Genomic DNA, 115,343 nt, shown 5'->3' on the forward strand with positions numbered 1-115,343 from the left:
CTTTCTTTTGTGCAATATTTTGGATTTGCTCATTTATAGCTTAAAAAAGAATTAAATAAAAAAGCAAGGCAGCATACCACAGGAAATCCTGAGACATGCTGCCCTATTGCCAGGCATATCAATAATTGGTTCAAAAAGGATACGTTAGAATACCACTACCAGAAGCATCTTATACTGCTCTTTGCCATACACTGCATGCGGATGTTTTGCCGGCATGACGATGGATTCGCCTTCGTGGAGTTCGTATTTTACGCCGTCGATGGTGATTTCACCGGTTCCGTCGAGGCAGGTGACGAAGGCGTCGCCGCCGGACTCGTGGGTGCTGATTTCTTCGCCTTTGTCGAAGGCAAATAAGGTGATGCTGACGGATTCATTCTGTACCAGTGTTTTGCTGACGATCTGGCCTTCCTGGTAGGAAACCTGATCTTTTAAGACCATAACCTTGGCTTTATTGATATTTTTCATGATGCTCATAGTTCATAAATCTCCGTGATAGAATGAGAACGTGTCTGAAAAAATTCCCAGGCACGTTCTAAAAATGTGTGATTAAGATGAGATGACTCATCAGTGTCGGGCGTGTATAGAAATGGAATCTGCGGTCCGTTTTCTGATATGCCCAAATTCAAAGATATTTTTGTCTGAACATATACAGTATACGTGGAAAAATGAAAGAAAGCAAGGGGTTTTCTTTATTTCCCGAAAAACAATTCCATATCGTTTTCAACGGTATCGATTCCGGCGATGCCGAAGTTTTCAACGAGAAGAGCTGCAACATTTGGGCTTAAAAATGCCGGGAGTGTCGGGCCGAGGTGGATGTTCTTGACACCGAGAGACAGCAGTGCCAGAAGAACAATCACAGCTTTCTGCTCGTACCAGGAAATATTGTAGATGATCGGCAGATCGTTGATATCGTCGAGGCCGAAGACCTCCTTTAATTTCAGTGCAATCACGGCAAGAGAGTAGGAATCATTGCACTGGCCGGCATCGAGGACGCGCGGAATGCCGTTGATGTCGCCGAGGTTCAGCTTGTTGTATTTGTATTTTGCACAGCCGGCGGTCAGAATCACGGTGTCTTTCGGCAGTGCCTGTGCAAAATCAGAGTAATAGCTGCGGCTCTTTGCACGGCCGTCACATCCAGCCATGACAACGAATTTTTTGATCGCGCCGGATTTCACGGCATCGACGATCTGGTCTGCCAGGGCGAGTACCTGTGCATGGGCGAAGCCTCCGACAATGGTTCCCTGCTCGAGTTCCGTCGGCGGTGCGCAGTGCTTTGCCTGTTCGATGAGCAGAGAGAAATCTTTTGTCTCACCGATGACGCCGTCGATGTGCGGGCATCCCGGATAACGAACCGCTCCGGTTGTGTAAATACGGTTTTTGTAGCTGTCCTTCGGCGGCACGATACAGTTCGTCGTCATCAGAATCGGGCCGTTGAAGGCTTCAAATTCTTCTTTCTGCTTCCACCAGGCGTTACCATAATTTCCCTTAAAATGTTCATATTTTTTGAACGCCGGATAGTAGTGTGCAGGCAGCATTTCGGAGTGGGTGTAAACATCGATGCCGGTGTTCACGGTCTGCTCGAGCAGCATCTCGAGGTCGCGCAGATCATGACCGGAGACGAGAATACCCGGGCGGGTGCCGACACTGAGATCGACGGTGGTGATCTCCGGATTGCCGTAAGCGGAAGTATTGGCCTCATCGAGCAGTGCCATTCCCTGCACGCCGTAGGAGCCGGTCTCGAGTGCGAGTGCCGTCAGTTCCTCTGCGGAGAGGGAATCGTCGAGCGTTGCGGCGAGAGCACGCTGCAGGAAGGCATCGATTTCCTCGTTTTCTTTTAAGAGAACATTGGCATGGCTGGTGTACGCGGCAAGTCCTTTCAGACCGTAGGTGATGAGCTCGCGTAAAGAGCGGATGTCCTCATTTTCCGTGGAAAGTACGCCGACGGTTACTGCTTTTGCGGCAAACTCATCGGTTGTGCCGTTCCAGAGGGCGGCTTCCGGCAGAGCGGAGCAGTCGGCAAGCTGAGCGAGAAGCGCTTTGGTCTCAAGCGTTGCCTCAATTCGTGCGCGGATCGTATCATCATCAAAGTTCACGTTTGTGATGGTCGTAAACAGGTTTTCGGTGATGAGATGATTGACGCTGGCATCGACGGTTTTTCCTTCGCGGCGGAGCTGTGTCGTCACGGCGGAAAGTCCTTTCGTCGTCCAGATCAGCAGATCCTGCAGCGCCGCTGTCTCCGGGCGCTTTCCACAGACACCGGATTTTGTACAGCCGGAGCAGCCGGCAGTTTCCTGACACTGGTAGCAAAACATGTTCTGTTCCATAAAATAGTTCCTCCTGTAGGGTATTTCCGAGGGGTTAAGCGCAGAGGGAAAAACAGATCTGCGCGGAGTTTCATAATTTACACGTACAGAATATCGGATATAACAGGAAAAGTATGTGGTTATAACCACGGAAAAATACTTTTTGTGTATATTCGTTTATGAAAAATAAGCATTTGAAACGATGAAACGGTAAAAAATTTACGCTGCGGTACCGCCTAGAGAGACGGATGACGCAGCGTAAATTTGTTTTTATGAAATTCGAGGATTCCCTCTTTCTGCATTTTTCCGAGTTCTTTGGAGAGGGCGCTCCGGTCGAGGTTCAGGTAGTCGGCGAGGCCCTGGCGGTCGAAGGGGATCGTAAAGGTGTCGGCGCTGGTTTTGGCAGACTGCGCGGCGAGGTAGACCAGCACGCGCTCGCGGATCGTCTTTGGTGTAGTGCAGAAAATGCGGTTGGAGAGGGTAAGATTTTTCTGCATGGAGATGCGGAGCATGTTACTGCGAAGCTGGGACAGCCATGCATCATCACCATCGGCGGTCTGGTCGAGGTTTCGAAGATTGAAAAAGAGAACCGTCGAGGCTTCGGCTGCCGTGACATTCACCATCATCGGCTCCCGACAGAAGGCATACGTTTCGGCAAATACCTGGCCGGGGGTGATCTTGCTTAAGATACTGCGGTTGCCCCAGAGATCCGTATTCTCCACGAAAACGCTGCCGGACAGCACAATCCCCAGTTCGGACACGCGGTCACCCATGTGATAAATGGTCTGGTTTTTCTCAAACGAACACGTCCGCAGCCACCCGCTCGAAACAAGAGCCGTCCGCCCGGTTTCCGAGATGCCATGAAAGAGCGGGAGAGAAAACACCTCGGCCGGAAAAACAGCATCAGCCAATGATTTCATACTGCAGCATCTCGTATTTCAAAATACTGCCCTCCATAATTTCCGGCGGCAGCAGTGCGCGGGCAACCAGTTTCATTTCATTGTCCTCCGGTTCGATGTCATTGCGGCGTAAATGCGCGTAATCACCATCGATGGCGACTACTTCGTAGGTGCAGGATAACATAAGAAAACAACCTCCTTTTTCTTTACATGATACCTATTATACCGTGTGCAGAAACGGATGTCGATGGAATTTTTAATGTCGGAAACAAAAGTCTATGCTATACTTACAGCAGGGTATGACAGAAAAGAAAGGATGGAAGGTAGGATCCTGGGGGAAGAACTTGAACTGGAAGTCTGCTCGGTGCTGAGAAAAATCCGGGAAGATATGTAGCTCATTATCATCAGCGGCTATGTGGAATTTTCTTATATAATAGGAAAGTTCGACATCTGCTCAGAGAAATCCCTAAACATGTGGAGGATAAAAAAACTGATTTTCTAACAGAGCTTCTGCCATGGTCCAAGTCTTTACCAGAACATATCGGGAAGCTCAGACAGCAATAAGATTTCACCAGCTAACAGAGGATTTTTCTTTACACAATAACTCCATATAATTACCGGAATCAGACAAAGCCGAAAAAAAGAAAGAAGATTAGGAACCGTAATAATTCTATTCAAATTTTCTTCCTGATTCACTTCACTCTGCATGTACGGTCACCTTACTTTCCTTTTTTTTAGACATAAACCAATAAAATATAACACAAAATGCTAAAGCAAACACAACACCAAAAACATTTTGAATCACTCTAAGACTAACCGCTCCTTGTAGTCCATAAGTCTCTGTAGCAATGGCTAAAGCACCAAATGTGTTAAATACTGCCTGCCAGCCATATTGTGCTGAAAATCCTACACCGATTCCACCAAGAATTCCTATATATGCATAGATTGACGAAGGAAGCAGAAAATATAATACTGTAAAACATATAACACCTGCAATATTTCCGACAATCCTTTTACGGACTCTGTAGTGCATATCTTCCATAAACGGCAAAATCGTGGACATGGCCGCAATACCAGCCCACATTGCACGTGGCATATTACAAAGTTCTGCAATGCAAAGGACAATCGGTACGCATAAAATCTGACATATCTGCCATTTTGTTCTGGAAGAAGTGATATCAAATTCTTGTATCAGATCTTTCAGATTTCTTTTATAAGTTCTGTTTTTATGATTTCGATAAAATACGAGGCAGGTAAGTGCTGCACCTAAAGCCATTCCGACTAATCGCATCTGATAGCTTTTTCCCGTAACATCATAACCATATAGCAGTAGATACCCAAGAACCAATGTAGATTGATTAAACATGAATGGATTATGGCATCCGAACAGAATCAACACAGCCAGTGCCGCAATATTTAACAGCATTCCCAATACCGGTGAAAACTGATTTGCTAAATGCGGACATACAGTCATAATTACAAAGAACAAAGCCAAAAGCATCGTAGATTGTCCGGTGTGGATCCCCAGATCCGCATTTCTAAACACCATGAGACATAATAAGACTACTACACCTACAATGCTGTTCTCATTTCCAAATAGGATACTGAAAATGCTAACAAAGCAAAAACAAAATGCCATTGTAGCAGCTATCTTCACCAGATATACCCACATATGATATGATTTTTCTTTTAGTGTTTCACTCTTTTTCAACAGGTTTTTAGAACCTGCCTGATTTAACTGCAACTCCTGATAAAATGTCATGTAATTCCTCCTCTATCTGTTTTTCTTAAACTTATATGGCCTTATCTTTCTGTATTGGAAGCTCTACAACAAATCTGCATCCACCATATTCACGGTTTTCTGCTTTGATTGTTCCTCCGGCACTATCTACAATCCGTTTTACAAGTGCAAGACCTAGGCCATTTCCTTCTGCTTTATGAGAGCCATCTACCTGATAGAACTTGTCAAATATTCTGGATTTTACATCATCCTCTATTCCTGGTCCTTCATCTTCCAGAATGAACTTAACAGAATCCTGTTCTTGTTTCAGAAACATCGTAATTGTCCCCTTTGAAGGGCTGAACTTAATCGCATTATCCAAAAGATTTATCCAGATATGCATAAAAAGTCCTTCATTCCCAGTATATTTAACTTCCTCCAATTCTACCTGAAAACCAATTTCTTTTTCTGTCCATTTTGTTTCCAATGAAAGAAATGCCTGGCGGATCTGTTCATCCAGACGATATTCTGTTTTTTTCATTGGTATATTCTGATTCTCTAACTTGGATAACAGCAAAATATTACCAACCAATCCGGAAAGTCTTTGGGTGTTAAATAAGATTTTTTCTACATATTCCTCTTGATCCGGAGACAGTTCTTCTCCCTGAAGCAGCATTGTATATCCTTCAATGGCATTAATCGGGGTCTTAAACTCATGAGAAACATCAGATACAAAATCCATCTGCAGCACCTCTGTTGCACGAAGTTCTTTTGTCATAACGTTAAAACTTTGATAAGATTCTCCAACTTCTGCTATACGGCTGTTCGTTTCCAAATGCTGTTCAAAATCTCCCTGAGAAACTTCCTTCATTGCTTTACTAAGTCTGGTAATTGGTTCCAGTAACTTTGCATTGATAAAGGAAGTGATCAGCCCTGCAATCAATGTATTGAAAATCAAAAGCCAGCCAAGCAAAGGTATGCTGCCCGGCAGATTAAAAAAATGATTCAAAAAAGCAAATAATAAAGCAGATATGACTGTTGAAAATACAAGTGCCAGCCAGATTGCACCAGTCAGACAGGATCGGATCCGCAATCCTTTTTCTTTCTTTTGTTCCATCATTTTTTCACCACCTTGTATCCAATTCCACGCATTGTTACGATTTCAAAATCAGGGTTATCTTTAAAACGCTCTCTGATTCTTCCTATATGTACCTCTATCGTATGTGGGTCTGCCTCCGTCTCGTATCCCCATACTTCATCCATCAACTGTTGTTTTGTAAATGTTCTGCCTGGCGAAGCTGCAAGCTTATATAAAAGCAGGAATTCTTTTTTAGGCAAAACAAGACTTTCCTTATCAGTTGTAACCGTCATTGCATCATAATCAAACTCTGTTGAACCGATCACAATTTTGTGTTCATTCAGTATCTGTGCACGGCGAAGCAGTGCTCCAACTCTTAAAACCATTTCATTCACATTTACCGGTTTTACCATATAATCGTCACTTCCCGAAAGAAATCCCTGGCGCATATCATCAAAGGAACCTTTCGCAGTGATCATAAGTACCGGTATCTGATATCCTGCTGAACGGAGTTCCGACACCAGTTCATAACCATCCATAACCGGCATCATAATATCGGAAATGATCAGATCAATATACTCTTTATCCAATATTTCTAATGCCAGTGCTCCATCCGATGCACTTTTGACCTGATATCCATTCTTCTCAAGCACTTTTTGGAATAGCTGGCTTAATTCTTTATCATCTTCTACAATCAATATTTGAAACACGTTTTCCTTCCTCCTTATTAAAACAGATACCTTGCCCATCCAAGCAGATGCTGTACCAAAAATATTTTTCTCTGACGTTTCTTTGTTAATTCGATTGGCTCTACATGATATGGATCACGATAGGTTCCATCTTCCAATACCTGTCGGGACACTCTTTCATATTCCATCATGCCTTCTTCCAACTGTTTATTAATCTCTTTGCTACGTATTACAAGCATCAGTTCCGTATCCAGATACGTGCTTCTCATATCCATGTTAAAGGAACCGATTACGGATAGATCATCATCAATCAGGATGCTTTTTCCGTGGTAAGAATAGCCGCCTTCATACTCCCAGATATCAATTCCTGTATTTAAAATTCTGTTTCTGTTTCTCGCATAATCAGCAGAACCAAACGGATTTCCATTGTTGGCAACCGAATTGGTCATGATAGAAAAATCCGGAACTCTCTCCGCAATCTCTTTCCATGTATTATACATCATATCATTGCAAATAATATATGGTGTATGAATTTTCACGCGCTCTTTTGCATTTTTCATTAGTTCTCCCAGTTGATACCAGACTACTGGTTCCTTGGAACCTGTGTGGATAGGATTTGACACTAATGCAATCTTTTCTGTCTCAAAAGTTTCGTCCGTGTAATCGGTATCGCAGATTCTTTCCTTATTCTCTTCAAAATATTTCTGATAGCCGTTCTGCAGTTCTAAAACTGCGTTCTTTACAGATTTTCTATTTGCCAGTTTTTTATTGTCATGAAAATAACCACTGTCTTCTTGTTCCCATATCGTTTCAAAATACTCTAACAACTGGTTAACTGAATTTTCTTTCTCAGGTTCATCGCAAACCACTAACACGTCTCTGTCATAGTTCTTATGTCCCGGAAAATCACCTAGGAAATAATTGTATGTATTTCTTCCCCCAAGAATATATCTCTTTCCATCTGCAATCAAATATTTATCATGCATTCTACCCATCATTTTCCACGGTTTCAACGGATTGGCCTTATTATATAGTTTAATTTCAACATTCTCATGGGAAGATAATCCATAGAAATACGGATTTCCTTCCATATCAATCCAGCTCTCCATTCCATCTACTAACAGACGAATATGTACACCCCTGTCTGCCGCATCATGCAGTGCTCCTAAAATCAATTTTCCACTTTCATCGGATTGAAATGCAAAAGTAGAAAGAATAATTTCCTTTTTTGCATTCTTGATCAAACGCACTCTTTGTAAAAGCGCTTCTGGATTCTTTTCTATGATTACTGCCCGTTCTGTATTTTCACTGCATTCGTTCCATGACCCATTTTTTGTTTCTTTTTTGGTTGTATTGGACACTTCCGGCTGCTTTTTATATGCAACGTGGATTCCGAGCAATTCATAAAAAGCCACACATAAAAAAATTGCCAGTATAACAAGAAGGATTTTACATATTTTATACTTTTTCATTGTACATCACCTGATTCCTTTTTATTTCATACTTATACAATACAAAGTCAATCTCAATTTAACCTCAACAAGGTTTGTTTTTTCATCCATGCAAAATCTTCTTTGTACAACAGACTGTTAGATATAGCAAAAACGGCCTTTCAAAAACAGTTAACTTCTAAATCAACTGTTTTTTGAAAGGTCGTTTCATCAGATTCTTATAGCAATCCAGCAAATAATCTCATAAATAATTGTCCCAGTCGCAAATATGCACTTCGTCCGGTTTGATATTGGTCTGTCACATCACGACATTCTCCCATCGTTCTTATCAGATCATTTTTTATTTCCACAACTGCCTGACAATCTGCCATAAAACAGCCGTTTTCAAAATGGTGATATAAACTTCGATAATCCAGATTAATTGTTCCACAAGTTGCCATACAGTCATCTGCCACACTCATTTTTGCATGACAGAAACCAGGAGTCCACTCATAAACACGAACACCATGTTTAACCAATCCATGATAAAAAGAACGAGTTATATTATAAATGAATTTTTTATCAGGGATACCAGGTGTGATAATTCTTACGTCTACCCCTCGCTTAGCAGCCAGACATAACGCATGCGTCATTTCATCTGTTATGATTAGATATGGAGTCATAAACCAACAATATTTTTCAGCTTTATTTATCATACTGATATAAACTTCTTCTCCTACTTGCTCATTATCCATAGGGCTGTCTGCATAAGGTTGAACAAACCCAGTTTGCTGTGCCGCATAATCATAGTGGAAAAGGTATTTACTAAAATCAGAATCATTAGCATCCTTATCACTTACTGCATTCCACATTTCCAAAAATGTCACCGTAAGCGACTGAACAGCATCTCCTTCTAAACGAATACCTGTATCTTTCCACTGTCCATACGGGTGTGTGTAATTAAAATATTCGTTTGCTAGATTATATCCACCTGTAAATCCGACTTTTCCATCAATAACTGTTATTTTTCTATGATCACGATTGTTCAAAAACAGATTTAAACCTGGCATAAACGGATTGAATACACGGCAATGAATTCCTATTGCCTCCATCTTTTTCACAAAATCTGTGTTAATAAAGCCTATAGAACCCATATCATCGTAGAATACTCTAACTTTCACACCTGCTTTTACTCGCTCTTCCAGAACATCTTGAATCTTATGCCATGCTTCAGCGTCTTCTATCGCATGATATTCCATAAAGATAAACTTCTGTGCTTTCTCCAAATCCTTAAGCTGTGCCTCTAATCCTTTCACTGCTTCATCAAAATACACAATATCCGTATTCTGATAGATTGGATACTGCGAATTTCTTTGTATGTAACTTGCTATATTTCCTGCTTTCGGAATTGTTTCTTTTATTCTGCTCAAACACTCCTGACTGTCCGGGAGCATTGGTAACAATTTGCTATCAATTTCTGCATATCGCTCACGCATTTTATGTGTGCCGCCATTCAAACCAATCAACAAATACAGGCCTACACCCATAATTGGGAAAATTAGAATTAAGATGACCCAAGGCATTTTCATAGAGGATGTCTTATTTGATGCGTACAATCCCAAAACCAAGATCCCACTCAAAATCCTTGTAAATAAATTTATGATTTCTGCATATTCATTCAAGCGTGTTACGATAGTAATAATAAAAATCACTTCCAGAAGAATGCAGATTATGGAAAAGCACAGCCGTTTTACCCCATTTTTTGTTTTTGCTTTGCCCTCTAAAGTATCTTGTTTCATATATATTCCACCTTCCTACTTGCTCAGTTTTCTCCCTAAATTTCGTGTAACATACCAATTTTGTCTTTTATTCTCTGCATTTCATTATCAGCTTCACATATTTCTGCACATACACCCAACAGGCAACGCTACTGGCTTCTGATACAATGTCAGCTATGGTTTTGCGCATAAGCTCTTCAAATTCAGCAATTTCTTCTTTCGGAACAACATCATACAGTGTTGGTGCCTGATGACTTATTTTTACTCCATTTTCATTTGCATCTTTAAGCAGATTCTTAACTTTTTCTCTTGAATCCTCCGGTACTTTCATGTACTCCCACATAAATGCTACCACATCGGCTGGCCTTATTTATATCATTTCACTCTTTTTTGAAATAGAACAACACCACAGCAACAACTCAAATCGACTTAAAATTCCAGACTATTCGCATTCAGCAAGAAATACTTCATTCCCATGATGACAAAACCTTCATCATTTCTCCAAGGCTTTTTGCTGCCATTTACAATGACGATCTTCTTGAAAGAGTCCGGGATATTACGCAGAGAATTGAACTCCTGCGTCTGTTTTTCTTCCGAAGTCCTGTCATATGCAACCTGGATATAGTATCTCTGGTTTCCTTGATTCACCACAAAGTCAACCTCCAACTGCTTGCGAACACGTTTGCCCTCTTTATCCTTATCGAAGATATCCACGACACCCACATCAACATTGTAGCCACGGATCAACAGCTCGTTATAAACAATGTTCTCCATGATATGAGTAGGCTCCTGCTGTCTGAAATTCAAACGTGCATTTCTCAGTCCCAGATCCGTAAAGTAGTATTTCAGATTTGCACCGATATACTTTCTGCCCTTAATATCGTATCGGCTTGCCTTGGAAATCAAAAAGGCATCTGTCAAATAGTCGATATGCTTGGAGATGGTTTTATTAGCATAAGTCATCTGGCGCTCACTGGCAAAGGTATTGGCAATCTTTGAAGGGTTGGTCGGTGCGCCGATTGCAGATGCAAGCACATCAACCAGAATCCCAATCTCATCCACGTTCTGAATCTTATTTTTTTCAATAACATCCTTCAGATAGACATTTGCAAAGATGTTCTTCAGATAGTCCGCTTTCTGTCGTTCGCTCTGGAAACTTACGATCTGCGGCAATCCTCCGTAGATCATGTAGTCATCCCATGCATCATCATAATCGCCGTCATAGACAGAATAAAACTCTGCAAAGGAGAGAGGGTAGATTCTAATCTCATCACCTCTTCCACGGAATTCGGTCACAATGTCGCTGGACAGGAACTTGGAATTACTTCCGGTGACATACACATCAATATTGCTCATGCGGAGCAGGCTGTTCAGCACTTCCTCAAATCGTGGCATGAACTGCACTTCATCCAAAAGGAGATAATACTTCCCGTCGTCTTTCATGGCATCCTTGATGTACTTGAAGCATACCTTGGGATCTCTTAATTCCTCGTTCTCAATACCATCCAATGCAATTTCAATAATATGATCAACATCAACGCCGTTCTCCAGTAAGTATCTCTTAAAGATGGTAAACAGCAAAAAGGATTTGCCACATCTACGAATGCCGGTAATCACCTTTATCATTCCATTATCTTTTCGCTCGATCAGCTGCTGTAGGTAAGCGTCTCTTTTAATCTCCATCGTTACACTCCCCATTTCTGTGCATCTACACACTTTTTAGTAATGAGATTCTATCACAGAACGACCTGAATTTCAATATGTATTCCCATTTTATGTGCATCTACACACTTTTATGTAATGTTGATAAATATATTTTCAGATTTTTTTGATTGCAGTGTCTATAATCGATTACTCCAATCGTTATTATAGGTAGACAACAAAAAGAAGATGGTTCCGATGTTTCATTAAATATGTTCGTTAGTCTTTTACGCAAAGGATTCTATCTCCTCTGCGCCCTAATGCTTTTCGGATTCAGTTTAACAAACTGGATTTTACCAATTTTCGGAGATTAAGGTTTCCGGATGTGAAAAAACTAATTTAATATTCTTCTTGGAATTCAGCAACAACATCAATGTACCTTGTTCTTTTGTCTCCATTTGCGTTGTCATGACCAATGAACGATATGGTTTGAAGCCACATTTTGTCTGAACTCGTTTTGATTGTTCATTGAAATCATAGTAACCACAAATCAGAAAATCATAATCCAATTCGCCAAATAAATAATCTTTAACTGCATTTACGGCTTCGGGCATAAGTCCTTTTCCCCAATAATCTTTACTCAAAACATATCCTAATTCTCTGCCGTAATAATCCTTAAATTCTGTCAAAGCATCTTCTAACCCATATTTTTCTATGCCAACAGTACCGATTACTTTATTGTTTTTCTTTAAGCAGATTGCAAATACTTTATCCTCACTGATAAAGGAATTCATAATACTTTGAGATTCAGCAATATTTTCATGATGTTTCCATCCTGCCATCTCCCCAACACCTTCGACAGATGCATACTCATAGAAATCCTCCAAATCTGTTTGTTTGAATGATCTAAGAATGAGCCTTTTTGTTTCTATTACTTTTCCGTCTATTCTGAAGTCAGCATTCATATTTTTACGCTCCTCATAACGTCTAATTCCCACAACTTCCGATTGAGATTTCACCTGTTTTAAGAAATTTAATAACTGTTATATTTTATTATTAAATTCTTCGCACCCCCTTGAAAACACTGGATTTGTCGCAGGTGAGCTTTCCCTTATTATTTCCCTTGTGTTATATCGTCCCATCAGTGTTTATGCACTCTGATAAGGGCAAATACAAGGGCAAGAAAAATCTATAAGACAGTATAACACAAAATAAAAGTGACATGGTGAACTGATTGAAATGCTTCTTAATTTTTGCTACTACTGATTGATTAAATGATAAGGAGATGGGATACGATGAGAACAATATTTGCAGAATACAATCCACAGTGCAACAGCATTGATGTATATACTAATACAGGCTATATACTCCGTATTGATTGTTGGGAAGCAGAAAAAAATTTAAGAACCACACCTGGATCTGATTGTGCTTTGACATCGCTTGCAATCGATGAGCCATTAGAATATGCAAGGTTATATCTTGATGGGAATTTACAGATGTGGGTAGATGCTGAAGATTCATTAGAGTTATGATTATTCCAATCAAAATCTACTAGAATTTATTAAAAATTAGCTTCATAATTTTAAAAGGACAGCCCTATTGCTATGAGGCTGTCCTTAAAAATACAATAGATAAACCTAGATTATTCTTGCTACTATCTGATTGTTAAATTTTCTGTATTCCATATTGCAAATCTCCCTTTTCGCAATATTTTATTAGTATGAATGCCAGAATCGCTGAAAAAACACGTGCCAATACCGTACTCCACCATATCATAATCTGTCCACCAAATAAAGGTGGTAAAACAAGCATAAATATCAGCATCAATACTGGTTCAATGAATGTAAGAATGTATGACAATCCACTTTTTTCAGTAGCATAAAATCCAGCTGTCGCTATTCTGGTAATCGCAACAAATGGTAATGACACTAAAAATATAGGTACAATTTTAGAAATCTCAATACTTACTTCATAAGAAGCTCCGAAAACCCCTCCAATATTTGCTCTGTTTACATACATGATAATTCCACCACAAACAGCAAGAATTATTGCAAAAATGTATGCCATTCTCTGAACTCCTCTCAGGCTTTCTTGATCCTTCTCACCATAAAAACGGCTCATTAAAGGTTGACTTCCATCACCTACGCCCTGCAATATGAGATATATGATACAGATAATATAGGATACACATGCATAAGTTGCAATAGCTTTTTCTCCCCCATAAGAAGCGGAGAATCGGTTTATAAACACCAATGAAATATTAGGAGTCAATGCTAGCCCAAATGGTGCAAGACCTACTCTGAATATAGCGCCACACATTTCTTTTACATTTTTTAAGGATACATACACATAAAACTTTTTATTATATAATGCGTATATGATTGCAATTGCTGCAGTCACACCCTGTCCGGCTATTGTAGCTGTGGCTGCACCTTTCATGCCCATTTCATATATCCATACAAAGATAAAATCCAGAACAATATTGGTTATGAATCCACCAACCATCGCAAACATTGACCAGAAAGAGTTTCCATAATTTCTAATGAATGGCATCATTCCAGTTCCAAGAATCTGCAATATTGCTCCAAGTGCTATAATTTTGATATAATCTGTCGCATTTGTTAATATAATTCCATCTGCTCCAAGCAATCCTAAAATTTTAGACGAAAAGGAGTAAATAATTATGGTACTGATAACACTTACTATTACAAGAAGCCACCAGCTTGTAGCAATAAATTCTTCTGCCCGTTTTCCTTTCTTTTCTGCTGCATTAATTGAGTAATAAACAGCTCCTCCCATACCAATTCCTGTTCCAAGAGCCTGAATCAAAGCCACAATCGGATATGCAATATTAATAGCCGAAAGTCCAGCATCTCCTATGGTATTGCCTACAAAATATCCATCCACTATCGCATATATTCCTGATAATGCAAATGCTATAATAGATGGAATAACATATTTAAAAAATAATGATTTATGATTCATTTTTCTTACAATCTCCTTCCTTGAAAAGTCTGATAAACAGCTCTGTATTATCATTAAGACTTTCTATATTCTCTAATCCCATTTTTTCGATTACATATATTTCTTTTGAGTGCAGTTTTTCTATGATATCTTTCGTATATTCCATTCCTGATTCTGTGAGGCATATCAGCTTATTTCTCTTGTCTGAATCATCAGATACCATATTGATGTATCCTTTTTTCTGAAAATCTTTTAGTATCGTATTTACCGTTTGCTTAGGTATATTCCATTTTTCACTTATCATTTTCTGCGTGCATCTTCCATTACTTTCATAAAATGAATACAAAGCAAAAACTCCATTTGAAGACAGTCCCTGATCCTTTGACCATTCCTCATACATTGCTGTACATTCTTTCCATAAAGCATAATATCGTTGCAACTGTATTATCATATTATTATCTTTTCTCATCTTTTTTCTCCTTAAATTAGTACGAATCCGGACTTTTATAGTATAGTCCGAGTTCGTACTAATTGTCAAGATTTATTTATATACTTTTTCTTTATATAAACAATCAATAGTCCCTTACTAAGGACAGGAAGATTATGAAATTTCCCTATCCTCTTTTAATAATATCCTCGTTCTTCCATCCAGTCTTTCACATAACATCTGATTCCAATATAAATAATATGCGACAGTAATAGCAATACAATAAGATTTATCGGATTAGCGTTTTTAATCCATTCTCCAAAGTAAATTACAACAGCTGTACTCGTTATCGCTACCACGATACTGATGATATCCCAACAATATTTCCGGTAGATTTTTCCTACCTGATAACCAATCCCGATTATCAGCCACCCGGTTATTACGAATAAAATTGCCATGACAGTACCGGCAATCAGCCAGTACACAATCCCGGAAAGAATACTGTTAGGTATTCCACTGCTTAACTGTCCGAAAGAGTCTGCACCTGTCACAAACTCCCGAAATAAACTTCCCATTCCTTTTCCTAACGCACCGAAAAAGACGATACAGTCGTTAAGGAAAACCGGCGAAAGAATCGCAGTAAACAGTGTTGTTGTTATGCTGTACCATGCCAGTAGAAACAAGATACTTTCATAACCAATCGTCATATTTTTATATTTCTTTTCTAACTGGCTTTTACGGCTATCGCATTTTTCTTTTGCTTTCCGGTAAGCAGTACGGTCACATTTTTCACATTTCTCATAAGGCACTTTTTTCTCAACAGCTACCTCTACCGTCTTTTGGTGTGTCTGTGCATAAAGTTTTTCCTGCTCTGCTTTTTCATACTTAAATTTCCATGCCACGGCTTCTGCGTCGGCTCTTTTCCTGCTGTCTGTCTCGCTGGTCAATCGTTCCTCTGTTTGCCTTAATCTTGTCCGCAATGCTTCGATATTCTCGGCTCTGTTTTCGCTGTTCAATTTCTCGTTCAAGGTCAGCGATTCGCTTAGCTGCCTGTTTAGTTCCTGGATTGTCTGGTCTTTCTGATCCAGTTCGTCCTGCATCTGTTCGGTCATCAGCAGAAGTTCTTCCACCTGCCCGACGTTCTCTAAGTTTCTGCATTCGCTCATCGATCTCCCTCGCTTTCTCTATCTGCTGTTTAAGGTCAGCAATTCGCTGTTCTGTTTCTGCAATAAGCTGTTCTCGTTGTTCAGCTTCTGCGTTAATTCCTGCCATTGCTGATTCTCGTTTTCCAACTGTTCGATTCTGGTTTTCTGTTGCTCGATCTGTGAGAGCAGTTCTTCTGTATCTGGCAAAAGATTTAGCAGCCTGGATAATTCGCTGTTTAAGCTTTTTAAACTCTGGTTCTGCTCCTGAAAAGACAGGAGCTGCCTGTCCCGTTCCTGCAATTCCTGTACCATCTCTGCCATAAGATTCTGCTGTTCCTCGATCTGGTTTATCATTGTCTCCATCATGGGAATGACTTCCCGGCTTTCTTCTAATGTCACGCAATCGCTCCTTCCATTGTGTTAATGCACTGGATACTTTTCCAAAAGAAATCTGTATTTTATCCAGCAGTGCATTTTGTCTTTTTATGATCTGGTTTTCCTCTACTTTCCATGAAGTAGAAGATGTCTGTCCGTTTTGAAATTTCTCGTCAATTTTTCTGGCATCTGCGCCCTCATGGATCGTCGGTATCTCTAATTTTCCCTGCCTTGCATAAGAACGGTGGTCAATGTGATTTTCCGTTTTCAAATGTGCATTACAGACGTTTGCCCATTCGCTCCGCCATAGCTCACAATTTTTCGGATTGTTCCACCCGGTAGCATCGGTTAATACACGTTTCCACTGTTTGCGGTTCCTTGTCCCGACTTTCTGGACTCCATTTTCATCAAGTACGGGGATTCGGATTCCATGACGGTCAGGGTTCTTTTTATCCTGCCACCAGTCCGGATGGGATTCATCCACCACAATATTTCCATTTTCATCTCTGACAAACTCCCAATCCTTGATTTCTTTGTTCCCCCATGAGTGGTCTGGATTGAATGGTCGCATCGTCACAAGTAAATGCACATGGGGATTTCCATCTCCTTTATCGTGGATACTCCAGTCCGCACACATTCCCTTATCTACAAAGGTCTTTTGAATATATTCAGTTGTATAATCAATCTGTTCCTGTCGGCTCCATTCTTTCGGAAGCGAAAATTCAAATGACCTGCCGAGTTGTGCATCCGAGGTCTTCTCAATCTTCAAAACTTCATTCCATAAACGCTGTTTCTGAAAAGTAAGTTTAAATTTTCCCAGTGCAGCATCTTTGTTATCTGCTCTTTTATATCGGGCAGATTTCTGAAACCGTCTGATATTTTCAGCAGGTACGTTCAGCCATTCCTGTGGTGCATTTTCACACATCAACAGGCTGGTATAAACGACTTCTTTTTTGGCAGTGTAGTAGCTGATCCTGCCTGTTTCTTCATTTTTCATCACATCACCATTGAGATACGCAGATGCTGATATGATGGATTTCCCTTTGCTGCGTCCAACAATCTTTACTGTATAATGAAAAATCGCCATGCTCCGTTTCCCCCTTTCTGCCGTATCCGGCTTTGATTTCCGGCAGGTAACGTTTTCCCAAAAAGAAAATGGTATCTGCCGGAACGCCCTCTGCGTAAGAGTGCCCTGTGCATAACAGCCTGCATGGAATGCGCCCCTCTGGCGAAGAGTGCCTCCTGCGGCATGAGCAGGTCTGGCTGAAAGCCCCGCCGACGGAACGAGCCCGGCAAGCATAAGCGCAGACCGGTTGCCACCTGTGGCAAACTTATACGGACGACCTCTGGTTGTCCATAAGTGCGCCCTTCATGAAAAAGCAATGAAGGGAATGGAAAATCCACTCCCTCCGGCATTACACTTCCTCCGTATTCGCAACTGGCTCTTTCTGCATTGCCTTTGAGAAGAATTTCCCATTTGCTTCCTGCCTTTTTAAGAAGCCGATCAGCTTTGGGATATCATCTTCCTCAATCGCAGAACCCAGCACCGATTCCACCGCACCACCAATCTGGCAGAGCCTGTGTGTCCGCTTTTTAGTTTCCACATCTTTCTGACGTTTCTTCAGTTCCCGTTTCTGTGCTGCATACTGTTTTGCTTTCTCAAGGCTTTCCTGTTCTTTCTTTTCCAACTGGAGCATACGCTCCTCATAACTCTTTGTTGATCTTGCCATAAATATCATCGTCCTTTCTTTTTCTTCCAAACATAAGTTTCCTGTTGTCTGTCAGACGAAGTACATGGTATAATCTGTTTGCGTGTAGGTATATCATGACTCCGGTCTGATAGAACCTTTGGCGGTTTCTTCGGGAACCGCTTTTTTAAGTTGAACCGTTTCTTGTGACTGCTTTCACATTTCCCTTATCCCTCAAGTCTCTGCCCTCGTTGGCTTCCATAAAAAGTTCCAGCATATCCGTTTTGATCAGGACTTTTCTCCCAACCTTTAATACCGGAAGTTTCTTCCATTCCACCAGTTTTCTCAGGGTGTTCCTGCCGATTCCCGTATAATCAGCAGCTTCTTCAATAGATAAGGCAATCTTTCTTTGTGTCATATGACCACCTCCTTTTAAATTGCATTATGCAATTTCATTTGTGCTGTCAGTATAGCGTGTTTATATTGCTTTGTCAAGCATTATGAAATTCCATTCATTTTCTATAAATTGCATATTGCAATATATTTTGTTGCGTGGTATAGTAATGACATACCGAAAAAGGAGGCACATCAGCATGAAAGATAAAGAACTACGCAAGCTGATCGGCAGCAGGGCAAAACAGCGCCGTCTCGAATTAAATCTGACACAGCCTTATGTCGCAGAGAAGATGGGAGTTACCGCTTCCACAATCCTGCGTTATGAGAATGGTTCGATTGACAATACCAAAAAGATGGTACTGGAAGGCCTTTCGGAAGCACTTCATGTATCGATTGAATGGCTCAAAGGGGAAACCGATGAATATGAAACTGATATTACGGATAAGAAGGAATTGCAGATTCGTGATGTGATGGGCGATATTCTCAAACAGTTACCTCTTGATCTTAATAAAACAGAAGACGCTTTTTCTAAAGACTTACTGCTGTTAATGTTAAAGCAATATGAACTGTTTCTGGATTCGTTTCAGTTCGCCTGTAAAAATTACAAAGGCAGTACCAAAGATGCGGACATTGCCAAAGTAATGGGATTCGAATCGAAAGATGAATATAATGAGATTATGTTTCTCAGAGAGATCACACATACTGTCAACGCATTTAACGATATGGCAGATGTGATAAGGCTCTATTCAAAGAAACCGGAAGCAGCCGAACAAAGACTTGCCAATCTTTTATCCGAAGTTATGTATGAGGATTCTGAATCGGTATAGTAAGACAACCGGAGTTGTGATATACTTACACGCAAGAAGCATTTCAACAGTTCCGATTGTCTGATATCGAAAGGAGAAATACAATTATGGCAAAAGGATCTGTTAGAAAAAAAGGAAAAAAATGGTACTATCGCTTCTATGTAGAAGATGCAAGCGGTAAAATGGTTCAGAAAGAATATGCTGGAACCGAAAGTAAAAGTGAGACGGAAAAACTTCTCCGCAAAGCACTGGAAGATTACGAAAATAAGAAGTTTGTCGCAAAGGCAGACAGCCTTACGGTAGGAGAGCTTCTGGATATGTGGGCGGAAGAAGAACTGAAAACCGGGACACTCAGCAACGGCACAGTGGAAAATTATCTTGGTGCAATCCGCTGTATCAAAAAACACCCGATTGCAGACCGCAAACTGAAAACAGTTACTGCCGAACATTTACAGGCATTTCTTGATCTGCTTACATTCGGTGGTGAGTTTCCAGACGGGAAAGTAAGAAAGGGATACAGCAAAGATTATATCCATTCTTTTTCCGCAGTGTTACAGCAGTCATTCCGTTTTGCAGTATTTCCAAAACAACTAATCAGTTTCAATCCGATGCAATATATCAAACTGAAACGACAGGCAGAGGAAGTTGACCTCTTTTCCGATGATGAAGTGGAAGAAGGCACACAACCGATTTCGCATGATGATTACGAGCAACTTATCAAGTATCTGGAAAAGAAAAACCCACCTGCCATTCTACCGATTCAGATTGCGTATTATGCCGGGCTCCGTATCGGAGAAACCTGTGGTCTTACATGGCAGGACATTAACCTTGAGGAACAATGCCTGACCATAAAACGCAGTATCCGCTACGACGGCATGAAACACAAAAACATTATTGGACCAACGAAGCGGAAAAAAGTTAGGATTGTTGATTTTGGCGATACCCTGACTGAAATACTGAAAGCTGCCAGAAAGGAACAACTCAAAAACCGGATGCAGTATGGCGAATTATATCACCGCAATTACTACAAAGAAGTTCATGTGAAAAACAGAGTCTATTATGAATACTATCACCTTGACGGAACGCAGGAAGTCCCGGCAGATTACAAAGAAATCTCCTTTGTCTGCTTAAGACCGGATGGCTCTTTGGAACTGCCGAGTACACTCAGCATTGTATGCAGATCAGTGTCAAAGAAACTGGAAGGATTTGAAGATTTCCATTTCCACCAGTTACGTCACACCTACACCAGCAATCTGCTTTCCAATGGGGCTGCACCGAAAGATGTACAGGAACTGTTAGGACACTCTGATGTCAGTACCACAATGAATATTTACGCTCACTCAACAAGAAAAGCAAAACGGGATTCCGCAAGACTTCTTGATAAAGTAGTGAGCAATGCTTAACTAAAAATTTCCCTTATTTCCCTTGCGGATTCCGCATAAGGGCAAAGATAAGGGAAAATACATATCATTTCACTATCTAAGAGGCTGTAAGCCTTGAAAAATAAGGAAAGTTCAGGAAATCTCTCCACAAATTTCGATTTCTATTTTTGTTTCCATAGCATAGTGTACTCTTTTTCACCAGTATCTTCATCCAAACCTTCACATTGAATAATGAATCCTTCTCTTTGGTAAAAAGAAATTGCTCTGGCATTCTTCTGGTATACATTTAATCGTAAGCTAACTTTTTTATCCTTAATATAATCTAATAAAAGCTTACCTATGCCACATGACTGCATTTCATCGGAGACAAAAATACCTTCGATATATTCATCATTTAGTCCTACAAATCCTTGTATCATTTTATCTGCTTCAAACACATAGACTTCGGATTGTGACAGCATTTCTTTTACTAATTCATAATTACTTTTCCAGTATTGATTGGAAATAAAATAATGTGCTTTCAGATTTGTCTTTAACCATATGTCAGCGACTCTATCGATATCTCCGTTCAGCAACTTTCTAATCATAACAAATATTCTCCACAACTACATCCTTTATGCTTTTCTCTTTTTTCCATTCTATCACAAGTTCACCATTAATTATCAATTTTTTGATATTTTTTCTTTTCCCTCACTGTAAAACAGCCTCTGAGCGTTTCGTTATATAGAGGGATACAAATAAGAGCAAGATCCACCCATGTTTAACGGTATTGCCATTTTGCCTCCCGTCAACCTATGGGTTTTATCTTGATGGGGATCTCCCCATACCCTCTCAATAACAGACGTTTCACTTGTTTGGTTCAGTCATCTTGACTCCTTTCCTCCAGGATTCAGGAAATAAAAAATGCCTGTCTGGAACTTTTATAGATAGTAAAGTTCCAAACAGACATTGCTGTTTGACCATTAGCTGTAGCTAATAGAATTGAATAATTTATGTTTGCAGGTTTGGGAGAGATTGTTTCTTTTTCCGTCTTTTCTCTGATTTACATCCCCAAATAAGGGATGACAACAGAGTGGAACCCAAATGTTAGCTGGACTTTCTAAAACCCATGTTTGCAAACCGGTAATTTTGATTAGCTGTCAGCTAACAAAAATCGGATTGTGTTAGCTGGAAATTAATCATTTTGAATGGAATTTTGTGTCACGAACGTGATTAGAAAATAACAAAAGCGTTCGTTGTCAGCTAATCCAGCTAACATTTTCGAACGCTTTGAAGCCCGTCGCCAAGAGGATTTGAACCTCCGACCCCTCGCTTAGGAGGCGAGTGCTCTATCCAGCTGAGCTATGACGACACATGCCGCAAACCCTTGATTTTACTGGGTTTCTGGGATTTTTCCCTTCGGCCATATATAAGATTATCAACTCTTTTTCGAGTTGTCAATCTACAGATTTTTTTTGATTTGGTAACATTAGAACGTTCCCCAATTTGGGGAATGCCTCGGCTTTCTCTTAGGAGGCGGACGCTATATCCTACTGAGCTACAGAAACAAGAATTATAAATGTTTCAGCCGGGTCAGCAACAAAAATATTATACTATATTTTTGCTGCTTTTTCAAGACGAAACACATACTTGCGATTCCGCAGTTTACTTCAGGAATTTTCCATTGTGAGTACCTGATAAATTCTCTTATAGGCTTTTTCATAGGTCCAGCAGCAGCCTTCGACAGCTATCACATGCAGGACGAAAACGGACTGTGGAGCGGATATGGATATGAGATGATGCAGGGCATTGCCAAATATATGCAGTGTACGTTTTCCTACGTCGGATACGATAAGACGGCGAAGGAATGTGAGGAGATGCTGCAAAATGGAGAAGCAGACATTTATACGGCTGCCAAAAAGATACCGGAGCGCGAGGAGGAGTTTGCATTTTCCCGCCATCCGGCGATCACCGCATTTACGAGCATGAACGTGGAGACACCGAACTGGCGGTCTGATCTGTACAATAAATATTACGGTTCCGTGGAAGTGAATACCGATTACACGGCAGAGGAAAAAGCGCTTCTTTCCCAGCTGAAAGAGAGCGGCGCCGTGATCCGCGGCGTGATGAATCCGGACGGAAATCAATACTCGTGGTATGAAAACGGGGAGGCAAAAGGAATTGCGGCGGCGCGGTGCGTCGGGAAAACTGCAGAGAATAGCGGTAATCGACGATGGTGTGACGGTCAAAGAAATCCTGAACAATGAATGGCCGAATGCAGAAATTGTGTCGGTGAAAGATACGGACGAATGTGTGCAGAGACTGGTCAATGAGAATGTGGACGGTGCACTGCTGATGACCTACACAGCGCAGAAGCTGGCAAGAGATGATACGCAGAACCGCCTCCGCGTGGAAGTTGTGCCAGGTGCATCGATGTCCCTGCGGATGGGCGTACTCTCAGAGGTTGACCGGAGTTTCTACGGTCTGTGGGAAAAAACGCTTTACAACGTATCACGAAAGAGCAGAGCGGAAATTGTGCAGAGCTATGTGGAAGATGTGGAGACACCGACCATCATGGCGTATCTGTTTGACCACCCGCTGTATCTGGTGGCACTGATTGCAGGTGTGCTGCTGTTCTGCTTGCGGAGGATAATGCACTGAATGCAGAGGTTGCGACGGAGCTGCTCGGAAGCCTCGGCCTTGTCGTGGACTGGGCGGAGAATGGTTCCAAGGCCGTGGATCAGTTTGAAGCGTCGGATCCGGGAAGCTATTTTGCGATCTTCATGGATATGCAGATGCCGGTGATGGATGGCATCGAGGCGACGAAAAAAATTCGAAACAGTGTGCGTGAGGACAATGATGTTCCGATTTTTGCGATGACAGCAAATACTTTTGCAACGGACCGCAAGCGGTGCGCGGACGCGGGCATATTCCGAAACCGGTGAATTTAAAAGAGATTCAGACGACGCTGGACGAGAAAGTGCGGACGGCATGCGCCGGATAACGGGACGGATTAATAACAGAAAAATTTGGAGAAGGGGCTCTACTGCTTTGGATTGCAGTGGAGCCTTTTTATGGTGTATCATAGGAAGTAAAAGAAAACAGGGGAGAATCACGGAATGGAAATTGCAGAAAATATCACATGGACCGAGGAACTGGAAAGGCTGGATGTGCTTCTTTCGCAGGGGCAGTTCGAGCTGCTGCTTCCGGGTGAGCGGTACGGGGGAGGAGAAAAGGAGATCTGGCTTGTCTATCTGATGAACGATGCGGCAGAGAGCTTTCTCGTTTTTCATGACGCGGAGCTGACGGGAACGTATCAGAAGGAATACGAGGGAGAAATAGATGCCGCACTGGAAAAAGACGGGGAGCAGTACGTTCTGATCGTGCGGCAGAAAGAGACGGTGTGCACGCTGTTTTTCAGCCGCCTTTCACTGGAAGTGCATCTGTTTGATTACGGAAAAACGGGTCATTTCTGGGTGGACGGATACGAGTATCTGCGGCAGATTGAGTTCCGTATTGCGATCCTGCGGGACAAGCTGGAATACCTCGGCGAGGCGTTCTGCACCGAGGAAGAAATGCGTCTGGCATCGCTGGCCAATTTCCCGCCGCTCAATTTCTGTTGCTACCCGGCCGTGCCGGATCAGTATCTCGTACCGTCATGCCCATGGTGGGAAGCGACGGAAGAGGCAATTACGGAGATGAAAAAACTGGCATCGGAGGCAGGCGATAAAGTGCTGCTGCGGTATCTTGCACTTTATGAAAAATGGCAGGGAAAACTCCTCGCAAAACAGATCGCAAAACTGCTGCATACGAGCCGCCACGCGAAAGTCGTGGATTTACTGGAAAAAAAAACTGGCCCGCGAAGCACAGAATTACCCGATAAGACGCTTCACTGGCGAAGAAGGAACCCAGATCCGAAAAATCCAGGAGCAGGCAATGAAACGGAAAAAGATACTGGAAGCCGAAGGAAAACGCGCATCATTGCTGCGCGAGGAGCCATTCTTTTATGCACGGGATTCGGTGGAATATAAGGTCCATCTGATGATCTGGGGAACGAGAGGGAAAGACCGGGTTGTGGAGGTTGAGACGTTTAAAAATTGAAAATGAATTAAAGAAAAGGTACAAAAAGTGAATAAAATAAGATTCATCTGGTGGAAATGGAGTTTTTAAAAACAGTTCATTGCGGCAGATGCGGGCTTGTGATATTCTGAAAAGAAAGAAACATTTGACGAGGATAAGCAGGAGGAATCATTTCATGGGACATTTTTATTTTGTGCGTCACGGGCAGACGATCTGGAATGTGGAGAATAAGATCTGTGGGGCGACGGATATTGCATTGACGGAATTTGGGCATCAGCAGGCGGTTGAGACCGGGGAGAAAATCCTGAAAGAGGGGATTCAGGCGGATGAGATTCTGTATTCCCCGCTGGTTCGTGCGGCAGACACCGCGAAACATATTTCCGAGATGACCGGCATCCCGGCGCGGCCGGAGCCGCGGCTGACGGAGCAGAATTTTGGAAAATGGGAGTCCACAGCACGCGATGGAGCGGACTTCAAAAAGGCGAAGGAATGCTTCGCAATGAGCCACGAGGGCGGCGAATCGACTCTGCGGCTGGCGCAGAGAATCTATAATCTGCTGGATGAAATTCGGGAAGAATCCGATGAAAAAACGTATATTCTCGTCGCACACAACGGCATTGCGCGTGTCGTGCAGTCGTATTTTCACGATATGACGAATGAAGAATATGCGGCATTTGGTGTGAAAAACTGTGAGATTGTACGATACGATTTTCCAGAGAAATAAAAAAAGATTACAGAAAACGGCGGGGATATATTCAATCCCCGTTCGTTTTTTTGTCCGATGGAATCAACGAATGCATCTGATAATACTTTTTTGTAAAAGAGATCAGCGTCTGCATATCGCTGCTGATGTATCTGCTTTTCTTCCATATCATGCCGATTTTCACTCGAATTGGTGTCTGCATCGGAATGCCGATGATTTCCGGAAATTTATCAGTCATGCTGGAATACAGAAAACAGGCATAGCGGCCCGTCTTTAAAAACTGCAGTGTCGTGTAAATCTGGCTGCTCCGCATGATGATATTCGGTGTATACCCCTCAAGTTCGAACCGCAGCTTCAGGAGCTGATTCTGCACCGAGTCAGCATTAAAGAAAATTAAGGGCTGTTTTGCCATATCCTGAATGGAAACCACTTCTCTGCCTGCCAGGGGGTGGTTTTTTGCTACACAAAATACGACCTGGTCATCCGCAAGAACGGCATGGTGAAATTTATCAATATTATACTGTTCCATATTGACAAGCGCCAGATCCAGTGTGTCATCCTGCACCAGATTACAGGCACGGACCGAACCATACTCCTCAAGAGATACCGCAATTTCGGGATGCTCTTCTGAAAAAGCGAGAAGAAGCTCGGGAAAAAAGACGGTGCTCAGCATCGGCGGAATACCAATGCGGATCGGCGGGCGCACACGGGAGAGATTGGAATAATCCGCCTGCAGCTCATTGCAGTACTGGAGAATATAATTTGCTTTCTGATAAAATTCCTCCCCTTCACGCGTCAGAATTAACTGATTTCCCTTTCTGGAAAAGAGACTGACGCCGAATTCAATTTCAAGATCACGGATAGCAACCGATACGGTCGGCTGCGTCACGTACAATTCCTCGGCTGCTTTTGTAATACTGTGGCACCGGCTTGCCATACAGAAGTAACGAAGCTGATTTAAAGTCATTTTTCCCCTCCAAATGTTCGTTGAGACAACGTTATATTACCATTAAGATACCATAGAGACGTAAATGTTTCTATATTTTTTTTCGGTTTCCCGCAAAACCAGGTAAAAATGCACAAAAAAAGAGCCCCTGTTTTGCGAATATAAAAATTTTTTATGGGGTCATGTATTCCACCAATTTGTTTTTTAACCAGTACACGCCGTATAATACAAGTAACAAAAGAAACGTGTTCGGCCGATGCTTTTCAAGAAAAAGAAAACTGAAAAAACGAAAGGAGATTTGGGAATGTCTCAAACCACAATCACATTGCTGTTTCTGGTATTTGCGATTGTCAGCTTCATTCTGGAGAAAATTCCGCTGGGTCTGACAGCTTCGATCTGTGCGCTTGGATTGACTCTCACCGGAATTCTGGATGTATCAACGACTTTCTCTCAATACGTAAACAGCAACGTTATCCTCTGCATCGGCATGTTTGTTGTCGGCCAGGCACTTTTCGAGACGGGAATGGCAAACAAAATCGGAGGACTTGTAACCCGCTTTGCCAAAACCGAAAAAACACTGATCATCGCCATTATGGTAATTGCCGGCGTGATGTCCGGATTCTTATCCAACACCGGAACCGCTGCCGTACTGATCCCGGTTGTCTGTGGAATCGCAGATGAGTCCGGTTATTCCAGAAGCCACCTGCTGATGCCGCTTGTATTCGCGGCAGCCCTCGGCGGAAACCTCTCTATCATCGGAGCGCCGGGAAATTTGATGGGCGTCAATGCACTGCAGGAGATGGGAATCAAAACCAGCTTTTTCATGTACGCGCCAATCGGAATTCCGATGCTGCTGATAGGAATCCTCTACTTCGTCTGTTTTGGATATAAACTTCTTACGCAGAATCAGAACGAAGCAGCCCAGAACCTGGAAGAGCAGAAAGATTTCAGCAATGTTCCGAAATGGAAACAGATCATTTCACTTGTTGTTCTGATCGTTGTAATTTTCGCTATGATTTTCGAAGAATTAATTGGAATCAGCATTCAGCTTTCCGCCTGTCTTGGCGCACTCTTTTTGGTGCTGACCGGGGTTCTGACAGAAAAAGAAGCGTTGAATTCCATTGACTTAAAAGTAGTTCTCCTCTTTGGAGGCTCTCTTTCCCTGGCAAAAGCACTGGATGTCACAGGGGCAGGAAGTATGATCGCCGATAAAATCGTCGGTCTGCTCGGATCCAATCCAAATCCGATTCTGCTTCTCCTGGTAATTTTCCTGGTAACCTGTGTACTGACCAACTTTATGTCAAATACAGCCACTACGGCACTTATGATTCCGATCGCTGTTTCTCTTGCAAACAGCCTTGGAGCAGACCCGCGGTCCGTTGTGATTGCAACTGTTATCGCCGGTTCCTGCGCGTATGCAACACCAATTGGTATGCCTGCAAACACGATGGTAGTCGGACTCGGAGGCTATAAATTCAAGGATTATGTAAAATCCGGCCTGCCTCTGATCCTCGTATCCTTTGCAATCTGCATGATACTGCTGCCCATCCTGTTTCCTTTTTATCCATGATAAGCATTCCTTCGCATAAACAGGTATCACACACCACAAGGGGCAGAAAATTCCTGCCCCGCACCACAAAGTTCACTCATGAAAATCATTCATAGGAGGTATATTATGACAAACGAAAATGGAGTAAAAGTTTTAACAGACATGGTAGCTGATTTTGTTGCCCACATCGGCAAAAAGCTGCCGGACGATGTAGTTGCAAAGCTGGAGGAGCTGGGCTCCCAGGAAACAGCAGCGCTTCCGAAAGCACTGTATGAGACGATGACCAAAAACCAGAAACTGGCGGTGGAATTAAACCGTCCGAGCTGCCAGGACACCGGCGTGCTTCAGTTCTGGCTGAAATGCGGAACGAATTTTCCGTACATCAATGAACTGGAAGGCCTGCTGAAAGAGGCTGTTGTACAGGCTACCTTTGCAGCACCGCTCCGCCACAACTCGGTAGAGACTTTTGATGAGTACAATACCAAGAAAAACGTAGGAAAAGGAACCCCGACCGTATGGTGGGATATCGTTCCGAACAGTGACAAATGCGAAATCTACGCTTACATGGCAGGCGGCGGATGTACGCTTCCTGGAAAAGCGATGGTTCTGATGCCAGGTGCAGGATATGAAGGAATCACCGATTTCGTACTGGATCAGATGACAAGCTACGGCTTAAATGCGTGTCCTCCGCTTCTTGTCGGCGTTGGAGTTGGAACATCCATCGAAACCGCAGCATTAAATTCAAAGAAAGCGCTGATGCGCCCGATCGGTTCCCACAATGAAAATGCAAATGCAGCAAAAATGGAGCGTCTGCTGGAAGACGGCATCAATGCCATCGGCCTTGGACCGCAGGGAATGGGCGGAAAATATTCCGTTATGGGTGTAAACATTGAAAACACCGCCCGCCATCCATCCACGATCGGCGTTGCCGTAAATGTGGGATGCTGGTCCCACCGCCGCGGCCATATCGTGGTAAATCCTGATCTGACAGTAACTTGTGATACACATTCCACCTGGAAATTTAATGCATAAACGGAGGTACGAATTATGATCGAAATTAGAGGAGATAAAAAAGTTCTGATTACACCGGTAAGCGCAGAAGACCTGAAAGATATCCACATCGGAGATATTGTTTGGCTGGACGGCGATCTCATGACCTGCCGTGACGTTGCACACCGCAGACTCGTTGAGTACGGAAGAGAGCTTCCATATAATATCAAAGACAAGGCAATTTTCCATGCCGGCCCGATCGTACGGAAAATTGAGGGAACAGAAGATGATTACGAGATGGTTTCTGTCGGACCGACTACTTCCATGCGTATGGAGAAATTCGAGTATGAATTTACAAAACTGACCGGCGTACGTGTCATTGTCGGAAAAGGCGGCATGGGTCCGAATACCGAGCGTGCATGTAAAGAATTCGGTGCCATTCACTGTGTCTTCCCGGCAGGCTGCGCGGTTGTTGCCGCGACTGAGGTGGAAAGAATTGCAGAGCATCACTGGGATGAACTGGGAATGCCGGAGACGTTATGGTGCAATAAAGTAAAAGAGTTCGGTCCGCTGATCGTTTCTATTGATGCAGAAGGACGCAACCTGTTTGAAGAGAACAAAGTTGTTTTCAACGAGCGCAAAGAGGCTGCAAAACAGGCAATTTATCCGGAAGTGAAGTTTATCAAATAATAAGAGTTTTTGACAGGAGCAGCCTATGGGACCACAGGAAATGCTGGACCGGGCGGAGGTGAAAAATAAGTGGCAGCTCACGCCGCTGAAGGATTTCAAATCACCCCGTCTGACGGAACGCATGTGGCGGACAGCGGTGGTTGTTCTGCTGACTTCCCTGATTTATGAATATCTGATTCCTGGCGGCCGCAACCCCTGCTTTGCGCTGATCGGCGCAGTGTACGGGGTTGGGAGCCGGTTTGAAGAGGGATTCCACAATGGAATCAATCGCCTGATCGGAACGTTTGTGGGAGGAATCCTGGTCATTCCATTCTACATGCTGTATCAGAAACAGCCGTTTGGAATTCCGGCTTTTCTGTGGCTGGCGGCAGGGCTCTGCCTGGTATTGTGGTGCAATCTGGCACTGCAGGCGGACTCTGCGATCCAGCCGGGAATCGTGGTCTACTTTGTGGTACTTTACACAGTTGGTGAGGAACGAGTTGTTTTCTATACGCTTGCCCGGATTCTGGATACCGGCATCGGCGTACTGATTTCCCTTCTCTGCTATCTTTTACTGCCATCGAAATATGATAAAGAACAGGGGCTCTCGTTCCGGACCATGTGGAAGGCGACAAAACATGCGTTTCAGTCTTATAAGGATAAAAACCGTCTGTTCCGCGAGGATGAACAGAAAAACTTTGGAATGAAAAACAAAAAATAAGCAGGATGCAAAAAAAGAGATGATCTGCTCTGTGCCGGCAGATCACCTCTTTTTTGTATGGCGTTTATGATATTTTATAATATTTCGATGTATGCTGGCGGTAAAGCAGCAGCAGTCCGCGGATGCAGAGCTCGATAGCCATGGCGATCCACATGCCGCGCAGGCCGAGCGGGGTGATGAGAAGTACCGCGAGACCGAGGCGGATGACCCAGATGCTGCCAAGGTTCAGAAGGCTTGGCACAAACGTATCGCCTGTTCCGCGGAGGGCTCCGGCGGCAACGATGGAAGCGCCGAAAAACGGCTCGGCGAGCAGTTCGATGCGGAGTACCTCGGCGGCAAACGAGCGAACCTGCGGGTCAGGAGTCAGAATGCTAAAGACGAACGGACAGAAGATCATCATCAGACCTCCGGTGATGGCCATCAGGACTGCGCCCATGGCAATACAGATATTTCCGTAGCGTTTCGCCAGCTTGTAATTTCCGGCGCCGTAGCTTCTGCCGACGAGCGTTGTCGCGGCGGAACCGATGCCGTAGCCTGGCATGTAGCAGAGGCCTTCGGCGGTGACGGCGAACGAATTGGCCGCAATCGCAATGGAGCCGAGCGGGGCAATCAGCATGGTGGCAGCAACCATGGCGCTGTTCATCGCGATTTCCTGTACGGCAACCGGCACACCGATTTTGAATGCAGTTTTCAGAATTTTCGCATCGAAAACCGTTTTTTCCTTCCGGCGGAGACGCAGCCGCGGATTGCGGACACAACAGAACCAGGCACCCGTGAGGCTGATGACGGCGCAGGCCAGCATCGTTCCCATACCGGCACCCATGACACCGAAAACCGGAATCAAAAGAGCATTGAAAATGACATCGAGCACGCACATAACGGCATTTAAAATACTGGGTGTCACCATATCACCGCTGCACTGCAGGAAGGACGACATCAGCGAGTTGAGCTGGGAAAACGGAAGCATGATGGCAAACATCATAAAATAGAGCGTGGCATTCTGTCGGATCTCCTGCGCACCGCCGAGCCACCCCGGCAGCGGATGACTGATCAGAAGCCCGATCAGGCACAAAACAGCCGACACAACAAGCGCGGACGCGATGCCATGCCGCACAACATCCCTTGCCTTCTTGTCATGATTTCCCCCGATCTGATGCGCTACCTGAACAGAAAAACCGGCTGAAACCGCATAAATCGTACCGCTGAGGAGCCACGTCGTCGACGAAACCAGTCCGATCGCCGCCGAAGCATTCGCCCCAAGCGCGCCGACCATCGCGGAATCAATGTATTGCATCGCAATCGTAGTAATCTGTGTAAGAATCGCAGGCAGACTTAATCGCCCGACCTGCTGAATCTGCGGTTTCAGTTCAGTCCAGTTTATTCTATTCATCATTTTCTCCAGAACATGTATTTTATCGTATGGTTTTTCTTAAGAATGTAAAGATAAATGCGTATTTTACGCTAACATGTTTTGAAGAAAGTGTCAATCAAAAACGAGGTTTAATTTGACTTTTTTCTATGCGTATTAGGCATAGGGGCGGAGAGGATTCGAATTTAATTTTCCGGCGGAAGGTTGTTCTTCGCAGCGGGGTTCGCCTGGGTCGTGTTGGTTGCAGTCAGCAGGGAATCTGTCGGGGCGACCGGGCTCATGAGGACGCGGCCGGTTCCGCGGTAGACGTTGACGAGGCCTTCGCCGCTGACGGCGGAGCCGACGAGGGTTTTGGTGGAGCGCTCTACGGTGAAATCAAGGTTGGAGGACCAGCAGACGGCGAGGTTTCCATCGATTTTCAGTTCGTCGTTTTCGAGTTCGACTTCGATCAGCTCGCCCTCAGGTACGTTGCTTTCGAGGGCAACGGCGCCTCTGCCGACGAGGCTCAGATTGAAGAAGCCTTCACCGCCGAGGACAGCGGAGGAAATACTCTTGCGGGCGGTCAGTTTGTTTTTGACTCTGCCGTCGCAGGCGAGGAATATGCCGTCCTCAATCGTCATTCCGGAGGAGCCCCATTTCTCGACATCCACAAGAATGATGTATTTGTAGGTCGGTTCCAGCACGAGATATCCGTCGCCAACGTACTCCGGTTTTACGGCAGATTCCTTTGTCATGGCGCCTTTGATGGCCTTTCCGAACAGGTCGCCGATCCCTTTGATTCCGGCGGTCGCCTGTACATGGCCGCCCATCCACTGCATCGCACCGGACTGGATAATCGCGGAGTGCTCCTTGTCCAGTTCAATGACAACCTGGCGGCGGCGCACATTCATTTTGCTCATGTAATACTCCTCCATGGCAGTCATCGGCGAGACGCTGGAATCCTGGAGATATTCCATGACGTGGAAATTTTCGATGGATTTGGTGAATTTCCGGTTTTCGTTTTCGAGATTTAAAATTTTCATAGGCACGTTCCTTTCTTTCATTAAGAAGAAAAATAGTGATCCGTCTTGTTTCTTTTATTATACAGGAAAGAAAGCAAAGAGCACAGAAAAATTTAGAAAAAAAGGAAATCTGGAAATCATGTTGTCCATTTTTCAGCGGAGTGATAAGATAAAGTTCAGAAAACGCAAGCAGTACGGTCAGAGGAGGAGTTTATTATGAGTACAATTACTGTCAGAGATGCAAAAATAGAGGATGCTGCACGGATTCTGGAGATTTATGCGTATTACGTAGAGCACACCGTGATTTCTTTCGAGTGGGATGTGCCGTCGCTGGAAGAATTCGAAAACCGTATGCGGGATATCATGAAGAAATACCCGTATCTCGTGATCGAAAGAGATGGAAAAATCGAGGGTTACGCATATGCCCATCCGTTCGTTGGCCGCGCCGCATACGATTGGTCGAGCGAGCTGACGATTTATCTCGACCACGATGCGCGGAAAGGCGGACTGGGACGGAGATTGTATGAAGAACTGGCCGATCGTCTGAAAAAAATGGGCATTCTGAACCTCTACGCCTGCATCGGCTATCCGCAGGTCGAGGATGAATATCTGACGAAAAACAGCGCCGAGTTCCATGCGCATCTCGGATTCGAACTCGTGGGAACCTTCCACAACTGCGGCTACAAATTCGACCGCTGGTACGATATGGTCTGGATGGAAAAAATCATCGGCGAGCCGCACGCGGGACAGCCGGCAGTAAAGCCGTACAGCGAGGTTAAAGAATGAGTACGATAACGACGTATACAAGAAAACATTTCGATCCCGTACATCCTGATCCGGGGCTGCTCTGTGTGGAGGATTTTGCGCATGCGCTGCCGATGATCTGCCGCGGAAACGGTCATGTGACGACGTTCTGGTCAGTGGGAGAGCACTGCATCTGCTGTGCGAAAGAGGCTGCCGCGCGCGGCTATTCCCGGCGGCTGGTGCTGGCGTGCCTTCTGCATGACGCGAGCGAGTGTTACATGTCGGACGTGCCGCGGCCATTAAAGCAGGAGATGCCGCGGTACCGCGAGATCGAGGACCATCTGCTTTCGGTGATTTATGAGAAATATCTTGGCAGTGATCTGACGGCGGAGGAGCAGCGGATGATGAAACAGATCGACAATGATCTGCTGTGGTACGATCTGACAAATCTGCTGGAGGAACCGCAGGCGGGGGATGCGCCGAAACTTCACATCACGCTGGACTACACGGTGCGGCCGTTTGCTGCGGTGGAACAGGAGTATCTGGAATTATTCGAACAGTATCGGGAGACGGGCGATGAGAGAGGATAAAAACGAAAACCGCTGGGACAAGCTGCTGCAGATCCACACAATGGGGCGGGATGACAGCCGGTCGGATCTGTACCGGTATCCGTATGAGCCGACCCCGTACTGCGTGCTGGAGCGGATGGCAAACACAGGGATGATCCGAAAGGGAAATACGCTGCTCGATTACGGATGCGGAAAGGGCCGCGTAGATTTCTTCTTATCGGCGCAGACCCGGTGCCAGTCCATCGGTGTGGAGTATGATGACCGGATTTATGCGAAGGCAATGGAAAACAAAAAGGCGGCGGCCTCTGGTGCGCGGACGGAGTTTGTGCTGGAGAGCGCCGAAAATTTTCCCGTTCCTGTGGAAGTGGACCGGGTGTATTTTTTTAACCCGTTTTCGCTTGAAATCTTAAGAAAAGCGATGGCAAGACTGCTGGAATCGTACTACGAAAATCCGCGGGAGATCCAGCTGTTTTTCTATTACCCGTCGGATGCTTATATCTCGTATCTGATGACCGTGCCGGAACTGGAATTTCTCGATGAGATCGACTGTATGGATCTGTTTCCGGGCGGGGACAGCCGGGAGCGGGTTGTGATTTTTACGATTCAGGAATAAAAAGTTTTGTAACAGCAAAAACCGTGTGGAATACAAAAAAGCATGAATTATATTTGAAGAAAGGGCGTTTTTATGAAATATCAGGTAATGCGAATTGAGGAAGACCTTGATTTCGGTTGTGAGGAGCGCGGTGCCGACGAGCCTGTCATGGCAGTTGTTGTTTTGAAAGATGAAAACGGAACAGAATCGCGCATCCGCCAGGAGGATCAGATGCTGTATGACTGGAACATCGAGGAGGGCGACACCGTTATTCTGAATGAAAACGGCGAATTGCGAAAAGTACTCTCCGGTGATTGGACGCAGAATTGCAATTCGAAAAATGTAGATACGACAAAATTCGTCAACATGATGCAGGCCGTCAAAGCCGGAAAACAGATTGACTGGATCTGTCCGTTCTGCAGCGGAACAGTAGAACGATTGGAACAGAAAGGCGGAAAAACCGTAATCGGATGCACATCGTGCGATATGCAGATTCAAATAGAAAATTAAACGATTTCGGCCTTTAAGGCCGAAAGAGAAAGGAAACACAAATGGTAAAACCAATTATGAGAGACGTTCTCTTCCTCGGACAGAAATCCATCCCGGCGACAGAGGAAGATCTGCAGGTGGGAAGAGATCTGCAGGACACACTGGCAGCAAACCGCGAGGCATGCGTCGGCATGGCGGCAAATATGATCGGCGTGAAAAAACGCATCATCATCGTAAACGCCGGATTCCGCGACATCATCATGTTCAACCCGGTGATCGTCCGCAAAAGCGGCCCCTACGAAACAGAAGAAGGTTGCCTCTCCCTGCCAGGCGTGCGGAAAACAAAGCGGTACCAGAACATCGAAATCGAATACTACGACTGGGACTGGAAAAAACAACGCCAAAAATTCATCGGCTGGCCAGCCCAGATCTGCCAGCATGAGATGGATCATCTGGAAGGGATACTTATTTAGATCCTACAGCAGACAGGAGGACGGTATGACAGACAGAGAATGAATGGTAAAAGGAATCATTTACAACCCGAATGTGGAAGATCTGGCCAAAGAGCCAGAAGTCACCATCGTTCCAGGCGTCACAATCGGCGAACACGACCGCGAGTATTTTTACCGGGACGAAAAAATCGACTGGGAGAATCTCAAATAAATCGGGACAAATTTCGAAAATATAAAATTTTTGTAAAATAATGTCGAAAAAACGATTGACAAGTGGCGAAAAGAAACATATGATAATACCTGTCAATATACATATTCGGCAATAGAGGCGCGAAGGCTAAGAGTACCTGTCCTGAGACAACGGGGTCTGGGACGGGCAGGGAAAGGAGCATTCGCCGAAACGGGGCAGTTCCCGAAAAACTGTCTGCGTTGGGGTACAGTCGAACAGGCTGTGCACTCTCACCGTACTGGTGGAGGAGCTATTGCTTCATGAACGTAGATTTAATGGAGCAGTGGTGAAGACCGCTGCTCTTTTTATTGTACTGCAGTTGGAACCGTGACAAAAGGTTCCGGGGGTGGAAATCTGTTTGGTTGGAGAACGAAAGACGAAACGGGTGTTACAGGATACGTCTGAAGAAAACTGTTGCCGGAAAAGAAAAAAGGGAGGATTTTGACATGATAGCATTTCTTAACTGGCTGGACGGTGTCCTTTGGGGCGTGCCGCTGATCGCGCTGATGATTCTGACCGGTCTGTACTTTACCGTTCGTTCTGGATTTTTCCAGTTCCGTCACTTTGGCTGGATTATGAAGAGAACCGGCGGAAAACTGTTCCAGAAAGAAGACAAAGCAAGTGAAGGAAAGGGTATGCTTTCCTCGTTTGAGGCGATTTCGACCGCTATCGGCGGTACCGTAGGATTCGGTAATATCGCCGGTGTTGCAACTGCAGTTGCAGCAGGTGGCCCGGGAGCCATTATGTGGATGTGGCTTTCGTCTCTGCTTGGTATGATATTAAAACAGGTTGAGGTTACCCTCGGCTGCTACTACCGTCACACCAACGAAAAAGGTGAGTACTACGGCGGTCCGACTTACTACATGGAGTGTGGACTTGGCGAGGAGCGCCACTGGGGCAAGCTGTGGCTGATCCCAGCGCTCATCTTCGGCATCGGTATTTTCTCCACCTTCTTCGTAACCTCTTCCAACCTGACCGCATCTCAGGTCGTAGCCGGTGCGTTCGGTATTGAGAATATCAATCTTGGAAGCTTCAAAGTAGAAGGCGTTATCGTGATGGGCGTTCTGCTCTGCATTCTGACCTATGTCGTTACAAGCGGCGGTACGAAGAAAATCGCAAGTCTGTTCAGCAAGCTCGTTCCATTTATGAGCGTTCTTTATATCTTGATGGGAATTGGCATGATCATCATCAACATCAACCGCGTTCCTGGCGTATTTGCAGCCATCGTAACAAACGCATTTACCGGAACAGCAGCGATCGGCGGTTTTGCCGGCTGCGCAGTCAGCGAGATTATCCGTGTGGGTATGGCGCGTTCCGTATACTCCAATGAGGCTGGATGGGGTACTTCTCCAATGATCCATGCTTCCGCAAAAACACCGCATCCGGTAGAGCAGGGTCTGTGGGGATCTTTCGAGGTATTCTTTGATACCATGGTTATCTGTACGATCACCGCACTTTCCGTTATCTTAAGCGGAAACTGGACCGACGGAACGAACGGCGGAACACTTGCTTTAAGTGCATTTGCAAGCGGATTCGGCAAATTTGGAAGCATCCTTCTGGCAGTCATCATGGTCATTTTTACTGTAACGACTTCCGGCGGATGGTTCACCTACTATCTGGCAATTCTGGAGCATCTGTATAAAAAAGAAGGCAAGATGAAAGATATCGTCATGAAAATCTTCTACGCAGTCCGCGCTCTGCCGGGCGTACTGTGGACGATCTATCTGGTAAAGACAAACAACCAGGGCTTTATCTGGACTGTCGTTGATATCACATCTGCGATCCCGACCTTCGTCAACGTAGCAGTGATCCTGATTCTCTCGAACCAGTATTTCAAACTGCTGAAAGACTACAAAGCAAGAAACTTCGGCCAGGGCACGGTAGACAAGAACGCCTGCCTGTTCTACGAAGAGAAAACGAAATAAAAAATATTCAAAAGCGAATCCAGACACGCATGAGAATGGCGTGTCTGAATTTGTATATTGCGCAAATGGGCAGAAAAGAATAGAATCAAATTTAGATGACAGTAGGAGGATAATGATATGAAAACAATTTACAAAAACGGAGCTGTCTACACTGGAAAACTGCCGCTTGTCGAAGTGTTTGCAGTAGAAGACGGCAAATTTGTTTTCGCCGGAAGCAGCGCAGAGGCAGATGCCCTTGCAGCAGCCGGCGACAAAGTTGTAGACCTCGGCGGAAAATTCGTCTGCAGCGGTTTTAACGACAGCCATATGCACCTTTTAAATTACGGAAGCTCCCTGCTGAAAGCGCAGCTTGCCGCACATACCGAAAGCCTGGAAGATATGCTCGCCTGCCTCGACACCTTCCAGAAAGAGCATCCGCGAAAAGACGGCGCATGGCTGATGGGCCGCGGCTGGAATCAGGATTACTTCACGGACGTGGACCGCATGCCGAACCGCTACGATCTTGACCGCGTATCAACCGAAGTTCCGATCTGCGCGACGAGAGCGTGCGGCCACTGCCTCGTAGTCAACAGCAAAGCGCTGGAACTCCTCGGCGTCACCGCAGATACCCCGCAGCCGGAGGGCGGAGAGATCGGTATGGAAAACGGTGAGCCGGACGGAAGATTCTTCGACAATGCAATGGAACCGGTTTACGACAGCATTCCGGTGCCGAGCAAAGAGGAAATCAAAGATATGATCCGCAGCGCCTGCAAAGCCCTGAACAGCTACGGCGTCACCAGCAGCCAGAGTGATGATTACTGCGTTTACCGCGCCGTTCCGTGGCAGACCGTCAACGAAGCATACAAAGAACTCGAGGAGTCCGGCGAGCTGACCGTCCGCGTTTACGAGCAGAGCAACTTTACCGATCTGGAATCCTTAAAAGGTTTCGTTGAGGCTGGAAATGTGACCGGCATCGGCACAGACCGCTTTAAAATCGGACCGCTGAAAATGCTCGGCGACGGCGCACTCGGTGCGAGAACAGCATTCCTCAGTCGCCCATACGCAGACGACCCGTCCACCTGCGGAATCCCGGTATTCACCCAGGAAACCATGGATGAGATGATCGGCTACGCCAATGCACACGGCATGCAGGCTGCAGTTCACACGATCGGTGATGCGTGCCTCGACCGCGTGTTAAGTGCCTATGAAAAAGCCCTTGCTGAAAACCCGAGAGAAGATCACCGCCACGGCATCGTGCACTGCCAGATCACAAGAGCCGATCAGCTTGAAAAAATCGCGAAAATGCATCTTCACGTTTACGCACAGAGCATCTTCCTCGATTACGATAACCATATCGTAGAGGAGCGCGTCGGCAAAGAGCTTGCGAGCACAAGCTACAGCTGGAAGGCGCTGATGAACAACGGCGTCTCCGTCAGCAACGGAACTGACTGCCCGGTAGAGCTGCCGGATGCCCTCGCCTGCATGCAGTGCGCTGTCACAAGAACAACGCTGCGCGACCATGTCGGCCCGTACCTGCCGGATCAGAAATTCACCGTACAGGAAGCACTCGACAGTTACACGATCCGCAGCGCCGAGGCAAGTTTCGAGGAGAACGTGAAAGGCCAGATCGCAGAAGGCATGATGGCAGACTTCGTCGTACTGGGTCAGAATCCGTTTGAGGTGGATGAGAGCACGATCAAAGACATTCCGGTGTGCCGGACGTATCTTGCCGGTGAACTGGTATATGAAGCATAAGAACATAACTCAAATGAGTAATAAATGTCAAATGAAAATTCATACAATGAAGGGAAAAACGTAAAATAAGATAACCTGAAAATAGTATGGAATAAAGACAGAAACAGAGGAGAACCTCCTGCGGCGATGAATGGTCGCAGGAGGTTCTTTTTTGATCCTGATAGGACCATACGGTCGTAAAAGAATCGAACAAATGGTTGCATAAAAGGGAGGGAATGTGCTATGATAAAGGAAATTTTACAAAAGGAAAAAACAGACAAATGCTTGGAAGAACACATTTTTTTATTGGAACAGCAGCGGCACTTGCTGTTTTACAGCCGCAGACGGTTCCCGCGCTTGTGGCCGGTGCCGGGGCTGCCGCGATCGGCGGTTTGATCAGTGACATTGATGTCGGCACTTCACAGGCGCACCGCGATGCCGATAAGATCACTACGGCAACAGTTGCAGTTGCGGTGCTCACAATTCTTGCGGAGTATAAACTGAATCTTGGAATTTACCGCCGCCTCACAAGCGACAGCAGCGTGCTGCGTCTCCTCGCCGGAACGGCAGCATTTTTGCTGATCTGCGCCTATGGGAAACAGCAGCCGCACCGCTCCTTCATGCATTCATTTGCGGCGCTGGCATTGCTGACGGCGTGCGTGGACATCATCTACCCGGATGTGTCCGCTTATTTTGCCGTGGGCTTTCTGTCCCATCTGGTGCTCGATTTTTTCAACCGGAAACCGGAAAAGCTGTTCTGGCCCTGGAAGAAGGGATTCTGCCTCGGACTCTGCTCAGCACGGGGACTTGTGAACCGCGCACTGCTCGGGTGCGGCATGGTATCTCTTGCTGTAATACTGGTGATCTCGGCGCCTGCAGGGCGGCTGATGGCTAAAATCATGCGGGCAATTTACGGATGAGATGGGATTGACAAAAAGATAACAAGACAAAGGAAGAAAAAGCAGGAATTTTTCGGTGTTAAAGTTAATATTTTATACATTTTATAGTAGGATTTTTGATTAAAATGATGTAAAATAGAAAACAGAAATCCGGCGTCCGTAATTGTTTTTGAAATGAACGAACAGGGAACCGCCGGCCCGTTACCGCAGCCGATTGCGGAGCGCAGCGCAACCGACAACAGAGATTAGAGCACAACAGGCAATACAGGAGTTAGTATGAACGAAGAAATGAAAAACCAAACAGAACAGTTACCGCTTTTAAAAGTACACATGATGGGAAGTTTTTTCCTGGAGTACGGCGACCAGCCGATTTCCTTCCGGAAAACAATGGCAACAAAATCGATGAGACTTCTGCAGATTTTCCTCTATAACAAGGACAATGGAATTTCCAGAGGAAGACTGTTGGAGAGCACATACGGAAGAGAAGATGTGGCGGACGCGGCAAACAGCCTGCGTGTCGGCGTACATCGCCTGAAAAGAAGCCTTGTCGAGGCAGGACTTCCGCAGTTTGAGTACATTTATACACAGAAAGGCGTTTACCACTGGACCAGCCCGATGCCGGTCGAGGTAGATGCGATTGATATCAAAAATAAGATCCTGGAAGCAGGAAAAGAGACAGACGAGAAAGCGCGCATGGATCAGATGATCGAAGCACTGGAGCTGTACACCGGAGAGTTCCTTGCAGATTTCGGCGAGGAAGAGTGGGTACAGGCGGAGCGCGCGCAGCTGAAAAAAGTATATTCCGATGCACTGAAAGAAGTAAGTGAGTATCTTCTGAAAAACGAGGAGTTCGATGAGCTGCAGAAACTGACTTCTGTTGCTTCCGAACTGTATCCGTTCGACGAGTGGCAGGCAGTCCAGATGCAGGCGCTGATCGGCCTGGAGAGATACAAAGAGGCCATGAAACTGTACGAGCAGACCTCGAAACATTACTTTGAAGAGCTTGGCGTTACACCGAGCGAGAAACTGGTGGAGCAGTACCGCTATCTGGGAAGCCGCATGGGCAGCAGACACCGCGTGATCGAAGAGGTACAGGCAGATCTTCAGGAGAGCCCGGGAGAAAAGGGCGGAGCATTCTTCTGTTCCCTCGCCGGATTCCGTGACTGCTACCGACTTGTTTACCGTATGTCCGAGCTGAACGGACAGATGCCGTGGCTGATGCTGTGCACCATTACAGACGGAAAAGGTTACCCGGCAAAAGGCGGTCCGCGCCTTGACCGTATGTCCGAAAAGCTGCTTGAGGTAATGAAACGCAGCCTGCGTCATTCCGATTTCTTTGCAAAATACAGCCCGTCCCAGTATGTGATTCTGCTGCAGGGCGGCAGCCAGAGAGGATGCGAACTCGTCTACAAGAGAATCAGCGAGCGCTTCTCCGAGGAGAAAAAAGGCTGGGCAAAGAATCTGAAATACAGTGCACTGCCGGCAATTCAGACCGAAAAAGAGCTTGAGTTCTTAGAAGGAGACGATGTTTTATGATTCGCGTACAGCTGCTTGGAAGATTCCGCATGTACGATGAAACACGCTGCCTCAACGAGGAAGCGATTCATTCCCCGATGATCACAAAGCTGCTGGTTTATATGATCTGCAACAAAAACCATATCGTAACACTGGAACAGTTAACCGAAGCACCCTGGACGGATGAGGAGAGTGAAAATCCGTACGGAGCACTGAAAAATATGATGTACCGTCTGCGCGGAACGCTGCGGAAGGTATGGCCGGTTGAGAGAGGATCATGCCTGCTATATGAAGGCTGTCATGGAACTGACGAAAAGCCTGGAGCACCGCAGACCGCAAAGGAAAAGTACAGGTTCTCAGTGATCTAAAAGAGCTTTATCAGGAACCAAGAGAATTAGAAAAAATAAATTAATTTTTAAGTTGACAGCAGACTAAACAAATGGTAACTTTAAGCTGTGATGAAACGAGCTTAAATCCAGAAAAAGTCTGCTGTCTTAAGTTAAATAAAGTACAACAGACAGGGAGGATAACAAACATGAGTTACAGAGAAGTATATGAAAAATGGTGCAATGATCCATATTTTGATGAGGCATCCAGAGAAGAGCTGAAAGCACTCGAAGGAAATGAGGCAGAAATCGAAGACCGTTTCTACCGTCAGCTTGAGTTCGGTACCGGCGGACTCCGCGGTGTCATCGGAGCGGGTACCAACCGCATGAACATCTACACCGTACGCCAGGCAACCCAGGGCCTTGCCAACTACATCATTTCCCAGAACGGACAGGAAAAAGGCGTAGCCATCGCACACGATTCCAGAAGAATGTCTCCGGAATTCGCACGCGAAGCAGCACTCTGCCTGAATGCAAACGGAATCAAAACGTATCTGTTCGAGTCCCTGCGTCCGACACCGGAGCTTTCTTTTGCTGTCCGTGAATTCGGCTGTATTTCCGGTATCGTCATTACCGCAAGCCACAACCCGAGAGAGTACAACGGATACAAAGTATACTGGGAGGACGGCGCACAGATTACACCGCCGCACGACAAAAACATTCTCGCAGAGGTAGCAAAAGTAACCGAGTTTTCTGCCGTTAAAACGATGGAAGAAGATGATGCAAGAGCAGAAGGCCTGTTCCAGGTCATCGGAACCGATTTTGATGACCGTTACGTCGCAAAATTAAAAGAGCAGAGCATTCATCCGGAAATCATCAAAGATGCGGCAAAAGATATGAAGATCGTCTACACACCGCTTCACGGAACCGGAAATGTGCCGGTACGCCGCGTTCTGCGCGAGCTTGGCTTTAATCAGGTTTACGTTGTAAAAGAGCAGAAAATGCCGGACGGAAACTTCCCGACGGTGGCTTACCCGAACCCGGAAGACGAGAAAGCATGGACACTGGCGCTGAAACTGGCAAAAGAAGTAGACGCTGACATCATCCTTGCAACCGACCCTGATGCAGATCGTCTCGGCGTTTATGCAAAAGACAGCAAGACCGGCGAGTACGTAAGCTTCACCGGAAACATGTCCGGTATGCTGATCGCAGAGTACATCCTGCGCGAGCGCACCAAGAACGGAACCATGCCGGAGAACCCGGCTCTCGTTGAGACGATCGTTACCACAGATATGGCAAAAGCAATCGCAAAAGCCTACAACGTGGCACTGATCGAAGTTCTGACCGGCTTCAAATACATCGGCGAGCAGATCAAGTTCTTTGAGCAGAGCGGTGCACACAACTATGTCTTCGGCCTGGAGGAGAGCTACGGCTGCCTGGCTGGAACATATGCAAGAGACAAAGATGCCTGCGTGGCAGTTATGATGCTGTGCGAGGTTGCTGCATACTACAAACAGCAGGGCAAGACACTGTGGGATGCCATGGTGGATATGTACGAAGAGTACGGCTATTACAAAGAGGGTCTTGCAACGATGACCTTAAAAGGTATCGACGGTGCAAAAGAGATCCAGACCATGATGACCAACTTCCGTGAGAACCCGCCAAAAGAGCTGGGCGGTTTCCAGGTTCTTGCCGTACGCGATTACAAAGCAGACGTACGAGTGGATCTCGTAAGTGGCGAGAAGAGCGCGACCGGACTTCCGTCCTCCAACGTTCTTTACTATGAGCTGGAAAACAACGCATGGTGCTGTGTGCGCCCATCCGGTACTGAGCCGAAGATCAAATTCTATTTCGGCGTAAAAGGCACATCCCTTGAAGATGCAGCCGAGAAACTGGAAAAATTAAAAAATGCAATGGTAACTGCTTAAACGCTGTGTGATATAGAAACAAAAAAAGGCCTCAGCCCGGCGGGTGAGGTCTTTTTGTACAAAAATCGGCCCGGCGGATCAAGCTTACCTGAAATAAGGAGAAGAAAATGGCGATTTTATATTATGATGAGAAAAAGCTTTTTCAGTTAAATACAGAGAATACGACGTATGTGATCGGCCTGAGCCCGGAAGGCTACGTCGGACATGTTTACTACGGACCCCTTCTGCACGGAGAGCCGGATCTGTATCCGCTCCGCATGGATGAGCCGCCGTTCACCCCGTCCGTCAATAAGAGAGAGAAATCTTCGTTCCTCGACCGTTTTCCAATGGAATACCCGACCGGAGGAGTCGGCGATTACCGTGAGAGCTGTCTGAATATAAGAAATGCACAGGGCCGTATGGGATGTGAGATTTTCTTTGATTCCTATGAAATTTTCAAAGGAAAACGCCCGCTGACCGGTCTTCCGGCTTCTTTTGGAACCGAGGACGAAGTAGAAACTCTGGAAATCACCTGCAAAGATCCTGTTCTTGATCTTGTTGTTGTCCTTTCCTACTCTGTTTTTACAAAAGAAAACGTTATCACCCGAAGTGTCCGCGTGAAAAATGAAGGCAGTGAAGCGCTGAAGGTAGAGAAAATCTACAGTGCCTGCCTCGATATGGACAACGAAGACTTTGAGATGCTTTCTCTTCATGGATCCTGGGGAAGAGAACGCCACATCCAGCAGGGTGCGCTCCGTTACGGAAAACAGCTCGTTTCCTCCGGAAAAGGAGAGTCCAGCCATCAGGAGCACCCGTTTGTGGCCCTGGTGACACCGGGAACGGATCAGGAGCGCGGCGAGGTTTACGCAATGCACTTCGTATATTCCGGCAACTTTATCGGACAGGTGGAAAGATGCCAGTTTGATACCGTTCGTATGGTCATGGGTATCAACCAGGAGGAGTTCTGCTGGAATTTAAAAGCCGGCGATGAATTCCAGGCGCCGGAGGTTGTTATGGTCTACTCTGCCGAGGGACTTGGCAAAATGACGCGTTCCTACCATGCATTTTATCGCAGACATATGATCCGCAGCCCGTACAACCACAAAAAACGCCCGATTCTGATTAACAACTGGGAAGCAACTTACTTTGATTTTGATACCGATAAACTCCTCGATATCGCAAGAGAGGCAAAAAAAGACGGCATCGAGATGCTTGTTATGGATGACGGCTGGTTCGGAAAACGAAATAAAGACGATTCTTCCCTCGGTGACTGGGTTGTCAACGAAGAGAAGATCAAAGGCGGCCTGAAAAATCTGGTTGACAAAGTGAATGAAATCGGTCTTGAATTCGGTATCTGGTTCGAGCCGGAGATGATCTCCCCGGACTCTGATCTCTACAGAGAGCACCCGGAATGGGCGATTCAGATTCCGGGAAGAGAAGCGACTGAGATCCGCTGCCAGTACGTGCTGGATCTCTCCCGCCCGGAAGTGCAGGATTATGCGTATGAATGTGTGGCAAAAATCCTGCGCAGTGCAAACATCAAATACGTGAAATGGGATATGAACCGTCAGTTAAGCGACCTGGGAAGCACCTACCTGGACAAAGATTCCCAGCAGGAGCTGTTCCACCGCTACGTGCTCGGTATGTATGCGATGCAGGAGCGTCTGGTACAGGAGTTCCCGGATCTGCTTCTGGAGAACTGCTCCGGCGGCGGTGCACGTTTCGATCCTGGAATGCTTTACTACAGCCCGCAGATCTGGTGCTCCGACGACACCGATGCGATTGAGCGTCTGGAAATCCAGGAGGGAACAGCCCTCATTTACCCGCTCTGCTCAATGGGTGCACACGTCAGCGTATGCCCGAACCACACGGTTGGCCGTGTAACTCCGTTTACAACGAGAGGCCATGTGGCACTGGCCGGAACGTTCGGCTATGAGCTTGATATCACAAAACTGCCGGAAGAAGAGAGAAAGCTGATTCCGGAGCAGACCGCAATGTATCACAAATATCATGAACTGATCCGCGAGGGAGAGTATTACCGTATTCTTTCCTGTCGTGAAAACCACAGATCCGACTGCTGGGCAGTAGCATCGGAGGATAAAAGCGAAGTGCTTGTGACCTACGTACAGGTGCTGGCACAGGCAAATATGCCGTCCCGCAAGGTTCGCCTGCGCGGCTTTGATCCGGCGAAAAAATATCGTCTGGAGGGAACCGATGAGGTTTACAGCGGCGAGATGCTGATGAATGCCGGTTTCCGGATGAAAGATTTCTGGGGTGATTTCGTCAGCAGACTGTATCACTTTGTTGCAGTAGACTAAGGAGCAACGGATATGGCAAAAGTAAGATTGGCAGATATTGCAAAGGTGGCGGGCGTCAGCGCCGTCACCGTGCATAACGCGATTACAGGACAGAAAGGGGTCAGCGATGAGATGCGCGCCCGGATTCTGGAAATTGCAAAGGAAATGGGGTACCGCCAGCCGGGAAGCGGAGCGAGAAATACACAGGGAAAAAGCCTGCGCTGCATCGGAGTGGTGATTCCGGAACGGTATCTGGCAGAGTATACGACATTTTACTGGAAAATGTATCAGGAGATGGCACTGGCGGCGACGGAAAAGAGCTGTATGGTGACCGTGGAGATCCTGAAACAGGAGATGGAAGATGAGATGATCGTGCCGTGCATCGCCAAGGAGCAGACCGTCGATGCGCTGATCCTTATGGGAGACACGAGCCGCGATTACATCCACTATCTGAAGAAAAACGTGGATCTTCCGATCGTATTTCTGGATTTCTACGACAATGAGCTGGCAAAAGATGCCGTGATCGCAGATAACTTTCACGGAATGTATCTGATGACGGAATACCTGTATGAGCATGGCCTGACCAAGCTGGCTTTTGTCGGTTCGATTCATTTTTCCAGCAGTATCATGGATCGGTACTGCGGTTTTTCCAAGGCTGTTCTGGAACACCGCGATGTGACACCGGCGGAATGGATTCTGGAGGACCGTGATGAGCGGGGCCAGATCGAAATTCATCTCCCGGAACAGATGCCGGAAGCGTTCGTCTGCAACTGCGACCTGACCGCCGGCCTTCTGATGCTCGAGCTGGAAAAACGCGGCATCTCCGTGCCGGAGGATGTTTCCGTTGTCGGCTTCGACAATTACCTGTATCCGGGTTTCCCGGATCTCAAGATCACTTCGTATGAGATCAATACGAAGGCGATGGTAAAAGTAGCGCTCGAAAAAGCGCTGAAGCAGATCCGCGGCGCGGCATCCGGCAAAAATATGGAAATTGTCTCCGGACAGCTGGTGCCGAAAGAGAGCGTAAAGCTTTGATTTTTATAACTGAATTATAAATTAAGAAACGGGGCATTTTGAAATGCCCCGTTTTTGTACATATTACACAACAAAGTCACTTAAAAATTGACAGTATCTAACGGAACTTATTTTTTTAAGTGATTTCCAGTTGAAAAATTAATCATCTATGTTAAAATTAAGCTAAAGGACTGGGCGTGAGGGTGATAAAACACGGCGGTTCGGAGAAAAAAGAATTAAAAAACAAGATTCTGTCCACTAACAGAAACTTAAAAAAACAAAGTACAACTCATAAACAAACAATATTTTTCATGGAGGTTTCAAAAAATGAGCGAAGTTAAAATGATTGGAGATGCTGTCAAAAATATGCCATGGCAGGAAGGCCCGGCTGAGTTTTCCGGTGCACCGGTATGGAGATACAGCGAGAATCCGATCATCGGAAGAAATCCGGTGAAGGAAGTAGCAAGAATCTTCAACAGCGCCGTTATGCCGTACGGCGACGAGTTCATCGGAGTATTCCGTGGTGAGCAGACAAACGGAATCCCGTACATCTACCTTGGAAGAAGCAAAGATGCGATCCACTGGAATTTCGATGAGAACAAAATCCAGTTCGTTGACGAAGAAGGCAAACCGTTCATGCCGGTTTACGCATATGACCCGCGTCTTGTAAAAGTAGAAGATACCTACTACATCATCTGGTGCCAGGACTTCTACGGTGCAGCCATCGGAATGGCAAAAACAAAAGATTTTGAAACCTTCGTACGTGTGGAGAATCCATTCCTTCCATTCAACAGAAATGCCGTTCTCTTCCCGAGAAAAATCAACGGCAACTTCGTGATGCTGTCCCGTCCAAGCGACAGCGGCCACACACCGTTCGGTGACATCTTCCTGTCCGAGAGCCCGGATATGCTGTACTGGGGCAAACACCGCCACGTCATGAGCAAGAGCCCGGAGTGGTGGGAATCCTTAAAGATCGGCGGCGGCGCAGCTCCGATTGAGACCAACGAAGGATGGCTGCTGTTCTACCACGGTGTAAGCGGCACCTGCAATGGCTATGTATACAGCATCGGCGGCGCAATCCTCGACAAAGAGAATCCGTCCATCGTAAAATACCGCTGCCAGAACTTCCTTTTGACACCGGAAGAGTGGTATGAGGAGAGAGGCTTCGTTCCGAACGTAACCTTCCCGTGCGCAACCATTCACGATGCAGAGACCGGAAAGATCGCGATCTACTACGGCGCAGCCGATACGTATGTAGGACTGGCATTCACAACCGTAGATCTGATTGTAGATTATATCAAGAAAAACAGTGTCGTACGCGAGTCTGACACCGAAATTGGAAGAAGATAAGAAAGAAGGAAAGAAAAGATGCAGTCTTTGGCAAAGGAAGTAAAGCAGGAGCTTACTGGACGGATCGTTCCGTTCTGGGAGGGCTTAAGAGATGAGGAATACGGCGGATTTTACGGCTATCAGGACTTTGATCTGAACGTGCAGAAAACGTATGAGAAGGGCTGCATCTTAAACAGCAGAATTCTCTGGTTTTTCTCGAATGCGTACCTGACCTTAAAGGACGAGAAGCTGCGCGCCGATGCGGAGCATGCGTACCGCTTTATGAAACAGGCGTGTGTGGACCGCGAGTACGGTGGCGTGTTCTGGTCTGTCACCTACGACGGAAAACCGCTCGATACGACAAAGCATACATACAATCAGGCATTTGCAATTTATGCGCTGTCTACGTATTTTGATGCGACGGGCGACACCGAGGCGCTGGAGCTGGCAAAATCGCTGCAGCAGATCATCGAGACACACTGCACCGACGAGTACGGTTATCTCGAGGCATTTACCCGCGATTTCAAGCCGGAGAGCAATGAAAAGCTCTCGGAGAACGGTGTCATGGCAGAGAAGACCATGAATACGCTGCTGCATGTTTTCGAAGCATATACCGAGCTGTACCGCGTGACAAAGGATCCGTTTACCGGTGACCGTCTCCGCTTTATGATGGATCTCTTCGCGGATAAAGTATATAACAAAGAAAAAGGCCGTCAGGAAGTATTCTTCGACCGGACATGGAATACGCTGATTGATCTGTATTCTTATGGCCATGATATCGAGACTTCCTGGCTGATCGACCGGGGTACAGAAGTGCTCGGCGATCCGGCTTACCGGGAAAAACTGCTGCCGATCACCGGAGAGATTGCGGAAAATATTTACAATACGGCATATAAAAATCATTCGCTGATGAATGAGTGCGAGCGCGGTGTGGATGATACCACAAGAGTCTGGTGGGTACAGGCAGAAGCAGTCGTTGGATTTTTAAATGCATGGCAGAAAAAACCGGAGGAAACAAAGTATCTCGATGCGGCAAAAGACATCTGGGGCTACATCAAGGAATATGTGATCGACAAACGAGAGGGGTCTGAGTGGTTCTGGTGCGTGAATGCAGACGGAAGCCCGATCCATGAGCCGATTGTAGAACCGTGGAAATGCCCGTATCACAATGGACGTATGTGTATGGAAGTAATTGGGAGGTTAAAAGATGCTGAATAAACAGTATTATGTGGAAAAAGCCAAGGTAGACCGCCTTGTGGCAAGAAAGAACACAAAAGCAGATTTTTACAACGGTATTTATGACCGCTATGAGTATCCGGTGCTGACAAGAGAGTTCGCTCCGGTTCACTGGAGATATGATCTGGATGAGGAGACGAATCCGTACTTTATGGAGCGTCTCGGCATCAACGCTGTGATGAACTCCGGCGCGATTTATCTGAATGGAAAGTATTATCTCGTTGTCCGCGTGGAGGGTAATGACAGAAAATCTTTCTTTGCTGTTGCAGAGAGTGATACTGGTATCGACGGCTTCCATTTCTGGGATTACCCGGTTGTGCTGCCGGATACCTGCGCAGAGGAAACCAACGTTTATGACATGCGTCTGACCCAGCACGAGGACGGCTGGATTTACGGAGTGTTCTGCTCTGAGAGCAAGGACAAAAACGATCCGGATCTGTCCGCGGCTGTTGCTGAGGCTGGTATCGTAAGAACGAAAGACCTGAAGAACTGGGAGCGTCTGGACAACCTGAAAACCTTACGTTCTCCGCAGCAGAGAAACGTTGTTCTGCATCCGGAGTTCGTAGACGGAAAATATGCCTTCTACACCCGTCCGATGGATGGTTTCATTGAGACCGGAAGCGGCGGAGGAATCGGCTTCGGACTCTGCGATGATATCACACATGCTGTCATCGACGAGGAGAAGATCATCAGCAAACGTATTTATCATACCCTGACCGAGTCCAAAAACGGTGCCGGAGCAGTGCCGATCCGCGGTAAGAAATGCTGGATCAACATTGCACACGGTGTAAGAAATACAGCAGCAGGCCTTCGCTACGTTCTGTATGTCTTCGGTACCGATCTGAACGATCCGTCCAAAGTCATTGCAGAGCCGTCCGGTGTATTCCTGGTTCCGCTTGGAAAAGAGAGAGTCGGAGACGTTTCCAACGTTGTATTTACAAACGGCGCGATTGCGCGTGAGAACGGAGAGGTTTACATCTACTATGCATCCTGCGATACAAGAATGCATGTAGCAACCACCACAATCGACAAACTCGAGGACTATCTGTTCAACACACCGCAGGATCCGCACAGATCCCCGGACTGCGTAAAACAGAGATGCGAGCTGATCTCCAAAAACCTGGAGCTGCTGAAAAACGAGAAATAAAAGCGTCCGCTGCGGCGCATCGGGATCTGTAACGGGACCGTATTTTCTGCGGAAGAATGCTCCGCTACTTTCATCATTTTATCTGTATTCATATGCACTCCAGATCTGTAAAGGTCATGAAAACCTGGAAAGTGTTTCGAGAAGAACCGAAACGTCAACGGGTTTCGCGATATGGGCGTTCATGCCGGATTCCAGTGCTTTTCGGCGGTCCTCTTCAAACGCGTTTGCCGTCATGGCGACAATCGGAATTTCCCCGCGTTTTCCCGGGAGTGCACGGATCGCTTCTGCGGCCTGATAGCCGTTCATGTTCGGCATCTGAATATCCATCAGAATAACATCGTAATAATCTTCTGGTGCGTTCTGGACTGCTTTTAAGCAGAGGGCGCCGTCTTTTACGTGCTTGGCGTGAATGCCGTTTTCTTCCAGAACGGTGAGTACAATTTCTGCATTCAGGTCATTATCCTCGGCAAGCAGCACGCGTTTTTCGGAAAGCGTCTGCAGGGACTGCCCGAGAATCTCGTCTTTATGCTGGTGAGCCGCAAGCTGTTCTTCGGTCGGAAGTCCAAACGTGAGGCAGACCGTAGTTATTGTTCCGACACCGAGTTCGCTTTCCACATCGATCGTTCCGCCCATCAGATTCACGAGGGATTTGACGATCGGAAGGCCGAGGCCGGTTCCGGTGATGTGGCTTTCGGTGGAGGAATGTTCTCTTGTAAATTCTTCAAAAATATGCGGCAGATACTCTTTGCTCATGCCGATGCCGTTGTCCTTCACGGTGATGCGGTAGGAGGCAAAGCCCTTCCTTGGTGCCGGTGTCTCTTCGATTTTTACGGAAATTTTTCCGCCCTCCGGCGTATACTTGATGGAGTTGCTGATGATATTCAGCAGAATCTCCCGTATTTTTGTCCGGTCGCAGAGGATGGCATCGTGTTCCACCGTGTTGTAACAGAGATAGGAAAGCTTTTTGCTTTTTAACGAAGGCTCAAACACTGCATTCAGGGAATTGATCAGCTCGCTGTAGCTGCCGAGCTCGATTTTCAGCGAGGCCTTACCGCTCTCAATGCGCGCCATCTCAAGCACGTAGTTGATCAGGGAGAGCAGAAAACTGCTGGAGGACTTGATTTTTGCAATGTAGTCGACCGCGCGGTCCTTCTCGTCGATGTGCTTTTCCAGCAGATCCGAGAAACCGATGATGGCATTCATCGGGGTTCGGATGTCGTGGCTCATGTTGAACAGAAAACGTGTTTTTGCTTCGTTGGCAGACTGCGCTTCCTGTACGGCTTTTTCCAGTTCTGCTGCGTGAATCTCGTCTTTATAGCGGCGCATCTGGAACTGCAGAAAACCAATAGAGGTAAGCAGGGAAAGGATGAGCCCGAGTGCAAAGGAAACAAAAACCTGCAGCGGACTGAGCCAGCCGTTTTTCGGTACAATTTCAAAATGCCAGGTGTCGTTCGGCACGGTGCAGAGAACTTCTATGGCATCGGAACGCCGGGAATTGCCGGAGTGTGCGATGGAAACGTGTTCGCCGGTGGCCGGAGAAATTTTCCAGAGTTCGTAGGTGTAGCCGGCTTCTTCCAGTGTATCCAGTTCAATTTCGTTCAGAAACGATTCCCAGTCGAGAACGAGAATCGAAAAGCCCCAGAAGGTCTGGTCACCGTTGGCATCGGTGGTATAAATCGGGTCAAAGAGCAGTGCTCCGATGTCGCCCTGCTGCAGCTCAAACGGTCCTGCAATCGTGTATTCGCCGCTCTCTTTGGCAAGGCGTGCCTCCTGTTTCCGGGCAGGATGCTCGAGCATGTTAAGTCCGAGTGCGGCTTCGTTTCCACTCATCGGATAAATCAGTGTGACAATGCCGTCCTTTGCAAGCTCATGTGCTTTGATGACATTCTGGTCGTCCTGCATCAGCGAGGAGAGGACGGAAAACTCTTCGTCATTGACGGTATAACCGGCTTCAATCATGTGTTTCATCAGATTGGATTCGGCAAGATAATGGTTTAACTGCGATTTCACGCGGCCGATGGTCGTCTGTGCGGTATAGTCAGCTTTCAGCTTTGCTTCCTTTAACTGATTCTGATATAGAAAAACGGCGCAGAGCTCGACAAGAAAAAATGTAATAAAAAACAGCAGAAGCGCCTGAAATCGAATCTGTTTTTGCGTTAATTTTGTTTTCATATCGGATGCTCATCTAAATTCGTAATATTTCCGGCTTTTTCAGGTGATTTTTTTGAGTAAAAACGAAGGCCGGAGTTAAAAATATTATATCGGATTTACCCTGGGATTTCAATAAAAGAAGCGTTAAGTTTGAAAGAGAACGGGATGAAATGAATGGGAAATGTAATGCATAGGAAGAAAATTGCCAGAATGGGCGGAGAATGGAATTGCCAGATAGTTGCTCATTATATCAAAATCATTTATAATAGGGACAGACGACACAGAATGAAGGATTGACAATACAATGGACTATGTGATTTTTGACCTGGAATGGAACCAGTGTCCCTATGGAAAAGGAAAAGAGAACCCGAAGCTGCCGTTTGAGATTATTGAGATCGGCGCGGTGAAGATGGATGGTGAGCGGAATGTGGTGGGAACGTTTCACCGGATTGTAAAACCGGTGGTCTACCAGCATCTCCATCACCGGACGCGCGAGGTCGTCGGACTGACAGAAGAGGATCTGCAGAACGGAATCCCATTTGCGCAGGCCGTGCAGGAATTTTTTGCATTCTCCGGCGGTGCGTGCATGTTCGGCACCTGGGGACCGGGAGACCTGACGGAGCTCCAGCGGAACATGAAATTTTATAACCTCCTGTCGCTGATCCGCGGGCCGATTCATTTTTACGATGTACAGAAACTGTTCGCGATCCAGTACGAAACGATGAAGAGCCGCCGGGCGCTCGAGTACGCCGCCGACTTCCTCCATCTCCCGAAGGACGAGCATTTTCATCAGGCGCTTTCGGATGCAAAATATACGGCCGACATTTTTGCACGCATCGATATGGATGTTGTGCTGGCGTACGACTCGATCGACGTATATCAGAACCCGAAATCGAAAAAAGAGGAGATCCACGCCGTCTATAATGGCTACACGAAATTCATCTCCCGCGAATTCGACACAAAAGAAGAAGCCATGCACGACCGCGAGGTCTGCAGCACGCACTGCTGCATCTGCGGGAAAACGGCAAGAAAACGCTTACGCTGGTTTTCGGCCGGCGGGAAAAACTACTACTGCGTAGCCTGGTGCCCGGAGCATGGATATTTGAAAGGCAAAGCCCGCATGAAACATTCGGACGAAGGAAAACTCTTCGTCGTGAAAACCATCCGCATCAGCAGCGAACAGGAGGCGGGGGAAATCCGGCAGAAGAAAGAGAACCTGCGGAAGAAGAGGAATCAGAAGAGGAAAGAAATGTAAGAAAGGCAGAGGAAATGGAAACGGGATAAAAGGTTTCATTTCTTCTGCCTTTTTAATTGGAAAACAGAGCGGGATCGGTTATAATAAAAAATAATGGAACGTATGAAAAGAGGAGGCGCAGAATGGGAGCTTATTTAAACAGTCAGACACCGTATACCCTGTATCAGAGTGAGAGCCGCAGCCCGTATTTTGTGGATAAAACAATGCTGCTGCAGGAACTGTTTCCCTATGTGGCTGCAGGGAATCGCCATCTTTGCGTCACAAGGCCGCGCAGATTTGGAAAAACAATTGCGGCCAATATGATCAGCTCGTTTTTTCAGAAGGGTATTGATTCAGGTGAACTTTTTGACCGGCTTAAAATTTCAGAAGCGGATGACTGCCAGAAATACAAAAACAAGTATAACGTCATTCGGATTGATTTCAGTAAAATGCCGAGAAACTGTGAATCTTACCGACAGTATATCGAGCGTGTGGAAGAACTTCTGATCAGTGATCTGCGGGAAGCGTATCCGGATGCAAAAACCAGTGAAACAGATGCGATTGGAGATATTCTGGAAGAGATCTTTCAACAGTATCATGGCGAAAAATTTATTTTTGTTCTGGACGAATGGGATTTTATTTTTCACAGGGGATTTATAACAGAAGCGGATAAAGCAAAGTATGTGGCATTTTTAAGTAATCTGCTGAAGGACCGTCCCTATGTGATTTTATCGTATATGACGGGAATTTTGCCGATTGCGAAATATTCCAGCGGATCGGAACTGAATATGTTTGCGGAGTTCACGATGGTAAATTCACCAATGTTCGGAACATACTTTGGATTTACAGATGACGAAGTGGATGATTTGTATGAAAGGTACTGTAGAGAATGCGAAAAACAGAGAAAAATAAAAAATGTGACGCGAAAAGGTCTGCGAGACTGGTATAACGGTTATTATACAAAATCGGGAGAGCGGGTATACAATCCACGCTCCGTTGTTTTTGCACTACAGTTTAACAATCTGGCAAATTACTGGACCAGCTCAGGTCCATATGATGAAATTTATTATTACATTCGAAATAATGTATCCGACGTCAGGGATGACCTTGCACTGATGGCAGCAGGAGAGTCAGTTTCGGCAAAAATACAGGAATATGCGGCCACTTCCATGAACCTGTCTACGAGAGATGAAATTTACTCTGCGATGGTGGTGTATGGATTTTTAAGCTATTTGAATGGAAAAGTGTCTATTCCGAACAGGGAATTGATGGAGAAGTTTGATGAGCTGCTGATGAAGAATGAATCTCTGGGATATGTATATCGTCTGGCGAAAGAGTCCGAGAAAATGCTGAAAGCGACTCTGGCGGGAGATACGCATACGATGGAAAAAATTCTGGAACTGGTGCACGATACGGAAGTTCCGCTGCTGTCGTACAACCATGAGACAGAATTGTCAGCCATTGTCAATCTGGTATACCTGGCTGCGCGTGACAGTTACCGGGTAGAGCGTGAGGATAAGGCGGGAGTTGGGTATGTGGATTTTATTTTCTATCCATATGATCTGACCGCAGATGGAATTATTCTTGAACTAAAAGTAGACCACACTCCGGAAGAAGCAATTCAGCAGATCAAAGACAGGAAGTATGCATTAAAATTTGTGCCGCGGCTTGCAGAACAGAAAAAGTATACAGGAAAAATACTGGCTGTGGGAATTGGGTATGAAAAGACGGAGAAAAAGCACAGGTGTAGAGTGGAAAGCTTAAATTGAGTGCTTGAGAGGTAAGAGAACTATCGATAAAAGCAGGTTTGTCGGTAGTTTTCTGTTATAGAGAAGAAATGGGGGCAGAGCAATGAAAACAATCCATAAAATTTCCGGAATTTTTCTGTGGTGTGTCGTTGGCGTGTTTCTTGGAAAGAGCGTTTATACGTATTATGACTACACAGCACACCCCGGTTTGTATGAGACGTGGTCTGCACCGTGGTATACAGGGATTCTGCGGGATGGCGTAATTGCGGCGGTTCTGATTGCGGTGACGCTGGCGGTTCGGTGGGTGATTCAAAGAAAAATGAGGAAGGAATAGAAGGCGATGATTTTTAAGAGACTTGGCTTGATGAGGAGTCGTTTTTACGGAAAGAACTGAAAGAATAAGAAAAGACAAAAGGACGAAAAACAATGGCAAAATTATATTTCCGCTACGGCGCGATGGGCAGTTCGAAATCTGCTAATATTTTGATGGTTCGCTATAATTATGAGGAGCGCGGGCAGTATGCTGTCCTGTTGAAGCCGCGGACGGACAACCGCGACGGAGAACATGAAATCAAGTCCCGCATCGGGCTGGAGGCACCGGCGGAATATGTGGATGAATTTTTAAAAGAAATTTCAGAGACCTGGAGTGCAGACAGCGGGGAATACCGGTATCACGGAAAGAAAGTGGATGCGGTTCTTATCGACGAGGCGCAGTTTCTTTCTCCGGAGGAAGTTGATACGCTTTCGGACATCGTGGATTTTTATGGGATTCCGGTTCTCTGCTACGGTCTGCGTGCGGACTTCCAGACACATCTGTTTCCGGGTTCGAGAAGATTGATGGAAATCGCTGACATCATCGAGGAAGTCCCAACGGTCTGCTGGTGCGGAAGACGGGCGCAGTGCAATACGAGATACGCAGACGGAAAAATCGTTCGGGAAGGCGCGCAGATTTTCCTTGGATCGAACGAGAGTTATGTGGCGCTTTGCAGGAAACATTATAAAGAAGGAAAGCTGTGGAAGGAAGATGAGTAAGATAACAATATATGAAGTACAGGAGAGAATGCCGCGGATGGAAACGCTGGTGGAACTGTGGGAAGCTTCCGTCCGTGCGACACATCATTTTCATCGTTAATAGGAGCTTCTTTTGCAACAACATCCATTCGTATCAGTTTATCAAGAATATCCACAAGAGCAGGTCCGCTGGAAACATTTGATTGCTGCAATATAATCTTTTCTGGGATAATACTCCGTTTTGCACCATGCTTTTTATCGCTGGGGAACATCAGAAAAAGGATATGGAAAAAAGCCGATGGAGATGTTTTTGATTAAAAAACTTTAGGAATAACAGCAGGGGAGAGTGAAATGAAAAAAATATTTTTAATGAGGCATTCCATCCCGGAAAAAGGGGATATACCGAATGAGCAGATTCCTCTATCGGAAGAGGGAAAAGCGCTTGCTGTATCAAAAAGAAATATATTTTCAAATGTGGACAGATGCTTTTCTTCACCTTATCGGAGAGCAATGGAAACGGCTGAATTCATCGCAGATCACCCGGTCATTGTGAAGGAGCTGCATGAAAGAACGATCGGGGATGCCAGGGAGGATTTCTGGCTGAAACAGTATGAAGATCACGATTTTCGCAATCCGGGCGGGGAATCGTTAAATCAAGTGAAGGTGCGGATGAAAACCGCGATCGATTCTATCGTCGGACAGATGAAAGAAGGAGAAACAGCACTCGTGGTTTCTCATGCAACGGCAATCTGCGCATATTTGCTTTCGTATTGTGAGATCGAGGTGAAAGATGCGGAAAACAAAGTAAGAAAAATATCTTTCCATGGAAAAGAAATCCTGAATGGCAGATTTCGGCCGGCAGATGGATTTGAAATCCTTTTTGAAAACGATATTTTTTCGGATATTCGTGTTATGGGGAGAGAAAAATGAAAACATTATATTTGATCGGCGGAACGATGGGCGTTGGCAAAACGACAGTAAGCCAGCAACTGAAAAAAGAGCTGACGAACAGCGTTTTTCTTGACGGAGACTGGTGCTGGGATGCCGATCCGTTTCAGGTGACGGATGAGACGAAAGCGATGGTGATGGACAACATCTGTTATCTGCTGAATAACTTTCTGCACTGCAGCGCTTATGAAAACGTTATTTTCTGCTGGGTGATGCATGAGCAGAGTATTGTTGATGAAATCGTCAGTAAGCTGGACACGGAAGAATGCAGAGTGATTAAAATTTCGCTGATCGTGGATGAAGCAAATTTGCGGAAGCGGTTATTATCCGACATCGCAAATAAGATTCGTACGGAAGAGATTATGGACAAAAGCATTGCACGAATTCAGATGTATCAGGTACTTGATACGGTAAAAATTGATACGAGTGATAAGAGTGTCTGTGAAATTACAGAGGAAATTGCAGCACTTTAAGATCAAAAAACAAGGAGCCAAACCAAAATGACCGAACGAATCATAGACAATGAACTCCGGCTGATCCCATATTACAGGAATGACGAGGCCTCTCTTCCGTGGTATCAGGATCTGGACGTGTGTAAGCAGGTGGACAACCGGGAGGAGCCGTATGATGTGGAGCTGTTGCATCGGATGTATGATTATCTTACCGCGCACGGTGACTGCTATTATATAGAATATAAGGGCGTGCTGGTGGGAGATGTTTCGCTGAGAGAGAATAGTGAAATCGCTGTCGTTGTCTGTAAAGAATACCAGAATCAGCATATTGGAAGACGGTGCGTTCTGGAGATGCTGAAGCTTGCAAGAGAAAAGGGAATGGAGCGGGTAAAAGCCAATATTTATTCTTTTAATGGACAAAGCCAGCGCATGTTCCAGTCGGTCGGATTTGAGAAAACGGCGGAGGAATGGTATGAGTCTAAGCTGTAAGTGATTGCAGAGAAAGAGAGAAGAAATGAACATAAAATACAATCAGCTGTGCATTAGAAATGCCGAAAAGAAAGATTGTGAACAATTAGCCGTCTGGTGGAACGATGGAACCGTCATGGCCCACGCCGGATTTCCAAACGGGCTTGGGACAAGCGCAGCGGAAATTGAAAAACAGATTGCCGACGACAGCGATGAAACAAGACGAAGACTCATCATAGAATACAACGATGTGCGAATCGGCGAAATGAGTTTCTATGTATTCGAAAATCATCGATATGAAATCGGAATCAAAATCTGCGAATCCGATTACCAGGAAAAAGGCATTGGAAGAATTGTACTGAGCATGCTCATAGAAGAATTGTTCCGCATGGGAGCCAACGTTATTTTTCTTGATACCAACCTCAAAAACACAAGAGCACAGCATGTCTACGAAAAACTCGGCTTCCGCAAAACCGCAGTCCATTACAATTCCTGGAAAAATCAGCTGGGGGAAATGGAATCTTCTGTCGACTATGAGCTGACGGCGGATGAGTTTTGCAATCTGAAATAGAAATTGTAAAATAAATGAGGGACGAGTGTAAAGAAAGTTCGATGGGAGAAAGAAGTATGGTATCTTTGACATTGTCTAAAAAAGAAATGGGTTTTCACTGGGTAAGGTTTATGCCTGACAGGACTTGCTCGTTTCTTTTTTTGCTTTATAAACGATTATGATTTATCCATTGCGGCAGTGTTAATGTAAAAACAGCAAGTCCTCTTGACAATGTGATTAGCCTGAACTAACATGAAGCTATAAGAAACATAAACGGTAGTCTGAGGAGGAATGTGAGATGCTGTTGTTGCAAAACATATTATACTGTCTTCTGTTTATTCTGATGGTAAAGTGTCTGGTAAGAAATGATGGAATGAACTGTGTTTATTTTTACCCAAAGGAATATATAGAAGAAGCCGATAAACGTGGACTGATCGACAAAGATGCGGTCATGAAAAAAGGAAAGCAGGTTATGATTCCATTTTGCATCATTTTGTTCGTGGTGCTGATCGCGATCATTTTTGTCTGGAATAAAGTCACCGATTTCAAGACGGCATATCTCCAATCCTACCTCTTCCTTGTGGTGATGAACTGGTTCGACGGAATTATGCTTGACCGGGTGTGGGTTGGACACAGTAAAATATGGGAGATCAAAGGAATGGAAGGGATTCCGTACATAAAACCATGGAAAACCGTGCTGACAAAACGAGGCCTGGCGACGATTCTGTATCTGATCATTGCACTTGTGACAGCTGGGATTGTAGTGCTGGTTGGGAAAATCTGTTAAGAGACAGCATTGAAAAAAAGAGAAGAATATTATATACTACTCATGAGTAGTATTTTTGCGTAAGGGACTTTCGGAATATATAGGAAGTTAAATATCTCTGTTTTACTGGAGCAAATCAGTAAAACAGAGATATTTTTATGCCGCAGGCGTACCAAATTTGATTCGAAAAATTTTTGGCATTGAGAACGAAGGGCGGAGACGGTATAATGGAAGCAGAATTTTAACATCAGTAGACAAGAAGTCCCCCGCTTCTAAAGCGGTGGGATGAATTGTTAAAAGAAACATAACAGCAGTGGCGGGCGGAGAGAAATCGGTATCCTCCACTGACATGAGGTAAGTCACAGTCGAACTATTTTCGACATGTCAGACTCCGTGAAAATACCGACTGTGAGGTTCACACAACAGAAAAGGTATAAAACATGAGATATCAGATCAGAAATGCAAAAGTACAGTTTGGCGCGGATACGATTTTAAACAGTGTGAATTTCGAAATTCACGATACAGAAAAAATTGCAATTGTCGGTAGAAACGGCTGTGGAAAAACGACGCTGCTGCGGCTGATTGCCGGGGATATTGAGATGAGTAATCTGGACAGCGACGAGACCTGCGGGATTACAATGAGCGGAAAACAGAACATCGGTTTTCTGCGCCAGATTAATTTTACCGATGGAGATGTGCCGGTAAAAGAGGAGCTGGAGAAGGCTTTCTCAGAAGTCTTTGCGTGCGAGGCACGAAAAAAGGAAATCGAAAAGCTGCTCGCCGAGACGGAAGATCACAAAAAGCTGCTGGCGGAGTACGATTTTCTGGAGAGGAGAATCGAGAGTCTGCACGGGTACAGCTGGAAAAAAGATATGGAAACGATGTTCCAGAAATTTGGTTTTGCGCTCGAAGATCTGGAAAAACCGATCGGTGAATTTTCGGGCGGACAGCAGACAAAAATTGCCCTAATTCAGCTCCTCTTACAGCGCCCGGACATCCTGCTTCTGGACGAGCCGACCAACCACCTCGACATCGCTGCAGTGGAGTGGTTGGAAAATTATCTGAAAAGCTACGAAAATGCCGTTATCATTGTATCACATGACCGCATGTTTCTGGACCGCGTGATTGATGTGACGTATGAAATCGAATACGGTGACATCAAACGGTATCCGGGAAATTATTCGGCATTTGTGAAACAAAAAGAAGAAGCACAGATCAAACAGGAAAAAGACTATGAAGCGCAGCAGAAGGAAATCGAGCGTCTGACGGCGTGGATTGAAAAATGGAAAAACACACCGACAAAAGTTGCGGCCACCCGTTCGAAACGAATGGCGATCGAGCACATGGTAAAAATTGAGAAACCGCGGCGGTTTGACACGAGGACATTCCACGCCTTATTCTATCCGGTACGCGAAAGCTATACGGATGTGCTCACGATGAAGAAACTGAAAATCGGATACGATACCGTCCTGAGCGAGGTTTCGGCCGTCATCAAAAAAGCAGAACGGATTGTGATCATCGGAGAAAACGGAAAAGGAAAATCGACGCTTCTGAAAACCGTTGTGGGCGAAATCAATCCACTGGGCGGAAGTTATCAATTTGGAAACCGCGTGGATTTTGCCTACTTCGATCAGCACAAAGCAGTCAACCAGAAATTCGACCCGGAGCAGACGGTGCTCGACTATTTCTGGAGTCTTTATCCGAACCTGCTTCGCAACGATGTCCGAAGCGCACTGGGAGCCTTTCTGTTTTCCGGTGAGGATGTCGAAAAGAAAATGGGGCAGCTCTCCGGCGGTGAAAAAGTGCGGCTGGAGCTCTGCCGGATTTTCTATACGAAACCGAATTTCCTGATCCTGGACGAGCCGACGAATCACATGGATCTGGCGGGAAAAGAAGCGCTGGAAAAAATGCTGACCAGCTACGAGGGAACCGTTTTGTTCGTATCGCACGACCGTTATTTCATCAACCAGGTGGCAACCGGTATTCTGGAGTTCGGCGAGAGCGACGTACAATTTTACGAAATGAATTATGCACAGTATCTCGAAGAAATCAAACGGCAGACGCCGGGCAGAGAAACGGGAAATGCGGGAGGAGCTGTACGAAAACCGGCCGACGTTCCGACGCTGGATGATGTGTTTGACAAAAAGAAATATTATAACCCGGGAAAAATTCTGTCCCGCTTAAAACGGCAGCTCGAAAAATACGAGGAGCAGCTTGCGGAGAGTGAGAGCAGAATGTCAGAACTTCAACTGGAAATGATGGACCCGGAACTTTCCGCAGATTACGAACGGCTGATGGAGCTTCAGACGAAAATAGACGAAGAAAATCAGACACAGGAATCCCTGCTGGAACGCATGATGGAAACGGAACTGGAACTCGAAGAGATGGAAACACAGGACGAATAGAGAGGTGAGTACCATAGAAAAGATAGATCAGTCTAAAAATGGACTATCATGAAAATGAAGTTTTTCTCGTTTTAGGATATTCGGTTTGTTATATTTTGTAAAGTATTCTGCACCCATGACTGGTATGCATTCGTAAGCGGGGCTGAAATCTTTCGGATAAAAAAGTCAAATTTTGTTGACAACCCCGAAGACATTTGATAGTATTTATCAAGTAATGTAATATTCCATGAGGGAGTAGTTAGCACGAATGTGTGATTTGTCAACATTCTGATTATAAGAAAAGAGTATAATCTGGCAAATCTTAAATAATGAGACTCATGTATATCGATGAATCACCGGTGTATCGCATATCGGATGTTCCTTGATATACATGAGTCTTTTTTTGCGGATAATGAGTAAAACCTGCTTCTGTTAACGATACTATTTTGGAATATATGCTTGGAAAACAAAGGAGGAAAACATGGAAAATTTCATCAACAACGCCCCGTTTGCTCTTGTGCTTGTCTGTCTCGTCATCGGTTTTGTCCTGCTGATCAAAGGTGCGGACTTTTTCGTAGAAGGAAGCTCAAGCGCAGCAAAGAGACTGCACGTTCCGTCGATCATCATCGGACTGACCATTGTTGCCATGGGAACATCACTTCCGGAGACCGCGGTCAGTGTATCGGCTTCACTTACCGGCAACAACGAGCTCGCAGTCAGTAATGTCATCGGTTCCAATATCTTTAACCTGATGGTTGTCATCGGTGTCTGTGCCGTACTGACCACCATAGAAGTTGCAAAGGAAACCATCAAAAGAGACATCCCGCTGTCCCTGATTTGCGCCGGACTTTTAATGGTTTTAGGAATCAGCGGACTCGGCGATAAATCCGGTATGATGCTCGGTCACCTGGACGGTGTGATCTTAATTGGATTCTTTGCAGGTTACATTGTCTACATGGTTCAGATTGCCTTAAAGGCAAACCGCGAAGGAAAAAAAGTCGAAATTGAAGGCGGTTCCGACGAGGATATCAAGCTGCTTTCCGTTCCGAAGAGTATCGTGTTCATCGTCGGTGGAGCAGTCGCCATTGCAGTCGGCGGAGATGTGACCGTAGATGCCGCAGCGAGAATCGCGGGCGATCTCGGAATGAGCCAGACTCTGATCGGACTGACCATTGTTTCCATCGGAACTTCCCTTCCGGAACTCGTAACTTCTATCGTTGCTGCGAGAAAGAATGAAGTTGATATGGCACTTGGCAACGCGATCGGTTCTAATATCTTCAACATTCTTATGGTACTTGGCATTGCATCCGCAATCAGCCCGATGGCCATCATTACGGAAAATATAATTGATTTGTGTGTATTGATCGTATTCACGGTATGTGTATGGATTTTTGCAGGAACCAAAAAGAAAATCGGAAGAGTCGAAGGTTTCTGTATGGTCGCATTTTATGCCGCATATGCCATTTATATCATTATAAGATAAGGGGAATGGAAAATGGTGTTATTTCTAAAGGTGTTTCTTACCGAGTTCATCGCAGAGATGGGCGATAAGACGCAGCTCATGCTGATTGCGCTTACTTCGAAGTACAAGCTGAAAGACATTATCCTGGGAACCGCAGCCGCGATTCTGGTACTGAATGGAATGGCGGTTCTCGCAGGCGGCCTCGTCAGCGAATTCATTCCGGACTGGCTGATTAAGACGATTGCAGCACTCGCATTTCTTTACTTCGCAGCATCCACCATTTCCGGTGATGATGACGAGGAAGAGGAAGAAGGCGGCAAATCCAAAATTCGGTTCGCACCGCTCGCCGTTTTCTGTACGTTCTTCGTAGCAGAGCTCGGAGACAAAACACAGCTTACCGCAATCACCTTTGGTGCAAATGAAGGGATGGGATCCGCATTCGTTGTATGGATCGGATGTTCTCTCGGACTGTTCGCAGCGGATATTCTCGGAATGCTGGTCGGCTATCTCTTAAAGAGCAAGACACCGGATGGGCTGCTGAATACACTGGCGTTTGTCATCTTTTCAATTTTCGGTGTATACACACTTTACCAGGGACTGAAACTGATCAGCGCAAGCGTCTGTCCACTGCCGGTATGGCCGGTACTGATCGCTGCAACGGCTGTTTTTGTTGTTGCATGTGTCTGTCTTTTTGTGAAAAGAGAGAAGAAAAAAGCAAAATAAAAACTGCGTGCCGCATACTCATGATTTTGATGAAAACTGCGGTGCGCATTTTTTATGCGGCAAAATGAAAGTTTACCATTGAAGCATTTATAGGGTATAATATTTTGTAACTATTCAGAGCCCCATCTCGCCATATGAAATTCCAGAAAAATAGCTCATTCATGTAAACATGATTCGCGATTTTTCTTCCATTTCGCATGGCTCTGAATAGTTACAATATTTTCAAATCATTATTTACGAGGATGAAGGATAATAACATGTCTGATTTTAGTATCAACGAAATGCAGGAAATGCAGAAAGCGGGAAAAATGCGGACTGAAAAACAGAAGACCGGAATTGTATGGGATTCTCACAGGAGGACGAAAGTGAAAAACCGGAAGCTGCGTGGGAAAATCCTGTCCTTGTGATAGTCAGAGGGATCAAGTATAATGAGTCATATAAAATGTTGACGGGAGGGATTTGCATGGGAAGTTATCTGAATCCGGGAAATGAAGCATTTGCGGTTGCATTAAATTCTGAGATTTATGTTGATAAAACAGGACTGCTGACTTATACGAATAAAGTCATGAACACTCTGCAGGGATATATCTGCAACAGCCGCCCGCGGCGGTTTGGAAAATCAATTACGGCAAACATGCTCACCGCGTATTACAGCAAGGGCTGCAGTTCGAAAGAAATGTTTTCCGGGCTGGAAATCAGCAGGGCAAAGGATTTTGAAAAACATCTGAATCAGTATGATGTGCTCCACTGGGATATCCAATGGTGTATGGAACCGGCAGGCGGACCGGAGCGGATTGTTTCTTATATCTCAGAAAAAACGATTTCGGAGTTAAAAGAATATTATCCCCATATACTTCCAGAAGGAATCCGGTCACTGCCGGAGGCGCTGTCGCGGATCAACGCGGCATCCGGGACAAAATTTATTGTGATTATAGACGAATGGGATGTTCTGATTCGTGACGAGGCGGCGGATCTCAAAACACAGGAAGAATATATCAATTTTCTGCGGGCGATGTTCAAAGGGACGGAGCCGACAAAATATATTCAACTGGCATATCTGACAGGTATTTTGCCTGTAAAAAAAGAAAAGACACAGTCGGCGCTGAACAATTTCAAAGATTATTCGATGCTGCATGCCGGACCGATTGCACCATATGTAGGTTTTACAGAAACAGAAGTTCAAAAACTATGTGAAGTATATGGTCAGAAGTTTGAAGAAGTCAAACGATGGTACGACGGTTATCAGATTGGGAAATATCATGTATACAATCCAAATGCCGTTGTGAACCTGATGCTCGAAGGCGAATTCCAGAGCTACTGGTCCGGAACCGCATCCTATGAGGCGATTGTTCCGCTGATCAATATGGATTTTGATGGCCTGAAAAGTGCCGTAATCGAAATGCTTTCAGGAGATCATGTTCCGGTTGATGTTACCTCTTTTCAGAACGATACCGTTAGCTTTGCCAATAAAGACGATGTGCTGACGTATCTGATTCACCTTGGATATCTGGCCTATGACCGGACATTTAGAACTGCTTTTATTCCGAATGAGGAAATCCGTCAGGAATTGATTCTGGCAACGAAAAGGAAAAAATGGAATGAGTTGATTGTATTTCAAAAAGAATCAGAGCAGCTTCTGAAAGATACAATTCAGATGAATGGAAACGCAGTAGCAAAAGAAATTGAAAAAATTCACAGGAAATATACTTCTGTGATTCAGTATAACAATGAAAACTCACTCAGCAGTGTTCTGTCCATTGCCTATTTGAGTTCCATGCAATACTATTTCAAACCAATCCGCGAATTTCCCGCGGGTCGTGGATTTGCAGACTTTGTGTTTATTCCAAAGCCGGAGTTTCAGAATTATTACCCGGCGCTTGTTGTGGAACTGAAATGGGACAAAAGCGTCAGAGCAGCATTAGATCAGATCAGAGACAGAAAATATCCGGAGTCTGTTGCATGTTATGCAGGGGAGCTTTTGCTGGTGGGAATTAACTACAATGAAAAAACAAAAGAACATGAATGCCGGATTGAAAAGTATGAAAAATAAGGGCATATTTCAATTTCAGTTTACAGAGATAAAAGAGTATGGATAAGATAGAGATATATCATTATTTAAAAAGGCAAAATATAGCGTATGAAATTACGGAACATAAGGCAGTTTTCAATATGGAAGAAGCAGATGCTGTTGATTTGCCGTATCCAGAGTGGGGCGCTAAAAATTTATTTGTTCGCGACGATAAAAAACGTAATTATTATTTGATAACGATGAAAGGGAACAAGCGAGTAGATTTGAAAGCGTTTCGCAGGCAACGTGGTCTGCGTGCACTTTCTTTTGCAGCTGCGGAGGAATTATTTGATATTATGAAACTGATACCCGGTGCCGTTACGCCGCTTGGTATTCTAAACGATGCCGAACACAGAGTTCAAGTCTTCATGGACGTGGAATTTGTCGGAAATAAAATTGGTGTTCATCCAAATGATAATACAGCAACCGTTTGGATGCAGGCTGATGATTTAATGAAAATAATTCAGAAGCATGGAAATACTGTGGAATACGCATGTATATAATCGAAAGGTATTGCTGAAAAGTCTGAAAAAAGAAAAGTTCACAAACAAAAATGGTTCTCATTCTGCACTAAATATGTTTACCGAGTATTCCATGACAGATCCCGGTGATCTGGCGGAATATTTTGGCTTCACAGAGCAGGAGATATATGCCCTCTGTGAAAAATATGAGATGAGTTTTGAAGAAGCAAAAACGTGGTACGATGGTTATCAGTTGATTGCGCATCGGCAGACGGGAGACGAAATTTATTCCATGTATAGCCCGAAATCTGTGGTAGAAGCCATGCTGCGCCACAGATTCGGAACCTATTGGAACCAGACGGAAACGTATGAGGCCTTAAAAATTTATATTCAAATGGATATGGATGGCCTGAAAGATTCTGTGGTTCGAATGCTTGCCGGTATCAATTATAATAAAAAACGAAGAAACATGAATGTGTTATTGAGGCAATGCAAAAATAAAAAACGGAAGTCTCATATCTGCGTAGTAAGGGCGGCGGATATGGGACTTTTTGATAAAGACAATTAAAATTTATGGAGGAGAAAGAATGATTATTGATTCTTATGATATCAACAGCGAGCCGATTGTAAAGCTGGAGAATTTTTATGGGGAGAAGCAGCATCTGGTAAAAAAATGTATGGTAATTTTTTCAAAAGTAATATATGAATACATGCTTGAAAAATTCCCATGCCGACAGATTGCAGAAGTAAGAGCATGCAATGGAAATATACCGGTTTGGACTCTGCCATATGAGGAAGAAACGATTGCTTTCTACCTGACACCAATTGGTTCCGCTCTTGCAGCAGGAACGATTGCCGAAGTCAATCATTTAACAGGAGCATCCGTCTTTATCATGTTTGGCTCGTGCGGCAGTCTGGACAAAGAAGCAACCGATGGAAAGTTTATTCTCCCAACGGAGGCATACCGGGGAGAAGGACTGTCCTATTATTTTGCAGAACCGCAGGACTACATAAAAATAAAAAACACGGACAAACTGGCGGAATTTTTCAAAGAAAGGAAACTGCCATACGTTCAGGGGCGCGTATGGACGACAGACAGTATGCTTCGGGAAACGGTAAATCTTGTAAGAAAACGAAAAGAAGAAGGATGCATTGCCGTGGAAATGGAACTCGCAGGCGTTCAGGCGATCAGTGATTTTTATGGATTTGAACTGTATGATTTTCTTGTTGCGGGAGATGTGCTGATCGAAGGAAACTATGAAACGGATGGATTATCTGCCGCTAACCACGATCTGGACAAGCTGTTTCTGGCGCTGCAGATAGCGGAAAGTGTATAAAATTACAATGTTTGAGGAAAAAGAAATATTTCAGAGCCGTTTGCAGAAACTTTTAGATAATACGAAAGCGGGAATTATGTATGGAGAATGGAATGACAATGGGCGATTGCTTACGGACGAATAAATTAATCATTTTAAGAGGAAATTCCGGCAGTGGAAAAACAACTATTGCAAAGGAATTACAGCAAGTGTTCGGAAATAATACAATGCTGATCTCGCAGGATGTTATCCGAAGAGATATGCTCAAAGTCAAAGACGGAGAAAATACAAAGGCGCTGCCTCTTCTGGAAGAACTTCTGCGATATGGAAGAAAACACAGCGAGATTGTTATTCTGGAAGGAATACTGAATGCGGAATGGTATCGTGCATTATTTGAGCTGGCAGTAGCTTTATATGGAAAAAATATATACGCATATTACTTCGACCTCCCCTTCGAGGAGACCGTGAAGCGCCACAAAATAAAGCCGAACTGCAATGATTTCAGTGCAGAAGATATGCAGAGATGGTGGAACGAAAAAGATTATATATCCGTTCTGCATGAAACCAGAATAACGGCGGATCAGGACAGAGAAAGCATAGTTCGTGACATCTGTCAAAACATAATATCCAATGGAAAATAATTGCTTCGGACAGGGAATGATCTTTGTTCTGCCAGAGAAATATGATAAAATAGAAACAGAAATAAATTTTTGCAAGCCTGTCGGTGGTAAAGGATTTAGGAAGGAGCAGACCCATGAAATCAGTAATTTCCATTGGAAATCAGGATTTTATATCCATCAGAAAGAATAACTGTTTTTATATCGATAAGACAGATTTTATCAGGGAATGGTGGGACAATCAGGACAGCGTTACCCTGATCACACGCCCAAGGAGATTCGGCAAGACCCTGAATATGAGTATGGTCGAATATTTCTTTTCCGTAAATCATTCCGAATGCAGCAAATATTTTGAAGACCTTGTCATCTGGAAAGAGGAAAGATTTCGTAAGCTGCAGGGAACGTATCCGGTGATTTCCCTCAGCTTTGCAGATATCAAGGCAACCACATATGAGACTGCAAGAAGAGCGGTAATTCGTAAGCTGGTGAAATTATATAGTACTTTTGAATTTGTCAAATCCAGCAAAGTATTGAATGAAAAAGACCGCGCCTATTTTGATTCCGTTGAAGAAAATATGTCGGATGATGCGGCAGCAGTAGCTGTCAATTATCTGTCCGATTATCTGAGCCGCTATTACGGAAAAAAGGTGATTATTCTTCTGGATGAGTATGATACTCCTTTGCAGGAATCGTATATTCATGGGTATTGGGAGAATCTTACTGCGTTTATCAGAAGCCTGTTCAATTCCACATTCAAAACGAATCCCTATATGGAACGGGGACTGCTGACAGGAATAACAAGAGTCAGTAAAGAATCTATCTTTTCCGATCTGAATAATCTTGAAGTTGTAACAACAACATCGGAAAAGTACAGCGGCTCGTTTGGCTTTACAGAAGAAGAAGTCTTTCATGCGCTGGAGGAAAATGGGCTGTCCGATGAAAAAGGAACCGTCCGCTATTGGTATGATGGATTTTCCTTTGGAAAACGGAAGGATATTTACAATCCGTGGTCCATTACAAAATATCTGGACACGGGAGAATATGGAACGTACTGGGCAGACACCAGCGGAAATATGCTGATCTCCAATCTGATCCGTCGAAGTCCTGCAAAGATCAAGACGGAAATGGAAGATTTATTAAACGGCAGAGTGATCTGCACAGAATTGGATGAGCAGGTTATTTTTGAACAGCTTGGCAGAAAGCGGGGAGCCATCTGGAGTCTTATGCTTGCGAGCGGATATCTGAAAGTGGATCGGTACGAAATGGATAACCGAACAGGAAAGCGCCAGTATGATTTGAAAGTGACAAATCATGAGACAATGCTGATGTTTGAACAAATGATAGAGGACTGGTTTACAGAAGAAGATTCTGCATATGGCAATTTTAAAGATGCTCTGCTTGCCGGAGATCTGGATTATATGAACCAGTTTATGAATCAGGTAGCACTTCAGACCTTCAGCAGTTTCGACACGGGCGGAAAACCATCAGAGGAACTCGAACCAGAAAGATTTTACCATGGATTTGTCCTTGGGCTGATTGTTGATCTGGCCGGAAAATACAGAATCACTTCCAACAGAGAAAGTGGATTCGGAAGGTATGACGTAGTAATGGAGCCATTGAAAGAAAACCTGGATGCGATCGTAATGGAATTTAAGGTTCAGAACACATCAAAAGAAAAGTCGCTGGAAGAGACGGTGGAGCATGCACTTCGTCAGATTCAGGAAAAACAGTATGACACAGAATTGCTTGCCAGAGGAATCGCAAAGGAGCGGATCAGGTATTATGGATTTGCGTTTCGGGGGAAGAAAGTGTTGATTGGAAATTAAAATGAGAGAAAATATGAAAATCAGAAAAGCAGAACTGAAAGACCTGTCCAGAATTGCGGAAATTTTCGTGTTCAACAACCGAATCAATTATTTCCCGATTTTTCACGAGGAGGCCTATTCCTTCGGTGAAATGCAGGTAGTTCCGATGATTGACCAGTACTTTAAGAAAGAAGAAATCTTAAACCGCATCTATGTCTACGATGATGGAATTATAAGAGGTTTTACAGAAATCAACGGAACCGAAATCTGTAAACTATACGTAGATCCATGTCTGCAGAACAACGGAGTCGGCCACGGGCTGATTACCTTTGCAATTGAAAAGTTTGACGCAGACCATCTATGGGCATTGGAGAAAAATACGCGTGCCATTGCGTTTTACAACCGCCACGGATTTCGGTGGACAGGAACGAAACAGCTGGAAGCAGGAACGACAGAATATCTGCTGGAATTAAGACGATGAGAGCACGACGTGTTTTCTGTCCTTCCTGCAAAAATTAAAGCAGGAGAAAACGGTCTTGTATTTTAACCGACTCAAGCAAGTAGCGAAGCGGATTGCGAATATCCGCTTTACTGAAGCAAAAATAGCCGAAAAGCCTGTTCTACCGTATCGGTCATATTTTCTGCCGCATTTTTCACATCCATAGCTTCTTCGAGTGAAACGACGCTCCGCAGAATCGGGAAAAAGGCATCAATTCCGGCGGCGTTGCATGCAGATGCATCTTTTGTAACACAGCCTGAGAACGCAAGGACAGGTTTGCCGTATTCTTTTGACAGTTTTGCAACTCCAATCGGCGCTTTTCCCATCACGGTTTGCCCATCGAGCTGTCCCTCACCGGTGATGACAAGATCAGCGTCTCTCACATCATCACGAAGTCGGGTTTCATCCAGTATGATCTGAATGCCGGGTTCCAGTGAAGCAGAAAGAAACGTCTGAAAAGCAAATCCAAGTCCGCCCGCAGCACCCGTTCCGGGAAATTCCGCGTCAACGTTCGGGAATGTTTTCCGGCAGAGTGCGGCGTAGGAGGCAAGCGATGTGTCCATACGTTTGATCATGACAGCATCCGCGCCCTTCTGCGGTCCGAAAACGGCGCTGCAGCCGTTGGAACCGCAGAGCGGATTCGTTACATCGCAGGCAATACGGAAGGTGCATTCCGAAAGTTCCGGCAGAACGTGATCTGCCGTAATCGCGGTAAGAGATTCCAGTCCGACAGCACCAAAAGGAACCTGTTTTCCTTCTGCATCGAGCAGTCCGAAACCGAGTGCCTGTAGCATACCAATACCGCCGTCATTTGTGGCACTTCCGCCGATTCCAATGATAAAGCGGTGGCAGCCATTGCGGATGGCATCGCAGATAACCTCACCGACACCGTACGTTGTGGCGTACAGCGGATTTTTCTCATCGCCGTGTACCTGCGTAATACCGGCAGCCCCCGACATCTCGATAATGGCGGTCTGCGTCCGGTCGATGATGCCATACGGGCAGATAACCTGCTTTCCGGCAGGACCGGTCACCGAAACGGAGACAAGCCGTCCGCCAAGACCTTCGGTCAGTGCCTGAACGGTACCTTCACCGCCATCGGCAAGCGGGCGCACAACCGTCTCCACCTTCGGATCGACACGATAAATCCCGGTGGCGGCCGCTGTTCCAGCCTGCAGAGAGGAAAGGCTTCCTTTAAAAGAATCAATTGCAATCACAACTTTCATCATTTTTCTCCTGATTTCAAATATTTTTCAATCCGACACTCATGCACCTTCGTCTTCTTATCATAATTAACACCAACCAGCAGAATATCCCCTGTATAAGATGCAATGGAAGCCGGGTAATGCTGTCTTTTAATCTGATCCAGTGCCGTTTTCGCATTCTTGTTCCATTTCAGTTCTACTACAAGCGCCGGAAAATCGTATCGGTATTCCGGCTTTGGCAGAAAGACAAAATCGGAAAAACCGCGCCCGGTCGGAAGTTCACGAATGGGTTTGAAGTAATATTGTATGGAACTTAAATAAGCAATCGTGAGCACACAACTGAGTGAATTTTCATTATGATACTGAATCACAGAAGTATATTCCTCATGGATCTTTCCAATTCCTGCAGCAACCGCATTTTCATCCATAGCAAGTGTAGCATCCAGAAGCTCTGCAGATTCCTGCTGAAAGGTAAGAAGTTCATTCCAGCGGTTGGAAGTAACCGCCGTCAGAAATTCCCGGCGGATTTCTTCATTTGGAATGTATGCCATCTGCGTCTGCTGATTATAGGCAAGATACCCTAGATGAATCAGCAGCGTCAGAACATCATCTTTATTCACAAAGCTGACCATATCATTTTTAAAGGAAGTAACCAGTACGGGAACTGCGGCGCCGGAAAGCATCTCCAGAATTGCTGTTTTCAATCCGTCAAAATCCATATTGATAAAAGGAACCATCGAGTCGTATGTGCTCGTCTCCGACCAATAGCTTTGGAATGTCCCATCCAGAAGCAGACTTGTCACCGCGTTTGGATTGTATACATGGTAATTTCCAAGCAGATAGCCGTCGTACCATCGTCTGACTTCCTCAAAATTTTGTCCGTATTTCTGACAGAGAGCGGAAACTTCATCTTCTGTGAATCCAATATAGGAAGCCAGCGGGCCTGGATTCAGCATGGAATACTGATGAAAATTATTTAAGGCAGACTGCGTTTTCAATTTTTTGATCGGAAGAATACCCGTGAGAAACGCAAGCTGGATATATTTCGTCGGTTCCGTCCCTTTGAACATTCCACGAAGAAAATTAATGTAATCATCCTGAATTTTCTGGTTGGAGGCCTCATCACGAATCAGGACATCCCATTCATCAATAATAATCACAAATTTCTGTCCGGTCGCCTCTTTGATCCGGGACAGAGCGTCGGGAACGGTGGAAACTTCCGGCGGAAGCTGATCTGCATAGACGGTACGCAGCTCGGCCAGTGTACATTCTGTAATGTAGGCCACAATCTGTTCCGGATCGCTGACATTCGAAAGAAACCACTGGATGTCCAGATGAATCACATCGTACTGGTTCAGATGCTTCTCAAAGTCTGCCGTCTGGCTGATCGCAAGGCCAGAAAACATCTTTCTGGAATCACAGCCCTTGCTGTAATAGGCCGCCAGCATATTTGCAGCAAATGATTTTCCAAACCGCCGCGGGCGGCTGTTGCAGATATAGCCCTGCATGGTGTCCAGAACTTTGTTGGTATACGATAAAAGTCCTGTTTTGTCCACATAGATTTCGGAATTGAGAGCAACCTGAAATGCACTGTTGTCCGGATTCACAAATCTTCCCATGATTTCACTTCCCTTCCGTTTTTTGATTATACCCCGATTTTACCATTCCCCCATCCAAATAGCAACGCACACCCCCGAAAATCCCGTAAAATCGCGGAAAAGAACCGATAAAATATGCTTTCCACTCTTGACAACGCTTACAGCCCCTAGTTATAATAAGGCATGAAAAACAATGACGAAGACAGTAGTCTGCGCGTGAACGGTCTGTGGAAAGCGAGCCGGGGATGGTGGGAGTCCGGTACAAGTAGCGGCAGGTGAACATCACTTCCAAGTTGCAGTTCTGAATCTGCGTACCCGGCGCATAAAATATAGAAAGCCGGAGAGCAGTGGTAAGAAGTTGCCGGCCGTTCCCCGTTACAGGAAATGCATATGATAGTATGTAACAGGTGGTTACGATAAGTACAGCTTTCGTCCTATTACAGGGCGGGAGCTTTTTCTTATTTTACGCGAGCAAATCAAACGAGAAACTTAAGTTTCAGGAGGTACAAGCATGTACAAGAAAGTTTCAACCGACATGAACTTTGTCGAGAGAGAAAAACAGGTTGAGAAGTTCTGGGAAGACAATCAGATCTTCGAAAAAAGTATGAAAGTGCGTGAAGGAAATCCGTCCTACGTGTTCTATGACGGACCGCCGACCGCAAACGGAAAACCGCACATCGGCCACGTAGAGACCCGTGTTATCAAGGATATGATCCCGAGATACCGTACCATGAAGGGTTATCAGGTGCCGAGAAAAGCAGGCTGGGATACCCACGGACTGCCGGTAGAGCTGGAAGTTGAGAAAAAACTCGGTCTGGACGGAAAAGATCAGATCGAAAAATACGGCGTAGAGCCATTCATCGAGCAGTGTAAAGAGAGCGTATGGAAATACGAGGGAATGTGGGAAGACTTCTCCCATACCGTTGGCTTCTGGGCTGATATGAAAAATCCATACGTTACGTATCATAACGATTACATCGAGTCCGAGTGGTGGGCATTAAAAGAGATCTGGAAGAAAGGTCTTCTGTACGAAGGACACAAAATCGTTCCTTACTGCCCGCGCTGCGGTACCCCGCTTTCTTCTCACGAAGTAGCGCAGGGATACAAAGATGTCAAAGAACGTTCTGCCGTTGTCCGCTTTAAAGTAAAAGGCGAGGACGCTTACATCCTGGCATGGACCACCACACCGTGGACCCTTCCGTCCAACGTTGCGCTCTGCGTCAACCCGGATGAGGATTATGTAAAAGTAACAAGCAAAGGATATACCTATTATATGGCAGCCGCTCTGGTAGACACCGTTCTCGGTGAGGGCGCTGAAATCCTGGAGCATTATCAGGGCAAAGATCTTGAGTTCAAAGAGTACGAGCCGCTGTTCCCGTACGCTGAGAAGAGAATCGGAAACAAAAAAGCATACTATGTAGTCTGCGATACCTACGTAACACTGACCGATGGTACCGGTGTTGTTCATATCGCTCCTGCATTCGGTGAGGACGACTCCAAAGTCGGTCACAGATACGATCTTCCTTTCGTACAGTTAGTAAACGAAAAAGGTGAGATGACCGAGGAAACTCCGTGGGCAGGCACCTTCTGCAAGAAAGCAGATATGGCGGTTCTGCAGGCACTTGAAGACAAAGATCTTCTGTTTGATGCACCGCTGTTTGAGCACAGCTACCCACACTGCTGGAGATGTGATACTCCACTGATCTACTATGCGCGCGAGACCTGGTTCATCCGCATGACTGCAGTAAAAGAGGATCTGATCCGCAACAACAACACCATCAACTGGATTCCGGAGAGCATCGGAAAAGGACGCTTTGGCGACTGGCTGGAAAATGTTCAGGACTGGGGACTTTCCAGAAACCGTTACTGGGGAACTCCGCTTCCGGTATGGCAGTGTGAATGTGGCCATCAGGACTGCATCGGCAGTATCGAAGAGCTGAAAGAAAAAGCCGACAACTGCCCGGATGACATCGAGCTTCACCGCCCATACATCGACGCAGTGACCATCAAGTGCCCGAAATGCGGTAAAGAGATGCACCGTGTACCGGAGGTTATCGACTGCTGGTTCGATTCCGGCTCCATGCCGTTCGCACAGCATCACTATCCATTCGAGAACAAAGAAACCTTCGAGAAACAGTTCCCGGCACAGTTTATTTCCGAGGCTGTAGACCAGACACGTGGATGGTTCTACTCCCTGCTTGCAATTTCCACTCTGCTGTTCAACAAAGCACCGTACGAGAACGTTATCGTTCTTGGTCTGGTACAGGATGAGAACGGACAGAAGATGAGTAAATCCAAAGGAAATGCGGTAGATCCGTTTGACGCACTGCAGACCTACGGTGCCGATGCGATCCGCTGGTACTTCTACACCAGCAGTGCTCCGTGGCTGCCGAGCCGTTTCGCAGGCAAGACGGTCGTGGAAGGACAGAGAAAGTTCATGGGAACCCTGTGGAACACCTACGCGTTCTTTGTCCTGTATGCAAACATCGACAACTTCGATGCAACAAAATACAGTCTGGAATATGACAAACTGGCTGTTATGGATAAATGGCTGCTGTCCCGTCTGGAATCCACTGTAAAAGCAGTAGACGACAACCTGGCAAATTACCGTATCCCGGAGGCAGCAAAAGCACTGCAGTCCTTCGTGGATGATATGAGTAACTGGTATGTACGCCGCTCCCGTGAGCGTTTCTGGGCAAAAGGCATGGAGCAGGATAAGATCAATGCTTACATGACTCTGTACACCGCACTGGTGACCGTTGCAAAAGCAGCAGCTCCGATGATTCCGTTCATGACAGAGGATATTTATCAGAACCTCGTAAAGAGCATCGATGCAAGTGCACCGGAAAGTATCCATCTGTGCGACTTCCCGGAGGTACATGAGAACTGGATCGATCCGAAGATGGAAGAGGATATGGCAGACCTGCTGGAGATCGTCGTTATGGGACGTGCCGCAAGAAATACTGCCAATATCAAAAACCGTCAGCCGATCGGAACCATGTACGTGAAGAGCGAGTTCCAGCTTTCCGAATTCTACAAAGAGATCATCGAGGACGAGCTGAATGTCAAAGAAGTTGTATTTAAAGATGACATCGCAGATTTCATCAGCTACAGCTTCAAACCGCAGATGCGTACCGTAGGACCAAAATACGGAAAACTCCTGAACAAGATCAAAACAACCCTGTCTGAGCTGGATGGAAACAAGGCTATGGCAGAGCTCAAGAGCACCGGCGAACTTAAACTTGACATCGATGGACAGGAAATTGTATTATTAGAGGAGGATTTGTTAATTGACATGGCACAGATGGAAGGCTATGTATCGGAATCCGACCATACAATCACCGTTGTTCTGGATACCAATCTGACTCCGGAACTGATCGAGGAAGGTTTTGTTCGTGAGCTGGTAAGTAAAATCCAGACCATGCGTAAAGAGGCCGGCTTTGAGGTTATGGACAAGATCAGAGTATATGCAAAAGACAACGACAAGATTGTAAGCATCATGAAAAACCATGGTGATGAAATTAAATCTGAAGTTCTGGCAGAAGAAATCGTGACTGGAGAGACAAAGGGCTATGAGAAGGAGTGGAATATCAACTCCGAAAAGGTTACCATGGCAGTAGAGCGTATCTAAGAATACTTCTGGATGCGTTTCCACGACGATCGTTAATATAAAAATCAGCCTGCGAGCGGGGATGCAGACAAGCTCTCCGCTCGCAGACTGCTATTGAGGAGGACGCAGATGTTAAACGCCGAGTTCAACAAAGAAATTTTTAAGAACAGTGTCAAAGAAAACGTAAAAATGCTGTACAGAAAAAATCTGGAAGAGGCTTCCCAGCAGGAAATTTACCAGGCAGTCTGCTACGCAGTAAAAGACGTTATTATTGACAACTGGCTGAAAACCCAGAAAGCAATGGATGAGCAGGATCCGAAGATTCTGTACTATATGTCCATGGAGTTCCTGATGGGACGTGCGCTGGGAAATAACCTGATTAACCTGACTGCATACAAACAGGTACAGGAAGCTCTTGATGAGATGGGACTGAACCTGAACCTTCTGGAGGACCAGGAGAGAGATCCTGCGCTTGGAAACGGCGGTCTTGGCCGTCTGGCAGCATGCTTCCTGGATTCCCTGGCTACACTGGGATATCCGGCATACGGCTGCGGTATCCGTTATAAATACGGTATGTTCAAACAGCAGATCCGCGACGGTTATCAGGTAGAAGTACCGGACAACTGGCTGAAACACGGCTATCCATTCGAGCTGAAACGCCCGGAATACGCAAAAGAAGTAAAATTTGGCGGATACGTAGCACAGGAGTATGATGAGGCTACCGGACGCGTAAACTTCGTACAGAAAGATTACCAGTCTGTAAACGCAATTCCTTACGATATGCCAATCGTAGGATACGACAACGATGTTGTAAACACGCTGACCATCTGGGATGCAGAGGCTATTCAGGACTTCTCCCTGGATTCCTTCGACAAAGGTGATTACCACAAAGCGGTTGAGCAGGAAAACCTTGCAAAAACCATCGTAGAGGTTCTGTATCCGAACGACAACCATTACGAAGGAAAAGAGCTGCGTCTGAAACAGCAGTATTTCTTCATTTCTGCAAGCGTACAGAGAGCAGTTGCAAAATATAAAAAACATCACGATGATATCACAAAGCTGTATGAGAAGGTTACCTTCCAGCTGAACGATACTCACCCGACCGTGGCCGTTCCGGAGCTGATGCGAATCCTCATGGACGTAGAAGGCCTTGGCTGGGATGAGGCATGGGAGATCACCACAAAGACCTGCGCATACACCAACCACACCATCATGGCAGAGGCACTCGAGAAATGGCCGGTTGACCTGTTCTCCAGACTTCTTCCGCGTATCTATCAGATCGTAGAGGAGATCAACCGCCGCTTCCTGATCCAGGTAAGAGAGCAGTACCCGGGTGATGAAGAGAAAGTCCGCCAGATGGCAGTGATCTACGACGGACAGGTTCATATGGCCCGTCTGGCTATCGTAGGCGGCTATTCTGTCAACGGTGTTGCACAGCTTCATACCGAGATTCTGAAAAAACAGACCTTAAAAGACTTCTACGAGATGACTCCGGAGAAGTTCAACAATAAGACGAATGGTATCACACAGCGTCGTTTCCTGCTTCACGGAAACCCGCTCCTGGCTGACTGGGTAACCGAGTACGCCGGAGACGGCTGGATCACCGATCTGCCGAAGATCGAAAAGATCGCTAAGCTGGCAGATGACACCCAGGCACAGAAGGAATTTATGGAAATCAAATATAAAAATAAAGTTCGCCTGGCAAAATACATCAAAGAGCATAACGGCATTGATGTAGATCCGAACTCTATTTTTGACGTTCAGGTAAAGCGTCTGCATGAGTACAAACGCCAGTTTATGAACATTCTTCATATTATGTACCTGTATGACCGTCTGAAAAAGAACCCGGATATGCCGTTCTACCCAAGAACCTTCATCTTTGGAGCGAAAGCTTCCGCAGGCTATGAGCGTGCAAAAGCAATCATCAAACTGATCAATTCCGTTGGGGATGTCGTAAATAACGATCCGACCATCAAAGGAAAGATCAAAGTTGTATTTATCGAGGATTATCGTGTCAGCAACGCAGAGCTGATCTTTGCCGCTGCTGATGTTTCCGAGCAGATTTCCACCGCAAGTAAAGAGGCTTCCGGTACCGGTAACATGAAGTTCATGCTGAACGGTGCCCTGACTCTTGGAACCATGGACGGTGCAAACGTAGAGATCGTTGAGGAAGTTGGAAAGGAGAACGCCTTTATCTTCGGACTTTCCGCAGATCAGGTTATCGAATATGAGAACAACTACACCTACGATCCGATGAGCTACTTCATCCACGATCAGGACATCCACAACGTAGTGATGGATCTGATCAGCGGAAGATACTCAAACGGCGACACCATGATGTTCCGTGATCTGTATGACTCCCTGCTCACACCGAAGAATGCTCCGCGCCCGGATATGTACTTTACCCTGGCAGACTTCAAGTCCTATGCGGCAGCACAGGAGCGTGTTGAGGATAAATACAGAAATACTTCTGCATGGGCAAGAAGCGCGATCCTGAATACCGCACACAGCGGCAAATTCACATCCGACCGTACCATCCAGCAGTATGTAGATGATATCTGGCATCTGGACAAGATTACTGTCAGAAAGTAATCGGAATCAAATATAAGTAGTTAGGGGACACCTGCTTTTCCGGGAAAAACCGGAGGGGCGGGTGTTCTTTTTTTAATGCCCGCTGGAAGGATTTGCATCCCGAAAAATGCCTGCAAAACAGGCATTCTTTTGACATTCTACGGGGAGTGTGGTACACTGTTCGTGTCTATGAACTAAAACAATCTGAAATGTATTGAGGTGAAAAGATTGGATAAAGCTGAATATCAAAGCCGGCTGGAAGAGCTGAACAGTCTGGTAAAAAAAGAGGACTATGAGGGGGCACTTGCAGTTGTAGAAGCCGTTGACTGGCGGCGTGTCAAGAGTCTGCGCACGCTCGGCATGGTAGCGGATGTCTATGAGGCGAACAAACGATATCCGGAGGCGAAGAAGATTCTGCTGATGGCGTATGACCGTTCTTCCATCGGAAAGGGCATTCTGTACCGCCTGGTAGAGGTCTCCGTAAAAATGAAAGACTTTGATGAGGCGATTGACTTTTACAACGAGTTTGAAGCAGTCGCACGTCACGATAATTCCCGGTATCTGCTGAAATACAAGATTTTAAGAGGACAGAAAGCGCCGCTTGAGGAGCAGATTTCCCTTCTGGAGGAATACAAAGAGCGGGAATTTACCGAGAGATGGGCATATGAACTGGCAAACCTTTACAGCAAAGCCGGAGAGACGCAGAAATGCATCGATGCCTGTGATGAGCTGATCCTGTGGTTCAGCGAGGGCAAATATGTGACAAAGGCAATGGATCTGAAAATGAAGTACGAGCCGCTGTCACCGTCCCAGCAGATCAAATACGAGCATCGTTTTGACTACAAAAAGAATGAAGAGCCGTCCGAGGATCCGGAAGCACTTAAAGTGCGGTTAGCCGGAGAGAGCGGAGCCGGTGAAATGGCTGCGACGAAAGAGCCGGCAGAGACGCCGGAAGTAAAACCGGTAAACGGCGGTGTGATGAGCCAGTATGTGGCCGGTGAAGAAGAAAAAGAAGCCGGTTCGCCGTACGAAGCATATGAGAAAACACAGCAGGCCGAGGCAGATGCAGAGCAGGTGCAGGAGTACGAAGCACTGCAGCAGACAGAGGAGCCGATCGAGGAGATTCCGGAAGAGCAGGCGTATGCAGACAGCACGCCGACGTACCTTGGAAATACGATCGATCTTCACGCAGAGCTTGCAAAGAGCATCCGCGATGTCTTCTCCTTCCGCGGAAAGAAACAGGAAGAGACGGCAGTCGAGGAAGAGACAAGCGAAGAGCCGGTACAGTACGAAGTAAAAGATCTGGAGCCGGAGCAGCTTGATGTAAACGTAGAGGTATCCCCGGATGCCAACACGACGATCAAGACAAGACCGCAGCCAAAACCGAAGGAAAAAGCCGAGCCGGTAATGCCGAAAGCACCGAAGCCGGAGAAGAAATACGAAGAGCCGGACCTCGAAGCACTGTTCCAGGAGACCGCAGCAAACCTGTCGGAGGAAGTTGCGGAGGAAGAAGCAGAAGAGCCGGCTGAGCAGGCAGCAGAAGCCGAAACTGCAGAGCAGCCGATGGATCCGGAGTCCGAGGCAGAGGCACGGGAAGCGGCAGAGGAGCCGCAGGCGGAAGCTGAGCCGGAAGAAGCAGCAGAACCGGCAGATGAAGCGGAAACCGAAGAGATCACAGAACCGGCGGATGAGGCTGAAACCGAAGAAGCTGCAGAGCCGATGGATGAAGCTGAGATCGAAGAGATTATAGAACCGGCAGCCGAGGCTGAAATCGAAGAAGCAGAAGTTACAGAACCAGCAGTGGAAGCTGAAACAGAAGCAGCCGAGAAGGCTCAGGCGGAAGCCGAAATTGAGGAAACCGTAGAACCGGCGGAGACGCCGTCCATGGATGCAACGGTTGTCATCCCGGATCTGAAACCGGCAGAGGAGACACGGCCGACCATCGATTTTAGTGAGCTTCAGGCAGCGCTGAACGCAGAAGTGCAGGAAGCTGAAAAAGCATCGGAAATCGAACTGCCGGACGAGCCGGAAACTGCGGAAGCAGAACCTGCTGATGAGCCGGAAAGCGAAACAGAGCCGGAAACCCCGGCCGAGACTGAGCCAGCCGATCCGTTTGAGCCGGCAGGAACCCAGCCGATCGAGATTACCCCGGAGGAAATCGAAATCGAAGTTCCGACCGAGCCAAAGCGTGAGCGCGTATCCGATGCGACGATCAACATGAGCATCGAAAAAACAACGGATGCCACCGTTCAGCTGATCCGCGACAACATTCCGGAAGGAACTGTTGCGAAATCGATTGAAGAGGTGCTCCGCGAGGAGACGCCGGAGGAGGCAAGACTCCGCATCCTGAACGACACCCAGCCGGATAAGCTGAGTGATGAGCAGAAAGCGCTGTTTACTTACTTTGCGAAAGTTCCAGGCATGGATATCCAGATTCTGGATGCAATGCATGGTGTTTATCATTACGCAGGCGACCGTACTTCCCGTCATGGAAACATTGCCATTATGGGCGGATACGGTACTGGAAAAACGAAGCTGTCGGAGGATCTCGTCCGTGCAATCTGTGCTGACTTAAAACTTCCGGCAACGAAGATGGCCCGTCTGGATGCATCTGTTCTGAACAAAAAGGACTGTGCGCAGATTGTTTCAAAGCTGGCGGGAGGTTTCCTCCTGATCGAGCGTGCCGGTCTGATGTACCCGGAGACGATCGAGAAGCTGTCGCAGGCAATGGATTTCCGTACAGACAGTCTGGTTCTGATCATCGAGGATGAGAAGGTCAGCATGAGAGGTCTTCTGCGGAATTACCCTGATTTTGCGAAGAAGTTTGAGACGGTCATTTCGATTCCTGTTTTCACGAACGACGAGCTGGTTACGTTTGCCCGCACGTATGCACGTGAGAATGGATACAAGATGGACGAGATGGGTGTGCTTGCTCTGTATACACAGATTGGCAACAATCAGAAGGAGGGCGAGCCGATGACGATTTCACAGGTCAAAGATATGGTGGATCGTGCCATCGCCCATGCAGAAAAGGGAACCCGTAAATTCGGAAGACGCATGTCCAGAAAGCATACCGATGCGGACGACCGCGTGATTCTTTACGAGAAAGACTTTGAGTTCTAAATACATGGAGAATTTATGGAGAAAGTAAAACCGTGGCTCGGGGAGCCGCAGAATACCATAGCCGTACTGCAGAAGTACGGCTTTGTATTTCAGAAAAAGTATGGTCAGAATTTTCTGATCGATCCACATGTGCTGGATAAGATTGTAGCCGCTGCAGGTATCGGACCGGACGATTTTGTTGTGGAAATCGGACCTGGTATCGGTACGCTGACGCAGTATCTTGCGTATGCTGCGCGGAGTGTGTGTGCGGTGGAAATTGACAAGAATCTGATCCCGATTCTGGAGGATACGCTGTCGGATTATGATAATGTTGAGGTTATCAACAATGATGTTTTGAAGGTGGATCTGGCGGCGCTGGCGAAGGAGAAGAACAACGGACGGCCGATCAAGGTTGTGGCGAATCTTCCGTATTATATTACGACGCCGATTATTATGGGATTATTTGAGAATCATGTGCCGGTGGATTCGATTACGGTTATGGTTCAGAAGGAGGTTGCGGACCGGATGCAGACGGGGCCGGGATCGAAGGATTACGGGGCGCTGTCGCTGGCGGTGCAGTATTATGCGGAGCCGTATATTGTGGCGAATGTGCCGCCGAACTGTTTTATGCCGCGGCCGAAGGTTGGAAGTGCGGTGATCCGGCTGACGCGTCATGAGGTGATGCCGGTGGAGACGAAGGATGAGAAGTTGATGTTCTCCATTATTCGGGCGTCGTTTAATCAGAGACGGAAGACGCTGGCGAACGGACTGAAAAATTCGGAGCTGCTGCATTTTTCGAAAGAGGAGATTGAGGCTGCAATCACAGCCTGCGGCTGGCCGCTTACGATTCGTGGGGAGGCATTGAATTTACAGGAGTTTGCGCGGTTGACGGATGAATTGTGTAAATAGAGGGGACGCCTCGCCGTCGCCCGTCCGCCCTTGCGTGATACGCATGGCAGCGGTGGAAAAGCGGGAAAAGGGCATGAAAAAAAGCACCGTTGGCGAAACAGTGCTTTCTTTCATTTTTATTTTTAAAGGAAGGAGAGCCGATTTTCTAATCGGCAATATGAAAAAGAAAATTGTGTAAATAATGTTGGCATTCATTATTTATGCTTTTAGTATACGGGTAAATTATGTTGAAAGCGTGTTCATGTTGTAAAAAAATCATGAACAAATTGTGACTATTCAGAGCCATGCGAAATTTCAGAACAAATTGCGAATCATGCTTGCATGAATGAGCACTTTTTTCTGAAATTTCATATGGCGAGAAGCCACATCAAGATGCAGCGCAGCGGAATCGAGATGGGGCTCTGAACAGGGACTTATTTCTGAGTTACAGGTCCAGCAGCTTAAAGGTGGAAATTCCGAGGAAGTTCCGGGAGCAGAGGCTGATTCCGCCCATGAGGACGGAGACATCCTGCAGGTGAGCCGGGAGGACGTGGAGGTACCAGCGGAGGCGGTTCTGGATTCCGGAGGTGATTTCGTCGATCAGACCTGGGATGTAGTTGGTGAAGGAGCTGTTGATGACGATGACGTCCGGGTTGAAGGTGTGGAGAACCGTGTTCAGGCTGATTCCGATGTAGTGGGTGAAATCCTGCATTACTTTGCGGGCGTTGGGGTTGCCTTCCTGGTAATACTGGATGAAGCGTTCGACGGAGACGTTTTCTAAGCCTTCGGCGGCGGCAAAATCGTTCAGGACGGCGGCTTCGGAGATGTACTGTTCGAGGCAGCCGTGGTTGCCGCAGGGGCAGGGCCGGCCATCGGGGAAGAGGATGGTGTGGCCGAATTCGCCGGCGTAGCCGTTCTGGCCGGTGTAGAGTTCGCCGTCAATGAGGATTCCCATGCCGACGCCTTCGTGGATGTTCAGGAAGATCATATTTTTAAAGTGCTCTGCGCAGGCGGCTTCGCCGATGACGGAGAGGTTGGCTTCATTTTCTACGATGACAGGGACCTGAAATTCTTCTTCGAGGTAGTTTTTCAGGTTGGAGTGTTTTAGATCGTAGTAGGGTGTGAATAAAACGAGGTCGTCGCAGACGACGCCGTAGATTCCGATGGAGATTCCGACGAGGCCGCACGGGGTCTTGGGGAGGTCGGATTTGGTTTTGTGGAGGAGGGAAATCAGGTATTCCTCCAGGGAGAGGGATGGATCAATCGGGTATTCTTTTACAGTACATGATTTTCCCTTCAGATCTCCGGTGAGAATGGTGATCTTTTTTACGCCGAGATCGACGGCGATGATGGAACCGCAGCGATTATTAAAAGTAAGCAGAATCGGTTTTCGACCCATGGAAGTTTTTTCGGCGCTGCCGAGTTCTATGACGAGCTGGCGGTCGAGCAGTTCCTGGACGATGGTGGATACGGTTGCTTTTGTCAGATGCAGCATTTTCGCCAGATCTGCGCGGGAAAGCGGCGGATGGTTGGCGATTGCCTCGAGAACCAGGGCGCGGTTCATGTCTCGTATATATTCCTGATTTCCGGTACTCATAAAAAATCCTCCATTCTGCCGCATTGGCTGTACATCAATCTTAACATAAATGAGAGAGAAATGACAGGGAAAATCGGGGATGGGCAATACGAATAGAAAAATTAACGGAGAAAAACGATTTCTAGACAGAGTAGAGAGTAAGGGACAGAATTAGAAATAAAATATGTGATAAATACACAAATAAAATATAAAATAATTCTAAAAAATGTACAGATTCACAGAAGATTCACTGCACGTTCATAATCTGTTCATAATTAATTGGTATAGTTATCTCAGTTCCAAAAGAACAGCGTGTATGCAATCACTACACAATTAAGATTTTTTCATAATAATAGCCCAGGCGCCGAGAGGTTCCTGGGCACTCCTCGTTTTTGGGGAATTTTTGATCTTGGGACAGACGGAAATCTGTGTAGACAGGGTAGTGATCTTTTTCTTGACTTTTGCGAGAAGCAGCCTTATAGTATAAATATAATAACAATTACTGTTATCGAAAGACACGAAAGGAAAAGAACTATGTCAACACTCAAGTATAGCAGACAAAGAGAAAGCATCAAAGTCTGCCTTCAGGGACGAAAGGATCACCCGACCGCAGATATGCTCTATACCGATGTACGGAAAGAATTTCCCAATATCAGTCTTGGCACAGTATACCGGAACCTGTCTCTTCTTTCTGAATTAGGAGAGATCAAGCGTCTTACAACAGGAGATGGCCCGGACCGGTTCGATGGAGATACTTCCACGCATCACCATTTCATTTGCAGAAAATGTCACTGCGTGACAGACCTTACAATGCGTGACATCAGCGAAATCAAGAACGTAGCAGCGGAAAATTTCAGAGGTACGATCGAAGATTACTCTGTGAATTTTTACGGCATCTGCGAGAACTGCAAAAATCACCCGGGGAACGTATAGCATCCCCAGGAAGAAAGAAAAAATTAAAAATAGGCATTGACAAAAAGGGAAGCTTATGTTAAAGTAATATCAGTAACAGTTACTAATATCAAAAATAAAAAACTGTTATAAACCACAAAATTGGAAATGATAAAATTAAATACACAACAAAAAGAAAGGAAAGAAAGACTATGAAAAAATTTGTATGCAGCGTATGTGGATATGTTTATGAAGGAGCAGAAGCACCGGAAGTCTGTCCGATCTGTAAAGCACCGAAAGAGAAATTTATCGAGCAGGGCGAGGATCTGACCTGGGCAGCAGAGCATGTAGTTGGCGTAGCATCCGATGTTCCGGAAGATATCAAAAAAGACCTGAGAGCCAATTTCGAGGGCGAGTGCTCCGAGGTTGGTATGTACCTGGCAATGTCCAGAGTAGCATTCCGCGAGGGATATCCGGAAGTAGGTCTGTACTATGAAAAAGCAGCTTACGAAGAAGCAGAGCACGCAGCAAAATTCGCAGAGCTTCTCGGCGAAGTCGTAACCGACAGCACCAAGAAAAATCTGCAGATGCGTGTAGAGGCAGAGAACGGAGCAACCGCTGGCAAAACAGATCTTGCAAAACGTGCCAAAGCCCTGAATCTCGATGCAATCCATGACACCGTGCATGAGATGGCAAGAGACGAAGCTAGACACGGAAAAGCATTCGCTGGTCTGCTGGCTAGATATTTCGGTAAATAAAAAATTTTTAGTAAAATAAATTTATTGAAGAGAGAATGGAGAAATCTGTTCTCTCTTTTTGTGCGTTTTTTCTGCATTTCCTATGTCTTTTTCGTGTACAGCTGTCTTTTTGATAAATCCCAAGGAAGAAAATGTGCTTTTAATTTTAAATGGAGAGCAGTGTGAACAGGATATTTGCAACACAAAATGTCGGCAAATAATACCGATTTAATGCCGGAAATAATACAGTGCATGGGACATTAAGTAAAGAAAAGCTGATAAGCTGGGATTTTTATGATTTATTCACAGCTTATCAGCTAATACACATCAATTATTGAGACAGTTGTATATTGAACAGTGTTGAAAAAACATAATAGAGTAATCTGATTTTATTCTTCTATTCGTTTTTTGTCATAGCAGATAAAGGTATAAGTTCCATTATCTGCGAGAGGATGTGTTTCACCAGAAAAAACAAAATTGCGATCCGTAACATTTCCAGAACGAATATCCTGACATACTTTGAGCACATCTTCTAAAGTGGTTGGCTTGGAATCTCCATTTCCATGTGAGATCAGGACTCGGTCATATTTTCCGGCAATTTTTTTCTGTAGCGCTTGTAAATTTTTTTCATAGGAAGCAAGTCCCGTGGAAAATTTGTCAAACAGGAATAAAAATGGATTGCAGGCATCACCGAGAAGAATTGTCCGCTCCTCCGGAATCAGCATGACAACACTGCCCAGGGTATGACCGGGTAATTCATAAATAACAACATGAATTCCACCAAGCTCAAAAACATCACCTTCCTGCAGATTATGAAATTTTTCAAATGGAGCAGATGGTATCATATCTGTTTCTTTGATAAGCCCTTTTTCAGGACACAATCCTTTCGCGCCTTCCAGACGGAAGCCTTTTTCAGAATGAAGCTGATATACGGATTTATCCTTATGATTCAGATAAATTTCTTCAAATTCATTGGCGCCCATGGCGTGATCTACATGACCGTGGGTTATCAGGACTTTTAATGGCTTGTTAGTCAGGTTATGGATACAGTTTTTTAAACTATAGAATCCGCATCCAGTGTCGATTAGGACAGCTGCTTTGCTGCCTTCAATCAGATACATAAATTCTGTGCAGAATCCATGAATTCTTGTAATGTGTTCTGAAATTTTTTCAGTTTTAAATTGCATAGTAGAACCCCCATTCTTTTTGCTTTAAATCTAAGTATAGCATAGAAATTAGTTGAAAAGTTGTTGAAAAACAGCAAAAACATAGGAATAAATTTATAAAAACACAGTATAGAAAATGTGTATGTGTCAAAAAACACAAAAAAATATAAAAACAAGATCAAAAATATCATATAAAACAAAAAGCATATTTGATATACTGAGATTATTCAAAATCATATGAGTTTGTAGAAACTGAAATTTGCAAATTTAAAAGGGAGAATTCTTATTGTCTAATATCAGACAGGGTTTTAAAGGAGGTTTTTATGAAACGAAAAATAATATCAGTGATGCTAACGGGCACTATGATCGCAGGAATGCTTACAGGCTGCGGTTCAGACAGTAGCAGTAAAAGCAGTTCAAGTGTAATTTCCGGGTCGTCAGAAACTGAAACGGAGACTACAGAAGCAGACGAAAGTGATGATAAGACACCAGTCACATTTGAATATTTCAATGCAGACGGCAAAAATGGAAATTGGGATAATCCGGTAGCAAAAGCGATCACAGAGGCGACTGGTGTTACGTTGGATGTCAGCTATCCGGTTGCATCGCAAGGAGATGCAAAAGAGGATGTTGCGTTGATGATTGCAAATGATGAATATCCGGATCTGATTTATGCAAAATCAAATGCAACGGATCTGTATGCAGCCGGTGCCTTAATTGATATGACAGATCTGATTGAAAAATATGGACCCAATATAAAAAAAATGTACGGAGATGAGCTGGAAAAATTACAGTGGAGCAAAGATGATCCGGGAATATATCAGCTGTCTTATGCGGGTGTAAATCAGAAAACACTGACAACAGGAGGAACCTGCCAGATTCAGTGGGCTGCACTGAAAGAGAATGATTACAAATATCCAAAAACAATAGATGAATATGAAAAAATGATCAAGAGCTATTTGGCAGCTCATCCAAAGACAGAAGATGGTTTGGATATGATTGGAATTACTATGAGTGCAGCAGACTGGCATTGGCTGATTACACTGAGTAACCCGGCAGGCTTTATCGCAGATGCAGCGCCGGATAATGGACAGTGGCTGATTGATGATGACTATACAGTACATTTAAAAACGGTTACGCCGGAAGAAAAAGAGTATTTTAGATGGTTATGCCGTATGTACAATGAAGGAATTCTGGATCCGAATTTTGCAACACAGACGGATGATGACTATATTGCAAAGGTTGCCAGCGGCCGTGTTGTTGCCTTGACAGATTCAGAATGGCACTATAGTCAGTGTGAAACAGCATTGATGGCTGATGGAAAAGTAGATCAGACATATGTTGGACTGCCGGTAACCTTAAGAGAGGATCAGGTCTGCAAAGCTCTTTTGTATCAGGGAACAACGGTCGGATATGGAATGGCAATTACAAAAAGCTGTGAGGACCCAGTTCGTGCAATCAAATTCATGGATTATCTGTGCTCAGATGAAGGACAGATTTTATATCATTGGGGAATTGAAGGAGAAAATTATTTCCTGGACGAAAATGGAAAGCCGTATCGTACCGATGAAGAAGTTGCCAAAGCACAGTCAGATCCAGACTATCATAAGAACACAGGTATTGATAACTATACTGGATTTCCAATCTATGGAGCAGGTTCTTATACTGAGGACGGATTCCCGTATACTCCAACGACGAAAGAATCTGTGATTGCAAATTATAACGAAGCGGAAAAAGCCGGATGCGAGGCAATGGGAATTGAAATGCTGACAGATATGTTTCCGCAGCCAGAAGAATTTGAGCTTCTTCCATATTCTGCACTCTGGGCATATCAGCAGCCACAGGAACTGACCGAGCAGCAGAATACAATTTCGGATATTAGTTGGCCAGGGCTGGTAAAATGTGTTTCGGGTACGGAAGAGGAATTTGACGCAAATTGGGACAACCTGGTAAACGAACTGGAAGAAAATGGTCTGGCGGATACAGAGAAGGCTGTTACTGAATTTCTTGCTACGAAACTTGTGAATACTGATAAATGAAAAATCTAAATTTCCCGGCTATACTGGGAAGAATAGAGTAGTTGAAAACGTTAATGATTGCAATAAAAACGCCAAACTTCTATGCAGCAATGAAGTTGACACTGCAAGCTAAATTTACGTATAGAACAGGTACGAATTTTACATACAAGTCGCTGTATACCAGTGAACTGTAATCAGCTTTAGTCCGCGATTATGATAGCCTGGTTGATTTTTTACTTGAAGTGAGTATAATTAGGTAAGAACAGAAATGTTCTCGATGTAAGAGCATCGTTAAAAGTTGGACTGCAGATGGAGCAGGATAAATTTCCATCTATTTAGGTCCTTTAATAAGACATTGAGTCTGACAGCTTGGAGTAAGTTATAGTCCACGTGGGGGACTTAATGATTTCCATGCCGTTAAAGGTATCTTAACTGGATACCGAGGCTGACAACCAGCAGAAAACTCTTTACAAAAGATGTTCTTAGAGGAGTGTGGTTAAGTATCACACTCCTCGTTACATATGAGATATGGATAGTAAAAAAGAAAGGGATTTCAATATGGAAAAACAGACAGGCTGTGTCCACATCTACTGTGGGGATGGAAAAGGAAAGACGACTTGTGGTATGGGACTCTGTACGCGTGCGGCAGGGTATGGATACCGTGTTTTGATTTATCAGTTTATGAAAGATAACAGCACGAGCGAGCGGAAGGTGCTCTTACTGTCGCCGAATGTGACGTTTGTGCCGGGGCAGGACAAGATAAAGTTTTCGTTTCTGATGACACCGGAGGAGAAGGCAGAGCAGAAACGGTATTATGAAGAGCAGTTTCAGAAAGTGACAGAAAAAGCAGTTCAGGAAGAATACGATGTACTGTTTCTGGACGAGCTGGTTTATACGATTGGAAGCAAACTGTTTGATGAGCAGCTCCTTCTGGATTTTCTGGATCACAAGCCGGAGAAGCTGGAAGTGATTCTGACAGGGCAGGGACCATCGGAGGCGCTGATTGAGCGGGCGGACTATGTTTCGGAGCTGAAAAAAATCAAGCATCCGTTTGACAAGGGTCTTGCGGCAAGAGATGGAATCGAGCGGTAACGCTGAAAAAACAAGAAAAAAGATACTGTTTTGCGGGGAAGATGATTCCATGCAGAACAGTATCTTTTTCTTGATTTTGCGGGCAATGAACCAAAATCTGTGATGGAACAAGTTTCTGGTGATTGCCGCGATAACCTGAGAAGTATCTGGAAGCCGCTGTAAGACAGAAAATAACGTTATTATTTCGCACCGCGATCCGCAATCATCTTCGTAGATTTCTTCACGCAGTACAGACATGTCGGTGCGATATAGCAGCAGGCGGCGAGCCACGCAGCCTGATCCGAAAAGCAGATTGCGGTGAAGCCAAACGCACCGACAAATCCCAGGCAGACAATCGTTCGTGCCAGCATCTCCATTACGCCGGAGAAAACGGCTCTTCCCGAGTAGCCAAGTCCCTGCGTTACCATACGGCAGACATTCAAAATACCAAGCATCCAGTAGAAAAATCCGAGGCAGCGCAGATATTTTGCCGAAGCGTTGATTGCTTCGAAAGCAGAGCTGACAATAAAGAGCTTTGTCAGCGGCCGTCCGAACAGAATCATGATGACACCCGCAAACGCACCATAGCCGACACCGACAAGCACACCCTGGCGGAGTCCCTGACGGATTCGTTTTGCCTGGCCTGCTCCGAGATTCTGACTGCAGAAAACGGAAGCCGCGGTACTGATCGCATCAAACGGGCACATCATAAACTGTTTGATTTTCATAGCAGCTGTGAACGCCGAAACATAAACACTGCCAAGTCCATTATTCGCTGACTGCATTACCATACTGCCGATCGCCGTGATCGAAAACTGCAGTCCCGTCGGAATGCCCATTGCGAGGAGTTCCTGCGCGGCATCCTTTCGCAGAGTGCGGTTTTCTTTTGTCGGAAGCAGGAGCTTTACCCTACGGGAAATAAAAAACAGACATAAGAGTCCGCTGATCGCCTGGGCGGAAATCGTCGCAATCGCCGCTCCTGCGCATCCCAGATGCAGAATGATAATACAGAACAGATCGAGGAAAATATTCAGGATTGCCGAAAATGCCAGAAACAGAAACGGCGTGCGGCTGTCCCCGACGGCACGCAGGATGCTGGAAAGATAATTGTACAGAATCGAAAACGGAATCCCGAGGAAAATCACAAGCTGATATGCGTAGGCATCCGCGAAGATATCGGACGGAACCGACAGCAGGTGCAGAATCGGTACACAGAGTAAACTGCAGAGTGTGGTCAGAATGGCCGCAATCAGGACAGCAAGTGCAGCACCATTAAAGATATAATCGCGCATTTTATCAAGCTTTCCGGCGCCGAAATACTTGGCAACCGGAACACTGAATCCCGTGCAGCTTCCCATACAGAAGCCGAGCACCAGAAACTGTACACTGCTGCTTGCACCGACGCTGGCGAGCGCCTCCGGGCCAAGTGCCTGGCCGACAATCGCCGCATCAATGATGTTATACGTCTGCTGCAGCAGATTTCCAATGAGAAGCGGAAAGGCAAACGAGAGCATCAGCTTTACCGGATTTCCCTTTACCATAGATGTTGCCATAAAAAACGCCTCCCCTGCTTAATATGCACGTGAATTATAAACGAGTGCCGTCTTATTCAGGTTCTGGATCATGAAATAGTCGGCAACGAGCTGGCCGATTCCGCCGGTCAGGTAGCCAAGCAGCGTCCACAGAAGAATGGCGGAACCGTTTTCCTCAATCATCACACCGTAGCGGTCGTAGGATTCGCGGTACATGCGGTTCGCCTGCTTGTAACGCCAGTAAACGCCGTAAATTCCACAGGTAACCCAGGACAGAAGCAGCACAATAATGTAGTTCGGGCTGTCTTCGCCGTCACCGTAAAAGATGGTGTTCAGGTCTTCCACATAAACATACCAGAAGTAGATCGAGTAGAGTCCGCACGTCAGAAATGTGAGCAGAAGATAGAACCAGAAACTGCGGTTGTCTTTTACATTCATTTGTAAATACCCCCTTTAATTAAGATAGAACCATTGTAGCACGCGCCCGAGAGAGGGGTCAATAGAAAGGAGCGGGTCGTGGTAATAAATGCGCCAGGCATAAACGGCGAGAAGCAGCACGACAAGCACCGTAATGATCCCCTTTTTAAAACGCCGAAGTCCCGCCGTCTGTTCCGGCCCGAAGAAGAGCCATATCCCTGCGGGCAGTACGGCATAGACGAGCGGATGCATCCGAAATGCCGCCCGAAAATGACCGGAGAGCATTAACAGTACCGCGCGGCTCATCCCGCAGCCCGGGCAGGAAATGCCGGTGGAAAACCGGATCGGACAGCCGATGCCTGTGAGGGTGATGAAGGCGACGTAAACGCCGAGGAGCAGGCAGAAGAAAAAGAAATCGCGGCAGCGTTTCTTCAGAAAAGAAAGATACGCGCTGCCGCGGCCGGGATCACGTTTCATGGAGTTTGGTGACGGCGTATTCATATAAAGCCTCCTTGCGCTCGCTGTCGGTCGTGAGAAAATGCGAGTACAGAACGTCGATCATAACGAGAATCGGGAACTGCGGAGAGATTGCGCCGCCGTTTTTCAGATGCTCTTTGACCGCAAGCAGCAGGACTTCATCGCAGAAGGCATCGTAATCGCTGGAGCTGCGGGAAGTAAAGAGAATGGTAGAGGCTCCCTTTTCCTTTGCGGCTCCGAGCGCACGCAGCACCTCCGGTGTCTGTCCGCTGACGGTAATGCCGATTGCAGCGCAGCTCTCATTGAGCAGAACGGCATTCATTTTCATGATGTGAATGTCGGTAATTGCTTCAATATCCACGCCTGCAAGCATAAAACGCAGCTTCATTTCCTGGGCGGAAAGTCCGGAGCTTCCAAGACCGTAGACATACACCCGACGCTTCGAAGTGAGAATATGGCAGATGCGGTCAATCTGCGCGCGGTCGGCGAGCGAGTAGCTTTTATTCAGCAGCTCCTGATACGTATTCAGCACCTGTTTGATGTGATCGTCCGTACCGGGCAGTGCGGCGTTCAGACCTTCCTGGTAACGGTAGACAAATTCGCGGTAGCCCGTGTAGCCGCATTTTTTCGCAAAGCGGGAGAGCGAAGCCTCCGAAACATAGAGCAGTTCCGAAACGTGGCGCGCGGACAGATCCGACTCGTCGGTATTATGAATAAAAAAATCTGCTACCGTCCGTTCCAGGGGAGTGAACGAGGGATAGACAGACTCAATGACAGGAATAATCGATTTTTCAAAGTGTTCCATGGAACGTAAGTCCTCCTGGTATCTGTAAATATCTGAAAAAAATTCAGATCAGTTCTTGCTTTATTGTATCACAGGCAGAGTGGTGAATCAACTTTCAATTGTGTGTGAATTGTACGGGAAAGCGGGCGGAAAAATGGAAAGAACTTTAATGACGTGAAAGTAATTTCTAAAATATAAAAATAGTTGAAAATAAAATCAACATAAATTATAATCAGAACAGATCAAAGAAAGAAGGCAAGACAATGATTATCAAAAACGGACGTGTATTTCAGGAAGACGGAACGTTTGCGGAAAAAGATCTTTATATAGAAGGAAAACGTTTCGTTTCCACAAAAGAAGAAGTGATCGATCAGGAAGTGATCGATGCGAAAGGCATGATGGTTCTGCCGGGACTGGTTGACGTACACAGCCACGGCGCTGCCGGACATGATTTTTCAGACGGAGACGTGGAAGGTTTAAAAGAGATCCTGCGCTACGAGAAAGCGCACGGCATTACCTCTTACTGCCCGACATCCATGACACTGCCAAAAGACGATCTGCTGAAAATCTTCGGAACCATCGAAGCAATCAAAGATGAGCCGGAAGCAGAAGTGATCGCCGGCGTCAACATGGAAGGACCGTTCATCGATCCGATCAAAAAAGGCGCACAGGCAGAGGAGAACATCGTGGCTCCGAACGCTGAGTTCTTCCGCGCATGCAATGCGGCGAGCGGCGGAAAAATCCGTCTCGTAACCCTGGCCCCGAATATGCCTGGCTCACTGGAATTTATCAAAGAGGTTTCCGATGAAGTCATGGTTTCCATCGGCCATACGACAGCAGATTATGACACCGCGCTGGCTGCCATGAAAGCAGGAGCACACCATGTCACCCATCTGTACAACGCCATGCCGCCGTTCGCACACCGTAACCCTGGTGTCATCGGCGCCGCATTCGACGATCCGGAGTGCCGCATGGAGCTGATCTGTGACGGCTATCACATTCACGGTGCTGTTGTCCGCGCGACCTTCTCCATGATGGGAAGTGAGCGCATGGTTCTCATCAGCGATTCCATGATGGCAACGGGAATGCCGAACGGAACGTATTCCCTCGGGGGACAGGCTGTCTGGATGAAAGACGGAAAAGCAACCCTGACCGACGGTGAGACCATCGCGGGTTCCGCTACGAACCTGTACGACTGCATGAGAAAAGCAGTTTCGTTTGATATTCAGCTGGCAGATGCCATTTTTGCGGCAACAAGAAATCCGGCACAGAGCATCGGTATCTACGATGAAGTAGGATCCATTGCACCGGGCAAAAAAGCGCATGTACTTCTGGTGGACGACGAACTGAACCTGAAACAGGTTATTATGTAATTTATTATATACAAGAAATTTGGAGGAAAAACAAATGTTATTAATTGAAGCAAAAGATTACAATGATATGAGCAGAAAAGCAGCAAACATCATCTCCGCGCAGGTGATCATGAAACCGCACGCAGTGCTCGGCCTTGCAACCGGATCTACCCCGGTCGGCGCTTACAAACAGCTCGTTGAGTGGTACAACAAAGGCGACCTTGATTTCGCAAATGTCACCAGCGTAAACCTGGACGAGTACAAAGGACTCTCTCCGGAGAATGATCAGAGCTATCGTTACTTCATGAACACCAACCTGTTCAATCATGTCAACATCAACAAGGAGCGCACCTTCGTTCCGAACGGGCTGGAGCCGGACAGCGAAAAAGCATGCGCAGCTTACAACGAAATCATCCGCAGCGTCGGCGGCATTGACCTGCAGCTTCTTGGACTTGGAAACAACGGCCACATCGGATTCAACGAGCCGGGCGCAGCATTCGAGAAAGAGACACACTGCGTTGACCTGACCGAGAGCACTATTCAGGCAAATAAACGTTTCTTTGAAAAAGTAGAGGATGTTCCGACTCAGGCATACACCATGGGAATCAAGAACATCATGCAGGCGAGAAAAGTTCTGCTGATCGTCAGCGGCGAAGGAAAAGCAGAGATCCTCGACAAAGTTCTGTACGGACCGGTTACTCCGCAGGTTCCGGCTTCCATCCTGCAGCTTCACAACGATCTGACAGTTGTAGCAGATGAAGCAGCAATGTCTGTGATCAAAGCAAACCACAGATAATTGTTACGATGAATGAAAGGTCCGCCGAATGGGGAGAATATGAAAAATCCCCGTACGGCGGGCTTTTTTGCGGTTTACAAATCCATGTAAATGTGTTAGCATAAAACTAGTGCATAAAAACAAAACACAGTGACGAAGAGAGTACATCTGCATGTGCGAATTTACAGAGAACACCCCCGAAAACCATTCCGGTTTTGCAGGCTGAGAGGGGAGGAGGAGCGGCAGATCGAACATGGCTTCCGAGAGGCGCACCGAACCGTGAGAACAACAATCTGAAACGGTAAGGCTGCGACAGGTTCCGCCTGTTACAGCGGAGAGGTATAGCACATGTACCTGCAGAGGTTTCTGCCGTGAGGCAGGGACGAAAAGAAGTGGTATCACGGGTAAACAAACCTGTCTTCTTCCGACTACAAGAGAGCGGAATAAGGCAGTTTTTTTATTTGAAAGGAGAAATGAAAGCAATGGAAAAAATCAGACCGAAATATTATATCACCACGGCGATTGCCTATACATCCGGCAAGCCGCACATTGGAAACACCTACGAGATCGTACTCGCAGACAGCATCGCCCGCTTCAAACGTCAGCAGGGCTACGATGTATTCTTCCAGACCGGAACCGATGAGCATGGCCAGAAGATCGAGCTGAAAGCAGAAGAGGCAGGTATCACGCCAAAAGAATTCGTAGACAACGTATCCACCGAGATCAAGAGAATCTGGGATCTGATGAATACGTCCTACGACAAATTCATCCGTACCACCGACGCCGATCACGAGGCACAGGTACAGAAAATCTTCAAAAAACTGTACGATCAGGGAGATATCTACAAAGGATATTATGAAGGTCTTTACTGTACACCGTGTGAATCCTTCTTCACCGAGTCCCAGCTTGTAGACGGAAAATGCCCGGACTGCGGACGCCCGGTTACCCCGGCAAAAGAAGAGGCATATTTCTTCAAAATGAGCAAATATGCACCGAGACTGATCGATTATATCAACACCCATCCGGAGTTCATCCAGCCGGTTTCCAGAAAGAACGAGATGATGAACAACTTCCTTCTTCCGGGACTGCAGGATCTCTGTGTATCCAGAACCTCCTTCACCTGGGGAATCCCGGTATCCTTCGATCCGAAGCACGTTACCTACGTATGGCTGGACGCACTGACCAACTACATCACCGGAATCGGTTATGACTGTGACGGAAACAGCTCCGAGCAGTTCAACAAGCTGTGGCCGGCAGACCTGCATCTGATCGGAAAAGACATCATCCGTTTCCATACCATTTACTGGCCGATCTTCCTGATGGCACTCGATCTGCCGCTTCCGAAACAGGTATTTGGTCATCCGTGGCTGCTGCAGGGCGACGGCAAGATGAGTAAATCCAAAGGAAACGTGATCTACGCAGACGATCTGGTAGACCTGTTCGGCGTAGACGCTGTCCGCTACTTCGTTCTGCACGAGATGCCGTTTGAGAACGACGGTGTCATTACCTGGGAGCTGCTGGTTGAGCGTATGAATTCCGACCTGGCCAATACTCTTGGAAACCTGGTAAACCGTACCATCTCCATGAGCAACAAATACTTCGGCGGCGTTGTGACAAAGACCGGCGCAGCAGAAGAGGTGGATGATGATCTGAAAGCAGTCGTTACCGCAACAAAAGCAAAAGTTGCTGCAAAGATGGAAGAGCTGCGTGTGGCAGATGCGATGACCGAAATCTTTGGTCTGTTTAAACGCTGCAACAAATACATCGACGAGACGATGCCGTGGGCACTGGCAAAAGACGAGGCAAAGAAAGACCGTCTGGAAGAGGTTCTGTACAACCTGGTAGAGAGCATCACCATCGGCGCATGCCTGCTCGAGTCCTTCATGCCGGAGACTACTGAGAAGATCCTGGCTCAGCTGAACGCAGAGAAACGCAGCTACGAAGAGCTCGATCAGTTCGGACTGTACGTATCGGGCAATAAAGTAACCGATCAGCCGCAGATCCTGTTCCAGAGACTCGATGTCAAAGAGGTAATGGAAAAAGTAGAAGTGATCCAGGCAAAACAGAAAGCTGCTATGGCTGCTGCATCCCAGGAAGAGGAAAAAGAAGAGGAAGCAGTGATTGACCTTGAGCCGAAGGAAGAAATCACTTTCGAAGACTTCGGAAAAATGCAGTTCCAGGTAGGTGAAATCATCTCCTGCGAGCCAGTCAAGAAATCCAAAAAACTCCTCTGCTTCCAGGTCAAAGTAGGAAGCCAGGTAAGACAGATCGTCTCCGGAATCAAAGCATATTACAAACCGGAAGACACCATCGGAATGAAGGTTATGGTTCTCACCAACCTGAAACCGGCCAAACTGGCAGGAATGATGTCCGAAGGAATGCTGCTCTGTGCAGAAGACGCCGAAGGCAACGTATGCCTCATGACCCCGGAAAAAGCAATGCCGGCGGGTGCGGAGATCTGCTGATGGATTAAAAGAAAAATAGAGTAAATAGAGAAATCCCTTTCCATGCGTGATGTGTGGGGAGGGATTTTTTGCGTTTTAAAAAGTTAAGGAAAACGTCATATAAAGATTCTGAATCTTATGATAATATAATGATAAAGAGAGAATATTTGAACGGGTTTATCGAATATGACAACAGGAAGGAGGAGCGTTGTATGAGAAAAATGCGGACGTTATTTCTGGTTTTACTTTGCTGCGGACTGTCATTGTATGCGGGGGTATCTTATGTGAAGGCAGAGGAAAAGGTTCCTTCTGATTACGATGCTTATTTGCAGGAAACAGGGATGCCAGAGAATGAGATACAAAAGCTGGATGAGCATGTGAAGCAGTTTATCGTCGATGATTTAAAAAGCGGAGATGGAAAATTCGGGTATATGAAAATCAATGCAGAAGAACAGATGATGAATGGAAGTGCGGAAGATTTTACGGGAATTGAATTTTATGCATCAGCCTTCAAAAATGGTTCGGCGATTTATGTTTATCCAACCTATGGATTCACAGAGAACAAAAAGCCCTGTGGAAACGACAGCTTCTCGTTTTTACTAGGAGAGGCGATCAGACCGTATGAATTTGGCGGAACCTTATGGTACAAAGACAACACAATGAGCGACTGGGCAGTCAGTGGAAATCTTATTGCAAACAACCAACAGCTAAACGGCGCCAGCTACTCCGGAAGCCAGCTGGGAACACCGAGATCTGCGATGAAATTCATGGGAACCACATATTGCCATGCGTCGGTGGGGACGGGGGATGATAACAGAATTTTGATGGGGTATTCGTATCAGCCGAAGGAAGTAAGAGTTGAGTTATTCGGATGGAGGCTTTCGAGAAAACAAATAATTTTTGTGCTGGCGGGAGGAGTTGTTGTAGGAAGCGTATGGTGGAGAAAAAATAAGGGTAAGACGCAAAAATAGCCACCCCTGTCTGCAAACTAGGCGACCATTTTTGACATAATTAGTAAACAGGCTGACCGTCTGTCGGCAGCGCTCTTTTTCGACATCATAGCATCACGCTTTTGTAAAAATGTCAAAAGTTCTTTCAAACATATTTTCTGAATCCAAATTTTTCTATTTGTTGTTTTTATACGCCTTTAGGAGTATAATTTGAAGCAGAGGTGGTAAAATGAAAAAAACAGTTTATCATGGTTCGGATCATATTATTGAACGGCCGAAATATGGTTATGGAAAAATTTATAATGATTATGGTGTTGGATTTTACTGTACAGAAAACCAAAATATGGCCAAAGAATGGGGTGTCAGTGCGGATAAAAATGGTTACGCAAATAGATATGAGATTGAATGTGATGGATTGAAAGTTCTCGATTTGAATATGCGCGACTATACAATGCTCCATTGGCTTACGATTTTGTTGGAAAATCGAGAATTTGATGCATCCACACCGTTGGCGGCAGAAGCAAAAGAATATTTGCTACAAAATTTTCATCTTGATTATGAAAAGGCAGATATTATCATTGGATATCGTGCTGACGACAGCTATTTTTCTTTTGCAGCGGATTTTATTAATGGTGCAATTTCTTACCGTCAGTTGAGTAATGCAATGCGTCTGGGAAAACTGGGACAGCAGTTTGTTTTAAAAAGCAGAAGAGCATTTGAACGTTTGGAATTTACAGGGTATGAGATTGCAAGTGTGCAGGAATGGTATAAGAGGAAAGCATCCCGTGATCATATGGCGCGTCGGCAATATTTTGATTTGGAACGAAACCGCCGTCAGCGGGGTGATTTATATATCACCACAATTTTAGATGAGGAGATGAAACCAGATGATCCACGCTTACGATAAATTATATCTTTCTGTTGCACAAAAAAATCTTGCCTGCATGCTGGATTATATGGTCAATGATTTAAAACGGCCGTTGGAAACTGTATGGCAGTGGTTTTGTATGAGTAATACAGCGTCACGGTTTGAACGAGGTGACTGTTCTGTGGTAGCGGGAATGTCGGGAGTTGAAATTGCATATGAAGTATTACAGGAAGCAGGGGAACCAAAGCCGGAACAAGCCCCCTCTTATTCTTACGATCGCAGCCCTGAATATTGGACAGGCTGGGCGTTGGCCTATTATCAGTGGAGTACCAGTTTGTCTTTTGCGGAAATAAACCAGGCTATTCCTGTAACTGAAGTGCGAATGCTCTACACGCCATATCATGAAATGGATGTTCGTCAGTTTGTAGATAAAATGAATGAATTATATCGTGAAGCAAAACCGGAGACAAACTTGAAAGAATTGCGTACTTTTGCAAATCTAAGTCAGAGTGAACTGGCACAGCAGGCAGGTGTTTCGGTTCGGACCATTCAGCAGTATGAACAGCGAAGAAAGGATATTAACAAGGCGCAGACAGAGACCTTGTTGAAGATTGCGCGGGCATTAGTATGTACGGTAGAAGATCTGGTGGAGAAAGTTCCAACTTGATAAAATGAATAAAAAGTTTTTTGTTCAAAGTTTCAGAAAACGTCATAAACTTTTCCCCTACGCAAGGTTATATCTTCAGCCCCGGGAGGCCGCTGGGAGAGAGCTTAAGCAAAACTCGATTATCAGAACAAGCGAACTAATTGAAAATAGACGCTCCCCTTGTGTTATAGATACTAGGGGAGCGTTTTTAAATAGCGGTAGAGAATTTCTATAAGGGATGTTGTTGCTTTTTCTTTGATTTAAATCGAATGCATAAGAAAAATGTAAGAAAATTTTCACCAAACGTCATAGATTTTCAGAAGAATATATGGTAGTATAGGGCTAACAAAAAAAGTATGTGAAAAAAAATAACAAAGCGGAAAGGAGATGCAGGTGTATGAATAAAAAATTAGCAGGTATTTTTGCAATGTGTGCTCTGTTGCTGACTGGATGTCAGGGAGCGAAAGAGAGCAGCAAGGAAATTACGCCGCCGGATACCGGATGGGGGAAAACGGTGGATGAAGTGCTTGCCGACTGGAATCTGGATCGGGACCAGGTGGAAATTTTCTCCGAAACTAACAGTGCAGCCGCGATCGCAGTAGATACAGAAGCCACTGTTTTCGGCGAGCAAACTTCCAGAGTCATGTTTCAGTTTATCAACCTCGATCAGACCGGAGCGACGGGAAAACCAGTATTGTGCGAAGTAGACATCACCTACCCGGATGATGCCGATATGGATACCGTGAAAAAAGAGATGGAAAAATCCTACGGAAGTTCCAAAGACTCCATTACCCGCTATGAGCTGTACCAGTCGCTGGGCGACGATCAGCTCCCGGAATATACTTACAAAAAAGCAGATCAGCTTGCCGTCTGGTCCGGCGAGAGCCTGAAAGATGCGATTCCTTCCGATAAGAGCACCGAATACGAAACTGCCTGGGAAGCATACCAGCCTGGCCTTACTGCCGACAACTGGGAGAGCTACACTGAACAGACAAGCATGGCAACCGCCGTATGCGCATCCGGCGCAGAAGCATTTCCAATGTTTGAAAAAAACGGTGTCAGCCTCGAAGCTTATCCGGGACTGGTATATGAGCAGGTGAAAAAGTAATATGAAATGTAACTATTCAGAGCCATGCGAAATGAAAGAAAATCGTGAATCATGCTTGCATGAATGAACGGTTTTCTGGAATTTCATATGGCGAGAAGCAACATCGAGATGCAGCGCAAGCGGAATCGAGATGGGGTTCTGAATAGTTACTATGAAATAAGAAAGTCATAAACTCCCGGCAGTGCTGGGAGTTTTTCCGTGCATAGGGAGAGGGAAAAGAGTGTGTCCCGGAAAAATTCATGATATACTGAAAAGAGAAAATTCAACTTTTGGAAGGTTCCCGGAATGTCTGTTTTGGAAGAGAGGTGATTTCCTTGAAACGTATGAAAAAGAGAAAAATCACTGTGTTAGCTGGAGTGATCCTTTGCGTGATTGCAGGATGTCTGGTAAAAAGAATGACGGCGGTGTATACACAGAAAGAAAATCCCATTGGTCCTGAGCGGGGTACGACAGATGTTTTCCTGACGGCAGCAGATTTCATCTCAGAAAAATCGGATCAGGAACTGCTGCAGGAAATCGAAACCTTTGATACGGACAAAGCCGAGATGATTTATCTTTATATCCCGGAAGACACCGGAGCCGGAATGTCCTTTGCGATCACGCGCGAGGATCATCCGGAGGAGATGGACGAAATTCTCTCGACCATTTACGGAGAAAAAATTTCCTGCCAGAAGCCAAAACAGGTATTCAACATGACAGAGAGGATTTTGTATGATTATAACTGGTATGTTCTGATCTACGATCATGAGATGAATCAGATGGCGCTTGTATTTCTGTATTCCGATGATGTGATTGTATACAATGGTCATGTACTTCAGACAACAGAAACGTATGATGAAAGCATTCGCCCGTGTATTTTAAAACTGAAAGAGGAGAATCAGGAAAAACTGAAAAGCGGAGAGGCAACACAAAGAAGGGTTGCGATTCCATAGAAAAATAGAGAAAAGCGTGCCTGGAGAACAGACACGCTTTTTAACGTCATGCAGAATGAAAAAGTCTGATGAATATTTGGAAGTACGATTTTAATTTGCACAATTCCGCTCACACAGGAACGCCAGCCCTTTCAGCAGAAGGTTCGGGTCATAGATATGAGGATGTAAAACGAGCGGTTCGACGAAGCGTGCCGCGCCGCCGGTGAGGATGAGGGTGGCGGGGGAGCCGAGTTCGGCTTCGATGCGCTGGACCATTCCGTCGAGCATCGCGGCCATGCCGACGATGGTGCCGGAGAGAATGCATTCTTCGGTGTTTCTGCCAATGATGCGTTTCGGGATCTGGAGGTCGAGCCGCGGGAGCTGGGCGGTCCGCTCGGAGAGGGCGCCAAGTCCCATATCGAGTCCCGGTGCGATGGCGCCGCCGCAGAAGACGCTGTTTTCCCGGATGACATTGAAGGTCGTCGCTGTTCCAAGATCCACGGTGATGACCGGCAGCGGATAATGTGCGGCGGCCCAGGCTGCATCAACGAGGCGGTCGCGGCCTACTTTTTCCGGTTCCGGGATGGAAAATGTCATGCCGAGATCACTTTCGGATGTGACGAGCAGCGGTTCTGTGCCGAACAGATTACGGACACATTCCTGCAGAAGCGTCAGAACCGACGGAACAACGCTGGAAATGATGACGCCCCGAAAGTCGGACGGGGAAAGATTCTTGTCTTCAAAAAGCTGCTCGATCGCAGATTCATACTGGCTGGCAGACCAGGTGTGGTTGATGTCAATCCGGGCTGTGAATTCGAGGGAATACGCTTGCTGCGGTGCGGTCCGGACGCCGCCGAGCGTAACGGTTGTGTTCCCGATATCAATGGCTAAAATCATAAAAATACCTCGCGATTATTTTAAAAGTAGAGCTCTTTTGTCCTTTTATTATAAAGCCTTTTTGCATCAATGGCAAACAGGATTGGTTGTAATCTGTTTTTCTGTCTGCTATACTTAAAACTATCATAGGAAAAAAGTTGCTTCGAGGCAGCAGAACGGAGTTACAATGGAAAATCTTGACGGAAAATGTGTTGTACTTGGTGTGACAGGTGGAATTGCCGCCTATAAAATGGCAAATGTGGCGAGCGGTCTTCGGAAAGCCGGAGCAGACGTGCATGTCATCATGACCGAAAACGCGACGCAGTTCATCACCCCGCTGACGTTCGAGACGCTGACCAACAACCGCTGCGTGGTCGATACGTTTGCGCGTGATTTTAAATATGAGGTGACGCATATTTCGCTGGCAAAAGCGGCGGATCTGATTATGATTGCCCCGGCTACCGCCAATGTGATTGCAAAAATGGCACACGGCATTGCAGATGATATGCTGACAACGGTGGTGCTCGCAGCGAAGTGCAAAAAGCTGGTCGCTCCGGCGATGAATACGGCGATGCTGGAAAATCCGATTACGCAGGATAATCTGGCGACGCTGAAAAAATACGGTTTCGGCATCATCGAGCCGACCGTGGGAATGCTGGCGTGCAAGGACGTCGGAAAAGGAAAACTGCCGGACCCGGAGGTGCTGCTCGATTATATCGCGATGGAGCTTGCCCGCGAAAAGACGCTCGCTGGTGTGCGTGTCACCGTGACTGCAGGCCCGACGCAGGAATCCCTCGATCCGGTGCGGTATCTGACGAACCATAGCAGCGGCCGCATGGGATACGCGATTGCGCGGGAGGCGATGCTCCGCGGCGCGCAGGTAACGCTGATTTCCGGCCCGGTTTCATTAGCCCCGGTTCCAGGCGTTGTGATGCGACCGGTGACGACGGCGAAGGACATGCTGGAGGCGGTGCGGGAGACATTGCCGGAGACGGATATTCTGATTAAGGCGGCCGCGGTTGCTGATTACCGGCCTGTGACGGTGGCGGATCAGAAAATCAAAAAGAAGGACGGTGACATGAGCATTCCGCTGGAGCGCACCGACGATATTCTGGGATGGGTGGAAAAGAACCGTCATCCGGGGTTGTTTGTGTGCGGCTTCTCGATGGAAACCGAGAACATGGTGGAAAACTCGCGTGCAAAGCTGGAGAAGAAGCATCTGGACATGATCGCGGCAAACAATTTGAAGACAGAGGGTGCCGGCTTCGGTGTGGCGACGAATGTGGTGACGCTGATCACGAAGGACGGCATCAAGGAGCTTCCGCTCATGGGAAAAGACGAAGTGGCGGGCTGCCTGCTGGATGAGATTGCGGCGCGGCGGTGATCATGTTGAAGTGTGACTTTTTTTCGTTTCCTGGTTGACGCGGGAAAAATGAATGCGTTATAATAAGCACAGGCGCAGCGGCGCACTTTACTTTTACGAAAACAACGAACGATAGGATGGATAAACGTGGAAACGGAAACAGGGGAAGGCTATGCAGAGCTTTCTTCCGTTTCTGTTTCGTTTTTTTAAGGAGAAATTCGGATATGATATTTGAAACACATGCACATTATGACGATGAGAAATTTGATGAAGACCGCGCAGAGCTGCTTTCCTCGATGCAGGAAAACGGGATCGGGCGTATCATCAATGTCTCGGCAAATCTGGAATCACTGGAAAATACAAGAAAACTGATGGAAGCGTATCCGTTCATCTACGGCGCGTTCGGCCTTCACCCGGATGAGGTGGGCGATCTGAACGAGGACGTGATGGCGCGGATGCGGGAACTCTGCCGCATGGAAAAGGCGGTCGCGGTCGGTGAGATTGGCCTTGACTATTACTGGGACAAGGAGAATCATGAGAAGCAGGAATACTGGTTCCGCCGTCAGATTGCGCTTGCTCGGGAAGAAAAACTTCCGATGATTATTCACAGCAGGGAGGCGGCGGCCGATACGCTCCGCGTCATGAAAGAAGAAAAATCGGAGGAGATCGGCGGCGTCATTCATTGTTTTTCCTACTCTGTGGAGATGGCAGAGGAATACCTGAAAATGGGATTTTATCTTGGCATTGGCGGCGTGGTGACGTTCAAAAATGCAAAGAAGATCAAAGAAGTGGTTCAGATGGCTCCGATGGAGCGCATTCTGCTGGAAACAGACAGTCCGTATCTGGCACCGGTTCCGTACCGGGGAAAACGAAATTCATCTCTGTATCTGCCGTACGTTGTGCAGGAGATCGCAGAACTCAAGGGAATTTCGGAAGAAGAAGTCATTGAGACGACAGAAAAAAATGCGGTCAGACTGTTTCGAGCAGAGGAATAGGAAGCGATACCAGAGGTGTTTCTTCTGTTTTATTTGTTCGGATCAATTCCGTCTGGCCGGACAAATTGAATAGGAGAAAGCGAAAATGGTTGATAAAACAATGATGGGCGACAAATGCGCCGAGCTGGTGCGCGCCGCGATGATCGGTGCGCTCGCAGTGACACTGGGAAACCCGACAGCCGTTTATGCAGCAGAAGAGGAAACGGCCGATCCGGGACAGATTGGAATTGAGATTGCAGGGGAAGCAGCCGTTGGGGCTGCTTCTTTTTGCGTGGAGGAAGATGCGGCGGAGGAGGCACCTGCGGAAGCGGAAGAGGTGACAGAACCGGAAGGTACGCAGAATGATGAGATGGAAGAGGAAAGTGGATCCGAGGGAAAAGAAGATGAGACAGTCCCGGAGGAACCGGAACCGCAGGAGCCTGACGGCGGAGAGAATGCAGGAATGACGGAACCGGGAAAAACGGGCGAGACAGAACCAGAGGGGCCGGAAAATGCAGAACCGGGAGAGGCAGGCGAGACAGAGCCAGAGGAGCCGGAAAATCCAGAACCGGGAGATCAGGGAGACATGCCGGAAACACCGGGAAACAGTGAAATGGATGGACCGTGGCCGGGCGAAGGGGAAGATATTTCCAACGATCCATGGCCGGGGCAGGAAGAAATCGGCGGCGGAGATGGGGAGCAGATGGAACCGCCGGAGGAAGAAAACGGATCTGCAGGAAGTGATGATGCAACTGGTGGGGACAAGACGGCAGAAGTCTCTTCGGATTCTGACTTATCACAGTCTGCGGAACCGCCAGCCGCCGAGGCTGAACCCGTCTTTTCGGCAGAGCAGGAAGCTGAGCGCACGCGGGAAAGCTACAGTGAGTGGCAGGCGGCAGAAGCTGAAAAAGTCACGATTTCCCGTATGCCGTGGCTGTTTCATACGGTTGAAAAAACATATGCTATCGCCGATGTGAATTCCTGGCTTCACGTCCGCGAAGGAAAAGGCACAAATCAGAAAATCGTCGGAATCCTGCCGAAGGGAAGCCTCTGTTATATTTTAGCGGATGCGGATTCTGACTGGGTTTATGTGGAATCCGGCGATGTCCGTGGATTTGTCTGCGCGCGGTATCTCCTGCGCGGAGAAGAGGCTGAAAAAGAGGTAAACCGTTGGCAGGAGGAAAGTTTTCCCATGGCGGAAATGTGGGTGAAGCCATGGAATAATAAGGCGTACACCTATACATATGCAACGACGAGAACACTTCTTTCTTCTGACGAAGCGCGCGGCGAGGTCCTGCAGTACGCGAAAAAATTCCTGGGAAATCCGTACGTCTGGGGCGGGACGAGTCTTACAAACGGCTGCGACTGTTCCGGCTTTGCCCAGCAGATTTTTGCTAATTTCGGGTATACCCTTCCGAGAACCTCACGCCAGCAGGCGAAAGCTGGAACACGCATTCCGGTGCAGGAGGCAAAGCCTGGTGATCTGCTGTTTTACCAGCGGGAGAGCGGGTTTATTTACCATGTCATGATTTATCTCGGTGATGGAAAAGTAATCCACGCTGGAAGCGAGGCGACGGGGATTCTGATTTCAGATTTTAACTATGAGAAATCGACAGAATTTGCTGTGCGGGTGATTTCGGAGGAAATACGTGAGAGCAAAGTAGAAACGGGAGATGTGGATAATGGGAGAAAAGAAGGAAACTCTGTGGATAACCAGACAACAGAAAACGGGAATGGTGGAAAACAGAAGGCGGGAGCAGAAAATGTGCAGAATACAAGTGCAGAAAACAGTACCGCAGGTGATCGGTTGGAAAGCGCTTCGGGAAAATATCTCGGCAATTTTAAACTGACCGCTTACTGCAACTGCGCCGTTTGCTGTGGCCGCTGGGCGGGCGGCCCGACCGCATCCGGAAAAATGCCGGTGCAGGGCCGGACCATTGCAACCGGCGTTCTGCCGTTTGGAACGAAGCTGAATATCGGCGGAAAAATTTACACGGTCGAGGACCGCGGCACGCCGTACGGCCACATTGATATCTATATGGAACGCCATGCAGACGCAGAGGAGTTCGGCGTGCGCTACGCGGATGTATATCAGTCAGAAGAAATCTGATAAAATTTGCCGATCACGGCGGCATGTGCATCCGTGCCGTGGCCGATATACGGAGTCCTTGCAATCGGGAGATCCGGTCCGGCCGCCTGGCGGACAAGCTGCGGCATATCCGGCGTCAGCTGGTCGCGTTCCATCTGGGAAAATGTTCCGAGGAGAATACCATTGATCTGTTCAAAGGCATGCATCATTTTCAGCTGGGACAGAAACGTAACCATCTGCGGAACGCCGCCGCCCATGGCTTCGAGGAGCAGGATTTTTCCGCGGAAATCCGGCTGAAAATCCGTTCCGGCGAGCTTCAGAAAACAGCGGATATTTCCGCCGATCATCACACCTTCCATGTGATCGCCCTGCAGAAATGTGCAAGGGAGGTCGAAGAGGCTGGGAGACTGCCCGGAAAAAGCGTTTTGGAACAGAGTGATCTGTTCGGCGCTGTGGTCGTACAGCAGATTTCGAACCTGATACAGCATCGACTCATTTCCAGTCGCAGTCGTGACAGCATTGACAATCGTTGTGAGATCACTGTATCCCCAGAAGCGCTTGCCGGAGGCGGCGATGACAGAAAAATCCAGATACGGCAGAACTTCATTCGCCATATCGCCGCCGGAAACATCAAAAATATCCGTGATTTCTGGGTCACAGTAAAGGTTCATCAATGCATCCGCCCGCTCCGCGCCCGTGCCGGAAAAGCCGGAACCGTTGTCGAAGAGGCAGGGGCTTAAAACAGGATCGAAGCCCAGCTTCCGCAGAATCTGACAGAGACGCGCCAGATCGGCGGAAAAGGAAGGATGCATGGGGTTGGAGCAGGCGGTAATACCAATTTTATGAGACATAAAGATTCCTTTCTCGGAGTAAAACAAGGAAAAATCTGCATTTTCGTGGCACACCGGTACAGCTTTTTCTTTGAATTTGCAAAGCAGATTTAGAGATCGCCGGTGTTTGCAGAATGCCGTTTTGGACAAAAATTATAAAGCTTTGAGGTCATCAATCAGTGTCTGCACTTCCTCTTCCGTCGTTGCCCAGCTGGTGCAGAACCGCGCAATATTTCCGCCGTCCGCGGATTTCCCCATTGGCTCGAAAATATAGCGTTTTTCCAGAGTTTCCTTCTGCGCATCGGTGAGAATCACAAACTGCTGATTCGTAAAACTCTCCACCCAGAATGGAATCCCCTGCGCCGCAAATGCTTTGCGGAGTTTCATGGCAAGTTCATCGGCGCGGCGTGTCGCAGTGAAATAAAGATCATGCCCCAGCAGGCAGTGGAACTGCAGTCCGAGCAGCCATCCCTTTGCGAGGACAGCGCCGTTCTGTTTCATGTAGGCTTTGAACCGCTTTTTCAGCGAGTCAGCTGTAAGCACAACGGCCTCACCAAACAGCGCACCGCATTTCGTTCCGCCGAAATAGAAAACATCTGTGAGAGCAGCGAGATCCTCGAGAGAAACATCATTCTTCTCTGATCCAAGCCCGTATCCAAGCCGTGCCCCGTCCACAAACAGATACATATCATACTTCCGGCAGACCTCGTGAATCTTCGTCAGCTCCTGCAGCGAATACAGCGTTCCCTGCTCAGTCGGAAATGAAAGATATACCATCTTCGGCTCCGTCAGATACTCCGGCTCACCGCCTTCATAATAAGCCGCCGCACACGCCGCAATCTGTTCCGCCGAAATTTTACCATCCGTATTCGGCAGCTCCAGAATCTTATGCCCGGTATTTTCAATCGAAGCCGCCTCATGGCAGTTAATATGTCCGGTATCCGCCGCAATCACACTCTGCACCGGCGAAAGCGCTGCCGCCGTCACAATAAAATTCGCCTGCGTCGCCCCCGGAAAAAAATGAACCGCCGCATCCGCACAATGAATCTTCTCCCGAATCAGCTCCGCAGCCTTCTCACACCATTCATCCTCCCCATATCCACCATAACTGTTCCCATTAATAGCCCCCAGCGCCTCCAGAATCTCCGGGTGCGCACCGTGATTGTAGTCATTATTAAATCGTATCATCAGTTTATGTTCTCCTTAATTTGAATTTGAAAAATGCTGTTTCCATTATACGGCATCTGAAGGAAAACAGCAATTGGAGAACAAAAAGAGAAAATGCAAAAAAATGCAGAAGGAGGATTATCTGCATCGTACAATATTGGAGCAAGATATTTTATCCGTGAAATTTTAAAACCCTTACCGGCAACGGAAAGGTCTTTGCTGGAGGCAAAAGTTCCTGCAGTAAAGAGTAGAACCTCATGTGTTTATGCGGATTTGAGAGACTTAATTTCAGAAATGGAACTGCGAAAAGCAGCATAAACACAGGCGGATATACCGTGGACTACCTGTTATGTGGAGACCTGCCGTATCCGGCATGGAAGAAGCGCGTATCCGCGCAAGATCTAAGAAACAGGCGTATCCGCCGATATTTTGTCTGCCGCCTAAAGCGGTCTGAAGCACGTGACTTTAGTCATGTGAGGTTCAGTTCGTATAAAAACAGTATCGGAAAATAAGAAAAGAACCGACAGAGAAATCTGAGAACTAAACTAAAGATTTCCCCGCCGGTTCTTTTTCTATGCATCTATTTTCATCCATTATATATTTCGCATTGACTTTTTATATACCGATTGGTATAATGATAACAGAAACACACATAAGAAACCTGCAAAATCCAACAAAATTCGTCAAAATTGCCAAAAACTCACGCAATTCGACCATCACACACAAAAGCAGACTTCTTAAATACAAAATCAACAAAAGCATTTTAAACCAAAACAAATGCCAACTCACACGTAACAAACAACCACCCAAACACACCGCGGCCAGGCGAACTCCAGAGAGCGTCCCTTCCGCAACAAAGAGGATTCAAAATGGACAATCGTCAGCTAATCATGAACTCAGCTCTGACCCTCTTCTACGAAAGCGGGTACGACGCCGTCGGTGTTCAGCAGATCGTAGACTCCGCCGGAGTATCCAAACCAACCCTGTACTATTACTTCGGCAGCAAACAAGGCCTCCTCGAAGCCCTGCTAAACGAGCACTTTCAGCCCATGGAACAAAAACTCATCGAAGCCTCCGAAACCGGGAAAAACATCCCCGAAAAACTGTACCGCATCGCGCGTGCCTTCTTCAACGGAGCCTCCGAAGACCCGAAATTCCATATGCTGATGATGGCACTGTTCTATTCCGGAAGAAAAAGCGAAGGCTTCCGCACCGTATACCCCATGATTGACCGGTTCTATCACCTGTGCGTCGACGTCTTCGACAACGCCAGCGCCGAACTCGGCAACATGAACGGCCGTCAGGAACAATTCGCCGTAGGCTTCTCCGGAATCCTGATGCACTACCTGATGATGACAGCAGGAGATCAATCCGATCTTTCCAACCTCGTCGTCCGGGACGAAGAAGTCTACCGTCTGGTACACCAGTTCATGTATGGAATTTACTCATAACCCAAAAACAAGGAGGACAAACAAAATGGCACCATGGTATGAAGAGGCAGAATTTTATCACATCTATCCGATCGGACTGACCGGCGCGCCGAGAAAAAATGAATCGGAAGAAACCGTACACCGCTTTTCCACACTGGAACAGTGGCTTCCGCACATCGCAGATCTCGGTTGTACCGCAATCTATATCGGCCCCTTGTTTGAATCAACCACACATGGATACGACACAAAAGATTACAAACAGGTAGACCGCCGCTTAGGCGACAACGCGGACTTTGCCGCATACGTAAAAAAAGCCCACGAACTCGGCATCAAAGTCGTCGTAGACGGTGTCTTCAACCACACCGGCCGCGAATTCTTTGCCTTCCGCGACATTCAGGAAAAAAGAGAACAGTCCCCGTACTGCGGATGGTACAAAGGAATCTGGTTCGGCGGAAACACCTGCTATAACGACGGATTCTCCTACGAAGCATGGAGAAACTGCTTCGAACTCGTCAACCTGAATCTCCAGAACCAGCAGGTCCGCGACTATCTCCTTGATGTCATCGACTTCTGGATCGACGAATTCGACATCGACGGCATCCGTCTCGACTGCGCCGACTGCCTGGATTTCGGCTTCATGGAGCAGATGCGCGCACGCACATCCGCCAAAAAACAGGACTTCTGGCTGATGGGCGAAGTCATCCACGGCGACTATGCGCGCTACATCGGAGACGGCCAGCATCTGCTGCACAGTGTCACAAACTACGAGCTTCACAAAGGACTTTATTCGGGACATAACGATCATAACTACTTCGAAATTGCACATACGATCCGCCGCGAATTTGACGAAAACGGCGGCATTTACAAAGGAAAGAAACTGTACAGCTTCGTTGACAATCACGACGTAGACCGTCTGGCCAGCAAGCTGAACGTAAAAGAAAACATGATTCCAATTTATGCGCTGCTGTACTTCCTGCCGGGCATCCCGTCCATCTATTACGGATCGGAATTCGGCATCGAGGGAAGAAAAGAAGGCGGAAACGACGATCCGCTGCGTCCGGCGCTGAATCTGGAAGAACTGGAGAAAAATCCGCCGGCAGAAAAACTTCCGGCATGGATCAAAACATTATCAGACGTCAGAAAAAAACATCCTGCAGCACGAACGGGAAGATACCGCGAACTCATGCTGACCAACCGCCAGTATGCCTTTGCGCGCCTGGATGAGACAGACGCTCTGATCACAGCAGTAAATAATGATGAAAACCAGAGTGCGGGAGTCTGGATTCCTGCATCTTGCGACGGAACATGGAAAAACGCGGTAACCGGAGAAGCCATTTCTCCGGAAAATGGAAAACTTTTTGTTGAAGTACCTCCGTGCGGCTGTGTTCTGATTGAAAAAGAAGCATAAAGGGGATTTTTTCTATGAAGGAAACTGCGAAAACAACGGCAAAAACAACAGCGAAAACCAGAAAAGCGCCAAAAAAACCGGCGGGCTATCAGCCAAGATTTTCTGAACTGGATCAGTACTTATTTGGCCAGGCAACCCATTACGATATTTTCCGGAAAATGGGTGCGCACCTGGACAAAAAAGACGGCAAAGTAGGAGCCTGGTTCACCGTATGGGCTCCGCATGCGGCGGAAGTATCTGTCATCGGCGAATTCAACGGCTGGGATGCCCATGCCAATGTGATGCGGAAAGTCGGCGAGGACGGCGTTTATGAAGTGTTCGTTCCGGGCGTGACCGAGGGAATGATGTATAAATATTACATCCGCACACCGGACGGAAGAGAACTGTACAAAGCAGATCCATACGCATTTGCATCCGAAAAACGGCCGGGTACCGCGTCAAAAGTAGCGGAAATCGAAGGCTACCGCTGGGGTGACAGCGAATGGCTGACGAACCGCAAAAAATTTGACGTTCAGAAATCCGCGCTCTCCATCTACGAAGTGCACCCGGGCTCCTGGATGAAACATCCGTGGTCCGAATCCAACCCGGACGGATTTTACAATTACGTTCAGTTCGCACATTCGCTTGCCGATTACGTAAAAAAAATGGGCTATACCCACGTAGAGCTGATGGGAATTGCAGAGCATCCGTTTGACGGTTCCTGGGGCTATCAGGTAACGGGCTATTACGCACCGA

Annotated in this window: 104 protein-coding genes, 1 tRNA gene, 2 pseudogenes and 1 riboswitch (1 of these 108 running past the window's edge); of the genes and pseudogenes, 71 read left to right on the forward strand and 36 right to left on the reverse strand. The window is 46.2% G+C overall.

What is annotated here, in order from left to right:
* Window positions 1-144: 144 nt before the first annotated feature.
* The 13 genes and pseudogenes from DWW13_RS04245 to DWW13_RS04305 all read right to left on the reverse strand — a co-directional run bounded on the left by DWW13_RS04245 (window position 145) and on the right by DWW13_RS04305 (window position 12,503).
* The gene (locus tag DWW13_RS04245; RefSeq protein ID WP_022462474.1) at window positions 145-474 is read right to left on the reverse strand and encodes a cupin domain-containing protein; all 330 of its coding nucleotides are present in this window, start codon (window positions 472-474) and stop codon (window positions 145-147) included.
* 215 nt (window positions 475-689) lie between these two features.
* A complete protein-coding gene (gene hcp, locus DWW13_RS04250; RefSeq protein ID WP_055225922.1) occupies window positions 690-2,324 on the reverse strand; it encodes a hydroxylamine reductase in 1,635 nt (544 codons plus the stop codon).
* A gap of 215 nt (window positions 2,325-2,539) precedes the next feature.
* Window positions 2,540-3,223 (reverse strand): Crp/Fnr family transcriptional regulator, encoded by a 684-nt coding sequence (locus tag DWW13_RS04255; RefSeq protein ID WP_117802675.1) that lies wholly within the window; start codon window positions 3,221-3,223, stop codon window positions 2,540-2,542.
* On the reverse strand, window positions 3,207-3,386 hold the full coding sequence (locus DWW13_RS04260) for a hypothetical protein (protein ID WP_055225919.1): 180 nt from the start codon (window positions 3,384-3,386) through the stop codon (window positions 3,207-3,209). The genes DWW13_RS04255 and DWW13_RS04260 overlap by 17 nt, the downstream gene beginning before the upstream one ends.
* Window positions 3,387-3,739: 353 nt before the next feature.
* A pseudogene (locus tag DWW13_RS04265) lies at window positions 3,740-3,910 on the reverse strand (CDP-alcohol phosphatidyltransferase family protein); the annotation flags it as partial.
* A complete protein-coding gene (locus tag DWW13_RS04270; protein ID WP_118719406.1) occupies window positions 3,900-4,964 on the reverse strand; it encodes an FUSC family protein in 1,065 nt (354 codons plus the stop codon). The gene DWW13_RS04270 and the pseudogene DWW13_RS04265, both read right to left, overlap by 11 nt.
* Window positions 4,965-4,995: 31 nt before the next feature.
* The gene (locus tag DWW13_RS04275; protein ID WP_118719493.1) at window positions 4,996-6,039 is read right to left on the reverse strand and encodes a sensor histidine kinase; all 1,044 of its coding nucleotides are present in this window, start codon (window positions 6,037-6,039) and stop codon (window positions 4,996-4,998) included.
* Window positions 6,039-6,749, reverse strand: a complete 711-nt coding sequence (locus DWW13_RS04280) for a response regulator transcription factor (RefSeq protein WP_044024695.1) — start codon at window positions 6,747-6,749, stop codon at window positions 6,039-6,041. Before DWW13_RS04280 ends, DWW13_RS04275 begins: the two co-directional genes overlap by 1 nt.
* The gene (locus DWW13_RS04285; RefSeq protein ID WP_117802672.1) at window positions 6,728-8,161 is read right to left on the reverse strand and encodes a phospholipase D family protein; all 1,434 of its coding nucleotides are present in this window, start codon (window positions 8,159-8,161) and stop codon (window positions 6,728-6,730) included. The genes DWW13_RS04280 and DWW13_RS04285 overlap by 22 nt, the downstream gene beginning before the upstream one ends.
* 197 nt (window positions 8,162-8,358) lie before the next feature.
* Window positions 8,359-9,918, reverse strand: a complete 1,560-nt coding sequence (gene cls / locus DWW13_RS04290; protein ID WP_118097721.1) for a cardiolipin synthase — start codon at window positions 9,916-9,918, stop codon at window positions 8,359-8,361.
* A 67-nt stretch (window positions 9,919-9,985) separates the two neighbouring features.
* Entirely contained in the window at window positions 9,986-10,228 is a 243-nt protein-coding gene (locus DWW13_RS04295; RefSeq protein WP_243026010.1) for a hypothetical protein, read from the reverse strand.
* A 98-nt stretch (window positions 10,229-10,326) separates the two neighbouring features.
* Entirely contained in the window at window positions 10,327-11,580 is a 1,254-nt protein-coding gene (locus DWW13_RS04300) for an ATP-binding protein (protein WP_118719408.1), read from the reverse strand.
* Between the two features lie 311 nt (window positions 11,581-11,891).
* Window positions 11,892-12,503, reverse strand: coding sequence for a GNAT family N-acetyltransferase (locus DWW13_RS04305; protein ID WP_055221231.1), 612 nt, complete (start codon window positions 12,501-12,503; stop codon window positions 11,892-11,894).
* A 330-nt stretch (window positions 12,504-12,833) separates the two neighbouring features.
* On the opposite strand from DWW13_RS04305, the gene DWW13_RS04310 reads away from it, so the two are divergent.
* On the forward strand, window positions 12,834-13,070 hold the full coding sequence (locus DWW13_RS04310) for a DUF6061 family protein (RefSeq protein WP_002578301.1): 237 nt from the start codon (window positions 12,834-12,836) through the stop codon (window positions 13,068-13,070).
* A gap of 133 nt (window positions 13,071-13,203) precedes the next feature.
* On the opposite strand, the gene DWW13_RS04315 is transcribed toward DWW13_RS04310, so the two are convergent.
* The 6 genes from DWW13_RS04315 to DWW13_RS04345 form a co-directional block, all read right to left on the reverse strand.
* Window positions 13,204-14,523: an MATE family efflux transporter gene (locus DWW13_RS04315; protein ID WP_109214827.1), complete on the reverse strand. Its 1,320-nt coding sequence runs from the start codon at window positions 14,521-14,523 to the stop codon at window positions 13,204-13,206.
* Window positions 14,513-14,971 (reverse strand): MarR family transcriptional regulator, encoded by a 459-nt coding sequence (locus DWW13_RS04320; RefSeq protein ID WP_108817235.1) that lies wholly within the window; start codon window positions 14,969-14,971, stop codon window positions 14,513-14,515. The genes DWW13_RS04315 and DWW13_RS04320 overlap by 11 nt, the downstream gene beginning before the upstream one ends.
* 155 nt (window positions 14,972-15,126) lie before the next feature.
* A complete protein-coding gene (locus tag DWW13_RS04325) occupies window positions 15,127-15,876 on the reverse strand; it encodes a DUF6040 family protein (RefSeq protein WP_009243742.1) in 750 nt (249 codons plus the stop codon).
* The gene (locus DWW13_RS04330) at window positions 15,815-17,536 is read right to left on the reverse strand and encodes a MobA/MobL family protein (RefSeq protein WP_009243741.1); all 1,722 of its coding nucleotides are present in this window, start codon (window positions 17,534-17,536) and stop codon (window positions 15,815-15,817) included. Before DWW13_RS04330 ends, DWW13_RS04325 begins: the two co-directional genes overlap by 62 nt.
* Window positions 17,537-17,864: 328 nt before the next feature.
* Entirely contained in the window at window positions 17,865-18,179 is a 315-nt protein-coding gene (locus DWW13_RS04340; RefSeq protein ID WP_002578306.1) for a DUF3847 domain-containing protein, read from the reverse strand.
* Window positions 18,180-18,324: 145 nt separating this feature from the next.
* Window positions 18,325-18,555 carry a helix-turn-helix domain-containing protein gene (locus DWW13_RS04345; protein ID WP_002578307.1) on the reverse strand — a complete coding sequence of 77 codons (231 nt, stop codon included), beginning with the start codon at window positions 18,553-18,555 and terminating at the stop codon, window positions 18,325-18,327.
* 175 nt (window positions 18,556-18,730) lie between these two features.
* On the opposite strand from DWW13_RS04345, the gene DWW13_RS04350 reads away from it, so the two are divergent.
* Both DWW13_RS04350 and DWW13_RS04355 read left to right on the forward strand, forming a co-directional pair.
* Window positions 18,731-19,360 carry a helix-turn-helix domain-containing protein gene (locus tag DWW13_RS04350; RefSeq protein WP_117347817.1) on the forward strand — a complete coding sequence of 210 codons (630 nt, stop codon included), beginning with the start codon at window positions 18,731-18,733 and terminating at the stop codon, window positions 19,358-19,360.
* A gap of 86 nt (window positions 19,361-19,446) precedes the next feature.
* Window positions 19,447-20,742, forward strand: coding sequence for a tyrosine-type recombinase/integrase (locus DWW13_RS04355; protein WP_117347818.1), 1,296 nt, complete (start codon window positions 19,447-19,449; stop codon window positions 20,740-20,742).
* Between the two features lie 140 nt (window positions 20,743-20,882).
* Here DWW13_RS04355 and DWW13_RS04360 read toward each other — a convergent pair whose 3' ends face one another.
* Both DWW13_RS04360 and DWW13_RS04375 read right to left on the reverse strand, forming a co-directional pair.
* Complete coding sequence (locus DWW13_RS04360) at window positions 20,883-21,308, reverse strand: GNAT family N-acetyltransferase (protein WP_055221202.1); 426 nt, start codon at window positions 21,306-21,308, stop codon at window positions 20,883-20,885.
* Between the two features lie 690 nt (window positions 21,309-21,998).
* Window positions 21,999-22,072 (reverse strand) — tRNA-Arg (locus DWW13_RS04375).
* A 349-nt stretch (window positions 22,073-22,421) separates the two neighbouring features.
* On the opposite strand from DWW13_RS04375, the gene DWW13_RS04380 reads away from it, so the two are divergent.
* From DWW13_RS04380 to DWW13_RS04400, 5 genes are all read left to right on the forward strand, one after another.
* On the forward strand, window positions 22,422-22,967 hold the full coding sequence (locus DWW13_RS04380; RefSeq protein WP_226906356.1) for a transporter substrate-binding domain-containing protein: 546 nt from the start codon (window positions 22,422-22,424) through the stop codon (window positions 22,965-22,967).
* A complete protein-coding gene (locus DWW13_RS04385) occupies window positions 22,939-23,361 on the forward strand; it encodes a hypothetical protein (protein ID WP_118719410.1) in 423 nt (140 codons plus the stop codon). The genes DWW13_RS04380 and DWW13_RS04385 overlap by 29 nt, the downstream gene beginning before the upstream one ends.
* A 20-nt stretch (window positions 23,362-23,381) precedes the next feature.
* A complete protein-coding gene (locus DWW13_RS04390; protein WP_242856659.1) occupies window positions 23,382-23,645 on the forward strand; it encodes a response regulator in 264 nt (87 codons plus the stop codon).
* A 174-nt stretch (window positions 23,646-23,819) separates the two neighbouring features.
* Complete coding sequence (locus DWW13_RS04395) at window positions 23,820-24,731, forward strand: DUF3878 family protein (RefSeq protein WP_243026012.1); 912 nt, start codon at window positions 23,820-23,822, stop codon at window positions 24,729-24,731.
* Between the two features lie 224 nt (window positions 24,732-24,955).
* Window positions 24,956-25,504: a histidine phosphatase family protein gene (locus DWW13_RS04400; protein WP_022461431.1), complete on the forward strand. Its 549-nt coding sequence runs from the start codon at window positions 24,956-24,958 to the stop codon at window positions 25,502-25,504.
* Window positions 25,505-25,535: 31 nt separating this feature from the next.
* Here the strand turns inward: DWW13_RS04400 and DWW13_RS04405 are convergent, their stop codons facing one another.
* Window positions 25,536-26,450 (reverse strand): LysR family transcriptional regulator, encoded by a 915-nt coding sequence (locus DWW13_RS04405; protein WP_117761374.1) that lies wholly within the window; start codon window positions 26,448-26,450, stop codon window positions 25,536-25,538.
* Between the two features lie 283 nt (window positions 26,451-26,733).
* Here DWW13_RS04405 and DWW13_RS04410 point away from each other — a divergent pair, with 283 nt between their 5' ends.
* From DWW13_RS04410 to DWW13_RS04425, 4 genes are all read left to right on the forward strand, one after another.
* Window positions 26,734-27,999, forward strand: a complete 1,266-nt coding sequence (locus DWW13_RS04410) for an SLC13 family permease (protein WP_117761398.1) — start codon at window positions 26,734-26,736, stop codon at window positions 27,997-27,999.
* A gap of 105 nt (window positions 28,000-28,104) precedes the next feature.
* Window positions 28,105-29,010 carry a L(+)-tartrate dehydratase subunit alpha gene (gene ttdA, locus DWW13_RS04415; protein WP_022461434.1) on the forward strand — a complete coding sequence of 302 codons (906 nt, stop codon included), beginning with the start codon at window positions 28,105-28,107 and terminating at the stop codon, window positions 29,008-29,010.
* Between the two features lie 15 nt (window positions 29,011-29,025).
* The gene (gene ttdB / locus DWW13_RS04420) at window positions 29,026-29,658 is read left to right on the forward strand and encodes a L(+)-tartrate dehydratase subunit beta (protein WP_022461435.1); all 633 of its coding nucleotides are present in this window, start codon (window positions 29,026-29,028) and stop codon (window positions 29,656-29,658) included.
* A 25-nt stretch (window positions 29,659-29,683) separates the two neighbouring features.
* Window positions 29,684-30,358: an FUSC family protein gene (locus tag DWW13_RS04425; protein ID WP_022461591.1), complete on the forward strand. Its 675-nt coding sequence runs from the start codon at window positions 29,684-29,686 to the stop codon at window positions 30,356-30,358.
* A 64-nt stretch (window positions 30,359-30,422) separates the two neighbouring features.
* Here DWW13_RS04425 and DWW13_RS04430 read toward each other — a convergent pair whose 3' ends face one another.
* Window positions 30,423-31,751, reverse strand: coding sequence for an MATE family efflux transporter (locus tag DWW13_RS04430; protein WP_117761373.1), 1,329 nt, complete (start codon window positions 31,749-31,751; stop codon window positions 30,423-30,425).
* A gap of 161 nt (window positions 31,752-31,912) precedes the next feature.
* Window positions 31,913-32,749 (reverse strand): AIM24 family protein, encoded by an 837-nt coding sequence (locus DWW13_RS04435; protein WP_117761372.1) that lies wholly within the window; start codon window positions 32,747-32,749, stop codon window positions 31,913-31,915.
* A 195-nt stretch (window positions 32,750-32,944) separates the two neighbouring features.
* On the opposite strand from DWW13_RS04435, the gene DWW13_RS04440 reads away from it, so the two are divergent.
* The 17 genes from DWW13_RS04440 to DWW13_RS04515 all read left to right on the forward strand — a co-directional run bounded on the left by DWW13_RS04440 (window position 32,945) and on the right by DWW13_RS04515 (window position 51,111).
* Entirely contained in the window at window positions 32,945-33,514 is a 570-nt protein-coding gene (locus tag DWW13_RS04440) for a GNAT family N-acetyltransferase (protein WP_055225861.1), read from the forward strand.
* Window positions 33,511-34,062 (forward strand): hypothetical protein, encoded by a 552-nt coding sequence (locus DWW13_RS04445; protein ID WP_022461824.1) that lies wholly within the window; start codon window positions 33,511-33,513, stop codon window positions 34,060-34,062. Before DWW13_RS04440 ends, DWW13_RS04445 begins: the two co-directional genes overlap by 4 nt.
* A complete protein-coding gene (locus tag DWW13_RS04450; RefSeq protein ID WP_022461823.1) occupies window positions 34,049-34,654 on the forward strand; it encodes a class I SAM-dependent methyltransferase in 606 nt (201 codons plus the stop codon). The genes DWW13_RS04445 and DWW13_RS04450 overlap by 14 nt, the downstream gene beginning before the upstream one ends.
* Before the next feature lie 72 nt (window positions 34,655-34,726).
* Window positions 34,727-35,143 (forward strand): hypothetical protein, encoded by a 417-nt coding sequence (locus DWW13_RS18955; protein ID WP_173815367.1) that lies wholly within the window; start codon window positions 34,727-34,729, stop codon window positions 35,141-35,143.
* A gap of 41 nt (window positions 35,144-35,184) precedes the next feature.
* A complete protein-coding gene (locus DWW13_RS04460) occupies window positions 35,185-35,595 on the forward strand; it encodes a peptide deformylase (RefSeq protein WP_117761371.1) in 411 nt (136 codons plus the stop codon).
* A 43-nt stretch (window positions 35,596-35,638) separates the two neighbouring features.
* On the forward strand, window positions 35,639-35,785 hold the full coding sequence (locus DWW13_RS18785; protein ID WP_156327518.1) for a hypothetical protein: 147 nt from the start codon (window positions 35,639-35,641) through the stop codon (window positions 35,783-35,785).
* A 104-nt stretch (window positions 35,786-35,889) separates the two neighbouring features.
* A riboswitch (Lysine riboswitch) is annotated at window positions 35,890-36,064 on the forward strand.
* Window positions 36,065-36,249: 185 nt separating this feature from the next.
* A complete protein-coding gene (locus tag DWW13_RS04465) occupies window positions 36,250-37,728 on the forward strand; it encodes an alanine/glycine:cation symporter family protein (RefSeq protein WP_117510525.1) in 1,479 nt (492 codons plus the stop codon).
* 117 nt (window positions 37,729-37,845) lie between these two features.
* Entirely contained in the window at window positions 37,846-39,462 is a 1,617-nt protein-coding gene (locus DWW13_RS04470; protein WP_118719412.1) for an amidohydrolase, read from the forward strand.
* Between the two features lie 260 nt (window positions 39,463-39,722).
* On the forward strand, window positions 39,723-40,361 hold the full coding sequence (locus DWW13_RS04475; protein WP_158579571.1) for a metal-dependent hydrolase: 639 nt from the start codon (window positions 39,723-39,725) through the stop codon (window positions 40,359-40,361).
* A gap of 255 nt (window positions 40,362-40,616) precedes the next feature.
* Window positions 40,617-41,876 carry an AfsR/SARP family transcriptional regulator gene (locus DWW13_RS04480; RefSeq protein ID WP_055266837.1) on the forward strand — a complete coding sequence of 420 codons (1,260 nt, stop codon included), beginning with the start codon at window positions 40,617-40,619 and terminating at the stop codon, window positions 41,874-41,876.
* Window positions 41,873-42,223 (forward strand): hypothetical protein, encoded by a 351-nt coding sequence (locus tag DWW13_RS04485; protein WP_118595640.1) that lies wholly within the window; start codon window positions 41,873-41,875, stop codon window positions 42,221-42,223. The genes DWW13_RS04480 and DWW13_RS04485 overlap by 4 nt, the downstream gene beginning before the upstream one ends.
* A gap of 167 nt (window positions 42,224-42,390) precedes the next feature.
* Window positions 42,391-44,109, forward strand: a complete 1,719-nt coding sequence (locus DWW13_RS04490; protein WP_118659914.1) for a phospho-sugar mutase — start codon at window positions 42,391-42,393, stop codon at window positions 44,107-44,109.
* A gap of 107 nt (window positions 44,110-44,216) precedes the next feature.
* The gene (locus DWW13_RS04495; protein WP_118659912.1) at window positions 44,217-46,406 is read left to right on the forward strand and encodes an alpha-galactosidase; all 2,190 of its coding nucleotides are present in this window, start codon (window positions 44,217-44,219) and stop codon (window positions 46,404-46,406) included.
* Window positions 46,407-46,418: 12 nt separating this feature from the next.
* Window positions 46,419-47,420 carry a substrate-binding domain-containing protein gene (locus tag DWW13_RS04500; protein ID WP_055266843.1) on the forward strand — a complete coding sequence of 334 codons (1,002 nt, stop codon included), beginning with the start codon at window positions 46,419-46,421 and terminating at the stop codon, window positions 47,418-47,420.
* A 306-nt stretch (window positions 47,421-47,726) separates the two neighbouring features.
* Window positions 47,727-48,749 carry a glycoside hydrolase family 130 protein gene (locus tag DWW13_RS04505; RefSeq protein WP_118659910.1) on the forward strand — a complete coding sequence of 341 codons (1,023 nt, stop codon included), beginning with the start codon at window positions 47,727-47,729 and terminating at the stop codon, window positions 48,747-48,749.
* Between the two features lie 18 nt (window positions 48,750-48,767).
* Window positions 48,768-49,946, forward strand: coding sequence for an AGE family epimerase/isomerase (locus tag DWW13_RS04510; protein WP_055221154.1), 1,179 nt, complete (start codon window positions 48,768-48,770; stop codon window positions 49,944-49,946).
* A complete protein-coding gene (locus tag DWW13_RS04515) occupies window positions 49,936-51,111 on the forward strand; it encodes a glycoside hydrolase family 130 protein (RefSeq protein WP_118700213.1) in 1,176 nt (391 codons plus the stop codon). The genes DWW13_RS04510 and DWW13_RS04515 overlap by 11 nt, the downstream gene beginning before the upstream one ends.
* A gap of 114 nt (window positions 51,112-51,225) precedes the next feature.
* Here DWW13_RS04515 and DWW13_RS04520 read toward each other — a convergent pair whose 3' ends face one another.
* Entirely contained in the window at window positions 51,226-53,283 is a 2,058-nt protein-coding gene (locus tag DWW13_RS04520) for an ATP-binding protein (RefSeq protein ID WP_118719414.1), read from the reverse strand.
* Window positions 53,284-53,566: 283 nt separating this feature from the next.
* Here DWW13_RS04520 and DWW13_RS04525 point away from each other — a divergent pair, with 283 nt between their 5' ends.
* The 19 genes and pseudogenes from DWW13_RS04525 (at window position 53,567) to DWW13_RS04625 (ending at window position 71,756) form a co-directional block, all read left to right on the forward strand.
* A complete protein-coding gene (locus DWW13_RS04525) occupies window positions 53,567-54,517 on the forward strand; it encodes a 3'-5' exonuclease (RefSeq protein WP_055225843.1) in 951 nt (316 codons plus the stop codon).
* A 122-nt stretch (window positions 54,518-54,639) separates the two neighbouring features.
* On the forward strand, window positions 54,640-56,265 hold the full coding sequence (locus DWW13_RS04530; RefSeq protein ID WP_117761366.1) for an AAA family ATPase: 1,626 nt from the start codon (window positions 54,640-54,642) through the stop codon (window positions 56,263-56,265).
* Between the two features lie 82 nt (window positions 56,266-56,347).
* Window positions 56,348-56,578 (forward strand): hypothetical protein, encoded by a 231-nt coding sequence (locus DWW13_RS04535; RefSeq protein WP_117510543.1) that lies wholly within the window; start codon window positions 56,348-56,350, stop codon window positions 56,576-56,578.
* A gap of 92 nt (window positions 56,579-56,670) precedes the next feature.
* Complete coding sequence (locus DWW13_RS04540) at window positions 56,671-57,276, forward strand: thymidine kinase (protein WP_117761365.1); 606 nt, start codon at window positions 56,671-56,673, stop codon at window positions 57,274-57,276.
* 348 nt (window positions 57,277-57,624) lie between these two features.
* Window positions 57,625-58,185, forward strand: a complete 561-nt coding sequence (locus DWW13_RS04550) for a histidine phosphatase family protein (RefSeq protein ID WP_243026024.1) — start codon at window positions 57,625-57,627, stop codon at window positions 58,183-58,185.
* Entirely contained in the window at window positions 58,182-58,676 is a 495-nt protein-coding gene (locus DWW13_RS04555; protein WP_118719418.1) for an AAA family ATPase, read from the forward strand. Before DWW13_RS04550 ends, DWW13_RS04555 begins: the two co-directional genes overlap by 4 nt.
* Window positions 58,677-58,703: 27 nt before the next feature.
* Window positions 58,704-59,144, forward strand: a complete 441-nt coding sequence (locus tag DWW13_RS04560; RefSeq protein WP_117814375.1) for a GNAT family N-acetyltransferase — start codon at window positions 58,704-58,706, stop codon at window positions 59,142-59,144.
* Between the two features lie 25 nt (window positions 59,145-59,169).
* Window positions 59,170-59,694 (forward strand): GNAT family N-acetyltransferase, encoded by a 525-nt coding sequence (locus tag DWW13_RS04565; protein ID WP_118719420.1) that lies wholly within the window; start codon window positions 59,170-59,172, stop codon window positions 59,692-59,694.
* A gap of 277 nt (window positions 59,695-59,971) precedes the next feature.
* Complete coding sequence (locus tag DWW13_RS04570) at window positions 59,972-60,460, forward strand: hypothetical protein (protein WP_117510553.1); 489 nt, start codon at window positions 59,972-59,974, stop codon at window positions 60,458-60,460.
* A 419-nt stretch (window positions 60,461-60,879) separates the two neighbouring features.
* Complete coding sequence (locus DWW13_RS04575) at window positions 60,880-62,844, forward strand: ABC-F family ATP-binding cassette domain-containing protein (RefSeq protein ID WP_118719422.1); 1,965 nt, start codon at window positions 60,880-60,882, stop codon at window positions 62,842-62,844.
* A gap of 460 nt (window positions 62,845-63,304) precedes the next feature.
* Window positions 63,305-64,306 (forward strand): calcium/sodium antiporter, encoded by a 1,002-nt coding sequence (locus DWW13_RS04580; protein ID WP_055225812.1) that lies wholly within the window; start codon window positions 63,305-63,307, stop codon window positions 64,304-64,306.
* 12 nt (window positions 64,307-64,318) lie between these two features.
* Window positions 64,319-65,008: a TMEM165/GDT1 family protein gene (locus tag DWW13_RS04585; RefSeq protein WP_055225810.1), complete on the forward strand. Its 690-nt coding sequence runs from the start codon at window positions 64,319-64,321 to the stop codon at window positions 65,006-65,008.
* A gap of 463 nt (window positions 65,009-65,471) precedes the next feature.
* Window positions 65,472-67,058, forward strand: a complete 1,587-nt coding sequence (locus DWW13_RS04590) for an AAA family ATPase (RefSeq protein ID WP_118719424.1) — start codon at window positions 65,472-65,474, stop codon at window positions 67,056-67,058.
* A 38-nt stretch (window positions 67,059-67,096) separates the two neighbouring features.
* Window positions 67,097-67,579, forward strand: coding sequence for a prolyl-tRNA synthetase associated domain-containing protein (locus DWW13_RS04595; protein ID WP_055268132.1), 483 nt, complete (start codon window positions 67,097-67,099; stop codon window positions 67,577-67,579).
* 46 nt (window positions 67,580-67,625) lie between these two features.
* Window positions 67,626-67,979 (forward strand): annotated as a pseudogene (locus DWW13_RS19980) (AAA family ATPase); the annotation flags it as partial.
* Between the two features lie 145 nt (window positions 67,980-68,124).
* Window positions 68,125-68,874, forward strand: a complete 750-nt coding sequence (locus DWW13_RS04605) for a nucleoside phosphorylase (RefSeq protein WP_118719425.1) — start codon at window positions 68,125-68,127, stop codon at window positions 68,872-68,874.
* 80 nt (window positions 68,875-68,954) lie between these two features.
* Complete coding sequence (locus DWW13_RS04615; RefSeq protein WP_243026014.1) at window positions 68,955-69,494, forward strand: kinase; 540 nt, start codon at window positions 68,955-68,957, stop codon at window positions 69,492-69,494.
* A gap of 113 nt (window positions 69,495-69,607) precedes the next feature.
* Window positions 69,608-71,296 (forward strand): AAA family ATPase, encoded by a 1,689-nt coding sequence (locus DWW13_RS04620; RefSeq protein WP_055225796.1) that lies wholly within the window; start codon window positions 69,608-69,610, stop codon window positions 71,294-71,296.
* A gap of 13 nt (window positions 71,297-71,309) precedes the next feature.
* On the forward strand, window positions 71,310-71,756 hold the full coding sequence (locus tag DWW13_RS04625; protein WP_055225986.1) for a GNAT family N-acetyltransferase: 447 nt from the start codon (window positions 71,310-71,312) through the stop codon (window positions 71,754-71,756).
* A 107-nt stretch (window positions 71,757-71,863) separates the two neighbouring features.
* Here DWW13_RS04625 and DWW13_RS04630 read toward each other — a convergent pair whose 3' ends face one another.
* Window positions 71,864-73,000, reverse strand: coding sequence for a glycerate kinase family protein (locus DWW13_RS04630; RefSeq protein ID WP_118719429.1), 1,137 nt, complete (start codon window positions 72,998-73,000; stop codon window positions 71,864-71,866).
* A complete protein-coding gene (locus tag DWW13_RS04635) occupies window positions 73,000-74,598 on the reverse strand; it encodes an AAA family ATPase (protein WP_118719431.1) in 1,599 nt (532 codons plus the stop codon). Before DWW13_RS04635 ends, DWW13_RS04630 begins: the two co-directional genes overlap by 1 nt.
* A 490-nt stretch (window positions 74,599-75,088) precedes the next feature.
* Between DWW13_RS04635 and ileS the strand changes: the two genes are divergently transcribed.
* From ileS to rsmA, 4 genes are all read left to right on the forward strand, one after another.
* Window positions 75,089-78,208, forward strand: a complete 3,120-nt coding sequence (gene ileS, locus DWW13_RS04640) for an isoleucine--tRNA ligase (RefSeq protein ID WP_055222021.1) — start codon at window positions 75,089-75,091, stop codon at window positions 78,206-78,208.
* A 108-nt stretch (window positions 78,209-78,316) separates the two neighbouring features.
* Window positions 78,317-80,779: a glycogen/starch/alpha-glucan phosphorylase gene (locus DWW13_RS04645; protein WP_118719433.1), complete on the forward strand. Its 2,463-nt coding sequence runs from the start codon at window positions 78,317-78,319 to the stop codon at window positions 80,777-80,779.
* 198 nt (window positions 80,780-80,977) lie between these two features.
* Complete coding sequence (locus DWW13_RS04650; protein WP_442857773.1) at window positions 80,978-83,881, forward strand: hypothetical protein; 2,904 nt, start codon at window positions 80,978-80,980, stop codon at window positions 83,879-83,881.
* 15 nt (window positions 83,882-83,896) lie between these two features.
* The gene (rsmA, locus tag DWW13_RS04655; RefSeq protein WP_022461748.1) at window positions 83,897-84,769 is read left to right on the forward strand and encodes a 16S rRNA (adenine(1518)-N(6)/adenine(1519)-N(6))-dimethyltransferase RsmA; all 873 of its coding nucleotides are present in this window, start codon (window positions 83,897-83,899) and stop codon (window positions 84,767-84,769) included.
* Window positions 84,770-85,193: 424 nt separating this feature from the next.
* On the opposite strand, the gene DWW13_RS04665 is transcribed toward rsmA, so the two are convergent.
* On the reverse strand, window positions 85,194-86,345 hold the full coding sequence (locus DWW13_RS04665; protein WP_022462912.1) for an ROK family transcriptional regulator: 1,152 nt from the start codon (window positions 86,343-86,345) through the stop codon (window positions 85,194-85,196).
* Between the two features lie 513 nt (window positions 86,346-86,858).
* Between DWW13_RS04665 and DWW13_RS04670 the strand changes: the two genes are divergently transcribed.
* Entirely contained in the window at window positions 86,859-87,257 is a 399-nt protein-coding gene (locus DWW13_RS04670) for a Fur family transcriptional regulator (RefSeq protein WP_022462913.1), read from the forward strand.
* A gap of 170 nt (window positions 87,258-87,427) precedes the next feature.
* On the forward strand, window positions 87,428-87,973 hold the full coding sequence (locus tag DWW13_RS04675) for an NADH peroxidase (protein ID WP_022462914.1): 546 nt from the start codon (window positions 87,428-87,430) through the stop codon (window positions 87,971-87,973).
* A 368-nt stretch (window positions 87,974-88,341) separates the two neighbouring features.
* Here the strand turns inward: DWW13_RS04675 and DWW13_RS04680 are convergent, their stop codons facing one another.
* Window positions 88,342-89,139 carry an MBL fold metallo-hydrolase gene (locus tag DWW13_RS04680; RefSeq protein WP_118719437.1) on the reverse strand — a complete coding sequence of 266 codons (798 nt, stop codon included), beginning with the start codon at window positions 89,137-89,139 and terminating at the stop codon, window positions 88,342-88,344.
* 302 nt (window positions 89,140-89,441) lie between these two features.
* Here DWW13_RS04680 and DWW13_RS04685 point away from each other — a divergent pair, with 302 nt between their 5' ends.
* Both DWW13_RS04685 and DWW13_RS04690 read left to right on the forward strand, forming a co-directional pair.
* Window positions 89,442-91,157, forward strand: coding sequence for an extracellular solute-binding protein (locus tag DWW13_RS04685; RefSeq protein WP_055222034.1), 1,716 nt, complete (start codon window positions 89,442-89,444; stop codon window positions 91,155-91,157).
* 537 nt (window positions 91,158-91,694) lie between these two features.
* Window positions 91,695-92,228 (forward strand): cob(I)yrinic acid a,c-diamide adenosyltransferase, encoded by a 534-nt coding sequence (locus DWW13_RS04690; protein WP_022462915.1) that lies wholly within the window; start codon window positions 91,695-91,697, stop codon window positions 92,226-92,228.
* Between the two features lie 179 nt (window positions 92,229-92,407).
* On the opposite strand, the gene DWW13_RS04695 is transcribed toward DWW13_RS04690, so the two are convergent.
* From DWW13_RS04695 to DWW13_RS04710, 4 genes are read right to left on the reverse strand one after another with little or no spacing between them, the layout of a single operon-like run.
* Window positions 92,408-93,760 (reverse strand): MATE family efflux transporter, encoded by a 1,353-nt coding sequence (locus tag DWW13_RS04695; RefSeq protein ID WP_118719439.1) that lies wholly within the window; start codon window positions 93,758-93,760, stop codon window positions 92,408-92,410.
* Between the two features lie 18 nt (window positions 93,761-93,778).
* Window positions 93,779-94,177 carry a DUF4234 domain-containing protein gene (locus tag DWW13_RS04700; RefSeq protein WP_022462917.1) on the reverse strand — a complete coding sequence of 133 codons (399 nt, stop codon included), beginning with the start codon at window positions 94,175-94,177 and terminating at the stop codon, window positions 93,779-93,781.
* Between the two features lie 15 nt (window positions 94,178-94,192).
* Window positions 94,193-94,657, reverse strand: a complete 465-nt coding sequence (locus DWW13_RS04705) for a DUF2752 domain-containing protein (protein ID WP_117761353.1) — start codon at window positions 94,655-94,657, stop codon at window positions 94,193-94,195.
* Window positions 94,623-95,438, reverse strand: a complete 816-nt coding sequence (locus tag DWW13_RS04710; RefSeq protein WP_022462919.1) for a MurR/RpiR family transcriptional regulator — start codon at window positions 95,436-95,438, stop codon at window positions 94,623-94,625. Before DWW13_RS04710 ends, DWW13_RS04705 begins: the two co-directional genes overlap by 35 nt.
* 242 nt (window positions 95,439-95,680) lie before the next feature.
* On the opposite strand from DWW13_RS04710, the gene nagA reads away from it, so the two are divergent.
* The 8 genes from nagA to DWW13_RS04750 all read left to right on the forward strand — a co-directional run bounded on the left by nagA (window position 95,681) and on the right by DWW13_RS04750 (window position 104,492).
* Window positions 95,681-96,790 (forward strand): N-acetylglucosamine-6-phosphate deacetylase, encoded by a 1,110-nt coding sequence (nagA, locus tag DWW13_RS04715; protein ID WP_118719441.1) that lies wholly within the window; start codon window positions 95,681-95,683, stop codon window positions 96,788-96,790.
* Between the two features lie 34 nt (window positions 96,791-96,824).
* Window positions 96,825-97,565, forward strand: a complete 741-nt coding sequence (gene nagB / locus DWW13_RS04720) for a glucosamine-6-phosphate deaminase (protein WP_117761352.1) — start codon at window positions 96,825-96,827, stop codon at window positions 97,563-97,565.
* A 461-nt stretch (window positions 97,566-98,026) separates the two neighbouring features.
* Window positions 98,027-100,009 carry a methionine--tRNA ligase gene (gene metG / locus DWW13_RS04725; RefSeq protein WP_117761350.1) on the forward strand — a complete coding sequence of 661 codons (1,983 nt, stop codon included), beginning with the start codon at window positions 98,027-98,029 and terminating at the stop codon, window positions 100,007-100,009.
* A gap of 191 nt (window positions 100,010-100,200) precedes the next feature.
* Window positions 100,201-100,959 carry a hypothetical protein gene (locus DWW13_RS04730; RefSeq protein WP_118719443.1) on the forward strand — a complete coding sequence of 253 codons (759 nt, stop codon included), beginning with the start codon at window positions 100,201-100,203 and terminating at the stop codon, window positions 100,957-100,959.
* Between the two features lie 208 nt (window positions 100,960-101,167).
* Window positions 101,168-101,845, forward strand: a complete 678-nt coding sequence (locus tag DWW13_RS04735) for a DUF3990 domain-containing protein (RefSeq protein ID WP_118719445.1) — start codon at window positions 101,168-101,170, stop codon at window positions 101,843-101,845.
* Window positions 101,826-102,473 carry a helix-turn-helix domain-containing protein gene (locus tag DWW13_RS04740; protein WP_055220951.1) on the forward strand — a complete coding sequence of 216 codons (648 nt, stop codon included), beginning with the start codon at window positions 101,826-101,828 and terminating at the stop codon, window positions 102,471-102,473. Before DWW13_RS04735 ends, DWW13_RS04740 begins: the two co-directional genes overlap by 20 nt.
* A 376-nt stretch (window positions 102,474-102,849) precedes the next feature.
* The gene (locus tag DWW13_RS04745; RefSeq protein WP_118595546.1) at window positions 102,850-103,560 is read left to right on the forward strand and encodes a hypothetical protein; all 711 of its coding nucleotides are present in this window, start codon (window positions 102,850-102,852) and stop codon (window positions 103,558-103,560) included.
* A gap of 323 nt (window positions 103,561-103,883) precedes the next feature.
* A complete protein-coding gene (locus DWW13_RS04750) occupies window positions 103,884-104,492 on the forward strand; it encodes a hypothetical protein (protein ID WP_147326134.1) in 609 nt (202 codons plus the stop codon).
* Between the two features lie 90 nt (window positions 104,493-104,582).
* Here the strand turns inward: DWW13_RS04750 and DWW13_RS04755 are convergent, their stop codons facing one another.
* The gene (locus tag DWW13_RS04755) at window positions 104,583-105,368 is read right to left on the reverse strand and encodes a type III pantothenate kinase (RefSeq protein WP_055220943.1); all 786 of its coding nucleotides are present in this window, start codon (window positions 105,366-105,368) and stop codon (window positions 104,583-104,585) included.
* A gap of 166 nt (window positions 105,369-105,534) precedes the next feature.
* Between DWW13_RS04755 and coaBC the strand changes: the two genes are divergently transcribed.
* From coaBC to DWW13_RS04770, 3 genes are all read left to right on the forward strand, one after another.
* Window positions 105,535-106,731: a bifunctional phosphopantothenoylcysteine decarboxylase/phosphopantothenate--cysteine ligase CoaBC gene (gene coaBC, locus DWW13_RS04760; RefSeq protein WP_118719447.1), complete on the forward strand. Its 1,197-nt coding sequence runs from the start codon at window positions 105,535-105,537 to the stop codon at window positions 106,729-106,731.
* Window positions 106,732-106,934: 203 nt separating this feature from the next.
* Window positions 106,935-107,705, forward strand: a complete 771-nt coding sequence (locus DWW13_RS04765) for a TatD family hydrolase (RefSeq protein ID WP_022461123.1) — start codon at window positions 106,935-106,937, stop codon at window positions 107,703-107,705.
* A gap of 85 nt (window positions 107,706-107,790) precedes the next feature.
* Complete coding sequence (locus DWW13_RS04770) at window positions 107,791-109,794, forward strand: NlpC/P60 family protein (RefSeq protein ID WP_118719449.1); 2,004 nt, start codon at window positions 107,791-107,793, stop codon at window positions 109,792-109,794.
* Here DWW13_RS04770 and DWW13_RS04775 read toward each other — a convergent pair.
* Both DWW13_RS04775 and DWW13_RS04780 read right to left on the reverse strand, forming a co-directional pair.
* Window positions 109,776-110,624, reverse strand: coding sequence for an LD-carboxypeptidase (locus DWW13_RS04775; protein WP_118601731.1), 849 nt, complete (start codon window positions 110,622-110,624; stop codon window positions 109,776-109,778). The two genes, DWW13_RS04770 and DWW13_RS04775, sit on opposite strands and share 19 nt — an antisense overlap.
* 132 nt (window positions 110,625-110,756) lie before the next feature.
* Complete coding sequence (locus DWW13_RS04780) at window positions 110,757-111,791, reverse strand: threonine aldolase family protein (protein ID WP_055225768.1); 1,035 nt, start codon at window positions 111,789-111,791, stop codon at window positions 110,757-110,759.
* A gap of 93 nt (window positions 111,792-111,884) precedes the next feature.
* Between DWW13_RS04780 and DWW13_RS04785 the strand changes: the two genes are divergently transcribed.
* The 4 genes from DWW13_RS04785 to glgB all read left to right on the forward strand — a co-directional run.
* Window positions 111,885-112,088 carry a hypothetical protein gene (locus DWW13_RS04785; protein ID WP_055220935.1) on the forward strand — a complete coding sequence of 68 codons (204 nt, stop codon included), beginning with the start codon at window positions 111,885-111,887 and terminating at the stop codon, window positions 112,086-112,088.
* 551 nt (window positions 112,089-112,639) lie between these two features.
* A complete protein-coding gene (locus tag DWW13_RS04790; protein ID WP_022461597.1) occupies window positions 112,640-113,221 on the forward strand; it encodes a TetR/AcrR family transcriptional regulator in 582 nt (193 codons plus the stop codon).
* Window positions 113,222-113,246: 25 nt separating this feature from the next.
* A complete protein-coding gene (locus DWW13_RS04795; RefSeq protein ID WP_118601732.1) occupies window positions 113,247-114,608 on the forward strand; it encodes an alpha-amylase family glycosyl hydrolase in 1,362 nt (453 codons plus the stop codon).
* Window positions 114,609-114,622: 14 nt separating this feature from the next.
* A protein-coding gene (gene glgB / locus DWW13_RS04800; protein ID WP_118601733.1) for a 1,4-alpha-glucan branching protein GlgB crosses the window boundary here: on the forward strand, window positions 114,623-115,343 show its 5' portion. 1,250 nt of this gene lie beyond the right edge of the window; 721 of the gene's 1,971 nt are visible here — the first part of the coding sequence; its start codon is at window positions 114,623-114,625; its stop codon lies off the right edge, out of view.

Origin of the sequence: Blautia sp. AF14-40, from assembly GCF_003479665.1 — a bacterium.
Taxonomy (GTDB): domain Bacteria; phylum Bacillota; class Clostridia; order Lachnospirales; family Lachnospiraceae; genus Fusicatenibacter; species Fusicatenibacter saccharivorans.

Bases quoted from the DNA above. Each gene is read 5' to 3' on its own strand.
- DWW13_RS04245 (WP_022462474.1), bottom strand. From the start codon at position 474: ATGAGCATCATGAAAAATATCAATAAAGCCAAGGTTATGGTCTTAAAA.
- hcp (WP_055225922.1), bottom strand. From the start codon at position 2,324: ATGGAACAGAACATGTTTTGCTACCAGTGTCAGGAAACTGCCGGCTGC.
- DWW13_RS04255 (WP_117802675.1), bottom strand. From the start codon at position 3,223: ATGAAATCATTGGCTGATGCTGTTTTTCCGGCCGAGGTGTTTTCTCTC.
- DWW13_RS04260 (WP_055225919.1), bottom strand. From the start codon at position 3,386: ATGTTATCCTGCACCTACGAAGTAGTCGCCATCGATGGTGATTACGCG.
- DWW13_RS04270 (WP_118719406.1), bottom strand. From the start codon at position 4,964: ATGACATTTTATCAGGAGTTGCAGTTAAATCAGGCAGGTTCTAAAAAC.
- DWW13_RS04275 (WP_118719493.1), bottom strand. From the start codon at position 6,039: ATGGAACAAAAGAAAGAAAAAGGATTGCGGATCCGATCCTGTCTGACT.
- DWW13_RS04280 (WP_044024695.1), bottom strand. From the start codon at position 6,749: ATGGGCAAGGTATCTGTTTTAATAAGGAGGAAGGAAAACGTGTTTCAA.
- DWW13_RS04285 (WP_117802672.1), bottom strand. From the start codon at position 8,161: ATGAAAAAGTATAAAATATGTAAAATCCTTCTTGTTATACTGGCAATT.
- cls (WP_118097721.1), bottom strand. From the start codon at position 9,918: ATGAAACAAGATACTTTAGAGGGCAAAGCAAAAACAAAAAATGGGGTA.
- DWW13_RS04295 (WP_243026010.1), bottom strand. From the start codon at position 10,228: ATGAAAGTACCGGAGGATTCAAGAGAAAAAGTTAAGAATCTGCTTAAA.
- DWW13_RS04300 (WP_118719408.1), bottom strand. From the start codon at position 11,580: ATGGAGATTAAAAGAGACGCTTACCTACAGCAGCTGATCGAGCGAAAA.
- DWW13_RS04305 (WP_055221231.1), bottom strand. From the start codon at position 12,503: ATGAATGCTGACTTCAGAATAGACGGAAAAGTAATAGAAACAAAAAGG.
- DWW13_RS04310 (WP_002578301.1), top strand. From the start codon at position 12,834: ATGAGAACAATATTTGCAGAATACAATCCACAGTGCAACAGCATTGAT.
- DWW13_RS04315 (WP_109214827.1), bottom strand. From the start codon at position 14,523: ATGAATCATAAATCATTATTTTTTAAATATGTTATTCCATCTATTATA.
- DWW13_RS04320 (WP_108817235.1), bottom strand. From the start codon at position 14,971: ATGAGAAAAGATAATAATATGATAATACAGTTGCAACGATATTATGCT.
- DWW13_RS04330 (WP_009243741.1), bottom strand. From the start codon at position 17,536: ATGGCGATTTTTCATTATACAGTAAAGATTGTTGGACGCAGCAAAGGG.
- DWW13_RS04340 (WP_002578306.1), bottom strand. From the start codon at position 18,179: ATGGCAAGATCAACAAAGAGTTATGAGGAGCGTATGCTCCAGTTGGAA.
- DWW13_RS04345 (WP_002578307.1), bottom strand. From the start codon at position 18,555: ATGACACAAAGAAAGATTGCCTTATCTATTGAAGAAGCTGCTGATTAT.
- DWW13_RS04350 (WP_117347817.1), top strand. From the start codon at position 18,731: ATGAAAGATAAAGAACTACGCAAGCTGATCGGCAGCAGGGCAAAACAG.
- DWW13_RS04355 (WP_117347818.1), top strand. From the start codon at position 19,447: ATGGCAAAAGGATCTGTTAGAAAAAAAGGAAAAAAATGGTACTATCGC.
- DWW13_RS04360 (WP_055221202.1), bottom strand. From the start codon at position 21,308: ATGATTAGAAAGTTGCTGAACGGAGATATCGATAGAGTCGCTGACATA.
- DWW13_RS04395 (WP_243026012.1), top strand. From the start codon at position 23,820: ATGGAAATTGCAGAAAATATCACATGGACCGAGGAACTGGAAAGGCTG.
- DWW13_RS04400 (WP_022461431.1), top strand. From the start codon at position 24,956: ATGGGACATTTTTATTTTGTGCGTCACGGGCAGACGATCTGGAATGTG.
- DWW13_RS04405 (WP_117761374.1), bottom strand. From the start codon at position 26,450: ATGACTTTAAATCAGCTTCGTTACTTCTGTATGGCAAGCCGGTGCCAC.
- DWW13_RS04410 (WP_117761398.1), top strand. From the start codon at position 26,734: ATGTCTCAAACCACAATCACATTGCTGTTTCTGGTATTTGCGATTGTC.
- ttdA (WP_022461434.1), top strand. From the start codon at position 28,105: ATGACAAACGAAAATGGAGTAAAAGTTTTAACAGACATGGTAGCTGAT.
- ttdB (WP_022461435.1), top strand. From the start codon at position 29,026: ATGATCGAAATTAGAGGAGATAAAAAAGTTCTGATTACACCGGTAAGC.
- DWW13_RS04425 (WP_022461591.1), top strand. From the start codon at position 29,684: ATGGGACCACAGGAAATGCTGGACCGGGCGGAGGTGAAAAATAAGTGG.
- DWW13_RS04430 (WP_117761373.1), bottom strand. From the start codon at position 31,751: ATGATGAATAGAATAAACTGGACTGAACTGAAACCGCAGATTCAGCAG.
- DWW13_RS04435 (WP_117761372.1), bottom strand. From the start codon at position 32,749: ATGAAAATTTTAAATCTCGAAAACGAAAACCGGAAATTCACCAAATCC.
- DWW13_RS04440 (WP_055225861.1), top strand. From the start codon at position 32,945: ATGAGTACAATTACTGTCAGAGATGCAAAAATAGAGGATGCTGCACGG.
- DWW13_RS04445 (WP_022461824.1), top strand. From the start codon at position 33,511: ATGAGTACGATAACGACGTATACAAGAAAACATTTCGATCCCGTACAT.
- DWW13_RS04450 (WP_022461823.1), top strand. From the start codon at position 34,049: ATGAGAGAGGATAAAAACGAAAACCGCTGGGACAAGCTGCTGCAGATC.
- DWW13_RS18955 (WP_173815367.1), top strand. From the start codon at position 34,727: ATGAAATATCAGGTAATGCGAATTGAGGAAGACCTTGATTTCGGTTGT.
- DWW13_RS04460 (WP_117761371.1), top strand. From the start codon at position 35,185: ATGGTAAAACCAATTATGAGAGACGTTCTCTTCCTCGGACAGAAATCC.
- DWW13_RS18785 (WP_156327518.1), top strand. From the start codon at position 35,639: ATGGTAAAAGGAATCATTTACAACCCGAATGTGGAAGATCTGGCCAAA.
- DWW13_RS04465 (WP_117510525.1), top strand. From the start codon at position 36,250: ATGATAGCATTTCTTAACTGGCTGGACGGTGTCCTTTGGGGCGTGCCG.
- DWW13_RS04470 (WP_118719412.1), top strand. From the start codon at position 37,846: ATGAAAACAATTTACAAAAACGGAGCTGTCTACACTGGAAAACTGCCG.
- DWW13_RS04475 (WP_158579571.1), top strand. From the start codon at position 39,723: ATGCTTGGAAGAACACATTTTTTTATTGGAACAGCAGCGGCACTTGCT.
- DWW13_RS04480 (WP_055266837.1), top strand. From the start codon at position 40,617: ATGAACGAAGAAATGAAAAACCAAACAGAACAGTTACCGCTTTTAAAA.
- DWW13_RS04485 (WP_118595640.1), top strand. From the start codon at position 41,873: ATGATTCGCGTACAGCTGCTTGGAAGATTCCGCATGTACGATGAAACA.
- DWW13_RS04490 (WP_118659914.1), top strand. From the start codon at position 42,391: ATGAGTTACAGAGAAGTATATGAAAAATGGTGCAATGATCCATATTTT.
- DWW13_RS04495 (WP_118659912.1), top strand. From the start codon at position 44,217: ATGGCGATTTTATATTATGATGAGAAAAAGCTTTTTCAGTTAAATACA.
- DWW13_RS04500 (WP_055266843.1), top strand. From the start codon at position 46,419: ATGGCAAAAGTAAGATTGGCAGATATTGCAAAGGTGGCGGGCGTCAGC.
- DWW13_RS04505 (WP_118659910.1), top strand. From the start codon at position 47,727: ATGAGCGAAGTTAAAATGATTGGAGATGCTGTCAAAAATATGCCATGG.
- DWW13_RS04510 (WP_055221154.1), top strand. From the start codon at position 48,768: ATGCAGTCTTTGGCAAAGGAAGTAAAGCAGGAGCTTACTGGACGGATC.
- DWW13_RS04515 (WP_118700213.1), top strand. From the start codon at position 49,936: ATGCTGAATAAACAGTATTATGTGGAAAAAGCCAAGGTAGACCGCCTT.
- DWW13_RS04520 (WP_118719414.1), bottom strand. From the start codon at position 53,283: ATGAAAACAAAATTAACGCAAAAACAGATTCGATTTCAGGCGCTTCTG.
- DWW13_RS04525 (WP_055225843.1), top strand. From the start codon at position 53,567: ATGGACTATGTGATTTTTGACCTGGAATGGAACCAGTGTCCCTATGGA.
- DWW13_RS04530 (WP_117761366.1), top strand. From the start codon at position 54,640: ATGGGAGCTTATTTAAACAGTCAGACACCGTATACCCTGTATCAGAGT.
- DWW13_RS04535 (WP_117510543.1), top strand. From the start codon at position 56,348: ATGAAAACAATCCATAAAATTTCCGGAATTTTTCTGTGGTGTGTCGTT.
- DWW13_RS04540 (WP_117761365.1), top strand. From the start codon at position 56,671: ATGGCAAAATTATATTTCCGCTACGGCGCGATGGGCAGTTCGAAATCT.
- DWW13_RS04550 (WP_243026024.1), top strand. From the start codon at position 57,625: ATGAGGCATTCCATCCCGGAAAAAGGGGATATACCGAATGAGCAGATT.
- DWW13_RS04555 (WP_118719418.1), top strand. From the start codon at position 58,182: ATGAAAACATTATATTTGATCGGCGGAACGATGGGCGTTGGCAAAACG.
- DWW13_RS04560 (WP_117814375.1), top strand. From the start codon at position 58,704: ATGACCGAACGAATCATAGACAATGAACTCCGGCTGATCCCATATTAC.
- DWW13_RS04565 (WP_118719420.1), top strand. From the start codon at position 59,170: ATGAACATAAAATACAATCAGCTGTGCATTAGAAATGCCGAAAAGAAA.
- DWW13_RS04570 (WP_117510553.1), top strand. From the start codon at position 59,972: ATGCTGTTGTTGCAAAACATATTATACTGTCTTCTGTTTATTCTGATG.
- DWW13_RS04575 (WP_118719422.1), top strand. From the start codon at position 60,880: ATGAGATATCAGATCAGAAATGCAAAAGTACAGTTTGGCGCGGATACG.
- DWW13_RS04580 (WP_055225812.1), top strand. From the start codon at position 63,305: ATGGAAAATTTCATCAACAACGCCCCGTTTGCTCTTGTGCTTGTCTGT.
- DWW13_RS04585 (WP_055225810.1), top strand. From the start codon at position 64,319: ATGGTGTTATTTCTAAAGGTGTTTCTTACCGAGTTCATCGCAGAGATG.
- DWW13_RS04590 (WP_118719424.1), top strand. From the start codon at position 65,472: ATGGGAAGTTATCTGAATCCGGGAAATGAAGCATTTGCGGTTGCATTA.
- DWW13_RS04595 (WP_055268132.1), top strand. From the start codon at position 67,097: ATGGATAAGATAGAGATATATCATTATTTAAAAAGGCAAAATATAGCG.
- DWW13_RS04605 (WP_118719425.1), top strand. From the start codon at position 68,125: ATGATTATTGATTCTTATGATATCAACAGCGAGCCGATTGTAAAGCTG.
- DWW13_RS04615 (WP_243026014.1), top strand. From the start codon at position 68,955: ATGGAGAATGGAATGACAATGGGCGATTGCTTACGGACGAATAAATTA.
- DWW13_RS04620 (WP_055225796.1), top strand. From the start codon at position 69,608: ATGAAATCAGTAATTTCCATTGGAAATCAGGATTTTATATCCATCAGA.
- DWW13_RS04625 (WP_055225986.1), top strand. From the start codon at position 71,310: ATGAAAATCAGAAAAGCAGAACTGAAAGACCTGTCCAGAATTGCGGAA.
- DWW13_RS04630 (WP_118719429.1), bottom strand. From the start codon at position 73,000: ATGAAAGTTGTGATTGCAATTGATTCTTTTAAAGGAAGCCTTTCCTCT.
- DWW13_RS04635 (WP_118719431.1), bottom strand. From the start codon at position 74,598: ATGGGAAGATTTGTGAATCCGGACAACAGTGCATTTCAGGTTGCTCTC.
- ileS (WP_055222021.1), top strand. From the start codon at position 75,089: ATGTACAAGAAAGTTTCAACCGACATGAACTTTGTCGAGAGAGAAAAA.
- DWW13_RS04645 (WP_118719433.1), top strand. From the start codon at position 78,317: ATGTTAAACGCCGAGTTCAACAAAGAAATTTTTAAGAACAGTGTCAAA.
- rsmA (WP_022461748.1), top strand. From the start codon at position 83,897: ATGGAGAAAGTAAAACCGTGGCTCGGGGAGCCGCAGAATACCATAGCC.
- DWW13_RS04665 (WP_022462912.1), bottom strand. From the start codon at position 86,345: ATGAGTACCGGAAATCAGGAATATATACGAGACATGAACCGCGCCCTG.
- DWW13_RS04670 (WP_022462913.1), top strand. From the start codon at position 86,859: ATGTCAACACTCAAGTATAGCAGACAAAGAGAAAGCATCAAAGTCTGC.
- DWW13_RS04675 (WP_022462914.1), top strand. From the start codon at position 87,428: ATGAAAAAATTTGTATGCAGCGTATGTGGATATGTTTATGAAGGAGCA.
- DWW13_RS04680 (WP_118719437.1), bottom strand. From the start codon at position 89,139: ATGCAATTTAAAACTGAAAAAATTTCAGAACACATTACAAGAATTCAT.
- DWW13_RS04685 (WP_055222034.1), top strand. From the start codon at position 89,442: ATGAAACGAAAAATAATATCAGTGATGCTAACGGGCACTATGATCGCA.
- DWW13_RS04690 (WP_022462915.1), top strand. From the start codon at position 91,695: ATGGAAAAACAGACAGGCTGTGTCCACATCTACTGTGGGGATGGAAAA.
- DWW13_RS04695 (WP_118719439.1), bottom strand. From the start codon at position 93,760: ATGGCAACATCTATGGTAAAGGGAAATCCGGTAAAGCTGATGCTCTCG.
- DWW13_RS04700 (WP_022462917.1), bottom strand. From the start codon at position 94,177: ATGAATGTAAAAGACAACCGCAGTTTCTGGTTCTATCTTCTGCTCACA.
- DWW13_RS04705 (WP_117761353.1), bottom strand. From the start codon at position 94,657: ATGAATACGCCGTCACCAAACTCCATGAAACGTGATCCCGGCCGCGGC.
- DWW13_RS04710 (WP_022462919.1), bottom strand. From the start codon at position 95,438: ATGGAACACTTTGAAAAATCGATTATTCCTGTCATTGAGTCTGTCTAT.
- nagA (WP_118719441.1), top strand. From the start codon at position 95,681: ATGATTATCAAAAACGGACGTGTATTTCAGGAAGACGGAACGTTTGCG.
- nagB (WP_117761352.1), top strand. From the start codon at position 96,825: ATGTTATTAATTGAAGCAAAAGATTACAATGATATGAGCAGAAAAGCA.
- metG (WP_117761350.1), top strand. From the start codon at position 98,027: ATGGAAAAAATCAGACCGAAATATTATATCACCACGGCGATTGCCTAT.
- DWW13_RS04730 (WP_118719443.1), top strand. From the start codon at position 100,201: ATGAGAAAAATGCGGACGTTATTTCTGGTTTTACTTTGCTGCGGACTG.
- DWW13_RS04735 (WP_118719445.1), top strand. From the start codon at position 101,168: ATGAAAAAAACAGTTTATCATGGTTCGGATCATATTATTGAACGGCCG.
- DWW13_RS04740 (WP_055220951.1), top strand. From the start codon at position 101,826: ATGATCCACGCTTACGATAAATTATATCTTTCTGTTGCACAAAAAAAT.
- DWW13_RS04745 (WP_118595546.1), top strand. From the start codon at position 102,850: ATGAATAAAAAATTAGCAGGTATTTTTGCAATGTGTGCTCTGTTGCTG.
- DWW13_RS04750 (WP_147326134.1), top strand. From the start codon at position 103,884: ATGAAAAAGAGAAAAATCACTGTGTTAGCTGGAGTGATCCTTTGCGTG.
- DWW13_RS04755 (WP_055220943.1), bottom strand. From the start codon at position 105,368: ATGATTTTAGCCATTGATATCGGGAACACAACCGTTACGCTCGGCGGC.
- coaBC (WP_118719447.1), top strand. From the start codon at position 105,535: ATGGAAAATCTTGACGGAAAATGTGTTGTACTTGGTGTGACAGGTGGA.
- DWW13_RS04765 (WP_022461123.1), top strand. From the start codon at position 106,935: ATGATATTTGAAACACATGCACATTATGACGATGAGAAATTTGATGAA.
- DWW13_RS04770 (WP_118719449.1), top strand. From the start codon at position 107,791: ATGGTTGATAAAACAATGATGGGCGACAAATGCGCCGAGCTGGTGCGC.
- DWW13_RS04775 (WP_118601731.1), bottom strand. From the start codon at position 110,624: ATGTCTCATAAAATTGGTATTACCGCCTGCTCCAACCCCATGCATCCT.
- DWW13_RS04780 (WP_055225768.1), bottom strand. From the start codon at position 111,791: ATGATACGATTTAATAATGACTACAATCACGGTGCGCACCCGGAGATT.
- DWW13_RS04785 (WP_055220935.1), top strand. From the start codon at position 111,885: ATGCAAAAAAATGCAGAAGGAGGATTATCTGCATCGTACAATATTGGA.
- DWW13_RS04790 (WP_022461597.1), top strand. From the start codon at position 112,640: ATGGACAATCGTCAGCTAATCATGAACTCAGCTCTGACCCTCTTCTAC.
- DWW13_RS04795 (WP_118601732.1), top strand. From the start codon at position 113,247: ATGGCACCATGGTATGAAGAGGCAGAATTTTATCACATCTATCCGATC.